The sequence below is a fragment of the Arenibacter sp. P308M17 genome (genome assembly GCF_003426735.1).
In the GTDB taxonomy this organism is placed as follows: domain Bacteria; phylum Bacteroidota; class Bacteroidia; order Flavobacteriales; family Flavobacteriaceae; genus Arenibacter.
In genome coordinates, this window is sequence record NZ_QVON01000002.1 from 634,386 (window position 1) to 749,728 (window position 115,343).

Genomic DNA, 115,343 nt, shown 5'->3' on the forward strand with positions numbered 1-115,343 from the left:
ACGAGTTATAAACTGGCATATAAAGGACCCCTTACTGCAAAAAGTCCTCAATATACAATGGGGAGACCACGGATTGTCCCCTTCTAGGGCAAGTTTCCCTTTGCATTGCGCCGTTATGGACCACTATTTTAGTGGCGGTTACTATCCTATGGGCGGTGGAGCGGCCATTGTAAAGGCGATGACCAAGGCCTTACATAGGAATGGTGGAACCATTCGCACTGGTACGGCAGTAAAACACATTCTTTTGGAAGGAGGCAAAAAGAAAAAGGCCATTGGGGTGGAATTGGAAAATGGGGAGAAAATATTTGCATCCAGAATTATATCCAATGCCGATCCGGGGACTACCTATCTAAAACTGGTGAAAGAAGGAAACCTAAGTACAAAACTCCGTAAAAAACTAACAAAAACGAAGTATTCCTGCAGTTCCCTTATGCTTTTTCTTACCGTTGCTACCGACCTTCGAAAATGGGGAATGGATTCCGGTAATATATGGATGATGGACAACAGGGATATGGACAGCATTTACGAAGATATGACCACAAGTGATATCAGCAAAGGAGAAGTTTTCCCGGGCCTGTTCATTAGCTGTACCACATTAAAAGATCCCACAAGTTACGATGGGAAACACCACTGTCTTGAAGTGATTACCTATATTAACCCGGATTCCTTCTCCAAATTTAAGAAAGAGGGTAAAGAGCGATCTATGGAGTATATGGAATTCAAGGAAATATTGACCTCTAAAATGATAAATACCTTGGAACGTGCACTTCCAAGTATTAGGGAACATATAGTCCATAAAGAATTGGGAACGCCTATCACCAACATGCACTATTTGAATGCTACCAATGGCAGCGTATATGGTACGGAAAAATGCTTTGGGCAAATTGGTCCCTTTGCATTCAGGGCCAAGAGCGAAATTGAAAATTTGTATATGTGTGGAGCAAGTATTCAATCGCACGGAGTGGCCGGAGCCAGCTATTCCGGCGTACAAACAGCGGCCACCATTCTAAATTGCAAACAAGACGACCTGATAAAACCTGATGATTTACAGAACCTAAGGGTCTTGGACGCCGAAGACCATTCCGACTACCCAAAGGATATACAACAAAAAATAAAATTGAGAAAAGCACGATTGCTATCCAATGAAAAAAATATGACCTTCCAACCCTAATTTAATTATTAACATATCTTCCAATCAATTTTTAAATATGAAATCACTAAAATCACTAATTGTTTTATTTACATTAAGCATTTTTGGCATGAACATTAGTTATGGGCAGGATTGGCCCAATCTGCAACACTTTGCCGAGGATAACAAAAAAGTGGGAATGCCTGCCCCCAATGAAAATCGGGTGGTATTTATGGGCAATTCCATTACCATAGGCTGGCTGAACAAAAGACCTGAATTCTTTGGGGGCAAGCCTTATATCAACAGAGGTATCAGTGGACAGACCACCCCTCAAATGCTTTTGCGCTTTAGGCAGGACGTTATCGACCTAGAACCCAAAGTAGTGGTTATTTTGGCAGGAACCAATGATATTGCCGGCAATACAGGACCATCCACTCCAAAAATGATTTTGGACAATATAAAATCCATGGCCGAGCTGGCAAAGGCCAACAACATTAAGGTCATTATCTCCTCCATATTGCCTGCCTTCGATTATCCCTGGAAGCCTGGATTAAATCCCAACAAAAAAATCCCTGCATTAAACGCCATGCTAAAGGAATATTCGGAAACCTATGGACATATATATCTGGATTATTTTTCGGCCATGACAGATGAGAGGAACGGACTCCCCAAAAAATATGCGGACGATGGGGTTCATCCTACCGAAGCGGGCTATGCCGTGATGGAACCCTTGGTGGAAGCTGCAATAACCAAGGCCTTGCAATAGTATCTGACTTTGGAGCGATTGGAAACGAATTTTATATTTTTAATGGCGGTATTATAAACTTATAATCAAAAATTACAATGAGAAAGCTACTTTTCATATTTCTATCCCTAAACATTTATTTTGGCAATGCGCAAAGTATTTTTGAAGTAAAGGGGCTTTGTATAGCGGCACCCGATCCGGATGGGGTAAGCGAGTTTGTAAAATTTATTGATGAAGAACTGGGGCCCAATGGCATCAACACCTTGATACTTCGGGTAGATTTTAATTATGCCTACGAATCAAGACCGGAATTAAGGGGCAACGATCCTCTGTCCAAACAACAGGTAAAGGAATTGGTCGCTGCTGCAAAAAAACATAATATCAACCTAATTCCCCAAGTAAATTTATTGGGACACCAGAGTTGGGCAGAAAAGACCAATAAGCTTCTGGAGGTGTATCCCGAATTCGATGAAACGCCCCATGTCAAGATTCCGGTAAAATAGGAATGGCCAAATGCTGATGGCCTCTACTGCAAAAGTTATTGTCCTTTGCACCCGGAGGTGCACAAGGTGGTGTTTGACCTAGTGGATGAAATCACCACCGTTTTTGAGGCCAATGCCTTTCACGCAGGAATGGATGAGGTATTTTACATTGCGGATGAAAAATGTCCGCGCTGCCAAGGAAAAGATCCCGCTGCGCTCTATGCCCATGAAGTGAATAAGATTAGTCGACATTTGGAGTCCAAAAATAAGCGACTCTGGATTTGGGGCGATCGCTTAATCGATGCTTCCACTTCAGGAATCGGGATGTGGGAAGCCAGTATGAACAACACGGCAAGGGCCATAGACCTAATTGATAAATCTGTAGTAATCTGCGATTGGCATTATGAAAAGGCATTGCCTACCCCTGCCCTTTTTGCCCTTAAGGGGCTGGACGTTATTGCCTGTCCTTGGAAAAAACCCGAAGTAGCCAGGGAACAGGTTAACATGATGTACAATTATAAAGAAAATGCAACCCCGGAAATGAAACAACACTTTTTGGGCATAATGCATACGGTCTGGTCATCTGCCGGTGAATTTATTAATAGCTACCATGCCAAAAAAGCAAAAGAAGCCCATCCCGAAACCCAAGAGGCCTGCTTTAGGGCCATGCTGGCCGCAATAGAGGATTTGGAACAAATGGTCAAAAGTACCAATTAGTTTTTATTTACCAGTCTATCCATAATTGGCGGACTTGTCCGATTTGGATTCGATTCCTAAACCCATGTTGATCTTATTCAAAGTATATTTCTAATTTTGGTAAATGGACAATAGAAGTGTCAGTATCCTTATTCCTTTTAAAAATACCGCGGAATTTATCCCGGAATGCATACAATCCATCATCGGTCAAACTTATAACGAATGGGAAATTTTGGCAGTAAATGACCATGCTACCGACAATAGTCCGAACATCCTGAATGCTTATGCACAAAGGGATGCCAGGATTAAAGTATTTAAAAATGATGGAAAGGGAATTATAGAAGCATTAAGAACAGCATATTCCCGTTCCAAAGGCACCTATATCACCAGAATGGATTCCGATGACATTATGTCCCCAAAAAAAATGGAACTCATGGTGAATTCCCTTAAAAACCATGGACCTGGTCATGTAGCCTTGGGAAAAGTGAAATACTTTTCCAAAGATGGGGTTGGGGATGGTTACAAAAGTTATGAAAAATGGTTGAACCACTTAACTGAAAAAGGAACCAATTACTGTGAAATCTATAAGGAATGTGTAATACCTTCCCCCTGCTGGATGGTGCACAGGGAAGATCTGGAAAAGGCGGGATCGTTCTCTTCAGAGCGCTATCCGGAAGATTACGACCTGGCATTTCGTTTTTACGAACAGGGCCTAAACTGTATTCCAACCCATGACCTTCTTCACTTTTGGCGCGATTATGACCATAGAACTTCCAGAACAAGTGAACACTATGCCCAAAATTATTTCCTGGATATTAAACTGTATTATTTCCTGAAACTTGACCGTGATGATCATTGCCCCCTGGTATTATGGGGTGCGGGTAAAAAAGGAAAAACCCTGGCCAAAAAACTTCTGAAAAAAAACATCGCTTTTACATGGGTATGTAACAATTCCAATAAAATTGGATTGGATATTTATGACAAGAAGATGTATCGTTATCCAGAAATAACCAAACTCGGAAAAGCCCAAATTATAATTACTGTTGCCAATAAGGAAGCACAGGTATTCATAAAAGACTATTTGTTGGCACTGGGAAAAAAAACGGCACAAGACTTTTTCTTTTTTTGTTGAATTTGTAGTTCTGATTTTTAAAAGGATATTCTTAGGATCCACTACTATTTAATTGGGGCCTAGTTCATAGTTGGACAATAAATTTAAGACTGCCTCGAAATTCTTTTCTTATATTTGAAAAATTAAAATTAGGAATGCTGTTTAAACATCCGGAACTCCTTTGGGCCCTTTTTCTTCTCCTTATTCCTATTTTCATCCATCTCTTCCAACTCCGCAGATTTAAGAAAACTCCATTTACAAATGTAAAAATCTTAAAAAAAGTTGTTGCGGAATCAAGAAAAAGCAAATCCATAAAAAAGTGGCTGCTTTTGGTTACCCGCCTATTACTCCTAACAGCACTTATCCTAGCTTTTGCCCAACCTTTTTTCCCTGGAAAATCAGCCCTAAAAAACAATGAAATAGTCATATACCTTGATAATTCCCTAAGTATGCAGGCCAAAATGGGAACAGCTACCCTATTGGAAAATATGGTACAAGGAATATTGAAGGCTGTTCCAGAAGATAATATTTTCACTCTTTTTACCAATGATAAGATATTTCGGGAAGTTCGTATAGGCGACATTAAAAACGATTTGCTTGCCCTGCCCCATTCCAATAACCAATTGCAATTAAAAGATATAGACTTAAAGGCCAAAAGCTTGTTCTCCGGAGATGAAGGAACTCGTAAGGACCTGGTCATGATATCCGATTTTCAAAAGAGTATTAATTGGACCCCAACGGACTCTCTAGGGGACATTAATACACATTTGGTAGGATCCGTACCGGCAAAGCTTGTAAATATCTCAATAGATACTGCCTTTATCAGCACTATTTCCTCTGAGAATTTGGAATTGAAAAGTATTCTCTCTACCAATACCACAGTGGACAACAGTCCGGTTTCCCTATATAATGGGGATAAATTGATTGCAAAAACATCGGTTACGTTCAATAATGATAAAAAGGGGGAGGTAGTTTTTACCCTTCCGGCAGACGAACTTATCAATGGCGAAATTTTAATCTCGGATTCAGGGCTTAATTATGACAATCAACTTTATTTCAATTTGGACAAGCAAAATACAATTAAGGTAATATCCGTAGGGGATGCCAATAGTGATTACTTAGGGCGCATTTTCGACGAAGATACCTTCCAATACTCCAATTTCAGCTTAAAATCTTTGAATTACAGCCTATTGGAGTTACAAAATCTAATCATCCTCAACGAACTCAACAGCATCCCCATACCTCTGCAAAATGCCTTGCTGGCCTTTAAAAACAGTGGAGGTACGGTAGTAGTTGTACCAAGTATCCAAGCTGATAGGGAAAATTACAATTCCTTTTTAATGGCGCTTTCAAATACTATTCTAATTTCTTCTGTTGGCGAGGAAAGAAAGATTAGCCAGATTGCCTTTTCCCATCCACTTTATAGGAATGTTTTTGAAAAAGAAGTAACCAATTTTCAATATCCCTCCGTAAATTCATTCCATAATATTAAATCGGACATGCCTAAAATCCTTTCGTATCAAAATGGCGATCCATTTTTGGTTGGAGAAAACGGTACTTATTTATTTACAGCATCCATATCCAAGGAAAATTCAAATTTTTTAAATTCTCCCTTAATTGTTCCAACCTTATATAAAATGGGCATGGGTAGTCTTAAGATTCCCAAAATTTATGAAACGATAGGCGGTAAAACCACTGTTGATATCCCTGTTAAACTTACTAAAGATCGTATTTTAAAAGTGTCCAAAGAAGATTTCGAATTTGTACCCTTTCAACAATCCCTTACCAACAGGACCACCTTAAATTTTAGCGATTATCCCAAGGGTTCCGGCATATACAACATAACGGACGAAGGAAAGATAATTAGGCACATAAGTTTCAATTTTCCCAGGGAGGAAAGTCAATTGGACTATTTGGACCTGGATAAGCTCAATGCCAGTAGTAAAAACGACGATGTTGCCACATTGTTCCAAAATATAGAAAAAGACAATAGCATCAACGAGCTTTGGAAATGGTTTGCTATTTTAGCATTAGCATTCATATGTATCGAGGTTCTTATCCAAAAATTTTTGAAATGAACATAGTTTTAAAATCTGCCAAGATAGTTGCTCCTTCCAACAAGGAACTTCATTTAAAAAAGCGCGATATTTTTATAAGAAACGGGATAATAGAAGATATTGCCGCCAATTTGGATATTGAAGGAAAAACAAAGGTAGTCCAATTAAAAAATCTACATGTATCCCTCGGATGGTTCGATTCCAGCGTAAGTTTTGGCGAACCGGGCTATGAGGAAAGGGAAACCATTGAAAATGGTCTATACACGGCGGCAAGGAGTGGTTTTACAGATATTGTACTAAACCCCAATACCCATCCCTTGCCCGATAGCAGCTCCGATATTGTTTTTTTAAGGAACGCATCTAAAAATGCCGCTACCTCCCTTCACGCCTTAGGGACCTTGACCGTTAGGTCCGAGGGAGAAAGTTTGGCCGAACTGTACGACATGAAATCTGCCGGTGCCGTGGGGTTTTATGATTACAAACTGCCTTTGGGGAACTCAAATCTTCTAAAGATCGCCCTTCAATATGCCCATAATTTTAATGGCCTGGTACATTCCTTTCCCATGGATCTGCAGATTGCAGGAAAAGGAATCGTAAATGAAGGTAGGGAATCCACAAAACTTGGATTAAAAGGAATTCCCAATTTGGCAGAGGAACTAAATATTGCCCGGGATCTTTGCATATTGGAATACACGGAAGGCAAATTGCACATCCCCACTATTTCAACGGCCAATTCTGTAAAACTAATAGCGGAGGCTAAAAAAAAGGGATTGGATGTTAGCTGCAGTGTAGCCGTACACAACCTTTGCTTTACCGATGAAACCTTGGCAGAGTTCGATTCCCACTATAAATTGATGCCACCGCTTAGGACCCTGGCAGATCGTAAGGCCTTAATAAAGGGATTAAAGGACGGAACCATAGATTTTGTAACCACAGACCATAGACCTATGGACATTGAACACAAAAGAGTGGAATTCGACAATGCTTCGGATGGCACTATAGGCCTGGAAAGCGCTTTTGGCATGTTAAATCGGATTTTTGATCTTGATACCACCATATCCCTGCTGACCAAAGGTCGTGAAAGATATGGCCTTGAAACCCCTATGCTGAAAGTAGGTGAAAATGCAGCACTTACCCTATTCGACCCCGATCAGGAATATACCTTTGAAGAGCAGCACATTTTATCCAGTTCCATGAATAGTTGTTTTTTGGGAAGTAAACTTAAGGGAAAGGTTTATGGAATTGTGGCCAACAATCAAATTATTGACTAACTTTATAGGAACTAAGCCTAAAGCGATATGCAATGGAATTATTTAGATTTCCTTGGCAAGGGACTGAATGATAAGTTGGCGTAAGCGGTGGGCACCCAAAGTTAATAAAAATTAATCCCGATAACCAACGGGAACAGGCCTACCGGCAAAGGCAGAATTTTAACCTTTAACTAGATAATAATAAAAGCTAAAAAATGGACCAGAAAACTATAAGTGAGGGAAAAACTATGGCAATTGTCAGTTACATTACCGTTATTGGCCTACTCATTGCCTTTATAGTGAACAATGATAAAAAAAATGAATTTGTCAAATTCCATATCGGGCAATCTTTAAGGGTGTGGATATTGGCCATTGCCCTTTCCATTGTCCTGGGAATTATAGCTGTAACCATGGGAATGGGGTTCCTTAGAATATTACAGTGGGCCCCATGGGTTTTGGCCGTAATTGGAGCCATAAATGCCAACAACGGAAAATTGGAAAAATTGCCTATTATTGGGTCTATTGGGGAATAATTATAAGGAACTATAAATTCAGGGAGGTCTGTTAAGGGCCTCTTTTTTTGTTCAAATTTTAAACTTGACTAACTTTGCCTCTATGGATAATGTTATTAAGGAAGGAAAGACTACGGCTATTATAGCTTACCTCACAATGGTTGGGGCATTGATTGCCATTTCGATGAATTCGGACCCAAAGAACGGCTTTGCCCGGTTTCATACAAGGCAAGCGTTCGGATTACATCTTGTTTTTCTTGGCTTTGCTATTTTTTTAAGCAATTGGTACAACGAATATGCCTGGTACGGCCTCTATATTTTTTATATAGTACTTTGGTTCTATGGCTTTCTGGGAGCCTTGAACAATAAAAAGCAGGAGCTGCCCATACTTGGCCCCTATTTTCAAAAATGGTTCACTTTTATATCTTAGAATGACTACAGCTCCCCTTTCATTGGAACATCTTATTAGACCATCAAATATTTCCGAGGGCAAGCCGCCCGTACTGTTCATGCTCCACGGGTATGGAAGCAATGAGGAAGATCTTTTTTCCTTTGCCTCCGAACTCCCTAAAGAATTATGCATCATATCGGTTAGGGCACCCTACCCCATGCAGCCCTATGGCCATGCATGGTATGCCATTAACTTTGAAGCTGAAAAAGGGAAATGGAACGATGAGGCGCAAGCGGTTCTCTCCAGGGATAAAATTAAGGTATTTATAGGGGAAGCCTGTAAAACCTATGGGCTGGATGAAAAAAATGTGACCTTATTGGGGTTCAGCCAAGGTACCATCCTGAGTTATGCGGTAGCATTATCCTATCCTGAGTTGGTCAAAAATGTAATTGCCCTGAGCGGTTATATCAATGAAAACCTAATTCTGAAGAATTATCGGGAGAATAACTTTAAAAATCTAAAGATCTATGTTTCCCATGGAAGTGTAGATCAGGTAATTCCCGTGGCCTGGGCACAGCAGGCCCCGGAAATTTTAAAAGAAGTTAAGATCGACCATGTATATGAGGAATTCCCTGTTGGCCATGGTGTGGCCCCTCAGAATTTCTACTCCTTCAAGTCGTGGTTACAGGATAAGATCTAATTGCTACGGGTATACAACAAATGGTCTATCAATGAAAAATCCACACCAAGATCGTCCTTCAGTTCATACTTGATCAGTACTTCCCCCCAATATTTCCCGTCCGAGAAATCGGCCAATATCCATTTATGGTTTAAAACATTGATCTTGTTTATCTTGAAATCGTTTTCCATCCCCTCATAAGGGATTAGGGGGTTGTCCCCAACACTCTCATTGGTCTCCAGTAACTTATCCGATATATACAGGCTGGGGTCCTTTAAATTTAAATGATCATAATAGGCCAAGGCATCATCATTGTTTTCCAAAGAAAAATATTGGTTGTCCAAAACCTTTATATGCAATTTCTGTACGGAATCCTCCAGCTGGGAAAGGTTTTCCTCCAGTGCTTCCAATTTTGTATTTTTTGCCTTCACCATATTATTGGTACTTACAAATTGGTAAAGTGCTATTAAGGCTACGAATATGAACAAATACAGGTAAATTTTATGTTTCATTTATTTAAAAATTTTTATTAATTTGAAAATGAGGATAATAAAAATTTTCTGCATAAATCAACCGCTTAGCTTTCGCATAAAAAATTTAATTATTTCGGTCGGTATACAAAAAATTAATTTTGTTTATGCTCATTCCATTCCTTTGTTTTCGATTGTATTGGATTAATAATAATTGATATTAGTTGAAATATTTATCTGACCCATGGGCGTTAAGATAGATTAAACCTCTATAACCAGATTGTCATAGGCCAAATGGACATTATCCGGGAGCTCTTCCTCAACCTCATCATGAAAGCCCAATAAGTGGCTTATATGGGTCAGATAAGCAGTTTTAGGCTTTACGATAGCAATAAACTCCAAAGCTTCTTCCAAATTGAAATGTGAATGGTGGGGCTCTATGCGTAGGGCATTGATTACCAAGGTACTTACTCCTTTTATTTTTTCCATTTCTTCCTTGTCCATACTTTTCACATCGGTCAAATACACAAAGTCCTGTATTCTAAACCCAAAAACCTGTAATCTATTGTGCTGCGCCTCCACTGGTATGGCCATGAGGTTTCCAATTCTGAAAGGCTTATTGTTTTTAATGGTATTGATCTCTACGGCCGGGGCGCCCGGATATCGATTTTCATCGGCGAATATATAATCGAACCGTTCTTTAATGGAAGCAACGACCCGTTCATGGGCATAGATGGGAATATCTCCCTGTCTAAAAAAAAATGGCCTAATATCATCTATTCCAGCGGTATGGTCGGAATGCTCATGCGTAAATAAAATTCCATCTATTCTGACTACATTATTGGCCAGCATCTGCTGTCTAAAATCGGGGCCGCAATCTATTATATAATTATAGGAGTCCCAAGAAACCATTACTGAAACCCGTAGCCGTTTATCCTTGGAATTATTACTTAAACAAACAGGGTGTTTACTCCCAATTACGGGGATTCCCTGAGATGTTCCAGTACCTAGAAAAGTTATTTTCAAACTGCTATTTATTTAATCCAAATTTATAACTATTTTATTTAATAGATAACTCAAACTTTTTAACTTTGCTACAAGTAAATAAGACGCTATGTCCAATATTTTTAAGAAAGAAGTGGCTTTTACCAATGTCCCATCCATTAAGGCAAAAACCTTAAGGATAAATTTAAATCCGGATATTTACGGTACGTTTTCTGAAATTGGTGCGGGACAAGAGACTTCCGGTCATTTTTTTAAGTCGGGCGGTGCTTCAGGTACCATTGCAAAAGCAATGAGTGCGTACGATAAGGATTTTAGCGACGCTATTTATGGAATTGAGGAAGACGGCAGGTATGTAACCCAGTCCAGGTTAAAAAAAATGTTGGCCCACGAAATGGAAAACATGGACAATAGAATAAGTCGGGACAAACACCCTGATAGATTGTTTTTTTCATATGCCAACACCGTTGCCACAATAGATTTTTCAAAGAGATATAAAGGCCATGGGTGGATCGGAATCCGATATCAGTTGGATCCCAAACAAAAAGAATTGAACGAAATTATCCTACATATTCGCTTCAAACAAAATGAAGCGAGGCTGCAACAGGAAACCTTGGGAATTGTCGGGGTCAATCTTATTTACGGCGCATTTTATAAATACGACAAACCTAGAAAATTACTAAAATATCTTTATGACCATATCGATAAGGACACGGTTGAAATAGATATGGTCAATTTTGCCGGACCAAATTTTGCCGAAGTAGACAATAGGCTAATGAGTTTACAGCTCGTTAAAAACGATATGACCGATGCCGTAATGTTCGGACCCGATGGTAATAATCTTTTACCGGCGACCATGCTTTACAAAAAAAATATTTTGGCCTTGCGCGGTAGCTTTAGACCGGTAACCAAGGTGAATATGGATATGTTCAAAAAATCCTATGAGATATTCATCAGGGAACCAAGTGTAGAGGAGGAAAATACCGTTGTCATTTTTGAAATTACCCTTTCCAACCTTCGTGCTTCCGGGGAAATTGATGAACAGGATTTTATGGATCGGGCAGAACTATTGTGTTCCTTGGGCCATACGGTAATGATATCGAAATTTCAGGAGTATTTTAAACTCGTTGAATATTTTAGCAATTATACCAAATCCAAGATCGGCCTTACCATGGGGGTCAACAATTTGGTCGATATTTTTGATGAAAAATATTACCGCCATTTAAGTGGAGGTATCTTGGAAGCTTTTGGTAAATTGTTCTTTAAAGACCTTAAAGTGTACCTATATCCTATGCGCAACGAGGAAACGGGACAAATTATGACAAGTAACACCATCAAAGTACATCCTAGAATGAAAGAATTGTACAAATTCTTCAAGTACAATGGAAAAGTGATGGACATCATAGATTACGATCCGGAAATACTACATGTTTTCTCCAGGGATGTTCTCAAACAAATAATCAATGGGGAAGAAGGATGGGAATCCGTACTTCCTGAGGGTATCGCGGAAATAATAAAAAAGAAGGAACTTTTTATCCGTAAACCCTTGGAAGAGGAAAAGGAAAAAGTGTAGGCTTTTTTTATTACATGGCAATATTAAAGGGGCCGTCATAAACTATTGGGTTATGACAGCCCCGTGTTTTTTCCTTTCACTTAAAGTAATTGCGCAGCGTGATCCTTGGTCTTTACCTTTTCGATTACCTTCTCCACAACTCCGTCCCCGCCTATAACAAAGGTCATTCTGTGAATGCCATCATATTTTTTTCCCATAAACTGTTTTGGCCCCCACACACCAAAAATATTAAGAATGGTATGGTCCTCATCCGCCAACAATGGAAAGGGGAACTGATATTTATTTTTAAAATTCAATTGTTTTTTCTGTGAGTCGGCACTTACACCCAAAAGCTCATAACCCTGTGCTTTCAGCTCTTTGTAATTATCCCTTAAATTACAGGCTTCTGCCGTACATCCCGGTGTATTCGCCTTAGGGTAGAAAAAGACGATTAATTTTTTACCACTATAATCGGATAGCTTAATAATATTACCGTTTTCATCATGGGCCGAAAATTCGGGTACCCTATCCCCTACTTTTAAAGTTTTCATCTGTTTATATTTATTGCCTGCCTGTTCGGCAGACAGGTTGTTCAACGGTCGGACCTGCCCTACTTCTTCATTCGGGCGGGTGTAATATTCAAGTAGTCAATTTCGTCCCGACAATTATCGGGAGGTTTTTAAATTTTCCTAATGAATCTTCCATAATTAAATTTTAAGTAAATTTATATTTTTATAAAATTACGCATAAATGACCAAAGCGGAAAAAGTAAACTTTACCATTGAAACTTTACAAACAATATACCCCACCATCCCCGTCCCCCTAGATCATAAAGACCCTTACACATTGCTAATCGCAGTACTATTGTCCGCACAGAGTACGGATGTCAGGGTAAACCAGATTACCCCAATACTATTTGCAAAGGCCGACAATCCGTATGACATGGTGAAAATGACAGCAGATGAAATAAGGGAAATTATAAAACCGGTTGGACTATCACCAATGAAATCGAAAGGTATTTATGGACTTTCCAAGATATTGATCGAAAAATATGATGGCCAAGTTCCACAGGAAATGGAACTATTGGAGCAATTGCCCGCAGTAGGTCACAAAACGGCCAGTGTTGTGGTCTCCCAAGCCTTTGGCATACCTGCCTTTCCCGTGGACACTCACATACATAGACTCATGTACCGATGGGGATTTTCCAACGGTAAAAATGTAGTTCAAACGGAAAGGGATGCAAAAAGATTGTTCCCCAAAGAAATTTGGAACGACCTACATTTACAGATCATATGGTACGGAAGGGAATATTCCCCTGCAAGGGGCTGGGACTTACAAAAAGACATTATTACCAAAACGATAGGAAGAAAAAAAGTTTTGAACGCCTATTACAAAACAAAAAATCCCAGCTAAGAGTTGGGATTTTTTGTTCTAGTTTAAATTATTTTCGAATTGAATATTACTATATTCAACTATTTGCAAAGATTTGGAATAGCCAATCAAAAACTTAATGGTTTCGGGACTAGCTTTGGCAAGTTTACACTTGTGTTGATTCTCAGAGTAAATTTTTTCCATAGGATTATAGTATTGTTATGTTAAGATAACGCCACTAAAATGGAAATATTGTCCAGTTCGTCCTATGACCTATTAATTCGTTAAAACGATATTATGTTTTTCAATTATTTTTCTAAGGTTGATAAGTGCATATCTCATTCTTCCCAAGGCCGTATTGATACTAACCCCAGTGTTTTCAGAAATTTCCTTAAAGCTCATGTCCCTGTAAATACGCATTAGGAGCACTTCTTTCTGATCATCCGGTAATTCTTCAATTAACATGGTAAGATCGGAATCTATCTGGTCCTTGATAATTTGTTTTTCTACATTTAATTTATCATCCCCGATGACGGAAAAAATATTAAAATCATCATTCCCCTCAAACATTGGCATTCTTTTATTTCTTCTAAAGTGGTCAATTACCAGGTTATGGGCTATTCGCATTACCCAAGGCAAAAACTTGCCTTCCTCGCTATAATTTCCCTTCTTCAAGGTTTTGATCACTTTAATAAAGGTATCCTGAAAAATGTCCTCCGAAACATCCCGGTCCAATACTTTGGAATAAATAAAGCTACTAATACGTTGGTTGTGCCTGTTGATCAAAACCTCCAAGGCTTTTTCATTACCGTTAATATAATCCTTTACTAATACTGAGTCATCAATTTGCAGTTCCATACAAAATATTGTTTTTGGTTAAACTAGGGGGCCTCCCCTTTCGGTTCGGACTTTTTGTTGCTTCTTACTTAGTGGTAGACTTAAAAATCTTCCTTAATGATCAGCAACAGGATAAAAGTATATAAATGGTAAGGTGTGCAAAAAACTATGTTGTAAAACCACCGTTAATTGATGTCAAATGCCGATTTTCTTATTTTACATATAATAATTGGTCAAAAATGAAGTTGCAATGGCCCAAAGGAATTAAAAGATAAGACTATCTATTTTTACCGGGCTGCCTAGAGAGGGTACCCTAATATATTTATGAATATAAAATACACTTTTACATTCACCTTATTTGGCCATACAAAGAAACCCAAGGTTGTAATGCCTAAGGGAGGCGGGCAACAATTCGCAAGGAATTATAGGGTTTAGGGTAATGTGGTTCAAGGCCACTGCACATGTACTTATACAAGCCATTGCATTTTACTATGCCCGAAAACTATGATGATTTCCTAGTTTAAGCAATGCTCATTCAATTCATCGTTCCCCTCATCACTTTTAATGATGTAAAGTGATTTGGAGTAATTCAACAAAAAATCTATCTTGGACTTAGGTGTAGACATTAATTTACAATTGACCTTTTTAGTAACGTTGGATTTCCCCATAATTATATATTGTTATTGTAAATAACGCAAGTGTTATGAAGAAATTAATTAAAAGCGGATATAAGGCCTATTAATTCGTTAAAATAATGTTGTTTTTTTCTACAATCTTCCTAAGGTTGATAAGTGCATAGCGCATTCTGCCCAGGGCCGTATTGATGCTGACCCCTGTATTCTCAGAAATTTCCTTAAAGCTCATGTCCTTATATAGGCGCATTTCCAAAACTTCCATCTGATCTTTTGGCAATTCTTTGATAAGAATAATCAGATCTTGGTCTATCTGGTCCTTAATAAGCCTTCTTTCAGCATTTAACTGATCATCACTTATAATGGAGAAAATATTAAATTCATTGTTTCCCTCAAATCTGGGCATTCGTTTGCTCTTCCTAAAATAATCGATAATTAGATTATGGGAGATGCGCATTACCCATGGCAAAAATTTTCCCTCTTCGTTATAATTGCCCTTCTTTAGGGTTCTTATTACCTTAATAAAGGTATCTTGAAAAATATCTTCTGTTACTTCCCGGTCCTGTACTTTGGAATAAATAAAACTGCTAAGGCGTTGGTTGTGTCGGTCTATTAGTTTTTCCAGGGCTCTTTCGTCCCCGTTCATGTAGCTCTTTACCAATACCGAATCTTCTATCAATAGTTCCATACAAATTACTTTTTTGAGGCTAAAATGACATACCTGTTATGACTTACAAGTGCATTTGAGCTAGATTTTTAAAAAAGTAATTTTGTTACGTATAGGCTATTTAGGGTATTTAATGCATCAAATATAAAAAAAAATATATCCAATCAAACTACTTTCCTTCATTGAATAATATTTAGTTATAGGTAAAAGGCTACCAGTGTCCAGTCAAGACTAAACCTACGGGTAATCTAATGTGTCTCTTGAGCCGCTCCTGCGTTGCAAAAATCCTTACTTAGCTAGGGCTATGCTCGTTTTTTGCGCCTTGGCCCAACTCAAGATCCATCATTCCTTACCCATCATTTAAACGTTGACTGGACACTAGCGAATAAAAATCACATATCGTATCTTTGCAGACTTAAATACGAGCATGACCACTATAACAGACGTTAATCCCAAGTATAATATTATAATAAAAGGGGCCAAGCTCCATAATTTAAAGAATATCGATGTTGTAATACCACGGAATAAACTAGTGGTGATTACGGGATTGTCCGGTTCGGGAAAATCCAGTTTGGCCTTCGATACCCTTTATGCCGAAGGACAAAGAAGATATGTGGAAAGTCTTTCCTCTTATGCCAGACAGTTTTTAGGAAAATTGGACAAGCCCAAAGTGGATTATATTAAAGGAATATCTCCGGCCATTGCCATTGAACAAAAAGTAAACTCTACCAATCCCAGATCTACGGTAGGAACTACCACCGAAATATATGATTATTTAAAATTAATGTATGCTCGTATTGGAAGAACTTTTTCCCCGATATCTGGTAACGAGGTGAAAAAGCATACGGTTTCGGACGTGGTTGAACATATTAAATCCTTTGAAGAAGGTACAAAATTGCTCTTACTTGCCCCCATTAAAATTAGTGCCGATAGGGATCCCTATAAATCGCTCCAATTGTTTTCCAAGCAGGGATTTGCAAGGATATTGCACAATGGCGAGGTAACCAGGATAGATGGGGATCTAAAGGAAGTAGGTAGGGAATTTGAACTGGTGGTAGACCGAATCATTTATAAAAACGAGGATGACTTTTTCAATAGATTGGGCAACGCCATTGATACTGCCTTTTTTGAAGGAAAGGGCGAATGCATTATTCAGGAACCGGCAACTGGCAAAAATGTCCATTTTAGCAATAAGTTTGAACTGGACGGCCTTCAATTCCTAGAACCCAATGTCCACTTGTTCAGCTTCAACAACCCTTATGGGGCTTGTCCCAAATGTGAGGGTTATGGAGATGTAATCGGAATAGATGAAGACCTGGTAGTTCCCAACACCTCCCTCTCGGTATATGAGAACGCCATTTTCCCATGGCGTGGGGAGAGTATGGGATGGTATAGGGACGAATTGGTGAATGCGGCCTACAAATTCGATTTTCCGATACATAAGCCCTGGTATCAGCTATCCGATGGGCAAAAGCAAGTTGTTTGGGATGGGAACAACTATTTTACCGGTATCCATAAATTCTTTGAAGGCCTGGAAGAAAAGAGCTATAAAATACAGAATCGCGTAATGTTGTCCCGGTATCGGGGCAAAACCAAATGCAGTACCTGTAAGGGAAAGCGACTGCGAAAGGAAACCGATTATATAAAAATTTCGGGAAAATCCATTTCCGACCTTGTAGAACTGCCTATAGAAGATTTGATCGACTTCTTTAAAAACATACAACTTGATTCCAATGAGGAAAAAATTGCCAATAGACTGCTCAAGGAAATTGAAAATAGATTGGGATTCCTATATAATGTTGGACTTAGTTATTTAACATTAAATAGAAAATCCAATTCCTTATCCGGCGGGGAAAGTCAACGAATAAATTTGGCCACCTCTTTGGGAAGTAGTTTGGTAGGCTCCATGTATATTTTGGACGAACCCAGTATTGGCCTTCATCCCAAGGATACCGAGAACCTGATTACGGTTCTAAAATCACTGCGCGACCTGGGCAATACCGTAATTGTAGTGGAACACGATGAGGATATTATGAAAGCGGCGGACGAGGTGATCGATATTGGTCCGGAGGCGGGCACACATGGCGGAGAAGTGGTTGCCCAGGGAACCATGGCCGAAATTCTAAAATCCAATTCGCTTACAGCGGACTATCTTAATGGTAACAAAGAAATTGAAGTACCAAAAACAAGAAGGCCTTTCAAAAATTTTATAGAAATAAAAGGAGCTAGGGAAAATAACCTACAAAATATTGATGTTACCTTTCCATTGAACGTCCTAACGGTAATTACCGGGGTATCTGGCAGCGGAAAAAGTACTTTGGTAAAAAAGTTACTTTATCCTATAATTCTTAAGGAACTTGGAGGCTACGGAGAAAAAGCCGGGCAGTACAGTGCGGTGGAAGGTAAGTTTCAATCCTTAAAACACGTGGAATATGTTGATCAAAATCCCATTGGCCGTTCCTCCAGATCCAACCCCGTAACCTACATAAAGGCCTATGATGATATCCGTAATCTTTTTGCCAACCAAAAATTAAGCAAATTAAGAGGGTATCAGGCCAAACATTTTTCTTTTAATGTTGACGGTGGTAGGTGCGAAAAATGCAAAGGCGAAGGAGAGATTACCGTAGAAATGCAATTCATGGCCGATGTGCACTTGGAATGTGAAACCTGCAACGGAAAAAGATTTAAAAAAGAAGTATTGGAAGTAAAATTCGAAGATGCCAATATAGATGATGTCCTTAATATGACCATTGATGATGCCATAGCCTTCTTTGACAAAAACGATCAATCCAAAATTGTAACCAAATTGAAGCCGCTTCAAGAGGTTGGACTGGGATATGTAACCTTGGGACAGTCCTCCTCTACCCTTTCCGGGGGTGAGGCCCAACGTATTAAGCTGGCCTCATTTTTAGTTAAGGGGAACACCAAGGACAAGGCCTTGTTTATTTTTGACGAACCTACTACCGGGCTCCATTTCCATGATATCAAAAAATTGCTCAAATCATTTGATGCACTAATCGGAAAAGGGCATTCCATCATCGTAATAGAGCACAATATAGACTTGATCAAATGTGCCGATTACATCATTGACCTAGGTCCGGACGGAGGAAATAAGGGAGGGCAACTATTGGTGCAGGGAATTCCGGAAATTGTGGTGAAGAGCAAGACCTCCTATACGGCAAAGTATTTAAAGGATAAATTACCGGGATAGGAAGCATTTTAATGTCCTATTACTGTTATCTGAAGATTGGTCAACTCTAATCAGGGAAGTTCAACTTTCAACTTTCAAACCCTGAACTTTGAATTTTGAACTTGAAACTTTTCCCCTGCCCACTGCTACTGCCAACTGAAAACTGTTACTTCCAACTGAAAACTGTTACTTCCAACTCCGATTTCGACTCCGCTCAATCTACATCAATACACACCCCTAGCCTCCCGAAAAAAAGAGGGATAGGCTCTCTCAAGAGGGGAATTTGAGACATGGAATACAAGACTTTAGATGTTCACTGACAGCTGCTCACTGCTTACTGCCTACTGCCTACTGCTTACTGATTACTGATTACTGATTACTGCCGAATGGCTCATTATTGATAATTATAAATAACTCAAAATCAATACTTTACATTATACATAAAATTTTTGGCATATTGTTTGGTATATAGATATTGAATGTAAATAGTTGCATTTAAAAATTAAAACCTTATATCATGAAAAATTTAATATTCCTTTTTACAGCGCTTATAATAGGTACTACAGGTTCCAAGGCAGCTTCAACGGAAGATAAGGTTGCCACAAGCAATAATTCATATAGAAATAATAACTCTTTCATTTTCGTGGAGAATGGCATCACGTTTTCTGTTTATCCTGATGGGGAATTTGATTTCTATATTGACAATAGCGGTGGCGTAAATGCCAATGTAAATTTTGGCCATACCAATATAACTTTTAATTCCGGTTACGATTACAATCCTTATGTACAGTACGACGATTACGGTGCCGTTGTACAAATTGAGAATGTCCCCATATATTACGATTATTATGGTAGGGTAACCCAAATTGGGGATGTCAATATCAATTATAATAGTGGTAGGGTATCCAGGGTTGGCGGACTATATGTTTACTATAATAACCGTGGATTTTATAGTCACCACAGGGGATTCATCAATGTCTACAATAGGAACTACATTTACAGCCCTTTCCACAGTTATTTTGTAAGACCGGCCATAGGCTTTAGCCTCGTATTTGGCAGCCCTTATAGAAGATATTACGAGCCTGTAAGATATACCTATTACAGACCATATCATCACAACTACAGAAAAGCATACGCTAAAATAGGCCATCATTACAATTATGACAAAGGGCATCATAATACAAGAAGTACCATTTATAGAAACGACAAAAGGGTGGCCGTTAGGGATAACGGGTATAGAACCAATAACAACCTAAGATCCAATAGATCTGTGGCCAGTGGAAGTGACGGGTTAAGAAACAATAATACCGTTTCCAGAAGTACTACGGCCAGAAATAACAATAACAATACTGTATCAAGGACTACAACACAGCGTAGTAGCAACAATGGAAATAGTACCATAAAACGAAGCACCACTGTAAGGAGTAGTTCTCCCAATACCAACAATTCTGTTTCCAGAAGTACTACGGTCCGTTCCAACGACAAGGGCAATGTACAAAGATCAGTAAGTAGAACAACCGCTACAAGGAGCAACAATGGCAGTGGAAATTCTATAACAAAGAGCAAGGCAGTCGTATCCAGACCTACCGGAAATACCAGAACGGTAATAAAAAAGGAAGTCAACAGAAGCCCAAGAAATACGGCGACCAGCAGAAGTTCTTCAACTAGAGGTAATAGCGGTTCATCTGTAAGAAATACTACTGTAAAACGACCAACCGTACAGTCAGGAAGATCGGTAACAAAGTCGTCTTCCAGCAGTGTAAGACAAGTTTCAACGACTTCCAATAGAGGAAGAAGTGCCAGAAGTAATTAAAGATAGTTTTTAGGTTGGTTAGTTGTTTAGCCCCGCAGCGAATTCGTTCCTGCGGGGTTATACTTTATTAGGGATGTTTGGCCGGTATTGGAGTAATTTACTTTCTCTTATTTTTGTTTCCCAACTTCCCTAAATAAAATGAGATGGCCCCAAATACGTCTTCGGAAATTCTAAATCGATATAAAACAAAAACATAACAAAGCAGTATCAACATACTCTTTAGGGCAATGTTCACCACCGGATGGAAAGAAAACGATACAAAATAAAAAATGGCAGACAATATCCCCAATAAAAATACAACCTTGAGGGTCTCCTTGGTTAAAGGTTGGATTCCAAACCTATATTTAACAAAGCCTAATTTTACGGTATTGTAAATAAAAAAGGCCATAAAACTAGCTATGGCCGCACCGTCCAAACCGTATTTTGGAATCAGCCAAAGGTTTAACAATATGGTAAGAACGGCCAAAGCGACCCCCATAAGGAGCAAGGCCCTATAAAAATCCGAATTGTACATTATAGCATTATTATTGCCCAAAAGGGAGTCATACACTCTGGCAAATCCGATGATAAAAACAATTACATATCCGCCACGATAGGACATGGGCAACAAATTGTACAGATCATTTAGGTTTAGAACAATCAAAATAAATATGAGTCCGGACACGATAAATAAGGTAAGCGAACTCTTTTGATATAATGTTTTAAGCGCCTTGATATCCTTTTTATGAAGGATTTCCGCAGTTAAGGGATAGGTAATGTTGTGCATGGACCTGGACGGAACCGCAATGACGGTGGCAATGTACCCGGCCACGCTGTAATAGGCCACATTTTTAATTTCTATAAATTGGTTGATCATTACCTTGTCTACCTCCAGCAAAACTATTGCTGCAGATCCTCCCAAAATAATCAGGGTACTGTAATTAATAATTTCACGGGTATTGACAGGAAAATTAAAATTGAGCCTTAAACGCAGAGATCTTAAGGCGTAGGCCTGCATAATAAGGGTTCTAAGGATATACATCCCCACCATGGCATTGAGAAAGGTGAGCACCGAAATCATATCCAAATAAACCAACAAAAGCAATATCGTTATCACTATTCGGCTGAATACTTCCTTCATGAAGTTGCCGAAAACCGACTTCATCTGTACCTTTGCCCAGGCATAAAAAACCTCGAAATAGGCCATAGACACGCCAATAATGAAAATATGCCACACATACCCTTTTACTATCGGGTTTTCCTTGGACAAAAAATCGCCAATGGTCTCATTGGCCAAATAGGAAATGCCGCCAATAGGTACTATAAGTAGTAAGGGCAAGAAAATCATTAGGGTCAAAAAACCGTCCTTACCATTATTATTCTGGAAACCTGAGAAATATTTTACCATGGTGTTAGGAATCCCAAAGGCCAATAGCGGCATTAGAACGGAAGATGCCGAAAGAATTACATTCACCAGGCCAAAATATTCGTCCGTTAAAAACCGTGTATATAAAAATAGCAGGTTCAATGCCCCTATGGCAAAGCCAATATAGGTAATCAAAGTATTGTTCAATGATTGTTTTAAGACTATTCCCATGCTAAATACTTGGACAATTTTGCCGTTAATTCCCTTCTATGGTATTGTTCAACTGCTGCCAAAGGCAAGGTCAATCGTTCCTTTTTATATTCCTGGAACCATTGCAGTAGCGTACTTTTTAATTCATTGAACTGTGGGTAGGTATAGGCCTTGCCCGTATTGGATCCGGCAATAAGATCTGCCACTTCCCAGTGGGCAGGACCTACGCCCAAGATAGGTCTTTTGGACGCCATATATTCAAATACTTTTCCGGGAATAATACCTTGGGTCTCCTCTGCATCTATCTCTATCAACAACAGCACTTGGGACTTCCTTTGATATTGCTGTGCATCATTATGGGAAAGATAGCCAAGCAAATGGGTATAAGGTTGCAGGCCATAAAAATAAATGCTCTCCAAAACGTCCGAACTAATAACGCCTGCCAGCTGCAGTTTGAAACATTTTTTAAAATCGGGGTATTCGTAAATCAATTCCGATATCGCCTTCCAAAGATTCAGCGGGTTTCTCCCCGTAAGTAGGGATCCGATATGGGAAATGGTAAAATCAACATCCAAGGCCATAGGACCACCTTCGTTTGAATCGTACCCATTGGTGATAACAGTAATAGGTTTTTGGGTGATTTTGGAAAACTCACGTCTAGTGGTATTACTGGTCACGATAATTTTATCGGCTTCATTTAACACCAAATGCTCCAGCTGTTTGTGCTTGGCTTGGGAAGCATTGGTCAGTTTTAATTTTTTATGGTAGCCAATGGAAGTCCACGGATCCCTAAAATCTGTTATCCACCTAATTTTGGTTCGCTTTTTTAGTTCAAGGCCGATAAGATGCAGGCTATGTGGGGGGCCGGTCGTTATGACGGTTCCGATACTTTCTTTTTCTATCACTTCCACCAGGAACCTTGTTGAAGGCTTTATCCAAAATTTTCTGGCATCCGGAATAAATAGATTTCCCCGTATCCATAGCAACACTTTTTCCAAAGCGGATTGATTTTTGGAATTGATGATCCCAGCACTGATCTTTTTTGTCCTCTTTTTTGAAAATAGGCGGGCAAAGCCATAGGGTTCGCGAATAGGCCTCTTATATACTTTTATCCCATCTGGTATTTCATGTACCAAAGATTCGTCCACTATGGGATAATTGGGGTTTTCGGGGATATAGACAATGGGCTCTATATCATAATCCCTAAGGTATTTCACAAATTTCAACCATCGCTGTACACCAGGTCCACCTGCAGGAGGCCAATAATAAGTGATGATGAGTACCTTTTGCATTAAGCCTTTGGTTTTTTCCTAGCAATCCAAAAAGCATGGCCAATTCCAAAAAAGAGCCCCAAGGCCAATATTATGGAACTGGCCATGGTTATGTTTCCTCCAATCTTAATTAGGCTTGGCTCAAACTTAAACTCTATTTTATGCTTCCCCGCGGGTATTTGCAAGGCCCGCAAAACATAATTTACCCTAAAGTGATCCTTTAACTCACCATCGATATAGGCATTCCATCCATGAGGGTAGTACATTTCGGAAAATACGGCCATTCCAGGGTTGCTGTTATCGGAGCTATAGGTTAAATGATTGGGTCGGTATTCTATCAGTTTTATCGCCGCTGTAGAATCGGTCTTGAAATTAAGCGCTGCTATACTTTCAAACTTGGATTTATCAAAAACCGCCTTATGCTTTACATCCAAGGTGTTCAAGGCCATTATCTCATCATTGGCGTTAAAAACCGGAACCAACTCATCAATAAACCAGGCATTGCCATTGGCATCGGGATTTAGGGCTGGATAGTTCCTGCCCTCCTCATCTTGCTGTACCACGTATTTAACGTTGAGCATACTCAGCACCTTAACGTTGTTCTTGGAAATATGGAAGTCGAACAACTCCTGTATCCCCGCGGGTTTGGCGGCGTGATACCCCCATATGGACTGGTGAAAATATGCGGTACGGCCTCCCCCACCAATCTCTGATGGATCGTATACCCTAAAAACAGTAGTATCCTTTGCTATCTGTTTATCCATTTCCGTTTCCTGAAAGGGTTCCACCATTCTGCGTTGTACTACGAAATCATCTTCGTTTACGTAACGCTTGGCTACACCCACCAGATCAAACAAGAGCAGGACTCCCAAAATAATTATAACTAGATTTTGTTTCAATTTATCCTTTAGATAGAACCAAATGGCAAGAGCTGCCAAAGCCACATAGATCAATGACCGAAATATATCTGCATTGTATACCGACTTGCGATCTGATACAATTAAGGAGACGATGTCATCGCCATAATACTGCCTGTAGGTTTCATCGCTCTGTCCCACAAAATCGAACATTCCCTTTATTAAAAAAAGAACAACTCCGATACCCATGGTAATAAAAAGAGTGAGCTTTAAGTCCTTTAGCTTCTTAGAGGTGTCCATCTTCTTATCAAAAAGTTGTGATAAGGCCAAGATGGCCAAGACAGGTACACATAATTCAAGAATAACTTGAATGGATGAAACCGCCCTAAACTTATTGTACATCGGAAAATAATCGATCATTAGATCTGTCAGAAAGCTAAAATTTTTGCCCCACGAAAGAAGTAGTGCCATGATAGTACCTCCCAAAAGCCACCATTTCACTTTTCCCCTTACCAAGAAAAGCCCAAGGACAAAGAGGAAAAACACTACGGCCCCTATGTAGGCAGGGGCCGCAACTATAGGCTGGTCTCCCCAGTAAAGGGGAAGGGCACTGGTAAAATCCAATGCCTTGGTCCTGGAAATACCATTCTCGGTCAAAAAATCATAGGTTTTGGAATCGGTTCCCAGATCCTCGCCCCCGGAACCACCGAACAGTCTTGGAACAAACAAATTCAGGGATTCTACAATTCCATAACTGAATTGGGTTATATATTCCCGGTCCAGACCGGAACCACTTTCCTTTGGTTCCCCGTTGGCACTTATGGTGAGGTCGGATTTTCCTCTTGTACTCCAATCCGCATATTCCTTGGTAGCCAAAAGACTGGTGGCATTGGCAGCAATTCCCAACAATACCGCCAAAACCAGGATTCCGATGGAAATACCAAAATGTTTCAGTTTCTTTTTCTTAATGGCGTCCACTAGGTAGACAACCCCTAAAATGAGTACCAATAACATAAAATAGTAGGTCATCTGATAATGGTTGGCACCCACTTCCAAGGCCATAGCAATGGCCGTTAGAAGAAACCCCCAGAGGTATTTCTTTCTAAAGACCAAAACAATTCCTCCCAAGAGCATGGGCAAATAGCCAATGGCATGTGCCTTTGCGTTGTGCCCCACCCCCAATATAATGATCATATAGGTAGAAAAACCAAAGGCCAGTGCCCCCACTATCGCCAATTTGTAGTCCACCTTGAGACAACAGAGCAAAATATAAAAACCGATAAGATATATAAAAAGATAATCCGCAGGCCTAGGTAAAAATCGGATAATCCGATCCAGCTTTTTTACGTAGTCGTGGGGATAATAGGCTCCCAACTGATAGGTGGGCATTCCGCCGAAGGCACTATTGGTCCAATACGGTTCCTCCCCCGTTTTTTTTCGATAATCGTTTTGTTCTTTGGCCATCCCGGTAAATTGGACAATATCGGATTGTTCGATCACCTTCCCCTGAAGTACGGGATGGAAATACGCCAGCGCTACAATTACAAAAAATACGGTTACAAAAAAATGGACAAAAAAGGCTCTTGGACCGTTTTTCATATTCGGTTATGGTAAAAGGTTATTCAATTTCCTCAAAATCTATGTATTCTCCAACATTTTTTGAGCTGTTCTTTTTCTTGGTAGTTTTTTTATCTATGATAACGTCGCCTATTTGCTCTTCGTCTTGGGCTTGCCGGCCGGCAAAACCTTCAAACCTTTCCTTAAAATGTTCCTCGGTCTTCTTTGCTGCGTACCTGAACAATTTAGGGGCAAACCATTTGGCCAGAATTTTAAACAAATAGTATACTAAGAGTACAATTAGTACCGTTTTTAAAAAACCCATAATTAGTTGACAAATTTTATATCAAAAGTACAATTCTAACGTTGTATTAATAGTGCAAAAGTCTTAAAATAATAATAAAATAGTACCTATGGAGTATAATGTTTCCAAGAAACGCCTGATGAAAATACTAATATTTGGAATTTTCGCTATTCCATGGGCCGCATTTTCACAATACACCGATGTCATCAACTCTAACCGCCCTGGACAATCCGTAAGTGCATACGCGATAGGCACCAACGTTTTACAGGCCGAATTCGGCATTGCTTATGAACAGCAGGATCACTCAAAGCTGGCTACCGAATCTAATATTTTTGGAGCCGATCTATCATTGCGATATGGCCTATTTTTCGAAACCTTGGAACTGAATTACGAAGGCACTTTCGACAATCAAAATAAAACATACACCAACACCGGGGTAGAAATAACGAACACCGATTTTTCCAGAAACAGGATCGGTTTAAAATATTTGGTTTACGACCCTTTCAAAAATCCCGAAAACAACAAGCCCAATCTATATAGTTGGAAGGCCAACCATAGGTTTAGGCTAAAAAACCTAATCCCTGCCATATCGGTCTACGCAGGCGCTAATTTTGTATTGGGCGATAACCCATTTTACAGTGGAGACCCCACCGTATCCCCCAGGGTAATGGTCGCTACCCAAAGTAGGTTAACCCCAAGATTTGTGCTTATTTCCAATATTGCCTATGACAGATTGGGGACCGATTTCCCAGAATGGAACTACAGTGTATCCCTATCGCATGCTTTTAGAGACCCTAAATGGAGTGTATTTGTAGAAAACCAAGGAATAAAAAGCGATCGGTATTCCGACGTGCTTTTAAGGGGTGGAGTAGCCCATTTGTTGGGTGAAAATATGCAGGTGGATATGCACTTGGGCGCCAGTTTTAAAAATACGCCCAGTAGGATCTTTGCCGCAATGGGATTCTCCTATAGGATAGACATGCACAAAGACAAGATGAAGGCCATTGAGGACCAAAAGGCCGGCGAAAATGGCGGTCCTATCAACAAGAACGCCATGAAGAAAAAGAACAAAGGCAAAAACAAAGGTTCCGGTGCAGAGGATATCGATTTGGGGCCTTCCAAAAAGCAACTACGGAAATTAAAGAAAAAGGAAAAGAATAGGGACGATTCTGAAATTGATTTCTAACAAAATAACCTTTGTCCTTTTTCCTATAGATTAATATTGCTAATATTGGGCCCTGTAAGAAATATGGCATGGTTATTCTAAAAGAAGCAAAAACAAAATCGGAACTTAAAGATTTCGTTCAATTTCCCTTTTCCCTGTACAAGGATTCCCCCTATTGGGTCCCCCCCATTATCAATGACGAACTGGAGTCTTTTGACAAAAACAAGAACCCTGTGTTCAAGGATGCGGATGCCTGGTTTTATCTGGCCTATAGGGACAACAAAATTGTGGGAAGGGTCGCGGCCATTATCAATAGATTGGAAGTGGACACACAGCAGCTAAAAAAAATGCGTTTCGGTTGGTTCGATTTTGAGGATGACTATGAGGTTACAGCGGTGCTCTTCAACAAGGTGGCGGAAATAGGGAAAGAGCATAGGTTATCCTATATGGAGGGGCCGGTAGGCTTTTCCAATCTGGACAAAGTGGGGGTACTTACCGAAGGTTTTGATGAAATAGGCACCATGATCACTTGGTACAACCATCCTTATTACAAAGACCATTTTGAACGCTTTGGGTTTGTAAAGGAAAAGGAATACATGGAAAATAAATTCCCATTTAGCAATGCAGAGCCCAAATTTTTTGAAAAGGCAAACGATCTGGTAAGAAAACGTTATGGTGTTAAGGAATTGAACTTTAATAAAACCAAGGACGTAATGCCCTGGGTAGATCAAATGTTCGATCTTTTCAACGAGACCTATTCCTCTCTTTCTTCCTTTGTGCGCATCACGGATATTCAAAAGGAATACTTCAAAAAAAAATACATCAGTTTTATAAATCCCGAGTATATCAAATTCATCTTGGACAAAGATGATAAATTGATTGCGTTTGGAATTGTTATGCCCTCATTTTCACGGGCCTTGCAAAAGGCCAGGGGGAAATTATTCCCTTTTGGCATATTTCATTTGCTAAACGCTAAAAGAAATAGTAAAGAGGTCCTATTTTATTTGATAGGGGTACTTCCAGAATACCAGAATAAAGGGGTTACCGCCGTAATGTTCAATGAGTATTACAAGACCTTTAAGGCCAAGGGCATAGAAAAATGCGTTAGGACCCCTGAATTGGAGGAAAATGTGGCCATTCGCCAGTTATGGAAGCATTTCGACCCAAAAATTTATAAGAGGAGAAGAACCTATCGTATGGATCTATAAGGTGACTGTGCAACATTTTTTTTCTTGGCCAGACAAAAAAATGGCGACTTAAACGACACAGTAGCATTGATACGACACTAGTGGCTATAATCAAGGTTGAGCTATAGAAAATAAAGAAGCCAGCCTTAAAAAAGCTGGCTTCTTTATATAATTAAAAAAATATTATTCTCCCATCGCCGCCGCTACGGCCGCAGACAATCTTTTGTAGGTCCCGTTCTGTAATCGTTCGCGTATTACCGAGAAGGCCTCCAAAGTTTCAGATACGTCCTGCAAGGTATGCGTGGCCGTAGGGATCATTCTCAATAGAATTAGTCCTTTAGGGATTACAGGATAAACTACAATGGAACAGAAAATACCAAAATTTTCCCTCAGATCCTTGACCAACGCCATGGCTTCGGGAATACTGCCATTAAGATAAACAGGCGTAACACAGCTAGTGGTAGTCCCTATATCAAAACCCCTTTCCTTTAATCCGTTCTGCAAGGCATTTACATTCTCCCAAAGTTTGGCCTTGAGTTCCGGTTGGGTACGAAGCATATCCAACCTTTTAAGTGCTCCTTTTACATAAATCATCGGTAATGATTTGGCAAACATTTGGGACCGTAAATTGTATTTAAGATACTCAATAATCTCTTTATCCGCAGCCAAAAAAGCTCCGATACCTGCCATAGATTTGGCAAAAGTTGCAAAATAGACATCTATATCGTCCTGTATCCCTTGTTCCTCACCTGCCCCTGCCCCGGTTTTGCCCAAGGTACCAAAACCGTGTGCATCATCTACGAACAATCTGAAGTTATATTTTTTCTTCAGGGCAACGATTTCCTTAAGCTTGCCCTGTTCTCCGCGCATACCAAATACCCCTTCGGATATCACCAATATACCTCCCCCGGTCTGTTCGGCCATTTTAACGGCCCTGTCCAAGTTTTTTTCAAGACTCTCTATGTCATTGTGCTTAAAGGTAAAACGCTTGCCCATATGCAAACGTACGCCATCAATAATACAGGCATGGGAATCAACATCGTAAACAATGATATCATCCTTGGAAACCAAGGCATCAATGGCGGAAACCATTCCCTGGTAACCAAAGTTCAACAAATAGGCGGATTCCTTATTGACAAAAGCAGCCAATTCCTGTTCCAATTGTTCGTGGAAATCCGTATGTCCACTCATCATTCTTGCCCCCATAGGAAAAGCGGCACCATACTCCATGGCTGCCTCACCATCTACCTTCTTCACTTCCGGCAAGTTGGCCAATCCCAAGTAATCATTTATACTCCAGGTAATAACTTCCTTTCCTTGGAACTTCATCCTATTGGATATTGGACCTTCTAATTTTGGAAATACAAAATATCCCTCTGCTTGGGAAGCCCATTTTCCTAAAGGCCCTTTATTTTCGATAATTCTGTCAAATAAATCTCTCATCTAGCCTACATTGATTGTTACTGCAAAAATATATATTTTTAATATGCATATGCAACTTATTTAATACATAAAAAGCAACGACTTATGAACCGTTGCTTTTGTATTATAAATTTTGCATAACCCTTACTTTACAAATTCTATTTTCTGTGGTTCTTCAGCATTTTTAATGTCAAAGAAGCCTTGGTCCGCCATCCATTGATCACTGTAAATCTTGCTCATATACCTAGATCCATGATCGGGAAAAATGACCACTACATTACTGTTTTTATTAAACTCCCCCATTTCCTCCAATTGCCTTACCGCTTGCATTACGGCACCACTGGTATACCCAACGAAGAGTCCTTCCGTTCTGGATATCTCCCTGGCCGTATGGGCACTCTCTTCATCGGTAACCTTGATAAATTCATCTATTACCCTAAAATTGGTAGCAGTAGGTATTAAATTTTTACCCAGCCCTTCAATACGGTACGGATAAATTTCCTTGGTATCCAACTCACCTGTCTCGTGGTATTTCTTAAGAACCGAACCATAGGCATCCACCCCAATTACACGTATATTGGGATTTTGTTCCTTAAGATACTTGGCGGTACCTGAAATGGTGCCGCCCGTACCACTACAGGCTACCAAATGCGTAATATGCCCATTGGTCTGATTCCAAATTTCCGGTCCGGTACTTTTATAATGGGCCTCGGCGTTTAACTCGTTAAAATATTGATTGATATATATGGAACCCTCGGTTTCCTCGTGCAGTCTTTTGGCCACCTCGTAATAAGACCTTGGGTCATCGGCGCTTACGTGTGCCGGGCATACATAAACTTTTGCCCCCATAGACCTCAACATATCTATTTTATCCTTGGAAGATTTTGAACTCACCGCCAGGATACATTCATAACCTTTAATGATACTGATCATGGCAATGCTAAAACCCGTATTTCCCGAAGTAGTTTCTATTATGGTACTCCCTTTTCCCAATATTCCCCTTTTCTCTGCCTCTTCAATAATATAGAGGGCGATACGATCTTTGGAGGAATGACCGGGGTTAAAACCTTCCACCTTGGCGTAAAAATTACCCTCTAAGTTGGCGGCTATCTTATTTAGTTTTATTAATGGGGTGTTTCCTACAAGTTCCAGGAGGTTGTTATAAGCGTTGATCTTATGTTCCATAAACAGTTTCTAGGTTTAGAACTTATCGACATTTTTTAATTTATGTCAATACTGATAGGACAAAATTAGTCTTTTTTTTTGATTATCGAATTTTATGCTCCAAATCTAACAAAAATGCATATTCCTTGGCCACTTCCCTTAAGGATTCAAATCGGCCCGAAGCACCGCCATGACCTGCATCCATATTAATATTGAACAACAATAAATTATTGTCCATTTTATACTCCCTAAGTTTTGCAACCCATTTGGCAGGTTCAAAATATTGTACTTGGGAATCGTGAAATCCTGTAATGACCAGCATATGGGGCTGCAATTGTCGGGAGACATTGTCATATGGCGAATAGGATTTCATATAGTCATAGTATTCCTTCTCGTTTGGATTGCCCCATTCATCATATTCCCCTGTGGTAAGGGGAATGGTGTCGTCCAACATGGTAGTAAGCACATCCACAAAGGGCACAGCGGCTATTACCCCATGGTATATCTCCGGGCACAGATTTACTATGGCCCCCATTAAAAGTCCCCCCGCGGAACCTCCCGAAGCGTAAAGATGTTCCGCACTTGTATATTTTCTTTCAATTAAGTATTTGGAACAATCTATAAAATCGGTAAACGTATTCATCTTATTCAACAATCGTCCTTCCTCATACCATTTACGTCCCAAATATTCCCCACCCCTTACATGGGCTATGGCGTACACAAAACCTCTGTCCAACAGACTGAGGCGTACGGTGGAAAAATAAGGATCTATAGTATGCCCGTAGGAGCCATAGCCGTATTGCAAGAGCGGACAGGAACCGTCCAATTTGGTGTTCTTGTGATAGACCAAGGAAATAGGAATTTTATTGCCATCCCTAGCCGGTGCCCAAATTCGTTCGGATACATAGTTTTCTTTCTCGAATTTTCCACCCAGTACCTCTTGTTCCTTTTTTATAACTTTTTCCTTGGTCCCCATATTAAAATCGATGATGGAACTGGGGGTCGTCATGGAGTTATAACCATATCTGAGAATTTGGGTGTCAAAATCCGGATTGGTCCCCACATAGGCCGTATAGGTTTCATTGTCAAAGGGCAGGTAATAGCTTTCCCCTGTATCCCATCTCACAATTTTTAGCTTATTTAAACCATTCTCGCGCTCGGATAAGACATAGTACTCATTGAACATTTCAATATCCTCTAACAATACTTCTTCCCTGTGGGGAATAAAGTCTACCCAATGTTCGGATTCGGTTTGGTCTTCTGGGGTGGTCATCAATTTAAAATTGGTGGCGCCCTCCATATTGGTAAGTATATAAAAATTGTCCTCGTAGTGGGTCAGGGAGTACTCCATGCCCCTAATTCTTTTAGAAAACACGTGAAACTTCCCTTTAGGGTCATCCGCCCTTAGAATTTGAAATTCGGTGGTCAATGTACTGGAAGAGCCTATGACAATAAACTCCTTGGATTTAGTTTTATACACAAAGGTGGTAAAGGTTTCATCCTCCTCATGAAAAACCAGTTCATCTTCCTCGGGAGCTGTCCCCAATACATGCCTATAAACATTATTGGACCTGAGTGTAACAGGATCTTTTTTGGTATAAAATAAGGTCTTATTATCATTGGCCCAAACAGCGCTTCCGGTAGTGTTCTCTATTTTATCGGCATATATTTCATGGGTGCCCAAATTTTTTATTTGCAGGGTATATTGCCGACGGGAAACCGTATCCACCCCAAAGGCCGCTAGTTCGTTATTAGGACTTATGGACAGGCCCCCTAAGTTAAAATAATCGAACCCCTCCGCCATAATATTGCAATTGAACATTATTTCCTCCTCCGCATCCTCTTTTTCGAACCTTCTGGTAAATATGGGATACTCCTTGCCCACCTCATATCTGGTAGCATACCAATAACCGTTAAACTTGTAGGGTACGGAAGAATCATCTTCCCTTATCCTGGATTTCATCTCTTGAAACAAGCTCTCCCTAAGCTCCAAGGTATGGGACGTCATATCCTCGAAGTAGGCATTTTCCCGTCCCAAATAAGCTATCACCTCAGGGTTTTCCCTTTCGTTCAGCCAATAGTAATCATCTATCCTTACATCATTGTGCTTTATTAATTGCTTCCCAATTTTTTTTGCACTTGGTGCTTTCAATTCCCGCTGCATGCTTGTAGTATAAATTATAAGAAACCGCAAAAATAATATTTAAATGCAACCTACCTGATTAAATTATATGGTTTATCCAATTATTATATTTTACCAAACTGCAGGGTATCCCTATGAATAACGGTCACCTTAATTTCAATATATCCCGATCAATTTAGTAATTTTGAACAAAGAACTTATTAAATCTAAAATTATGTTTGGAGATATGATGGGCATGTTGGGAAAACTGAAGGAAACCCAAGAAAAGGTAAAGGCCGCCAAAGAAAGAATGGATACCATAATACTGGAGGAGCATTCTCCGGAGCATTTGCTCAAAGTGAGCATAACTGCCAATAGAACCATTAAATCGATTACTATAGATGATCGTCTTCTGCAGGACAGGGAACAGCTGGAAGATTATTTGATCCTCACCCTCAATAAAGCTATAGAAAAGGCCACCACCATTAATGAGAATGAATTGGCCGCGGTTGCCAGGGAAGGAATGCCCAACATTCCCGGTATGGATTCGTTTTTGAAATAAATTTCGATAAGTCTATTAAGGCCCTATTAAATATAAGCTGCACCAATGAAAAAAAATTTCCTGCTACTACTTTTTCCAATTCTGATGAATGCACAATTGCATAATGCCGATATCAACGGAACCGATTGGCATACGAATTATGGCAGGGCCCTGGAAGCTGCCAAAAAAAGCAATGCCAATATTCTCATGTATTTTACCGGCAGTGATTGGTGCTCTCCCTGCAAGGCTTTAAAAAAAGACCTGTTCAATACCGATCGATTCAAAGAAGTGGCAAAAGACTATGTACTCCTATATGTAGATCTCCCAAGAAAGAAAGAACTTCTTAGTGCCGAGGAAATGCAACATAACAAGGCCTTATTATCACAATGGAACAAAAAGGGCATTTTTCCACTTATAAGCTTGGTCGGTACCGACGAAAAAGAAGTGGCTTCCATGTCCGGTTATGGTTCCAAGGTAGATGTGGAAAAGTATATGGATTTTCTTCGGAAAAACAGAAAAATGTAATTTAAATCCCAAGGATAGGGCACTAACTTACAATTACCAAAACTTAATACAGGGTTCCAGTATCGTATCGCGCTGTGCCAGCTCCCCAAAGGGAGCCAACATTGCAAGGTCTTGGACCCTTATAAGGACCCTGTACGATTAAGCCTAAATTTACCCGGATAAAATTGTTAAAATTAAAGATTCACATTTTTTTGTGTAACTTTAAAAAAAGTTGCCCTGGGCCATGCTAAAAATAAAAAAGGAATCGGATACTACATTTACCTTTAGTCTGCAATCGGAAAGTGGACAGGCACTTCTGAACAGTATCCCCTTTAGCAACAGGGAGGAGATAAACAAGACCATTGCCAATCTTAAGGTGCTCATTGGACAATCCTGGGTCTTTGAACGCAAGACCGACTATAACGGTAAATTTCTATTTACCCTTAAGAACAGTGAAGGTAAAATTCTGGGCAACTCCATGCTTTACAGTTCGGAGGCCGGAATGGAAAATGGTATAAAAAACCTTAAAACCAGTATCTCCTTGTTACCTGATGCCATTGACCTATAATTTTGAAAGTATTTCCAAAAAAGCCCCATGCTTTTCATTGGTGTAATCCATATGGGTTACTATACGCAGCTTATTTTGGCCCATCCCGATGATTTGAACATTCCTTTTGTTCAATCTGTCCAAGAAATCATCAGGTGACATCCGGTTTTCGTCCATTTCAAAAATAACAATATTGGTTTCCGTAGGTTCCACCTTTTTAATATAGGGCAAGCCGCTTAGCAATACACTTATTTCCCTGGCCTTTTTATGGTCTTCCGCCAACCTTTCCCTGTTGTTTTCCAAGGCATAAATTCCGGCGGCCGCAAGGTAACCTGCCTGTCTCATCCCACCTCCAAGAACCTTCCTTATCCTAAGCGCTTTCTTAATATGCTCCTTCTCCCCCAACAGGACCGAACCTATGGGACATCCCAACCCCTTACTTAAACAAACACTTATGGTATGGAACAATGCCCCATAATCCAAGGCCGATTCATTTTTGGCTATTAGCGCATTCCAAAGTCGCGCTCCATCCAAATGGTATTTTAGATTATTGTCGTCACAAACCTTTTTAATGGACCTTAATTCCTCAAGATCCCAACATGCCCCTCCGCCCTTATTGGTCGTGTTTTCAATGCAGACCAGGGAGGTTAATGGACTATGATGAAAGTCGGGCGGATTTATTGATTCCTCCACTTGTGCAGCCGTCATCATTCCCCTATGGCCATCTACAAGTCTACAGGAGACACCGCTGTTAAAACTTACCCCTCCCCCTTCATAATTATAAACATGGGCGTACTTATCGCAAATCAATTGTTCTCCGGGTTGGGTATGTAATTTGATGGCTGTTTGATTGGCCATGGTACCACTAGGAAAAAACAGGGCGGCTTCCATTCCGAACAAATTTGCCATCATTTCTTCCAGTCTGTTCACCGTAGGATCATTTTTAAAAACATCATCGCCCACTTTGGCACGCATCATGGCATGCAACATTCCTGGAGTAGGTTGTGTAACGGTATCGCTAATAAGATTTATCTGCATACGGAATAAAAGTTATAATAAAAACGGACGGTTTTGATATACCCAGTTACCAAATTTATGCAAAACGAACATAATATTTCCAAGAAGGAAAATTTACGCTCCCAATAAATAGCATTCGATAATATTCTCCTTTGCTTTTTCAAAAAAAGATAATTCTCATGACAAATTAAATCTATAATTCCCTATAGTGCTACAAATGAGCTATCTTCAAAGAAAATAGGCGTATGAACTCGGACGCAAACAAAACCATATTTTCTTCCTACAACAAAAATGTGCAACTTTTTGATGAAGTCTTTGATTCCAATGGAGTTGCCAAAAACGTATATCAAAAATTATTGGAATTGTACGGGAATCATTCCATACAGGATTATGTACAATTGAACAACAAGGCAAAAGCCTCATTTTTCAATCAAGGGATCACTTTTCAGGTCTATGACAATAAAATGACCCAAGAAAAAATTTTCCCTTTTGATCTATTTCCCAGGATTATAGACGAGGGGGAATGGGAAATCATTGAAAAGGGCGCCATCCAGCGCAGCAAGGCCTTGAACCTGTTTTTGTGGGATATATATCATGATAAAAAAATAATCAAGGATGGGATAGTCCCATTAGACCTTATAAGCTCTTCTGCCAACTATTTACATCAAATGATAGGTGTGGATCCGCCCGGAGGCATTTACAACCACATATCGGGCACCGATATCATTAAACACTCCGATGGCAACTATTATGTGCTTGAGGACAACATTAGATGTCCCTCCGGAGTAAGCTATGTTATTTGTAATCGCACCGCTTTAAAAAGGGCTCTTTTTGGGGTTTTCAACCACTACAAAACCCATTCGGTTACCAATTACGCCGAAAACCTATTGGAGATTCTGGAAAGCGTAAAGCCAAAAGGCGTGGATATTCCAAATTGCGTGGTACTGACCCCAGGAATGCACAATTCTGCCTTTTACGAACATTCCTATCTTGCAAAGGCAATGGGTGTAGAATTAGTGGAAGGCAGGGATTTGTTCGTTGAGAACGATTTTGTATATATGAAGACTATTCGTGGTCCTATAAAAGTTGATGTAATTTACCGTCGGGTAGATGATCTGTTCATAGATCCATTGGAGTTCAAACCCGAATCTGCACTCGGGGTACCCGGTCTTTTCGCTGCCTATAGAAAAGGTAATATTTGCCTGGCCAATGCACCCGGAACGGGTGTGGCCGATGATAAGGCCATATACACCTATATGCCACAGATCATTAAATATTATTTGGACGAGACCCCAATACTGAACAATGTCCATACGTACCACTGCAGCAGGCCGGACGAGCTGAACTATGTTTTGGAGCATATACATGAACTGGTGATAAAACCTGTGGACGAAGCAGGTGGTTATGGCATTTCCATTGGCAACCGACTCACCAAAAACGAAATAAAGGTAGTGCAGCAGGAGATTAAACAAAACCCAAGAAAATATATTGCGCAACCCATCATGTCCTTATCCGTGCATCCCACATATATAGACGACAGTGAATCTTTTGAACAACGGCATATAGACCTCAGAACCTTTACCCTATTAGGTAATGAAAAGGAATTTGTCCTTAAGGGAGGCCTCTCCAGGGTAGCGCTAAAAAGAGGGAACCTAATTGTAAATTCCTCACAGGGAGGAGGGTCCAAGGATACCTGGGTATTAAAAAAATAAATCAATCCTATGTTAGCAAGAGTCGCCAATAATCTTTTTTGGATGGGGCGCTACATTGAACGTGCCGAACATGTAGCCAGATATCTGAACGTAAATTACTTCTCGTCCTTGGATGCACCCAACGAGTTGTCCCAGTCCAGACAGTTTGTACTTAGATCCATGATGTTCTTAGTAGGGGAACCCATAGGGGACGATTCCATTGAACTAAAGGAGGAAGACATCCTTTACAATATTGGTCTCAACCCGCTCCAACCCTATTCTGTCATCAACAATGTAAAAAGTGCCAGGGAGAATGCCAATAGTGCCAGAGACCTTATATCTACGGAACTATATGAATCCATCAACAAATTCTATCATTTTGTGATCAATTATTCGGTAGCGGATTTTACTAAAAAAGGGTTGTACGATTTTACCGTAAATGTCACTGAAATGACGGCTATCTTAAGGGGTAAGATTCGGGGCACCCTTTTGCACGATGAGGTATACGCCATAATCATGCTTGGAATAAATCTGGAAAGGGCCACCCAGGTAATCCGCATCATTAATGCCAAATACAACGATGCCGTAAAGGCCAAAGGCAGTTATGGAGACCAAATAGGACATAGTTTTGAATGGATCACATTGCTCAAATGTGTGGAATCCTATGATATGATGCGAAGGTATTATAAAAAAACACCAACGAGTATCTCAACCTTGGAATTTTTGATATTGAATCCAGATTGCCCCAGATCGGTCATTAACAGTATCAACCAGGTCCACAAGCATATCAGGGTTTTGGATGAATCCAAAACTCCTAACAAAAATTCCACAGCCTTTTTAATAAGCAAGGTTAAAGGGGAGTATGATTATAAATTTGCAGAGGAAATTGAAGAGGACATTCAAGGGTTCATTGAAAAAATTCTCAATAATCTGGTACAGATCAGCCTTAAAATGGAAAATGAATTTTTTAACTATTGATATAAAATCAATGCCCTACATTTGTCTTAAGAACTACTTGAAATGTCTTTTGAATATTCCATTACCTATATTGCCGACAATGAGTACGAAAATCCGGTAGAAAATGCTTCTTGGCAATTTCTAATTGTACCGGAAAATAATGATACACAAGAATTGATACGTGTAGACATTAATAATTCATTGGGTGTCAAAAACGAGTTTTCGGAAAACGGTTATGGTTTTCGGACGATTAGGATCAATACCCAGGAGAATTTCCAAAAATTAAATTTCAAGGCCACTTTTATACTAAAAAAAATAAACCACAATCCCTTCAGGGAGGTGCCCGTCTTCAATATTCCCAGTAATTATGAACTTGTTCAAAGTTTGGGTTTCAGAGTAGATTTTGAACCCTTTTTGGGCCAAAGCAAATTCACCACTTTGCCCCAAAGTTCTAATAACCTTTTTGTTCTGGATCCTACCCAAAGTATATTCGATAATCTTCAAAAATTAAATTTATGGGTCTACCGGTTCATAAAATTCACTACCGGAGTAACCCATGTCAATACCCTCTTGGATGAAATAATTGAAAATCCAAAAGGGGTATGTCAGGATTTTACACATTTATTCTGTGCCTTGGCCAGGAGCAATAGGATTCCGGCCCGCTATGTTTCGGGGTATCTACACCAGGGAAACGGGTACTTTGGAGACTCGCAGATGCATGCTTGGGCAGAGGCATATGTCCCCCAGATGGGGTGGGTAGGCTTTGACCCTACCAACAATTTATTGGCAGATGACAACCACATAAAAGTAGCCCATGGCAAGGACTTTAATGACTGTTCCCCTCTAAAAGGGGTGGTTTACTCACGTGGGGCCAATAAGACCTCCCATTCCGTGGAAGTACGTTCCCAACAATAAATAACATTTGCCATTTGGTCCAGAATCAAAGAAAAGAATCCTATTTTTGGCAAAAATATAATAGCATATGATAACTACGGACCATTATAAGAGTCTCATTGATCGCCTTGGTGCGTTAAGGAGGTATCTTTGACATAGATGCCAAGCTTGTAGAAATAGAAAACGAGGAAGAAAAGACCTTGGCCCCTGATTTTTGGAACCATCCCCAAGAGGCTCAAGAGCAGATGAAGTTAATTCAGTCCAAGAAACAATGGGTGGACGACTTTAACAATGCAAAAAGCCTAGTAGCGGATCTTGAGATTTTCCTAGAATTTCAGAAAGAGGGTGAAATGTCCGAGGCCGAGGTTGAAGGCCATTACGATAGGACCATTGAAGCCTTGGAGAAATTGGAATTCAAGAACATGCTCTCTGCTGAAGGGGATGAACTTACGGCCGTACTCCAAATTACGGCTGGTGCCGGTGGTACCGAAAGCTGTGATTGGGCATCCATGCTCATGAGGATGTACATGATGTGGAGCGAAAAAAATGGCTATAAGGTAAAAGAGCTCAATTATCAGGACGGGGATGTTGCAGGGATAAAAACCGTAACCTTGGAAATTGAGGGAGATTATAGCTTTGGATGGCTCAAGGGAGAGAACGGGGTACACAGGCTGGTACGTATTTCCCCATTCGACAGTAATGCCAAGCGGCATACCTCCTTTGCCTCCGTTTACGTGTACCCTTTGGTGGACGACAGTATCGAAATCGATATAAATCCGGCAGATGTGGAGATTACCACTGCCAGATCTAGTGGAGCCGGGGGACAGAATGTCAACAAAGTGGAAACCAAGGTACAATTGACCCACAAACCCTCTGGAATTCAGATTTCTTGTTCGGACTCAAGATCACAACACGATAATAGGGCAACCGCCTTAAAAATGCTCAAATCCCAATTATACGAAATTGAATTGCGGAAGAAAATGGAAGCCAGGCAGGAAATCGAGTCCTCAAAAATGAAAATTGAATGGGGATCACAGATCAGAAATTATGTAATGCACCCCTACAAATTAGTGAAGGACGTGCGTACGGGTGAAGAAACGGGCAACGTTGAGGCGGTAATGGACGGCAATATTGATCAATTCCTAAAGGCCTATCTTATGATGATGGGGCAAAAAGAAGAAAGTTGATCCATGCCCTCCCGCTACCATCTGTTAAATTGATATGGGCAAAGGCCTTAAAGTTCCTTGTTCCCTACAGGAGATAGCAAGCTTTTTAATCCTAAAACGTAAAAACGAAGCATTATGATTAAAATATATCACAACCCCAGATGTGGAAAGTCCAGGGAAGGATTGGCCATTCTGGAAAATTCGGGAAACGACTTTGAAATCATCAAATATCTGGAGAAGGTGCCAACCAAAAAAGAATTGGCGGGCATTTTAAAAATTTTAGGGTTATCCCCTATAGAGTTGGTGCGAACCAACGAAACCATTTGGAAAGAGAAGTACAAAGGAAAATCCATGATGGACGATGAAATAATAACTGCCATGATAACTTTTCCCAAACTTATAGAGCGCCCCATTGTTATTATGGACAATCTGGGGGTGGTCGGAAGACCTCCCGAGAAAATAAAGGATCTTTTAAATTAATGTGAGTTCGAGATATGTTTTATTTAAGATCCGTTGTTTATGTAATACCTGTCCGGTGGGGCGGACTGTAGCAATTTTTTAATTTACACCAAATCAATGTCTTGCAATAATTTTTATGTCGAACTCACGTTAAATTAGTATCCCCATAGAACACTTTAAAGCATAATGGAACGGGGGGTCGAGCCTAGAAGCACCTGCCTGCGGCAGGTAGGTTCAAATCCCATTTAGCGGTAAAAGAATCATTAATTACATCAGCTGCCCAATTCACCAAGTGCCTCAAAACGGTACAGTTCTTGAGCTATTCATTTTAACAAACATTTAACCCTTAAGGGTTAAACCATCTATTAATTTTGGAATCCAATTAACCCATAACATTATGAAAACCGACAAGAGATTATTTTTTAGTGTTTTATTTACTGTATTATCCTTTCCTTTTTTAAGTGCCCAATATGGCTACGGAAATGGGTATGGTTATGGATACGGTGGCTATGGAGGGTACGGTAGACAGAGAAACAGTATCCCACAAGCACAGGAAACTCCAAAGGAGCCGGAAAAATTAACGGCAGAGCAAATTGTGGATCAGGAAATGCCGGGAATAACCGAAAAATTGGGTTTAAATCCGTTTGAGGAGGCCATTTTGAGCACCACCTTAAAAAAGTACCTCCAAGAAAGAATTGAATTACAGATATTGGATTTACCTCAGGATAAAATGAGGGAAAGTTATGAGAAAATTACCCAAAAACAGGACGAAGAACTTAAGGCAGGACTCCCTGCCGACAAATATGAGGCCTTTGTAGAACTACAGAAAAACGGTTTTAAAAAGGTGAAGGAAAAAAAGAAGAAAAAAAAGAAGAATAAATCCTAAAAATTGCACATGAACAAACTACTCCCAGTTACACTATTTCTAATCTCTTTAATAGGGTACACCCAAGGGGCCCAAGGCCCGCAAGAACCCATAAAAATAACTGGGACCGTTTTGGACCAAGAAACAGACCAACCTTTGGAATATGCCACGTTAGTACTGCATAGTGTCAGTAACCCGGAAAAAGTTACTGGTGGGATTACCGATGCCAAAGGGCAATTTGAAGTGGAGGCGGCTCCCGGAAACTATAACATTAGTGTAGAATATATCTCCTATAAATCCTACAAATTAAATAATCAAAATCTTAGTTCCGCCACTGATCTGGGGGTAATCCGGCTTTCCTTGGATGTAGGCCAGTTGGCCGAAGTGGAAGTAGTGGGAGAGCGAACTACTGTAGAACTTAGACTAGATAAAAAAGTATATAACGTTGGATCGGATCTCACCGTAAAAGGTGGCTCGGTAACCGATGTACTGAGCAACGTACCTTCGGTTTCCGTGGATGTAGAAGGCAATATTAGCCTGAGGGGAAACGAAAGTGTTAGAATCCTAATCAATGGCAAACCTTCCGCCCTTTCCGGTCTGAGCCCTGAAGCACTCCAACAATTACCTTCCGATGCCATTGAAAAAGTAGAGGTCATCACCAATCCTTCCGCAAGATACGATGCAGAGGGTACGGCAGGAATATTAAATATCATACTCAAGCAGGGCAAAACAGCCGGCCTTAACGGATCGATCAACCTGTACGCGGGACATCCCGAAACGTATGGAGGTTCTGCAAGCCTAAACTTAAGACGTGACAGGTTCAATATTTTCACCAACACTACCTACCGTTACAGAAGTGGTCCGGGAAACGCCCTTTTTAATCAAGAAAATTTTGATGCCAATGGCAACACTTTAAGCTTTCAAGATGAAATCAGGGACTATCAAAGAAACGATAAAAGCTTTAATACCAATATAGGTTTTGAACTTTTCTTGGACAAGGACAATACCAGTAGTATTACCAATTCCTTTGTTTTTGGAAAATCTAACGGGGACAATACGGTAAATGTTGATTTTTTCAATTTTGATGCCGATAGGAACCCTACCATCCAAAGAAACCGGTTTACGTTGGAGGACGAATTTGAAGAAGAAGTCCAATATTCCTTGAACTATCAAAAGAAATTCGAAAAAGAGGGACATATGCTAACCTTCGATTACCAATACTCCAAAGGATTGGATAATGAAAGTTCTATCATCGAGGAGGTAATCCTAGGGGACAATATTGCCTTGGATACGGAAAGGACAATAGATGACCAAACCCAAATATCGCAATTGGTGCAAATGGATTATGTGTTACCCTTTGGTAAGGATGACCAATCTCAATTCGAAATGGGCTATCGCGGAACCTTTAACAACAACAACACCGATTTTGATTTTGGCGTACAGCAGCAAGACGGAAATTTCAACAGTGACCCCAACTTTAGCAATGAGCTAAATTACAAGGAATACGTAAATGCCGCCTATATGCAATTAGGGTCCAAGTTTGATAAATTCAGTATTCTTGGTGGCTTAAGAATGGAGGCTTCCGATATCGCCATTGAACTTGTCAACACCAACGAACTTACCAACAAGGATTATGTAAATTGGTTTCCTTCCATATTTTTAGGGTATGAATTTACCGAAAAGGAACAGCTTACCTTAAGCTACAGTAAAAGACTAAGACGTCCTTGGTCCAGATTTATCAATCCCTTTCCGTCCCGATCCAGTAATACCAATCTTTTTCAGGGAAATCCGGATCTTGACCCTACTTTTACGGATGCCTATGATTTGGGATACCTAAAAAGATGGGATAAATTTACGTTTACCACTTCCGGATATTTTAATCGGTCTACAGGAGTTTTTCAATTTGTATCCAGGGAGACGGGAGATTTTGTTACCATTGAAAATCCGGAAGACCCGCAAAATCCTATAATTGTACCCGTACAGGTACGTAGTCCCATAAACTTGGCCACTGAAGATCGTTATGGTATGGAATTTACAACCACCTATACCCCAAAAAAGGATTGGAGATTAACATGGAACGTAAATGCCTTTCAGAGAGATCTAAAAGGAAACTATACGTATATAAACAGTCAAAATGTGGAGATAGTTCAAAATTTTGACGCCAATAATTTTTCGTGGTTTACCAGATTCAGTTCCAAACTACCTTTGCCGGGAAAAATTGACCTCCAGGCCAACTTCTTCTATATGGGCGCTTCCAGGGATGCACAGAACACCAATAAAGGAATGTTGAGTTCCGACCTTGCCCTGAGCAAGGATATCTTAAAGGATAAAGGTTCCCTAACATTGAACGTTGGCGATATATTCAACTCCAGAATACGTAAAAGTGAGACCAGAACGGAAAATGTACTTACTTACAGTGAATTTCAATGGAGGGAGAGGCAGATTACCTTATCGCTTCAATACCGGTTCAACCAACCCCAAAATCAAAAGGGTGAAAACAGGGAAGGCAGAAGTGGCGGAGGAGAGGATATGGACTTTGAAGGATAAAAGTTTTTACCCCATAAATAAAAAGGGAGCTTCCGATCGGAGGCTCCCTTTTTATTTAATAATATATCGTCTTATGCTTATTGGTTGCGCTTCGCTTTTTTAGCTTCGCGCTTTTCTTTTAATATTTCCAAAATAGAACCTCCTATCCAATAGGGAATAACAAAAGTCAACAAAAAAATCATCAACCAAAACCCAATGGTCAAGATGGTCAAAAATGCTAAAAACCCTAAATATTGGTCAAAATCGAACATGATCACTATGTTTTTTAATGGAAGTACAAAGATATCAAAATCTAAGTTATTATTCCAAGGGCCAATTAAAATAATTTAACTTAATACACAAACAACTTTGGCTATGGTCCCCATAGGGAAGGTTTGGGCAGTATGCTGTAGGCAGTAAACAGTAATCAGTGAAATATTTTTTTTTTGCCGACTGTAAACTGCCACTGCCAACTGTGGATATCCAAAAGTCTTAGCAACCAATCCCGATAAGCCTCCATCAAGAGCAGGCCTGCCGGCAAAGGCAGACGTATAGCCTTTCATTTATTTCAGGTTGTCCAATATAAAATCCAGGGTACTGTTTTTATTGCAATTCTGTTGAAATGCCATATTGTAATGTGTTATGTCATTGGCCAATCCCAAGTCCTTAAAACGGTTTATAGTGGCTTCGGACTCCATGGTAACCTTACCTGTCAATAAAGAATCCATGGACAGGCCGGCCCTATGTCTTTTATAAATCTTTTTCAATCCACTTAAATACAGGCGGTCCTTGGTAAATCCGCCGCCCCGGTGGACCCGCATGGTTATGGTAAAGGCTTTATTGCGGTCCAGTTTGTACTGCCCGTGCAGCATATCGAAAGTATCGGAAAAACCATATCCTTTTATCAAACTATCGGAGGCCAGGACCCTGTAGGCCAACTCCTTTAATCTCCTTAAAGTTAGGGCCCCGCTCATATATTCGCTGAATACCGCCAGACCTTCCTGGGTTTCCACATTCTTTGGAAAGCCGTTGGAAAAAACTTTTAGGGGTTGTAGCATACCGTTATAAGTGGTTACCAAATGTACCCCGATCTCATGATTGGCCAAAGTAAGCAATTGGTTCCTGCTAAAAATGGTATTTTTCTTAATTAGAAGGGATTGGGTATTGTTGCTCACCATGGCCTCTGCGGCGATACTATTGGAAAAGGAAATATTTAGAGGAAAATTGTACTGCTGTACAAACTCTTCAAAATACACCTTGGCGTCTTCCGGAGTATATATCTTTTCCATATCCCCGGTATCCGGTTCATCGGCCAAATGCAGAATAAACCTGGCATTTTGAACATCTTTCTCCGTGGGGGTGCCGTACACCCTAAGCGAATTGTAATAGAACTTTTTGTGCTGTCCAATAGTCTCTATACACTGTATCATATTGGCGTAGTAATACACCACTTCCTGATAAAATTTCATTATCTGTTCATCCTTTATTCGCTCCAAGCGCTGTGAAAAGAATAACCGGTTTAGTTTATAAGGATCAAATTGTAGCTTTTTATACTTAAAAACAGGTTCCTCCAGGTACTTGGATGAAAAAAACCGATGCTTTTCCTTTTCAATATTTAAAGGATTCAGATAGGTAAGCAATTCAATTTTTTTTACCAGCCTGTCCAGGTTGGCATCTATTGCAAATACATTGGGAAACTGTTGGATAATTTCCTGCTGTCTTCTTTCTTTGATCATATCCATATTTGTAATACCCTACTGCTACCTAACAATCCCAATTGCCGGCACTTCCTGAAATTAAAGTACAATGAATTATTTGGACGACTTATAATGATCTCCCCATTCCTTGACCTTGGGCTCCCCCAATTTGTCCACAGACTTTGCCACCATCATGGATACCGCAGCATCCCCAGTAACATTTACTACCGTTCTACACATATCCAAGGGCCTATCAACGGCAAAGATGAGTGCCAGTCCGGCTTCCGGAATTCCGGCCTGTGCCAGAACAATAACCAGCATCACCATGCCTGCTCCCGGTACAGCGGCACTACCTATGGAAGCCAATGTAGCCGTTACAATGATTCCCAATTGTGCCCCCAAACTAAGATCCATTCCAAAAGCTTGGGCAATAAATACCGCTGCGACCGCTTGATAAAGACTGGTACCGTCCATATTTATAGTGGCCCCAATGGGCAACACAAAACTGGCCACCTCCTCCTCTACCCCTAAATGCTCCTCTACCCGTTCCATGGTCACAGGAAGTGTGGCCGCACTGGAGCTGGTAGAAAATGCCAGTAATTGGGCAGGGGAAATTCCGTTGATAAAAAATGATGGTCTGCGTTTGGTAAAAACCCATACAAGTAAAATATAGACCCCTATCATTAACAGTAAACCTAATAATACACTTATTGAATACCATCCAAGGGCCTTAAAAAGATCCAAACTGGGAGATTCCACTACCAATGCGGCCAATAATGCAAAAACACCGTAGGGAGCGGTCAACATAATTAAATCTATCAACTTGAGAATTACCTCATTGAAGCCATCAAAAAATTTCTTGACCGGATCGGCCTGCTCTGCTGGAATCAAAATTAAGCCTATTCCAAAAAAGATGGCAAAAAAGATGACCTGTAACATGTTACCATTATCACTGGCCGCGTTAAAAATATTGCTGGGTACCAAATCTTCCAAGGCCTGTAACGGACCGGACTCTTTTTGTTCATTGGCCTGGGATATTGTGGAATCGGCATCACCCTTATAATTTTCCACCAATTCGTTCCTTGTCTCTTCGGAAATAGAGGATCCGGGCTTTATTATGTTCACTATCGCAAGTCCGATAGAAACGGCCAGTACGGTAGTTATTAGATAAATACCAATGGTCCTCCCCCCCATTTTTGAAAGTTTGGAAATATCCTTTAGATCGGAAACTCCCTTGATCAAGGAAGCCAATATCAATGGAACCGCTATTAGCTTTAAGGAATTGATAAAGATATTCCCAAAGGGTTTGATCCAATCGGAGACCATTTTGGGGCCCCAATCGAACTGTACCATGGCCAGCGCAAAAAGAACGCCGCCCAACATTCCCAAAATAATCTGCCAATGCAATTCCAACTTCCTCATAATAACAATGAATTTGATTGGAAAGATAGCATTTTGTGGTACAAAGCACCAAAAAATATAACGCTATAATTTAACGGTCCTGTTCAGCAAAGTAAAATCTGCCATGACCAAAGCGGCCATTGCCTCTACAATGGGTACCGCCCTGGGCACTACACAGGGATCGTGCCTGCCCTTGCCCTGGGTGCTTACTTTATTCCCTTCCCTATCTATGGTATCATAAGCCTGGATAACGGTAGCAACAGGCTTAAAGGCAATATTGAAATAGATATCCATTCCGTTGCTTATCCCGCCTTGAATACCGCCACTGTGATTGGTCTTGGTGGTACCATCGGTATTAAACTGATCGTTATGCGCACTTCCCTTCATCTTTACCCCTTCAAAACCGCTACCGTACTCAAAACCTTTAACGGCGTTAATGGAAAGCATGGCTTTCCCCAGTTCTGCATGTAACTTATCAAAGACCGGTTCCCCCAAGCCAATGGGTACATTTTGGATAACACAGGTAATTATTCCACCTATGGTGTCGCCCTCCTTTTTTATCTTTTTAATATAGGTTTCCATTTTAGCCGCAGTAGCGGTATCAGGACATCGTACCGGGTTGGATTCTATAAGGGAAAAATCCAGTTCCCGATAACTTTTGTTAAGTGAGAGCTCCCCCACTTGCGAAACGTAGGCGTTTATTTTCATATCGCCCAGGAATTGTTTGGCAATGGCACCTGCAACTACCCTACTGGCCGTTTCCCTGGCCGAACTTCTACCTCCTCCGCGATAATCCCGAAAACCGTATTTTTTGTCGTATACATAATCGGCATGCGAAGGTCTGTAGGAATCCTTTATATGTGAATAATCATGCGACTTCTGATTGGTATTGTGTATGGCAAACCCTATAGGCGTCCCGGTGGTCTTCCCTTCAAAAATCCCGGAGTAAAACTCCACGGTATCCGGTTCCTTGCGTTGGGTCACAATGGCCGACTGACCGGGTTTACGCCTGTCCAGATCTTTCTGAACGGCCTCCACATTCAATTCAATTCCTGCCGGGCAACCCTCCAGTACGCCACCGATGGCAACACCGTGCGATTCTCCAAATGTGGATAATTTAAAAAGGGTTCCAAAAGTGTTTCCTGCCATATGTGTAAATCTAAGGTTGTGGTTAAGAACTGGCCTTAATGGCCGTATCAGCTCAAAGATCCAAAGGTAAATCTTAAAACAGAGATACGAAAATAGAAATCCTGCTTATATCACATTAAAACAGAAGTGGACCCACTTAATGTAAACTTAACCATTTCCTTATTCTAATTTCATTTTATCTTCACCTTAAATTTATATCCAAAGGTTTAATTTGAAGAAACTCCACCTCTGTGAAAAAGAGACAAATAGAATTGGTAGTGATTTCCGATGTACATTTAGGAACTTTCGGTTGCCATGCGGATGAACTACTGGCCTATTTGAACAGTATAAACCCCAAAAAGATCATTTTAAATGGCGATATAGTGGATATTTGCCAATATAACAAGAATTATTTCCCGGCCACACATATAAGAGTACTTAGAAAGATAATGGGCATGGCCACCAATGGCACCGAAGTGTATTATATTGCAGGGAGCCTCGATGGAAAGCTACGGAAATTCAGTGGCACTTCCTTGGGAAACATCCATTTTGTAGATCGGTTGACCTTGGAAATAGATGGGAAAAAGGCCTGGTTCTTTCACGGTGATATTCTTGATATACCCATTCAGCCTGCAAAATGGATGGCCAAAATGGGAAGGCAAGGTTTTAGTCTCCTAATATTCCTTAACAGTTCCCTAAATTGGATCTTGGGCACCTTGGGAAGCAAAAAACACTCCTTATCAAAAAGGAACAACCTAAAGGGTACTGTAGGGTTCGTTGAAAATTTTGAACATACGGTCAAGGAGTTGGCCATCGCCAAAAACTTTGATTATATTATCTGCGGCCATATCCATCTGCCCAAAAAAGAGATTTATGAAAATGGATTAGGTAATTGTACCTATTTAAATTCCGGGGATTGGGTAGAAAACCTTACAGCCCTTGAATATGCATTTAAACGCTGGAAAATATATCGATATAGTGCGGACAAACTCTCTCCTTTCTTCGTGGACGAAGAACTTAAGGGCATGGACATTCATGAATTACTGGCCACCGCTGTCATCTCCAAAAAAGCTCCGAAAAAAATACCAAAAAAAACAAAGATTTAATATTGTCGTCCGGCTAATAAAAATAGTTCAAAACGTATCCCTATGCCTCCAAAACATATTTAAAGAATCCAGTTAAGAACTTAGGGCCTCCTTTAAAACCGTAATGGGGTGGAGGGCCTTCCTTTGCGTACCGTCAAATATCTGGTGCCTACAACTGGTGCCATTGGCCACTATGATTACATCTTCCGTAGATTTTCTAACGGCCGGAAACAACTTTAGTTCCCCCACCTGCATACTAACCTCATAGTGCTCATTTTCATAACCAAAAGACCCTGCCATACCACAGCATCCGGAACTAATGATGGAAACGGTATAATTTTTTGGAAGGTTCAATATATCAAAAGTGACCTTTTGGTTAGAGATCGACTTTTGATGGCAATGGGTATGGATTTTAACAGTCCTGGCCTCCTTGGTAAATTGATCCGATGTCAATACTCCGGACCAAATTTCCTTGGCCAAAAATTCTTCTATCAAAAAAGAGTTACCGGCAACGGAATCCATTTTCTTTTTATCAATGCCAAACCGTTTGTATTCATCCCTAAAGGTTAAAATGGCGGAAGGTTCCAGCCCAAGTATAGGAAGTCCCATATCCGTTAGCTTGGAAAGTTTGTCCACATTTTCAATAGCCAACTTTTTTGCCTGTTTTAGAAACCCTTTGGAAATATAGGTCCTGCCGCTCTCCGCGTAGAAAAGTTCTACCTCATACCCCAATCGCGTTAGCACCTCAATGGCATCCCTACCCAGTTCAACATCCAAATAGTTGGTAAATTCATCTATATAAAGAACAACTTTGGACCTGGTAGCAATCACCCTATCCTTTGCTTTTAGAAGCGCTTTATTAAAATTGAACTTATAGACTTTAGGCAAACTTCGCTGTGCGGCAACCCCGACCGATTTTTTAAGCAATCCTCCAAAAAATTTGGAATCGTATATGGCATTGGTAAAACCCGGTACGGTACTTCCCAATTTATTCAACACGGTATTATAGGCAAATAGTTTAGCCCTTAGGGGATACCCGTTTTCTTCCTGGTATTGATATAAAAATTCTGCTTTTAGTGTGGCCACATCCACGTTACTGGGACATTCACTGGAGCATGCCTTACAACTTAAACAAAGATCAAAGACTTCTTTTAATTCCTTATTGTTAAACTTATTGGTCTTTTCCGAAGAAGTCAAGAATTCGCGCAGGGCGTTGGCACGGCCTCGTGTGGTATCCTTTTCATTTTTTGTGGCATGGTAACTAGGGCACATGGCGCCCGATACCAAATGGGTTTTTCTACAATCCCCGCTGCCATTGCATTTTTCGGCCGCTTTTAAAATACCTTGGCTATCGGAGAAATCCATCAAGGTCCCAATTTCCGGTTCCTGACGATCTATTTCATACCGTAGGGACTCGTCCATGGGATAGGCATCCACAATTTTCCCCGGATTAAAGATATTATGGGGATCAAAATAGGTTTTTACCCGCTTCAAGAGTTCATAATTTTTCTGTCCTATCATCAAGGGTATGAACTCGGCCCTTACAATTCCATCTCCATGTTCCCCGCTAAAGGATCCATGGTACTTCTTGGTAAGCTTGGCCACGTCCGTGGTAATGGACCTGAACAAGGCCACATCCCCAGATTTCTTTAAATTTAAGATCGGCCTTAAGTGCAACTCCCCTGCCCCGGCATGGGCATAATAGACCGCATCCTGCTTATAGTCCTTCATTATTTGGGTAAATTCCCCAATAAAATCCTTTAGATCCTCCAAGGCCACTGCAGTATCCTCTATACAGGCAACTGCCTTACGGTCACCAACTATATTGCCAAGTAGTCCCAATCCGGCCTTTCTAAGTTCTATGGCCTTATTTACGTCTCCCAACCTCAATATAGGGCTGGCATAGCTTAATCCAGATTTTTTAACGGTCTCCAATAATTGATACAGTTGTTTGTCCAAGTCGTCCTCGGTATCCGCTTTAACCTCTAGCATCAACAAGGCCGCAGGATCCCCTTCCACAAAAAATCTGTTCTCCAGTTGGGTTCGGTTATTTTTGGTACAGTCCAAAATTACCTTGTCCATCATTTCACAGGTATGTAGGTTGTGGGCCATTAAGGGGGCCACGTCCAACAAACATTCCTCCAAGGTTTTGTAATGGGTAACCACCATTCCTGAAAGTTTTGGGGGAAGATCGGTCAATTGAAGCACTATTTCGGTAGTGAAGGCCAAAGTACCTTCACTCCCGCTCAATAATTTACATAGGTTTATTCCCAGGGCACTATCCCCGAAAATATTGTTCTGGAGCAACTCATCCACAGCATAGCCGGTGTTGCGCCTATGGATCTGGGGCTTTGGAAATTCCCTGACAATTTCCGCCTGTATATCCTTATTGCTTAATTCTTTATGGATATTGTTATAAATTCTTCCTTCAAAATTATCCATGGCCATTTTGCCCAGAAATTCGTTCAGGGACAAATCCTTAAATTCTACCTTGCTGCCATCGGATAAAAATGTTTTTAAAGATACGACCTGGTCACGGGTAACCCCATATTGTATAGAGGTAGTTCCCGATGAATTATTGCCTACCATTCCCCCGATCATACAACGGTTGGAAGTAGAAGTGTTTGGTCCAAAATACAGGCCATAAGGCTCCAAATAGAGGTTTAACTCGTCACGGATTACCCCTGGCTGGACCGTTACCTGCTTTTTAACCTCATCAACAGAAAGAATCTTGGTAAAATTTTTGGAGACATCCACTACAATACCGTCCCCAACACATTGTCCGGCAAGGGAAGTCCCTGCAGTTCTCGGGATCAGACCTATTTTGTGTTCTCCAGCAAATAGAATCAGTTTTTTAATATCCCCTTCGGTCTTCGGATAAGCCACTGCCATTGGCATTTTTCTATAAACCGAGGCATCGGTGGCATATAGGGTGGTCATTAATTTGTCTACAAACAAATCGCCCTCTAAATCAGCATTTAATTTATTTAGCATATTTTTATCCAACTCAAAACAATTTTGGGCACTAAATTAAGTTTTATTGTTTCAGATTAATAATCAATTTTTAATTTTTACATTAATTAACTTTAGAACACTTATGAAAATTTTAAAATTATTTACCTTATTTATGTTATGCTCCTGGTTCTCTATTAATGCCCAGGAAATATCCGATCACGCCCTTGGTCTACGCTTGGGGGACAGTGATGGATTTGGCGCCGAAATTTCCTATCAAAAATCTTTGGACCGTGACAACAGATTGGAAGCCAACCTCGGATGGCGGGATAGTCGCTACTTTGATGCCTTTAAATTAACGGCCCTTTACCAATGGGTTAGGCCCTTGGACGGAAATTTCAATTGGTACTATGGTGCCGGTGGTGGTCTCGGAAGTGTGGATTTCGCTTCCAGGCAGGATGGTAATGGCAGAATTTATACCCCAGATGGCGGACTTTTTGTATTGGCTGCCGGGGATATCGGTATTGAATACAATTTTGACATTCCCCTATTGATCTCATTGGATTTTAGACCTGAAATCGGCATTGCGGGCTATAAACACTTCTCCGATAATTTTGATTTTGATATTGCCTTGGGAGTGCGCTATCAGTTTTAATGTAAACGAATAAATCCTATTTTATTAAGCCATGAATGTTGTTGTAGCATTTATGGCTTTTTTTATTAGCCATATATAAGTACATTTGCGGCAATTAAAAGAAAAGAACAATGAAATGAGTATAAACTTTTTTAAGCATACCATACCGATATGATTAAAATAAGTTTATGCGAACCCGCCCGAACGTACCTTATCGGTACGGGCTGGAACGAAGTGGTTACATCTATATTGAATATTGTAATTACTTCTTTTTTAACAAATTATAAAATTTTATACAGATGAAAAAAATAATTTTATCCCTTACGGTAATTGTAGGTGTTATAGCGTGCAACAGCAAACCCGAAGGTTTTGTGCTGAACGGAACCTTGACCGGTGATGTGGAAAACGGTACGCAAATATTTATTAGGAAGATCGGTGAAAACAATCAGCCCTATGATATTGACACCACCACAGTTGAAAATGGTAAGTTTACCGCTAGTGGTCCTGCAGATACTCCGGATTTAATATATGTTTTTATTGATAAGATCCAGGGATATACTCCTGTTGTTGCCGAAAAAGGCGAAATAGAACTGAGTGCCCAAAAGGATAGTTTAAATTTTGCCAAGGTAAAAGGCACTTTACAAAACGATATTTTCTTTAACTATCTATCCGAATCAAGGGCATTGTCAGATCAGGCCATGTCCATTCAAAAGGATATGCAAACTGCAAGTATGGGGGGTAACGAAGCTACGGTCAACTCTTTGCGCGACGAGTTTGCCGAACTTCAAGAGGAATATAAGAATTTTGAGCTAGACTTTATAAAGAACAATCCCAACGGTCTTATTTCCGCATTGTTGATAGAAAAAGGCCTTAATACTAGAATCGTGGAGAGCGAAGAGGCTCAAAAAATGTATGATGCCCTGACTCCGGAGATAAAGGAAACCCTGCCGGCCAAAAACATTCTAAAAAGTTTGGAGGCGGCCAAGGCCAGGGAAGAAAAAGGTAAAAGTACGGCTATCGGAGCTACGGCTCCCGATTTTTCAGGGCCCACCCCGGACGGTAAGGAATTGTCCCTAAAAGAGGCCATGGGAAAAGTGACCATTATTGATTTTTGGGCCGCCTGGTGCAAGCCCTGTAGGGTTGAAAATCCCAATGTGGTCAATATCTACAACAAATACCACTCTAAAGGCCTTAATATTATTGGAGTCTCCTTGGATAGAAAGGAAGAGGATTGGAAAAAGGCGATCGCGGACGACCAACTTAGCTGGAACCATATTTCCAGTTTGGATTACTTTAACGATGCCGTAGCCAAACTATACAATGTAGAAGCAATTCCCGCCACCTTTATTCTTGACGAAAACGGGGTTATTGTTGCCAAAAACCTAAGAGGTCCCGAACTGGAATCGAAAATTTCGGAGCTTTTACAATAACAAGGTTTAAAAAATTTATAAAAAAGGGCCCGTAATTTTTTTCGGGCCTTTTTTAGTTTTTTATGGAAGGATGCTTTAATAATATTGTGAATGACCGAAAAGCGCTACCACGCCATGATTCCATTTATAAACGATTTTAGAATGTCTTATGCCTCTACTTATATCTTGCCCATTTTTCCAAGAATAAAAAGGAGCACTATTGGCAAAGCCAATAAAAGTACCATTAAGGTATCGGTAACCAGTAGGTCCGGCTTAAAGAGCAAGGTTGCCACATACCCTCCGATAGCACCTCCAAAATGGGCCGTATGCCCAATGTTTCCCATCCTTGTTTTCATACCATAGATAGAATAAAACAGATAAAGGATCCCTAAAATATAAGCCGGCAAGGGAATAGGGATGAACATGATTCCCAATCTCATCCCCGGCTCCAGCAGGATGGCCGAGTACAAAATACCGGTAACGGCCCCACTGGCCCCTACAGCACTGTAATACGGTTCGTTCTTATGAAAATAAAGTGCCAATAAACTACCGGCAACAAGACTGATAAAATATAGGATAAGAAACTTACTGGGGCCAAACCAAGCAATGACCACATCTGCAAAAAAATAGAGGGTGAACATATTGAAAAAAAGATGGGAAAGGTCCACATGTAAAAATCCCGAAGTAACCATCCTATCTTTCTGTCCTGCCTGAATGGCACCTACACCAAACTTGTAACGTTCAAAGAAAGTTTGATCATTAAACCCTTTTAAAGAGGCAAGGACATTGGCGGCCATAATGGCAATGGTAGCGATATGAATGTTATTCATGGAGAAAACTATTATTTTTAGGTTCAAATATAGCTATATTTGCCCTAATTATATCTGCATGCAGTTTCTGGTCTATATTCTAGTTTATCCCCTCCTATGGCTTATTTCCATATTACCTTTTAGACTTTTTTACTTTTTTTCGGACCTTGTCTTTTTTGTAATGTTCTATCTTATTGGCTATCGCAAAAAGGTGGTCTCCGAAAATCTTACAATGGCCTTTCCCGATAAGTCGGCAAATGAGCTTAATAAGATTCAAAAGTGCTTCTACCGTCATATGTGCGATATGTTCCTGGAAATGGTAAAGACCTTGAATCTGACACAAGAGGAGCTAAAGGAACGCTATAAGATCATCAATATTGAAGTACTTCAGGGTATAGTTGAGGACAGGAGCGTTCTTATCGTATGTTCCCATTACGCCAATTGGGAATGGAACGTAAGTATCAACAATTATGTACATGCCAAAGGATATGCCGTATATCAAAAAATTGGAAATACCTATTTTGACGATTTGATCAAGAAAATAAGGGCCAAATGGAATACCACCCTCATCACCCAACAGGAAACCGTAAAAACGGTATATAGGAATGTACAGAACGGGACAATATCTGCCTATGGTATGGTGAGCGATCAATCCCCCCAGGTGAAAAGGGCACAATATTGGAGTGAATTTATGGGCGTCAAGGCACCAATTTTTAATGGCCCAGAGAGTATGGCCAGAAAATTGGATCTGGCAGTAGTCTTCCTTAAGGTTTCCAAAGTAAAAAGGGGCTATTACCAAGCAGAATTCATCCCCATAACCACGGCCGGCAGTAAGACCAAAAAGCATCAGATTACCGACCAATTCCTGAGGCTGACCGAAGATCAGATACGGGAAAAGCCAGAATTTTACCTTTGGACACATAAACGATGGAAGCATCGAAACAAGGTTCCCTTGGAGTTCCAATAGCCATATGCCCTGTATGATCAATTTCCCTACAAACATGAGCAAGGTAAAAAGGGCCATCTTAATACCTATCTCTATGGTACATTATAAGATTCCATTTCGCAAGATTTTCCTCGATTTTTAACCCCGACCCTAAAGCCCGCCTGAACGAAGTAGTCGGACAGGGGAGAAATCAAGGAAAATCAGGCTCCCCTGCCTACCGGACAGGCAGGCTTTAGGGTTTGGGGTAAAACGGATTTTCCGAGAAACCTTGTTAAGACGATTTTTGTCATGTACTTAGACCTACCCTTTAATTTTCTGTAATATATCAAGACCAATAAACCCGTTACCAAAGAGTATCAATACATCTATTGGTTTGCGAATTAATGCCGTTGGTCTAAATTGGGAGTACAATTAAACTTTTCTCATTATATTATGGCTCAGTTTAATTAAAATCAATTTATTAATGGATATTTTGGGAACCCTTTATGAGGAGGTGGTTGGATTTTTGGGAGTAAGTCAGGCATTGGAACTCTTACAGGCGGGGGATTACAGTGTTTTCGCAACTTATGACGGTGTTGTTTCTCTTATTTACCCCTTAATTCCCCTTCTATTGGTATTGGAATTCATCCTTGGTATGGTATACAAAAAGCCTAATACCAAGGTATATAAGGTAAACTTCCTCATCTATGTGTTCAATAGGTTTATTGGCCGATTTATAGCCATAGCCATGGTGACCCTTATTATTGGATGGCTACAACCCTATGCCCTATTCCAGACAAAAATGACCTGGTACTGGTTTATTTACGGATATATTGTATGGGAATTTGCCCATTTTCTATACCACTATTGGGGGCATAAGGTGCGCCTTTTTTGGTGTCTGCATTCTACCCACCACGCCCCGGAACAAATGAACCTTTCCGTAACCCATGCCCATTTTTTTCTGGAAGCCCCATATGCCGATACCATTAGGACCACGGTATGTATCCTTTTGGGCGTTGAACCCGTTTTGCTCTTTTTAATCATGTTTATAGATGGCACCTATGGGGCGTTTATCCATGTTGGTGAAAATTTAATGAAAGATGGCAGAATGGGATTTTTGAACAAAATTATTTTAACCCCCTCCCATCATAGAGTGCACCATGCCAGAAACCCGTTGTATATGGACACCAATTTCTGTAATTTATTGAATATCTGGGACAAGGTATTTGGCACCTATCAGGACGAAAAACATGATATCCAAATTGAATATGGCATTACCCGTAAAATGGATAGTGGCAACTTTTTTGATGTTTACCTTGGTGAATTTGTAGCTTTGTTCAAGGATGTGGCCAAGGCACCGGGACTAAAGAACAAACTCCTATATATAATAATGCCCCCCGGCTGGAGCCATACAGGGGAACACCAGACTGCCAAACTGGTAAGGGGACAATATTTAAATGAAAAATTGGCTAAGGAGTAAATACCAGGGTCGCTATTACGATACAGTGATCGCTGGCATAATTTTCACACAGCACCTCATAATGCAATACCTGCCATTTTTCTGGCTGATTGTACATGATATGGTCAATACAGATATTGGGACCTGTGGCAGGAAAAGTACCTTTCCAGGCATTGGGGTGTTTGGGTTTTGAAAATTTTTCGGAAATAATGGAGATCGTGTTACTATTGGGCTCTGCATTTAGATCGCCCACCAATAAAGTGGGGAGGTCGGTATCCCCTAAATGGGCAACTATTGCCTTGGCCTGCATCACTTTATCGGTTTCATCCTTCAAGTGGTCCAAATGGGTGCCCACGAACTGAATGGTGTTTCCCCTTTTGGTTTTGATCCGGGTAACCAAGGCGGCCCTTGGCTCTGAACTCGGCAAATGGGGCAACTCCAACCTTTCACTACCAATAAAGGTGAATTTGGAAAGCACCGCTTCCCCGTACTCCCCACCATCATAATACATGGCCCGGGCAAATAGGGAGGCCATATTTGTACGGATTCCCAATTCAGTGGGCAAATCATAGTTTTTAGCCCTTTTCGTTTTAAAATCCACCTCCTGTAAAGCCACTAAATCGGGCTTGTAATGGTTAATTACTCCGGCTATGGTATCCAGATTAAAATCGTTTTTGGTGGTGGCCCCATGCAGAATATTAAAACTCATCACCCTAAGGGTATCCGCCTGTGCAAGACTACTATAAGAAGTGCTTCCTATAAAAATAAGAAGAAGTAATTTTATGATATGATGTTTCATTGGTCCTATTTAAAAATTAAGGCCGAAAATATAATATCCCCGACCCTTGTTCAACTCCTCTTTATATTCCGGCTACCATTTTAATCTCACCTATTATTCTATCGGCCAAACCATCGGCTTCGGCCTGACTCTTGGCTTCCGTGTAGATTCTGATAATTGGTTCGGTATTGGATTTGCGCAAGTGTACCCAATTTTCGGGAAAATCGATCTTCACCCCGTCTATAGTAGAAATTTCCTCATTTTTATATTTCTCCGCCATAGCTACCAGAATCCCGTCAACATCCAGACCGGGAGTAAGTTCGATCTTCTTTTTGCTCATAAAATAAGTAGGGTAACCAGCTTTAAGCGCACTTACCGTACCTCCCCTTTCCGCCATCAACATTAAAAACAAGGCGGTTCCCACCAGGGAGTCCCTTCCGTAATGGCTTTCAGGATAAATAATGCCCCCGTTGCCCTCGCCGCCTATAATGGCCTTGTTGGCCTTCATTTTGGCAACCACGTTTACTTCGCCTACGGCTGCAGCTTCATAGGTACCCCCGTGTTTTTCGGATATATCCTTTAAAGCCCTGGATGAGGATAGGTTGGAAACGGTATTTCCCTTGGTTTTTCCCAACACATAATCTGCACAGGCCACCAAAGTATACTCCTCCCCAAACATTTCTCCCTCATCGGTAATAAAGGCCAAACGATCCACATCTGGATCTACAACGATTCCAAAATCGGCCTTTTCCCCTACTACCAATTCACATATATCCCCTAAATGTTCTTTAAGAGGTTCGGGGTTATGGGGAAAATGCCCGGTAGGATCACAATACAGCTCTACCACTTCCACTCCCAATTCCTTTAAAAGTTTAGGTATAGCAATTCCACCCGTAGAGTTTACGCCGTCTACCACTACCTTAAACTTGGCCGCCCTTATAACATCTGCGTCCACTAAGGAAAGGTTTAATACCTCATCTATATGGATATCGATATAGGAATCGTTCCTATTGACGGTCCCCAGTTCATCTACCTCCGAGAAATTAAAGGCTTCCTGTTCTGCAATTTCCAATATTTTTGCCCCTTGGGCAGCATCCAAAAATTCGCCTTTTTCATTTAAAAGTTTTAAGGCGTTCCATTGCTTTGGATTATGGCTGGCGGTGAGGATAATACCCCCATCTGCCTTTTCCAAAGGAACCGCTATTTCTACGGTCGGTGTTGTGGACAGGTCCAGGTCCACTACATCTATTCCCAAGCCTACAAGGGTAGCTACTACCAAGTTCTGGATCATTTCCCCGGAAAGTCGGGCGTCTCGCCCAATGACCACCCTTAGTTTTTCCTTTTTGGAGTATTCTTTCAGCCAAACGCCGTAAGCAGCCGCAAATTTAACCGCATCAATAGGCGTTAAATTATCTCCTGGCCTACCCCCAATGGTACCCCGTATTCCTGAAATGGATTTTATTAAAGTCATATTTTATATATAAATTTTTACAAATATAAAAGGTTAGGTTTAAATCCTATGCCGCTAAGTTGTAAATTCGACCCTAATAAACTTCAGCAAGGGTAAATGAATTTTTTAGCGCACCTATATCTTTCTTTTGAAGACGAAGGGATAACTATCGGAAACTTTATAGCGGACAGTATACGGGGCAATAAGTACAAGCACCTTCCCGAAAAAGTTCAAAAGGGAATTGTACTGCACCGTGCCATTGATACATATACGGACAAACACCCCATAGTGAGGCAAAGTACAAAGCGTCTGCATGAAAATTATAGTCATTATAGTGGTGTAATCGTAGATATTTACTATGATCACTTTCTTGCCAAGAATTGGTCGGATTACGCCGATACCCCACTGCCCCACTTTGTAAACAATTTTTACGATCTCTTGGAAAACCATTACGATATACTCCCCATAGGGGTAAAACGCATGATGCCCTATATGATTGCCGATAATTGGATATTGAATTATGCCAAAATGGATGGAATATCCAGGGTACTGAACGGGATGAACAGACGGACACAAAATAAGTCCAAAATGAATTTTGCCATTTTGGACCTAGAGGAACATTATATCGATTTTGAAAAGGAATTCACTAATTTTTTCGAAGAACTGATCGCTTTTTCCAAGCAGAAATATATCTCCTTGATAAGTACATGACAAAACTGGGTTATTTGGAAAATCGGTTTTACCCCCTCGCGATAGCTTTCGGGACTAAAGGGAGCATCCATAATTTTTAATCCTATGGTTTGTTAATTTTTTCTTTTAATCGGAATATGACTATCTTTTTGAAAAAAATATTGCCCATGATCCGTTTTACCGGTTTACTTCTTGGAACAATCCTGTTTATCGGTTGCAGGAACGAACCCGCTCCCATTCCCACGGGACTAGTAACGGACAACGCCATGGTAGTGTCTGCAAGGGCCGAGGCCTCAAAGATTGGATCGGACATCCTTCAAAAGGGAGGTAATGCCTTCGATGCAATGATTGCGACGGAACTGGCCCTTGCCGTAGCCTACCCCTATGCCGGAAATATTGGAGGCGGGGGCTTTATGGTATATAGGAAAGCCAATGGGGATATAGGGGCTTTGGACTACCGTGAAAAAGCGCCTTTGGCAGCGCATGCGGATATGTACCTGGATACCTTGGGAAATGTAATTCCAGATAAGAGTACTTTGGGGGCAACCTCTGTAGGCGTTCCCGGCACTGTAGCCGGTGTAATTGCCGTCCACGAAAAATTTGGATCCCTTCCCTTAAAGGAAATCATGGCTCCAGTTATCGATCTGGCCAAAAAAGGAGTTGTCGTAACCAAAAAACAGGCCCTAAGACTGGAGCACTATCGTGATATTTTTATGGAGGTGAATAGTGACAGTACCTTTTTTGCCACTGTTTACAAGTTGGGCGATTCCATAAAATACCCCGCTTTGGCGAAAACCCTCCAAAAAATTTCCGAAAAGGGCAAAGACGGATTTTACAAAGGGGAGGTTGCAGAAAAATTGGCCAATTTTATCCAGTCCAAAGGCGGTTATATAACAATGGAAGATCTTGGAAAATATGAGGCAAAATGGAGGTCTCCCTTTACCTTCGATTATAAGGATCTAAAAATTATATCCATGGGCCCTCCCAGCAGTGGCGGGTTTACGATAAATCAAATTTTTAAGATGATGGAACCTTACGACCTTTCCAGTTATGGGCACAATTCGGTCAAATCCATTCAATTGTTTACGGAGGCCGCCAGAAGGGCCTATGCCGATAGAAACTACTTTCTGGGAGATCCGGATTTTGTGGAAATCCCTATAAAGAAGCTTTTGTCGGAACAATACCTACAAGAAAGAATGCAAAATTTTTCTTTTGATAAAGCTTCCAAATCCTCTGACGTGTCCCATGGGGACATACAAATAGTGGAAAGCTATGAAACCACCCATTACTCCATTGTAGATTCTTTTGGAAATGCCATTGCTGCCACAACTACCATTAACGGAGGTTATGGCTCCAAGCTATACTCGGATGAACTCGGGTTTTTTCTAAATAATGAAATGGACGATTTTAGTGCCAAGCCAGGGGTGCCCAATATGTTCGGCCTGGTGGGTGCCGAGGCCAATAAAATTGCCGCTGAAAAACGGATGCTAAGCAGTATGACACCGACCATTGTGGAAAAAAATGGAACATTATGGATGGTGGTGGGGACTCCTGGAGGATCTACCATAATAACGGCCGTGGCCCAGACCATTCTAAATTGTTACGAATATAATATGAGTATGCAGGACGCGGTAAACGCTCCCCGCTTTCACCATCAATGGCTGCCAGATGCCATTATTTTTGAACCTGAAGGATTTGAGAAGCACTTACTCACCACTTTAAAAAGCAAGGGATACATCATTAATGAAGAAAACACCCCTGTCATAGGCCAGGTAGATGCAATTAAGATATTGCCCAACGGAAAACTGGAAGGCGGTGCCGACAGACGTGGAGATGATACAGCTGTTGGATATTAACAAATGAGAAAATTAAAAATGCTCAAAAAAATAGGTAAAATAGTGTTTGGGGCATTGCTGTTGCTGCTGGTCTTGGCCGGTATCCTATATGCTATGTACAACGAGCCGCTACCCAAGGGAACCAGGGGCAAAAATGCAGATGAGCTGGCCATGAAAATGTTAACGGCCCTCAATTATGAAGCCTACAAGGGCACGCGTTTCCTGGAATGGTCCTTTGCCAATGAAAAACACCATTATCGTTGGGATAAGGATATTGATACGGTATTTATTGCTTGGAGCGACTATCAAGTACATCTGGATCTAAACGAACCCACAAGAAGTTCGGTCACCAAAGACAAGGAAGCGGTGTTGGGTACCGCAAGGGAAAAACTTATTAAGAAGGCCAGGTCCTTTTTCAACAATGACTCTTTTTGGCTGGTTGCCCCTTTCAAAGTTTTTGATCCCGGTACCGAAAGAAGCATTGTATCCTTAAAGGATGGGAACGAAGGGTTATTGGTCACCTACACCAGTGGTGGGGACACTCCCGGTGATTCCTATCTATGGATATTACAACCGAACGGCTTCCCCATCACTTTCAAAATGTGGGTAAGTATTATCCCCATAGGTGGAATTGAAGTGGGTTGGGATGCCTGGCAGGTCACGGCAAGTGGTGCATTTTTGCCCGGCCAGCACAGCATTGGCCCAATTACTTTGGATATTGGGGATGTAAGGGGCTATAATTAGTGGGCAGTAAACAATGGGCAGTTTCTTCAGTTGAAAGTTATAAAGTTGAAAGTTCAGAAGGAGAAGTGAGAATCTAGAGCCTAGAGCGCACAGACTGAACGGTCAACCCCGCAAGCTCTGTAAAAAACTATTCCCCTCTTGGAAGAGCCTGTCCCGCTTTTTAGCGGGAGGTTAGGGGTGGGTTTTTGGTGGGCGGTGGCCCATTCAATGTACAATTAGCAATGGCCAATTATCAGTGAACTGTAGTCAGTGAACAGTAATCAGTGGACAGTTGAGTAATGGGTAGTCAATAATGAAAATTAATAATAGCGGCGCAGCCAAAAGTCCTTAACCGCAGAATAGTGCGCGAAAGCTCCGAAATCAGGAGTCCCCACAAGGGACGACGCGGAGTTTCGCACATGGTTTTTCGACCCCGTTGTCGAAAAAATTCCTCGGTGAAGGCGCCTTTTCTTTTGTTTCGTTTTCTTTGGGCGAGCAAAGAAAATGAAAATGTAAACATCAATACGGGCACACCTTCGGCAAGCAGGCCTGTCCCGCTTTTTAGCGAGAGGTTAGGGGTGGGTTTTAAAGTAAACAGTCTTCACTGAACAGTTTTGAGTGTCTGAATCAATTAAAAGTGAACAATTAGCAATAAACTTCGTCGCCTAAGCTCCCAATGAAGGATCCTTTTCTTGTTAAAGAACCTTTCCCCAAACAAACAAAAGTCACCAATAGACTTTTGTAAAGCTTATTGATGACTTTTAACATTTAAGGCTATGGGTTCCACTATTTAAAATCTGGCCAATACTCCTTTACTTTCTTTCTCAAGAAGGCTACACTACGTTCCAATTGGTCCATACCGTCCACACCGTCCTCAATACTGATCCAACCATCAAAACCGACCCTTTTCAGTTCCTTAAAAATGGCGTCATAATCATTCAGCCCCTTGCCTATCTCACCATGGCTAAGTCTTTTGGCATAGCCCATGGCACCGCCCTCCTCCTTACGAAGGTCCTCAATAGTTCCTTCCTTCAGGTAGCGGTCGCTGGCATGCATGGTCACTACCCTATCGGACACCCGGTATAGGAGTTCCAAGGGATCCTCCCCGGCCAAAAAGGTATTGCTGGGATCGTAATTGACCCCAAAATTGGGGTGGTGGATACGATCTACCAACTTGCAAAAAATGTCCATCTGTTGGGCAAATTCGGGATACTCCCAAAAATCGTCCTTATAGTGGTTTTCCAATATTAAGGTAACGCCCAACTTTTCCGCAACAGGAAGACATGCCTTTATGCAATCCGCAGCAAAACCGACCCCTTCTTCAATAGTCAATTCAGGACGGCGTTGTCCTGACAATACCCTACAATAGGAACCGCCCAGGGCATGGGTCATTTCTATCCACCCTATTTGTTTTTTAATTTCATTGTTCCGAAAATCGGCATCAGGATGCGTAAAATCCGGGGAACAGCAAAGCATGGGTATTGTTTTTCCATGACGCTCCACTTGTTCCCTAAAAATGGCCCAGTTGGATCTGTCTGCCATCTCCAAAAATCCGGCGTACCATTCCAATCCGTCTACTTCCAATTCAACGGCCAGGTTTATCCATTCGGAAACCTTCATAGTTCCATCCTTACAAAGTTCCTGCATAAATGCTTTGGGAAATACGGCTAATTGTGGCAAATCTTAATTCTTTTAGTATTGATCAATTATTTCTTTTTATGTGAACCTTCCCAATTCTTTGGGAGATTTCGCCCTATTATAGGGAACTGTTCCAAATCCATCACTTGAGAACTTACAGGCCCGCATTCATCGGAAAGCCAATAAAGACAAGCTGAGGCTATTTCTTCGGGGGTAAAAATACGTTGTGCCGGAGCAAAAATATCGGGAATGTCCTTATACCAGTCCGCTCTCATTCCTTGTTCTTTCTTGTTCAAGATTTCCTTTTCCGTGAGTACCCAACCCGGGTTGATCTGATTTACCCGTACTCCGTTTTCCCTAAATAGACTATCGCCCAGATTTCTTGTCAAGGTCATCAAAGCCCCTTTGGACATGCTATATGCCAATAGATCCGGTTCTCCGCCCCACGCATTGATGGAGCCTATATTAAGCACACAACCGCGAACCTTGGATAAATGAGGTAATGCCGCTTGGATGATCATCAGGGGCGCAATGGAATTAACGGCCAGCATTCTCCTAATAAACGGTTCTTGGGTCGTCCTAATATTGGAAGAAGCAATATAGGCCGCGTTGTTCACGATGGCATTCAACTGCCCAAATTTGGCTATGGCCTTATTTACCAATAATCCAGGGGTGCTTTCCCCTGTTATATCCATGGTAATATGGGCCGCGTTATCCTCCCCCAGTTCCCCCACCAGGGCCAAACCTAGGTCTTCCTCCAATCCGTTGACCACTACCTTGGCACCTTCCGCTACCGAACGCTTGGCTATGGCCTTGCCTATACCGGTATACCCACCGGTTATTATTACTACCTTGTCTTTTAAGCGCATAGGCATTAATTGGGTTTTAACACACTTTTCACCACCTTACCGGAATGCATTTGTTCAAACGCCTCGTGCCAGTCCTTCAATTCCCAGACCCCACCAATAATGGGCTTTACATCCAAGGTACCCGAAGCCAATAGGGACAGTACCTTTTCCCAGATCGGCCAATTATGGCTAAAGCTACCTTGAAGGGTCACATTCTTTTGAACTAAGGGATCCAAAGAAAAGTTGAGCGGTTGTGGCCCCCACCCTACCTTGGTAATATGTCCGTTGGGACGCACCAGCTGTAAAGCTATTTTTAAGGTAGCACTTGCCCCGGCGGCATCTATAATACAATCCGCGCCCAAACCATCCTGTTTGTTGGCCCAGTCACTTGCATCCCCTATAATGCCCTCACATCCGTATTGCTTGGCAATGCTCAATCTTTCCCTATCCGATTCCAATCCAACTATGGCCACTTCCGCTCCACACAAACGCGCCATGGCTGCACATAGGATCCCTATGGTTCCCGGACCTAAAACTATGACCCGATCCCCTGGTTTAATTTTGGAATTCGCCACAACGGCACTATAGGCCACCGAACAGGGCTCCGTTAAACAGGCCTGCTCAAAAGGCAAGTTTTCAGGCACCGTATGCAGACATCTGGCGGGCACCTTTACAAAACGTGTCATGGCACCATTTACACCATAGCCAAACCCCTTTCTTGTAGGGTCAAGGTTATAAAGTCCCTGTCTGCTAAGTGGGCTATTGGGATCGATAACGGCGGCGGTTTCACTTACTACCCTATCGCCTTCCTTCCAACCGCTCACTCTTTTTCCCAATGCCACCACATGGCCCCCAAACTCGTGGCCCAGTACCACTGGATAATTCACATGCCAACTATGGTCCGCTGTCCATTGATGGAGATCGCTTCCACAAACTCCGACATTGGCAACCTCCAACAAAATATCATCTTCCCCTATGGTCGGTTTTTCTATTTCCCTTATTTCTACACTTCCTTGTTTGGACGAGAAATTTACTACTCCTATTGAACCCATTTGTATAATTCTTTATATTTTAATGTTCGTTATCTTGATACTTCCCCGTAAGCATGGATCTTTTGACAAATAAGTCGCAATGAACTTTCCAGGTCACCATCGGCTGTCCTAAAGGAATCGGCATCTATGGTCAAGGGTGCTCCCAACACCACCATTGGCGCTCCATATTCCGGGCAGCGTATGGCCTGTTCCAAGGTAAGTCCCCCTACGGCCTGTACCGGTACCCTAACGGCATTGACTACCTCCCGTAATTGATCCATTGGGCTCGGCATTTTTAAGCCCTGGGCAGCAATTCCACGCCGTTCGTCATAACCTATATGGTGTATTATATAATCACAGCCAAGGTCTTCCAACCATTTGGCCCCTTCCACCATATCCGGACATCCTAAATTATCCCCCATTACCTTTACCCCGTAATCTTTGCCCGCCTGTACTACCACCTTTATGGTTTCTGCATGTGCCCTGGCCATTACCACCACATGGGTGGCCCCTGCCTTCGCCATCATTTCGGCCTCCAAATATCCGCCATCCATAGTCTTGAGATCGGCTACTATAGGGATTAAGGGAAAGGCCTCCCTTAATTTTCGAACTCCGTGCAAACCTTCCGCCAGAATAAGCGGGGTCCCTGCTTCCAGCCAATCCACCCCTGCACGCAAGGCCATGGCAGCAGTTTCCAAAGCTTCATCTATATTGGTCAGGTCCAGGGAAATTTGTACAATTGGTTTCATATATAGTCAATAATTTTTTAAATTAAAAGTTTAAATTCTTCGATTTACCTCAAGCTTTGATCAATTTACAAAACCGATAAAAGGTGTATAAAAGGGATTGGTTTATCGGGGCAAAACGCGCTTCCAAAGATAAAGAAACACAATACATAAAATTTATCAATTATAAATCCAATATTACCCTTTTCCAATTTATCAATACCGTTTTTGCCATAATCTGTAATAAACATACCCTATACTTATCAATCCCATTATTACTTTTTTTTTCTTGGAAGAACTATTATTATTGCAAAAGATAAATATTGTGTGTCAAGGATTAAAATATTGGGAGTGTAAATATGCGAGACGTTAGATAGAAGTTAGATATTTGACATTAGAAATGTACTCTGAACTTTGAACCTTCAACTTTCAACTTTCAACACTTATTAAATCTTTTTGGCTAAATTACACCCTTGAACCATATGGCCATTTTAACTATTGCATTTTCATGCAATCGCTATAAAATTTGATAATGATCAACCACATCAACCATAAAAAATAAAAGAATAAAGCGCATGAAATATATTGTTTGTGAGGAACCTGGGGACTTTCAGTTAAAGGAAAAAGAAGCCCCGATCAGAAAAAAGGGGGAAGCACTACTTAAAGTGAACAAGGTGGGCATCTGTGGTACCGACCTGCACGCCTATACCGGGAACCAAGCCTTTTTTACCTATCCAAGGATACTGGGCCATGAACTGGCCACCACTGTGCTGGAGATCGACGAAAACGATAAGGGCATTGAGGCGGGCGACAATGTAGTGATCATGCCCTACCTAAGCTGTGGCCACTGTGTAGCCTGTAGGAACGGCAAGACCAATTGCTGTACCCAGATCCAGGTTTTAGGCATACATACGGATGGGGGCATGCAGGAGCAGATCACGGTGCCGATAAACATCCTTTTGCCCGCCAAACACCTGAACAACGAGCAGATGGCCATTGTAGAGCCTTTGGCCATAGCGGCACATTCCATTCGCAGGGCACAGATTGTTCCCGGGGAAACCGTAGTGGTAGTAGGCTGTGGCCCCATTGGTATCGGTATCATGAAATTGGCCCAGATGGAAGGGGCCAAGGTCATTGCCCTGGATATGAACTTGGACCGACTACGGTATGCCAAGGAAAAGATCGGGGTAGACCATATAGTAAATGTCACCGAAGACCCCGTAAGGCAGATTTCGGAGATCACCAAGGGCGATATGGCCACGGCCGTATTCGATGCCTCGGGCCACAGAGGTGCCCTGGAACAGGGACCCTCCTATATGTCGCACGGCGGAAGATATATTTTGGTAGGGCTTTCCAAAGGGGAACTGACCTTCACCCATCCGGCCATCCACGCCAAGGAAACCACCCTGATGTGCAGCAGAAATGCCACCATAACCGATTTTGAACGGGTCATTGCCCTATTGGACCAGTTTCCCACAGATTCGTTCATTACCCACAACGTCCATTTTACCCAAATGAAAGAACATTTTGATAGCTGGCTAAAACCCGCTACCGGAGTCATAAAAGCCACTATAGAATTTTAATATTAAGCGCATTCCACCATGTCCAAAAACTTTTTGCAGATACATCCAAATGACAATATCCTTGCCGCTTTGCAGGATATGAAAAAAGATTTTATAATAAACTTTGAAGGGAAATCCTTTCCCCTTAAGAACAATCTTGCCGCCAAGCATAAATTCGCCCTCCATGATTTCAAGGTGGGCGACCCCATTATCATGTACGGCACCCTAATCGGCAAAGCTACCCGGCCCATTCCCCAAGGAGAAGGCATCACTATAGACAATGTGGTACATGCCTCCTCAGATTACAATGTTGGGGAGCAACAATCGCACTGGGTGGCTCCGGACATTTCGAAATGGAAGAACAGCACTTTTAATGGGTACCACCGTGCAGACGGCAGTGTAGGAACCGCCAACCATTGGCTGGTTATCCCAATGGTATTCTGTGAAAATAGAAATGTAAATGTACTCCGCAATACCCTCTTGAATGCCTTGGGCTATGAAACAGCCCAAGACTACATCATAGATACCGAAGTTTTGGTTTCCCAGTACAAGAAAGGGGCCAGTGCGGAGGACCTAATGGCCTCGCCCATCATTAAAACGGCCGAAGACATTAAACAGAACCGGACCTTCCCCAATGTGGACGGCATTAAGTTCCTTACCCATGACGGAGGCTGCGGCTGTGACCGAGGGGATTCGGATACCCTCTGTAACCTTTTGGCAGGTTATATTACCAATCCCAACGTTGCGGGAGCTACCATTCTAAGTCTAGGCTGCCAGAACGCAGAGGTGAAAATTTTGGAAGCTGCCATTGCCAAACGTGATCCCCATTTTTCCAAACCCCTGCATATTTTGGAACAACAAAAAAGCAAGAGCGAACGCCATTTTATTGAGGAAGCCGTAAAGAGAACCTTTTTGGGCCTTATAGAAGCCAATAAGGTAGAACGCCGGCCCGCTCCCCTTAGCAAGTTGGTGTTGGGCTTGGAATGTGGAGGGTCGGACGGGTTTTCCGGTATATCCGCCAATCCCGCCCTCGGTTATGCTTCCGATCTTATAGTGGCCTTGGGAGGGGCTACAGTGCTTTCCGAATTCCCCGAACTAAACGGGGTGGAACAGGAACTCATCAACCGTTGCGAAACACCGGAAAGTGCAGAAAAATTTGCCGGTATCATGCGGGCCTATTCCGCCAAAGCGGTCTCCATAGGCTCCGGCTTTGAAAACAATCCATCGCCCGGAAATATTAAGGACGGACTCATCACGGACGCCATGAAATCGGCCGGAGCGGCAAAAAAAGGAGGTACCTCTTTAGTGCAGGATGTGCTGGACTATACGGAAAGGGTAACCAAAAATGGTTTGAACCTTCTCTGTACCCCGGGCAACGATGTGGAAAGCACCACTGGTCTGGCAGGATCCGGATGTAATGTTATTGCCTTTACCACGGGTCTGGGCACCCCTACCGGAAATCCCGTGGCCCCGGTCATTAAAATGTCTAGCAACAACGCCTTGAGCGAACGCATGAAGGATATTATCGATTTCAACACAGGAACTATCATTACCGGGGAAGATACCATACAGACCAAGGGAGAGGAATTGTTGGACTATATCATAGAAGTCGCCAGCGGAAATAAAATTCCCGCAGCGGTTAGATTGGAGCAAAACGACTTCATTCCTTGGAAAAGGGGGATTTCCCTATAACCGGGGCCTCACCTAGAACTGCTTTTAGCAGTTCTGACCCCCACAGAATTCGCGGGGCAGGCTCTCCCTAGGAGAGGTAAAAAACGAAACAACTCTGCACTGAAAGTGCAGAGGTTTGTTTGACAAGGGACTAAAAGTCCCTCTATTTTTCAAACGGATTAAAAACATGTAAAGGTCTAAGATTTATATTTTTTCGCATCACAAAAATACTGCAATAAATTGTAGGGTTTTAAACCCTAACCTAAGACCAATAAAACGAGAAAACTTTATAACTTTATAACTTTATAACATTAAACCTTCTAACATGATTATAGATTCCCATCAACATTTCTGGAACTACAACCCTGTAAAGCATTCATGGATCAACGATCATATGCGGGTAATCCGTAGGGATTTTTTGCCCTCGGACCTTAAACCCGTCTATGCCAAAAACGGAGTGGACGGCTGTGTGGCCGTACAGGCGGACCAGACTTTGGCGGAAACCGATTTCCTTTTGGAGCTGGCCCACAACAACGCTTTTATTAAAGGCGTGGTAGGCTGGGTAGATCTAAGAAGTGCCGAGGTGGATCAAGAACTGGAAAAATATGCCAAGGACAAACATTTAAAGGGATACCGACATATTGTGCAGGAAGAGGCAGACCATAATTTTTTATTGCGGCCAGACTTCCTAAGGGGCATCTCCAAATTGGAACAGTACGGCGCCGTCTATGACATCCTTATCTTTCCACACCAGTTGGGAGCTACCCTGGAATTTGTAAAAAAATTCCCCAACCAGAAATTCGTCATCGACCATATTGCCAAACCCTATATAAAGGATGGTTTTTATGATGGTTGGGCGGCCATGATGAAAGAAGTGGCCCAGCACGAAAATGTATATTGTAAAATATCGGGAATGATCACGGAGGCCGATTTTATGAACTGGACCCCGGAACAGATACATCCGTATATGCTTTTAACCCTTGAAGCCTTTGGTCCTGAGCGCTGCATGTACGGGTCCGATTGGCCTGTTTGTTTGGTGGCCGGCACCTACACCCAGGTAAGGGACCTGACCTCCAATTTCATTGCCAGCCTCAGCGATGTCGAGCAGCAGGCCATTATGGGCCGGAACGCGGTGGAGTTCTATGGGTTGGAATAGAATTTAGTAGTGAGAAATGAGTAGTGGGAATTTAGAGTCTGGAATCTAGAAACTAGGCAGCATTTTTTGTTCAAGGTTTCAGGTTCAAAGTTCAATCTTGATGGTTTGACTGACAATTTAGCTTATGGCTATTGGCATATTGCTTATTGCTTCCTAAATTAACTCATTATCAAATTGATACATTTCCAAATTAACCCATTATCAAATTTCCAAACCACCCCATTTTCAAATTAATACATTGATACATTTCCCCATTAACCCATTATCAAATTAACCCATTTTCAAATTATCACATTTTCAAATTAGGGAATACTTGTCATTTATAGCAATAAATGGTTCTTAAACGATAAAATAATTTAATACCAAATTATAATCAATAGTTTTACCCATTGAATCATTTGCCAAAATGGGTGAATTTTTGAATCCTGAATATTACTTTTTGTCGCTTTGGATTTCCCCCTAATAAAGCGGTATAAAGTAGTACATGTATTATGTACTATTAAACAACTAATCGCTTATGCCTTAAATAAGGAATATGGCATATCTGTATGAATTATTTTCCAATCTCTATTTTTTAGGGATTGTATCCATATTTATTCCACTTCTCCTATGTTATAGGATGTATCCTGTAATCATCTATGCCGTACGCTCTAAAAACCTTATGGATGAGCCAGGGGATCGCAGCATGCACACCTCAAAAACACCTACTTTGGGTGGGGTCGGACTCTTCATTGCCTTTTCCCTTTCCATTGCTTTTCTCGGTTTAATGGCGGACCTTGCCAAACCCGATCTAATACAGCTGGTATCCCTTATGTCGGCCACCATGATGTTGATGTTTTTAGGAGTTAAGGACGATCTTTTTGGTTTGGCCCCAAAAAAGAAATTTATGGTACAAATGGCGGCCTCCCTTATGGTAATTGTATTGGCCGATCTAAGAATTACTAGTTTTGAAGGTATTTTTGGATTGGGGGAACTGCCCAATTATATATCGATAATCTTTACACTTTTTGTATTTCTGTTGATTATCAACGCCTATAATCTAATTGATGGCTTGGATGGTCTGGCAGGATCTGTGGCCTTACTTTCCAGCCTATCTTTTGGTATTTTTTTTTTCATAAACGAAAGATATCTTTTTGTACTTATTTCCTTTGTGCTTATCGGGGCATTGTTAGGATTCCTAAGGTACAACCTCTCCCCCTACCGTAAAATTTTTATGGGAGATTCAGGCTCCATGTTCATAGGCTTTTTATTGGCTTTTCAGGCCGTTGGGTTTTTATCCTACAACTCCATAATAGACAATCCGGTCACCAACATTAAAGCACCTATAATGGCCATGGCCATATTATCCTACCCCCTTTTGGATACCCTAAGGGTATTTGCCATTCGAATTTCACAAAAAAGAAGTCCGTTTAGCGCGGACCGCAATCATATACACCATAGACTAATAGACTTGGGCATTACCCATAAACAGGCCTCCTTATTTGTAGTGGTATTGAACAGTATTATAATTGAACTGGCCGTTTTAATCCAGGATCTATATATCAATGTGCAACTCTATATAATTATAGTAGTGGTCCCTTTACTATATGTTTCGCCCTGGCTGTTTGTCCGTAAGCAGGGCAAATTAAAATTGATTAGGCCCAAACCTATAAAATGGTCCCAAATTAGATCTAGGATAAATAATTTCCTAAGCTAATTATATACTAACAATTATCCGACATTTAATTTCATGGGTTTTTGGATATAATAGAAAAATATAACTATTTGGTGCATTCCAATTTGGATAAAACGAATAAAGAGAATATAATCATGTCAGAATATAAAATAGGAGTCATAGGTTTAGGGTATGTAGGTTTGCCCTTGGCACGACTGTTTGCTACCAAATTTCCGGTAATAGGCTTTGATATTAACGAAGAGAGAATAGCAGCCCTTAACAAAGGCCAAGACCAGACTCTGGAAGTTTCCGAGGAGTTGTTGCAAAAAGTTCTTGTACCATCGCCAAAACACCTATTGGCAAATGCCATGATGGAAGTTTCCTCCTTAGGAACGGAAGAAGAATATCCAGAAAAAAGAATAGGTTTATTTTGTTCCAACAATGTGGAAGATATTGCGGACTGTAATATCTATATTGTTACCGTTCCCACCCCGGTGGACAAAAATAATCGCCCTAATTTAACACCATTGTACCAAGCCAATAAAAAAGTGGGACAAGTCTTAAAAAAGGGCGATATAGTAATCTATGAATCTACCGTGTACCCTGGGGCAACGGAAGAAGAATGTATCCCCGTTCTGGAGCAAATCTCGGGACTTAAATTCAATGTGGATTTTTATGCCGGGTATTCCCCTGAAAGAATAAATCCTGGGGATAAGGAACATACCGTAGAAAAAATCTTAAAGGTAACATCTGGGTCTACCCCGGAAATTGGTAAACTGATAGACGACCTGTACAAATCGGTAATTGTGGCGGGCACCCATTTGGCACCAAGTATAAAGGTGGCGGAGGCATCAAAAGTGATTGAAAATTCGCAACGGGACATTAATATTGCCTTTGTTAATGAATTGGCCAAAATATTCAACCTAATGGATTTGGATACCCAGGCGGTTTTGAAGGCCGCAGGGACAAAGTGGAATTTTTTGCCTTTTAGGCCCGGTTTGGTAGGCGGACATTGCATAGGCGTAGATCCCTATTATTTGGCCCAAAAGGCACAGGAGCTGGGCTATCATCCGGAAATTATTTTAGCGGGTAGGCGTATAAATGATTCCATGGGAATATATGTGGCCAATGAGGTAATAAAACTCTTGGTTAAGGCAGATAAAAAAATTAAAGGTGCCAAGATACTGGTTTTGGGCATTACCTTTAAGGAAAATTGCCCGGACGTAAGAAATACAAAAGTAGTGGATATTGTGGGGCAATTAAAGGACTTTGGGACTGAGCTAACCATTTATGATCCTTGGGCCAAACCAGAAGAAGTGCTGCTGGAGTATGGTCTTGCCACCTCACAAAGCCTACCGATCGGACCGTTTGACGCCATTGTCCTTACCGTAGCACACCAGCAATTTATACACTTGGATCTGGAGCCTTTAAAATATGGGAATACCATTGTTTACGATGTAAAAGGTATTTTAGGGCAAAAAGCACACGGCCGTTTATAAATTAAGGGTTACCCTATTCCATGACAAATTTATATAAACCAATATGTATAATACTTCAGATTAATTCTTAGTATAAGGGGTTATCCAAGGATAACAGATCAGCGTATGATCAAATTTTAAAGAGGTAAACCTAATAAATATGAAATTGTAATATGTGCGGAATAATAGGTTTTAATTTTGAGGCTCCGGCAGGATCAAACTATTTAAGTATCGCAGACTATAGAGGTCCTGATAATTCATCTTCACATTCTTATGGATCCTTTTCGTTGGGACATAATCGACTTTCTATTATAGACCTCACCACAGAAGCAAATCAACCTTTTATTTCCGCTTGTGGCAATTGCGTAATTGTGTTTAATGGGGAAGTGTACAACTATAAGGAAATACGGAAAAATTTGGAAAGTAAATATGCTTTCAGAACCAACTCCGATACAGAGGTTATCCTCTACAATTATATTGAAAAAAAGGAAAAATGCCTGGAAGATTTTATAGGTATGTTTGCCTTTACCATTTATGATATAAAAAATGATACTTTATTTGGGGCTCGTGACAGATTGGGAATCAAACCTTTAGTTTATTACCATCAGGGCAGACAGTTTGCCTTTGCCTCTGAAATCAAGGTAATTAAGGAATTGGTCAACGGACTAACCCTGAACAAGGAAGCCATTGGTCAGTATTTACGCTATCTATATGTACCCTCTCCGAACTCCGTTTACCGGGAAGTAAAAAAACTGGAACCCGCACATTATTTTTTTTACCAAAAAGGTGAATTAAAAATTACAAAATACTGGGACCCCATAGATTTCATCGGATCAAAAACCACCACCAAAGAAGAAAAACTTCTTGAGGAACTGGATGATCTATTAAATAATGCAGTGCAACTGAGAATGATTGCAGACGTAGAACTAGGTTCCTTCCTATCCGGAGGTATAGATTCATCAGCCATTTTGTACTATATGTCCAAAAACAGTAACAAACCCATAAACACCTTTACATTAGGGTTTGCAGGGGCAGATAAATATGATGAGACCAGTGATGCCAAAAAAATGGCAACGTATTTCAACACCAATCATCACGAAATTATAATTCACCCCAATGTAGCGGACTTATTGCCCAAAATGGTAAGTCATTTTGATGAACCCTTTGGCAATCCTACAGCCATTTTGATCCATGAACTTACCCGGGAAACCAAAAAATATGCAACAGTAGCTTTGGCAGGTGACGGTGGGGACGAGATTTTTGGTGGTTATCCCAGATATGAAGCAGCGCTGTTATATAATAGGATCAAGTTTGTTCCCAGAATATTTTGGAAAGTCTTAAATCCTTTTTTCAAAATAATCTCTGAGGACACTTCTGGAAATCATAAATTTAGGCGAATAAAGACTTTTGTTAATTCCTTGACCAAGCCTTTGAATGAAATGTACGAGGATTGGGTAGGCTATTTTTCTGTTAAGGAAATCAATGAACTTTTTATGGTGCAACAAGATTTTCATAAGATAGTTTCGGAGGTCTTCAAATCCATTCCAACCAACGACCTTCTTATTAAAACTTCGATTACTGATTTAAAAACCTTTTTGGTCAATAACCTTTTGTACTATGGGGATGTTATGAGCATGGCCAATAGTTTTGAAGTAAGGGTTCCGCTAATTGATCACCGGATTGTGGAATTTATGACCTCTATTTCCTCAGGTTATCGAATTAAGAACGGGCAGACCAAATATCTAATGAAAAAACTATTAAGTGGAAAAGTGCCGGAAGCCATAATCAACAAGCCAAAATTAGGATTAAATCCTCCTATGGGCATGTGGTTAAAAGATGATTTGAAAGGGTTTGTTTCAACATACCTTTCAAAAGAAAGCGTTGAAAATAGGGGGTTGAATTATGAATTTGTATCAAAACTTTTAAAGGAACACCATTCCGGAAAAAGGGACAGATCCCTTTATTTATGGAGCCTGATAGTGTCGGAAGAATGGCATAGGCAAAATTCAATATAATAAATATTTTATTAACCAATTTATTGATGAGGGGAATACTTAAAAGTAGATTCATTAAAAACGCAAGTATATATACGGTAGCCGACATCTTAAACAAGTTGGTTCCCTTTGTGCTATTACCAGTATTGACCCGTTATTTGACACCTTCGGATTATGGCATAATATCCATGTTTACCGTATTTACTTCAATATTAGGAGTATTTATATCATTGGAAATGCACGGTGCCATTAGTGTTAAATTTTTTAAATTAACAAAGGAAGAGTTAAAGATCTATATAGCCAATGTATTGGTAATAGTTTCAGTGACTACCAGTTTAGTTTTAGTTTCCATTTTAATATTTCACTCTTATATTTCCAATTTATTGGAATTGCCCCCAGAGTGGTTAATTATAGGAGTTTTTGTTACATGTCTTACACTTTTTACCACTATAAATCTAATTCTTTGGCAATCGGAACATAAACCTATCCCCTTAGGTATTTACCAAATTACACAGACCATATTTAATTTAACGCTATCCCTTATTTTAATTGTTGGGTTGGGTATGGGATGGGAAGGAAGGCTAATTGCTGCCTCAGTAGCAGCCATTCTATTTGGTTTTTTAAGCTTTTCAATAATGGTCAAACGTGACTTTTTGAAATTAAAGTTGAACAAAGCCTATTTAAAAGATGCTTTAAAATTTGGTGTCCCTCTTTTGCCACATGCCCTAAGTACTTGGGTACGGACAGGGATTGATAGGGTATTTTTGACCATGTTAGTTTCCACAACTGCCACAGGACTATATACCGTAGGCTTTCAAATTGCCTCGGTAATTATGGTCCTGACCACAGCGTTTGATAGAGCCTATTCCCCATTTTTATTTGAAAAATTAAAGGACATAACCTTATCTCAAAAAAAAGTACTGGTGAAATACGGTTACTTTTATTTTCTTGGTTTACTATTATTAGCCTCTGGCCTTAGTCTAACCGCTCCTTACATTGTGGAGATTTTTTTGGGGAAGGAATTTATAGAATCTCAAAAATATATTACCTGGTTTGCTTTTGGATTTGCTTTTTACGGAATGTACTCCGTGGTCGTTAAATTTATCTTTTATACTCAAAAAACAATTTACCTAAGTTATGTTACCTTAATAATTGGGGGATTACATATTGGTTTAAGCTACTTATTTATCAGTTACAACGGAACAATTGGAGCAGTTCAAGCCAATACTATTATTTCCATAATAACATTTCTAGCAGTATGGTGGTTAAGTAATAAACTTTTACCTATGCCTTGGTTTAAATCAATTAGAACAGTATAGCAACTCTAGGCCTGGGTAATTATTAAATTTTATGACACTATTAAAGTAATTCAAAATATTAACTGATTTTAATTTAGAGAATTACAATGACAATTTTCAACCAAAAATAACTTTATTTGCTTACAATATTAAAAAATGAAATTCACATTACTCTATATCAACACAATTCAGTTCGGGTACCATATAGACGGTTATAAGCATTGCCAGTATTTAAAGCAAGATTTTTATATAACGTACATTTGTTTTGATTATGGCTACCCAAAAATTAAAGAGACAGGAATTGAAGTTATTTATGTGCCTTGGGATGGGTCCTATGTATCAAAGGGCATAAATTTCATAAAGACCTGCCTAAACATTATTAAATCTGAAAAAATTGATTTTGTTTTTGCCGTATATTTTCCATTAGTTTCACTTTTTAAAGTTCTGTCACCGAATAAAAATATAATTCTGGATATTAGAACCGGAAGTATTAACCTCTCCAGGAAAAATAGAATTATCACCAATAATTTGATCCGTTATGAATCGTTTTTCTTCAGGAAGATATCGGTTATTTCAGAGAGTCTTGCCTTAAAGTTAAAATTGAAAATGAAGAATGTTTTTATTCTACCCTTGGGTTCTGATATTCTTTCTACCCAAAACAAGTCATTTAAGAGCCTGAAGCTATTTTATATTGGCACCTTGGATGGGCGAAATATTCACCAGAGCATTTTAGGCCTAAAGTTGTTTTTAGATAAATTTAATGCAAATAACATTAACTTATGCTATGATATTGTAGGGTACGGGACTGAGGCATGTGAAAACATAATTAATAAAGCCATAGAAGATACAGGGTTACAAAACAAAGTTGTCTTTCATGGTAGGAAAACCCATGGAGAATCACAATACTTTTTCGATAATTGTAATGTAGGTGTTTCTTATATTCCTATTACGGAATACTACGATTGCCAGCCCCCTACCAAAACCTATGAATATATTAATGCCGGTATGGTCTGCATAGCTACGCAAACCCAAGAAAATAAAAAAATAATCAACGCTGATAACGGTGTTCTTTGCAAAGATACCCCAGAAGCTTTTTGCGGAGCTTTAGTAGAAATCTCCAATAATTTGACAAAATGGGATTCTCAATTAATACGGAATACACAATCAAATTCTACATGGGCCAATATTGCTTTAAACCTAAAAAATTATATTTTAAAATCCAATCAAAGAAGTTAAATCAAAAAAAGTAATATTATAAAACCAACCCTATTTAGACAAAAATAATGGCAGACTTTTTTACATATAGTATTTATTTTTCAACCCTATTTATTAGTGTTGGTTTAATAAAAATAGGCTATAGCAACAAAGCGCTTAAAAAAAATGATAAGGGTCAGAGACTCTTTGTATTTATAGCCTTTTTGGTTATGGTATTAATTGCAGGTCTTAGGTATAACGTTGGGCAAGATTATGTTGGTTATACCTTTTATTACGATGAACGTCCTTACTTGGACCAATCTATAGGAATGGAATTGGAATATGGATATACTACCTTGGTTAATTTCCTCAACGATCTTAATCTTGAAGTTTGGTCATATTTTACGGTTTCCGCTATCATTACTTATTTTCTTCTTTTTTATAGTTTAAAGAACTACAAGCATCTCTTGTATTTAGGAGTTTTCTTTTACATTACTTACGGTTTCTTTTTCTTTTCATTTAATGGGGTTAGACAAGCAGTTGCTATGAGTGCCTTAGCTATAGCTGTAATGTATATTCAAGAAAGAAAAATTTTCCATTTTTTAGGTATTATTTTTATGGGAGGTCTTATGCATAAAAGTCTGTTTTTATTTTTTCCCTTATATTTCGTAATCGATCGTATTAAATTATCACATTACTTCTGGTATATAGCTTTCGTTGTAAGTTTAATTTTACATTTTATACCTTTATCGCTTTTTATTGATATTTCCTATATTTCTGAAATTTTATCCGGCTCCCAAATTGATTATAGTGGGTTTGCAGAATCTATGAATCCTGATGAAGTTGGTGGGCTAACTTTGGGGTATTTGATCAGAGTTGCTATTGGCTTCTTTATATTATCCTATTACAATACGTTAATAAAATTTAACAAGAACTATTTGCCCTATTATAATCTTGCCTTAATTGGTATAATTTTATATAATGCATTTTCACATATTTTGGTCATAGCCAGGTTAAATAACTATTTTTTATTTTTCAATATATTTTGTTTAGGGTTTATAATTTATTATCTAAATTTTAAAAAACAAAAGTTGTTTCTCCATTCAGTACTAGTATTCTTCTTAATACTTTTCGGGTATGGCATATATGCAAATGAGAATGGCTGTTCACCTTATCAATTCATAGATTTTTAATAATGATTGAAAAAAGCTAGAGTAATGGAAAAACAAAAGATTTTAGTTTTTGGCAATTTTAATTATAGCACACATAATTTATGTGGGCAAACCGTAAAGACAAGAAATGTATACCAATTACTAAAAAGCAAGGAAAGACAATATTTTTCTGAAGTGGCCTTTTTTGACACAGACTCTTTAAGTGCAAATAAATTGGGTTTGTTCCAAGGCTTGTATCATGTAATCAAGACCAATGAACTTTTCTACCTTCCGGCTACCAAAAACTTGACCTATATATTTCCGTTTGTATTTATTTTATCCAAACTCTTTTCTACAAAAATTCATTTCGTAGTTGTAGGTGGATGGCTAGGTGAGTATTTACAAAACAAGCCTATTTATCGTTTTATGATATCCAAGGTACATCATATATATCCAGAGACGGATGCCTTATGCCAATATTTGGAATCCCATTATGGCTTTAAAAAGGTAACCCGCCTAAATAATTTTAGGGATACCAACTTTGTGCCGGTCCAAAGAGCCATTGGACATCCCATAAAATTAGTGTTTATGGCCAGGGTACATCCCTTAAAAGGCGTGGAAACCTTATTTAAACTAAACCAAAGATTAAAAGAATTGAACTTTGAAAATGTAATCATTGACATTTATGGACCCATATTTGAAGAATATAAAGAAGAATTTAACAAACTACTTATAACTGCTTCCGATAACATTGCATACACCGGAATTCTGCAGCCCAATGACATTTACCCGGTACTTTCCCAATATGATATGATGTTGTTTCCTACCCAATATTATACCGAAGGTTTTCCCGGATCTATTCTGGATGCCTATATCTCCGGATTACCTGTAATTGCCAGTAATTGGCTTTACGCCAATGAGTTTATAGACAACACTTCAGGGGCAGTCGTTGATTTTGATGATAAAAATGCTTTTTTAAACAAGGTAATAGAACTCATTAAAAAGCCCGATATAATAGATTCCTTAAAACAAGGCGCACGAGCCAAAAGTTATGAATTTAGCAGCGATAAAGCTTGGGAGGTTTTATTATCCAACATGGTTTCCTAAAACAACAAATGAGAATTAAGTTATGATAATCAAAAGCTTATACCAACTGGGCATATGGAGGAGAAATCCATCTTTGACCAAACATCTTACTTTTTTATTAAAGTCGGATACTTGGTCTAAGGAACAATTGTTGGAATATCAGTTATTAAAATGCAAGGAATTCTTGGAATTTGTATATGAACATTCGGCCTTTTACCAAACTACCTTTGACGACTTCAATTTTAAACCTTCAGAATTTAAGGATTTGGAACAATTAAAACAGCTGCCCACTATCACCAAGATGACCCTAATAAAGTATAACAGACTAATCCATACCAATTACCCCTTTAAAAGAATGTTTAGCGCTTTAACTTCAGGAACCACCGGAGAGTCCTTGGCGTTCCTAAAAAATGAGGAATGGGACTCCAGAAACCGGGCAGCCATGTTTAGGGGCTACAGCTGGTATGGGGTACACCCCGCTGATAAAAATGGATATTTATGGGGCTATAACATAGAACCAAAACAGACTTTAAAAATTAAATGGCTGGATCGGCTACAGAACAGATTTAGAATATTTTCCTATTGTCCAGAGGAAATTAAAAATTTCGCCAAGAATCTAAAAGGAGCTAAATATCTGCACGGATATTCCTCCATGATCTATGAAGTGGCCAAGCTGGTAAATAGATCGGGATTAAAGATTGATCATGACCTTAAAATGATAAAAGGCACCTCTGAAATGGTATTCGACTCTTATCAGGAAGAGGTCCAAAAAGCTTTTGGATTAAAAATTTTAAGCGAATATGGCTCCGCAGAATCCGGACTTATTGCCTTTGAATGCCCGGAAGGAAATATGCATATTGCCATGGAACATGTTATTGTAGAAGAAGAGGATGGAGAAATCTTAGTGACCAATTTGTTATCCAAATCCTTTCCCATCATTAGGTATAGGTTAGGTGATATGGTAGAACTGGCCGATACCGATTTTAAATGTAGCTGTGGCAGGGCCCACCCTGTTATTTTAAATATTGCCGGACGGGTAGGCGTAAAAATAATAGGGAAAACTCAGGAATTTCCGGGGAGGATGATCTACAATGTCATTAAAAACTTGTCCACAGAACATGGAATTACCCTAAATTATCAAGCAAGACAACATATTAAGGGTGTGATAGAAATTTATATAGAACAGAATAAGGACGATTCCCAATATATTTTGGAAATGGAGTTGAATAAATATTTTAAGAACGATATCGATTTTAATATTTACTATGGCAGGGACCTTCACAACATGGAAGAAAAACTCAACGACTTTATAACTACTATAGGATAATGGAAAAACATTTAATCAGTATCATTACCCCTGTACATAACTCGGCCCAATTTATCGAAGCAACAATAGGTACGGTCTTTCAACAAACCTATACTAATTGGGAAATGATTTTAATAGACGATTGTTCTGTGGATAGCTCCATAGAAATAATTGAAAAAATAGTAGAAAGTGATTCCCGTTTTAAACTAATCAAGAATTTGGAAAAATCGGGTCCAGCAATAACAAGAAATAAGGGTATTTCAGCAGCCAAAGGCCATTTCATTACCTTTTTGGATAGTGACGATCTTTGGTTCCCAAATTTCTTGGAAACATCCCTTAACACCTGTTTGGACAACAATTATGAATTCGTTTTTGCTTCCTATGAAAGAAAGGATGAAGACTTAAATCCATTAATAAGTGATTTTATTGTTCCTAAAAAGGTCTCATACAATGATGTTCTAAAATCCTGTCCCATTTCCTGCCTTACTGCTTTTATTGATATCAGGCGTATAGGTAAGCATTATATGCCGGAATTAAAAAAAAGACAGGATTGGGGTCTATGGCTGGCCCTTCTTAAAAAAATTGATTATGCGCATGGCATACCCCAACCAATGGCAATATACAGGATGAGAAAGAATTCCGTCTCTAGAAGTAAGTTAAAACTTATTCCCTATGTTTGGAAGGTGTATAGGGATGTAGAAAAACTTAGTTTGATAAGGTCTTTTTACTTATTAAATTTATGGTCCTTAAACGGATTTAAAAAGTATTACGTAAAAACTCGGATAACTAATAAATAAAAGCTTTCATAATAAGCAAATTTGACCCAATAGCGGAAATTATTAAAGATATTTGCAAAGGCTTATTGACTCCGGTACGGGGTTTTAAATATGAATATACAAGATGAAAGAATTCCCTAATAATATAGAGCGACTGGAGGAGGATGAATCCAAAACACTAATAGAGAATATCAAGAAATACCTTAGGTATTGGCCATGGTTCCTCCTAACAACCATTGTATGCATAGGTATTGGGTACATTTATATCCGTTATGCCCAGGTAACCTACAACACGGTAGCAAAAATCAAAATCATAGATGATACCAAAGAGACCGATATAGCATCCGATGCCATTGCCCTTTTGAGTAGGAACAATAAAATAAACCTGGAAAATGAAATAGAGGTTTTAAAGTCGTACCGCATTCTAAAACAAGTGGTGGACGAGCATCATTTGGACATTGCCTATTACGAGGTAGGTAAGGTAAAATCTTCCCAGCTATGGGTGGCGCCCTTTATTGTGGAAAAGCAGATTGCCGCCGATAGTCTGCAAAGTCCCATGGCTTATGAAATTACCATGAATGCCCAGGGACTACAAATTACCGATGCCAATCAACAGGTCTTTACCCCCAATTTGCGGGAGCCAGACTCCACATCAGCGGGCCTCCCCTTTACCATAAAGTTGCGGAAGGGCATAGACCCGAAGTTTTACGAGGGTATCAACTTTAGGGTGGTCCTAAACCCTATAAAACAAGTAATATTTCAATTAATAAAGGATATACAGGTACAGGCTACCAGTAAAAGCAGTGAAATTTTATCCTTATCCATAAATGGTGGAAATATTGATAAAAATGAGGCTATTATAAATACCTTGATCGAAAAATTTAATCGGGATGGGATCTTGGACAGGCAATTGGTATCCAAACGTACCCTCGACTTTATAGACGAACGTTTTATATACCTCACCCAGGAACTGGATTCCATTGAAGGGGGGAAGGAAAGCTTTAAAAGGTCCAACAACCTCTCCTATATAGAGGCGGATGCGGGGGCAAGCCTGCAGAAAAAATCCGAAACAGAGGCCGAGGCAAATAAATTGGATAATCAAATCTCTATTTCCATCCTATTAAAGCAATCCGTAATCAATCAGACCGATTATGGTTTATTGCCTGCCAATATTGGCCTGGAAAATACGAGTCTAAATACATTGGTAAGCGATTATAATCAATTATCCCTGGACCGGGAAAAATTGTTGCAAAACGTTGGTAGGGAACACCCTACCCTGGTTGCCCTTAACGAGCAATTGGAGCGTGCCAAGGTAAATATTATTAAATCCGTGAATATTTACGAAACACAGTTAAAAAACTCGCTTCAGCAGGTGAAGGAAGAAGAAAGTAGGGCGGGTTCCCAATATGCCCGTTTGCCGGAAAAGGAAAAAATGCTGCGTTCCATAGAACGGCAGCAGAGTATTAAAGAAAACCTATTTCTCCTATTACTTCAGAAACGTGAAGAAGCCGCTATAAGCTATGCAGTTACCGCACCCTCCGTAAAGATCGTAGATTATGGGCTGACCAATAGTATCCCTGTTTCGCCAAAGAAGATGATCGTTTATGCCCTTTCCCTGATTGCAGGCATGTTTTTGCCATTTGCCGTACTATATATAAGATTTACACTGGATACCAAGATCCATAATCGTAACGATATAGAAAAGCTGACCGCGGATATCCCCGTAGTAGCGGAAATTCCTTTCTTTAAGGAGGTAAACAAGAAATTGGAACTGAACGACCGCTCCATTATGGCAGAATCGTTCCGGATGTTGGGTACCAATATTAATTTCCTTTTGGAAGAAAATGATAAAGGGTTGGGGCATGTAGTCATGGTCACCTCCTCCATTAAGGGAGAAGGAAAGACCCTTATGGCGCACAACCTGTCCCTGGCCTATGCCGGCCTTAACAAAAAAGTCCTGCTTATAGGGGCCGATCTGCGCAATCCGCAATTGCATAATTTCTACAACATCAGTGTCAATCATAAAGGCCTGTCGGACTACCTAAAGGATCCCGATATGAATTGGAAAGATTGCCTGGTACCCAGTGGTGCGGACCAACCTACGCTGCACATTTTCTTTGGAGGGGCCATATCCTCCAATTCGCCGCAACTCTTGTCCAGTTCCGCTTTTGAAAAGTTTATCACCGCCGCCAAAAAGGAATTCGATTATATTGTAGTGGATACCGCACCCACCATGTTGGTCTCGGATACGCTTTTGATCTCCAAATATGCCGATGCTACCCTATTTGTAACTCGTGCCGGCCTTACGGACAAGCGACTCTTGGAGTCCTCCAAAAACCTGTATAAAACCAAAAAACTTAAAAACATGGCCTATGTGGTCAACGGAGTGGGCAATGGCAAGGCCAAAGGCTATAACTATGGCTATGGTTACGGTTACGGGAGTGGGAAGTAGACGTAAGGCAGTTGGCAGTAATCAGTATTGAGCGATGAGATTAATTGGTCTACAGTGGGCAGTGACAGTCGGCAGAGGTTGTGGTTCAAGGTTCAAAATACACAATTGTCCGGTCAAGGGGAGTCGAGACCTCAGGTAGCAGTGAACAGTAAACAAACGGTTGGCAGTAATCAGTATGGAGTATTGAGATTGGATAGTTTTCAGTGGGCAGTAGCAGTAGCCAGTGAAAGTTCAATGTTCAAAGCTATAAAAAGTTGAAATTTTGAAAGTTGAAGGTTTAGGGTCTAAGTATCTCAATTCTAACATCTCTAGTATCTAGAATCTAGTTATCGGGAGGGGCCCAAAACACAAAACCCCCACCAATTGCTTGATGGGGGTTTGTTTATAGTAAGGGAAGTACTTATTTCACTTCCTCGAAATCTACGTCCTCAACATTATCGGCTTCTTTGGCCTCTCCGTTGGAAGATGCAGTATCAGCACCTCCTGCAGGAGCACCTTGTTGTGCTTCGGCCTGTGCCTTGTACATTTCCTCGGAAGCTACTTTCCAAGCCTCGTTGATCTTATCCAAAGCTGGAGTTATCAAGGCCAAATCTTTGGCTTCATGGGCCTTTTTAAGATCTGCCAAGGCATCTTCGATCGGTTTCTTCTTATCCGCGGACAATTTATCGCCAAACTCGGTCAATTGCTTCTCGGTCTGGAAGATCATTCCATCCGCTTCGTTCAATTTATCGGCAGTTTCCTTGGCTACCTTATCCGCTTCTGCATTGGCTTCCGCTTCTGCCTTCATCTTCTTGATCTCTTCCTCCGTTAATCCTGAAGAAGCTTCAATTCTAATATCCTGCGTTTTATTAGTTGCCTTATCGGTAGCCGATACTTTTATAATACCATTGGCATCGATATCAAAGGTAACTTCGATCTGTGGTGTTCCTCTTTGTGCCGGTGGAATACCATCCAAATGGAAACGACCTATGGTCTTGTTATCTTTTGCCATTGGGCGCTCTCCCTGCAATACATGGATCTCTACGGATGGCTGATTGTCAGCCGCAGTGGAGAAGACCTGCGATTTCTTGGTAGGGATAGTGGTGTTGGCCTCGATCAATTTGGTCATTACGCTACCCATAGTTTCAATACCTAAAGAAAGCGGTGTAACGTCCAATAAAAGAACATCTTTTACATCCCCGGTCAATACTCCACCCTGAATAGCGGCACCTACGGCCACCACCTCATCCGGGTTTACTCCTTTGGAAGGCTTCTTGCCAAAGAATTTCTCAACCGCATCCTGTACGGCAGGAATCCTGGTAGAACCACCCACCAAAATAATCTCATCAATATCGCTCTTGCTTAACCCGGCCGCTTTTAAGGCGGTGGCACAAGGCTCAATGGTACGTTTAACCAAATCATCTATCAATTGCTCAAACTTGGCTTTGGTCAAGGAACGCACCAAATGCTTGGGTCCAGAGGCCGTTGCGGTAACGTATGGCAGGTTTATCTCGGTCTGTGCAGAAGATGACAACTCAATTTTTGCCTTTTCCGCAGCTTCTCTCAACCGTTGCAATGCCATGGCATCCTTACGTAGGTCTATCCCTTCTTCCTTGTTGAACTCATCGGCCAACCAATCAATTATTTTTTGATCCACATCATCACCACCCAAGTGGGTATCCCCATCTGTGGCCAATACTTCAAAAACACCGTCGCCCAGTTCCAGGATGGAAACATCGTGTGTTCCTCCACCAAAATCGAAAACCACTATTTTCTGGTCCGTATCCTTTTTGTCCATTCCATAGGCCAAAGAGGCGGCAGTGGGCTCGTTTATAATTCTTTCCACGGTAAGTCCGGCAATTTCACCGGCCTCCTTGGTGGCCTGTCTTTGAGCATCGTTAAAGTAGGCGGGCACGGTAATTACCGCTCTTGTAACTGTCTGTCCCAAATAATCTTCGGCCGTTTTCTTCATTTTCTGAAGGATCATTGCCGAAAGTTCCTGAGGGGAATACAAACGCCCATCTATATCTACCCTTGGGGTATCATTATCTCCTTTTACCACTTTATAGGGTACCCTTTCGGCTTCCTTGCTGGATTCGGAGAATTTATTTCCCATAAAACGTTTTATGGAATAAATGGTTTTGTTCGGATTCGTAACGGCCTGTCTTTTGGCAGGATCCCCAACCTTTATCTCGCCACCCTCTACAAAAGCAATGACAGATGGAGTAGTTCTCTTACCTTCTGCGTTTGGGATTACAACAGCCTCGTTACCCTCCATAACCGAAACGCAAGAGTTCGTTGTTCCTAAATCTATTCCAATAATTTTACTCATGTTTATATATTTACTGTGTTGAAAATTCTTTTTAGCACTCGAGTCTATTAAGTCAATGATTGTGCCATGACAAAAAATATGACAAGCTGTCAGAACCAAAACCGTAATAAACCTAAAAATACGGCTTATAGTGCTTTTTGGGCATTCCCCCTTGCCTGAAATATGTCAAAAAGTTGAAAGTTATAAAGTTCAAGGTTCAATTTATCTAATGGACCCATTATCAAATTGATTAATTATCAAATTGACCCATTGATACATTGGTACCCCTGTCCTTCCTTAAGTCCTCCCCCTAACCCCCTCCCAAGGAGGGGGAACAATTCCTAGTTAAAACACTAATTGGCACCTATTATATTCACTCTCAACTGTTGGCGAGAGCGTCAAGCCTGTATATGTCCGACCAAGGTAGGCTTATGTCCACACTATTCCATTTTCAAATTGATTAATTAGTACACTTACCCGTTGGCGCGAACGTCACGCTCGTGCCCTCATCCTCCCCGTAAACCCTGTGTCTGCCGACTAAGGCAGGCTAATGTCAACACTTTTTCATTATCAAATTAAATTATTTGGTACATTGATACATTATTAAATTATCAAATCAACCCATCAATATGGAACATAAGAACAATCATAAAGACCCATTAATATTGGCAGAAGGACAAGGAAGAACCTACAATTGTGGGACAATGACGGCAATTTTTAAGGCAGACGAAAACGAAACCAACGAAAAATACAGTATTTCGGAATGGTGGTTGGAACCGAACTCCGATGGACCCGGTGCACATAACCATGAAGACAATGATGAGGTTTTTTATGTTATTGAAGGAACAACTTCCATACTTATTGGAGATAAATGGATAAACGCGGAAAAAGGCACATTTATCAGGATTCCCGCCAAAACCATTCACGATTTTAAAAATGAAACCAACAAAAAAACAGGAATATTGAACTTTTTTGTTCCAGGTGGTTTTGAACGGAATATGCCTTCCATTGTCCAATGGTTTAACAACAATAAATAATGTAATGGTAAATTATTGTAGTTGGAAAAGATTATTGCGGTATGGATAAAGCTGTTCACCTACCATGGACAAACAAATTGCTATCCTAAAAAAAATTATAAAGTGTAGTTACCAGGATCCCTTTACCATTAGGTGCAATCTGGGACAATAATTGTTTTTCTTCCTTGATCTTCAGATTAAATGGCGGGGCCAATAGATATAGACCACTTTGTTTTTTTAACCTAATTCCCTGCCCGGAAATAATATCCTTATTGGGTACAAAATCCCCTTCAGGTACATGTTCCGTTAAAACAACATATTTAAAATGGTATAATTTACTTACTACGCCCTGTACTTCAGCGTTGGACAAATGTTGTAACACCTGTCTTAAAATAGCACAATCTCCCATTGGCAAATCATCCAGGGAGATATCCAAACAATGGAATTCCAAATTCCCTTTCTTAAATTTTTCCCTATTATGGGCTATTAGGTCCGTTGCTATGTCTATGGCCATGTACTTTCTGGTATGCGCCACCAATTGCTTTCCTACATTAAAATCCCCACAACCCAAATCACATACGCTAATGGGATCCTTAAACGAGCTCAGGAACGAAGTGAGTACAGCAATATATGGATTTACAATATCGGGGTGGTGCGACCCTTCACCGGAATAAAAATCCGATGTGCCTCCGCCCCAAAGTTTCATGGCATAAACCTGTTCCATAGCTGCTTTTGTGGGCCAAGGCTTCTTTGTTGGTCTTATACTATTTCTATCCATTCCCCCTTAACCCTTTATTATTTCAAACTTTCACTTTACAGTCCGTTGGAAAATTTATATTGCCCTAGGAATACTGCTTTTTTCTATTATTTAGAATAATAAGCGTTACAATATAGATAATTACAATGGCCAAAGGGATGGCCACAAACCTTAAGTGCGGAAAAACGTACCACAATACTACAATGCTTACCGTTCTTACTATAGTGTGTGCCATACCTATCCAATGTTCAATGATCCATGAAAAAGGCAACCACATGGTTCCTGTCAAAATACCTACGGACAATGGCAAGGAAGTATAATCCATCAAAAAAAATGGAATGGCGATGGCATAGCCCATAACAGCTTGGGCAACGGAGAAAAAGAATAAACTATCGAAAGTATTCTTGGTCTTGCTCTTTTCCAAAAAATGCTCTCCCGTAAATTTTGAAATGAACAATGCCAGATATACGATACTTCCTGTAGCTATAAAAAGCACCCAAACTGTGACCTGATCCGAGAAGAGAATACCCGATAAAGCTACCAACAACCAGGCTATTAAGCCTGATATAGGAGTCGCCAAAAAAGGACCTTTTGAAAATTCCCGTCGTTGTTGCTCCAATGACTTCATACCGCAAAATTAAAAATATTTTACCCGGAAATATGCATTCCCGTATTATTCGCCACTTTTCCGAACCCTTTGGTCAACAACCAAATAGTAAATGAGAGTTCCCCTATTGCCCCGGTCAATACTACCCCCACTTCAAAATAGGATTGATAAGCATAGTAATTTTCATAGGTGAGCTTTGCCATACCATCCAAAAGATAACCCATAGCAGCCAATAGCAATAGCAGGCCAATAATTTTTGGAATATAGGCCGACTTCAGGCCAAGAAATCCAAGTACAATCAAATGCAGACCAAAAATCAATAATCCCGTGGTCCATACCAAATCAAAATCCGATACAAGCTGCATTATTTCCCGTTCCAGGCCCTTGGTGTTTTCAGCATTATCGGTAAGTTGGTATGACTTCCATAATTTGGACAAAGCTATACAAAAGAAAAAGGCATGTAACAGTCGGAAAAAAGAGGCTAAATAAGATAATTTCCTACTTACGGATTTTGTCAAATAAAAAAGCGACCAGACCAATACAACATCAAAAAACAACATCACCAAAAATCCGATCAGGCCATAGCCAAATTGAGAGTGACTATTTATAATATTGGCAACGGTAACCGCAGGACTATGGATATCCACCAAACTTTCAAGTATGGAAAAATTGGCATAAAAACCTGAAATGAAAATCATTAAATAAGCGATTCCAGAAATTTTTGCGATTCGTTTCATGTGCTCCAGTTTTAAGTTCTGTGCAAAACTATTTCTTTTAAATTAAATATATGGACTCTATAAATAGCCCTAATTACAGCCTAAGAGGATTCCGTGGCCCATTAAGAGTCCGGTGCCAAAAGGTTTTGCAGCTATAAATTCCGGTCGAAATGATGTTAAATAAAAATCGATAAATTATCTTTATACCTAAGGGGTTAGGAAACGAATGTTTCGTTATAATGTACAAACTTAGCCCAAACAAATTATACATCATGAATAAAAATGGAATTGTTACCATACTACTTTTGGCCACAATGGCAAGCAGTTGTAAGACCGATAAAGAAAAAGCCAAAACCGGGGTACAAAGTGTTGAACCTATCGAAACAAAATCCGATACCCTAACCAAACACCTGAAAATCTTTGATCCGAAATTACCGACCATTGGACTTTTAATGTATAATGGGGTTTTGCAAAGTGAAGTTATAGCATCTTCGGATGTTTTTGCAAAACCCGATAAGGACGGAATACCCCTTTTCAATGTCATTACCATTGCCGAATCCGAAAATCCGATTATTACGGAAGAAGGAATGAAATTTGTACCGGATTATACCTTTCAAAATTGCCCCGAACTGGAGGCGCTATTCGTTCCAAGTGCCTATGACATGTATGCCCAGGTCCACAATCCTGAAATTGTGAACTTCATAAGGAAAAAAAATAAGGAGGTAAAATATATGGTGAGTAATTGCGCCGGGGCGCAATTGATAGGAAAATCGGGTATTGCGGATGGCCACAAAATTGTTACCTGGATAGGTGGTGGCGAGCAACTTCAAAAAGATTATCCCAACCTTAAGGTACAGGACGACAATTTGGTCTCTTTTGTGGCCGATGGAAAGTTCTATTCATCCAATGGAAATCTTGCCAGTTATATATCCGCTTTACTTTTATTGGAAGAAATGACCAGTACGGATCATAGGAAATTCGTGGAATCCTATTTATATCTGGACCGACTTCAAAATTGGAAAAAATAAATACTTTATATTAGCAGTATAACACACTAATGAATAACTATATTAAATTAACCAATCACCAATCCATGAAAAAAACAGCCATTTTTTTATCGTTTTTAGTATATGCGTTTACTGGCCTTGCCCAAGCCCAGGATATAAAGCCGGCCGAAGTCATCCATCTTATGGAGAAGGTGGCCAACTGGCAAATAGACCATTACCAAGGCTTATATAGTGGCCATGATAAGCCTCACCACCCCTTGGACTGGACCAATGGCGCGTTGTACGTAGGGATGGTCAAATGGGCCGCCATGGCCGATAGTGATAAATATTATGAGTGGCTTAAAGATATTGGACATAATCATAAATGGCAATTGCACTATAGAAAATACCATGCCGATGATCATACCGTTGGCCAATTGTATATTGACTTATATAGAAAGTATCAGGAAAAGGAAATGATAGAACCCACCAAGGAACAGTTTAATTTTATCATGTACCACCCTTCACAAAGCTCCCTTCATTGGAAAACCCCCTATCACCAAGACCGCTGGAACTGGTGCGATGCCTTGTTCATGTCACCCCCTGTATGGGCTAAGTTGTACAATATTACAGGTGAAAAAAAATATCTCGATTTTATGATGGCGGAATTCAAGGCCACCACAAATTTCCTGTTCGATAAAAAGGAAAACCTATACTATAGGGACGAAAGTTACATGGGAAAATTGGATAACGGTACAAAAATATTTTGGGCAAGGGGCAACGGTTGGGTGTTTGCCGGACTCGTAAATATCATGAACGAATTAGACCCGCAAAGCAAGGAATACAAATATTTCCTGAATATTTACAAAAAAATGGCGGCCAAACTTTTAGACATCCAAACGCCCGAAGGTCACTGGGCCATGAGTTTGTTGGGGCAGAAATTTTACCCTACTCCGGAAACCAGTGGAACCGCATTTAATGTATACGGTCTGGCCTGGGGCATAAACCAAGGAATTTTGGATAGGGCCGCTTATACCCCTGCGGTCAAAAAGGGGTGGAACACCCTAGTAGGTCATGTTACCAATGAAGGGATGTTGGGCTACGTACAGCCTATTGGGGCGGCACCCGGGAAGGCATGGGCAGACAAGACCGAAGTATATGGCACTGGGGCCTTTCTAAGTGCCGGTTCGGAAGTTTATAAGTTGTACGGTGGAAAATAAATACTCCTTGAGTATACCAAGAAATTATGTTTCGGCAATGTATAAGAACCTGCCGATACAGATCATGGCAATGGCCTCTATGGCTATATTTTTATGCACTTAACCATGAGATGAAAAGAAGCTTGGAATCTTTTAGGAACAGCTCGTTACGGAGATTTATAAGAAAACATGAAAAATATGCCCCCATCCTATTTTTCATCGGCGGATTTATATTTGACACCCTTACCTTAGGGCGCATAGACAGGTTATATGACCTAAGCGTACTCTGTCTTCACATGATCTCTTTGACCATTACCTTGTACCTCTATAACCTTGCTGATGATGGTAAATGGAAAAACACCCTACTTGATAGGGTTAAGGAATATTATCCTTTGGCCATCCAATTTTTCTTTGGCGGACTTTCCAGTGCCTATGTTATTTATTATTCCCGGAGCGTCTCCATGTCCAAAACCGTTTTCTTTCTTATCATACTCGTTGTATTGCTATTTGCGAATGAAATTTTAAAAAAAAGAATATCCAATAAGTACCTACAGTTCAGTGTATATTTCTTTATCAATTTCACCTTCTTCACCTTTATGGTCCCTGTATTGACCAAGGAAATGAATCCTACTATTTTTGTATTCTCCGGACTTTTAAGTTTGTTCTGTACCTTGGTCCTAATCGCTATTATTTATGGATATAGCCCAAGTACAAGAGCTGAAATACAAATAGGCAAACTCATTGGAATTGTGTTTTCCATTTACCTGACGATCAACCTATTCTACTTTTTCAGGCTTATCCCACCGGTACCCTTGGCCCTGAGCCACGGAATTGTTGCACATGAAGTAAAGGTAGAAAACAACAACTACATAGTGACCTATGAAACGGATGAATGGTATGTATTTTGGAGAGATCACAGATTGAAATTTATACAGAAACCCAACGAAGATGTCTATGTTTTTTCGTCCATATTTGCGCCGACCAGTTTAAAAAAATCGGTATTTCATCGTTGGAAATGGTATAATGAAGCCAACCGGGAATGGGAAATTATCGAGGACATAGGTTATGATATTACCGGCGGAAGGGATGGGGGCTATAGAGGATACACCTACAAGAACAATTTAAAGGAGGGCTTGTGGCAAGTAGAGGTGCTTACCAGGGAAGAACTGGTTTTGGGCATAATAGATTTTGAGGTGATTGCCAGTGATTCCTTGCAACCAAAGGGAATAAGGCAAAAAATATTCTAAGCGTGGCCAGTGTTTTAAAACTAAGGCCCCTCCCCCGCTATCGGGACGCGGCCACTTCGGTACGCGAAACCACCATGTTATACTTCCAATATTCCCAATACTGCTTGGTGTCTCAGTCACATTAGGGCAACAGTCCCGTTAGGATAGGGTCCGTTCTGGGCATAAGGCTCCCTTTTTCCTCTTGTCCGTTGCAGAGGAGAGCTGGGATGGTTCAAAATCCAAGTCATGCACTCGGATATGAAGGCAAAAAGTATGAACTGTTATTGTAAAGCAAAATCTGTAGGGATGCCCGAAGCCCTACTAAGGTATAAATAGAAAGCTTTAAACCTTTTTATATTTCACTAAAAATGAGTATCTTAGAACAGCTGATAGCCCTAGTTAAGAATAATAATTCTATTAAATCCCTTGCTATTGGACATTTTCGGCTCCCTGTAGGGGTAGGAGATCAACGAAATGGCCGAAAATTCGATTATTCTCGGGCCAGCCCGCCTGAACGAAGTAGTCGGGCAAGCGTGTAATCGATTTTTCTAGGGAGATCGAGATTATAAACTCCATTACCTATTATCAAATATGCTAATATCAATGCGGACTTAAACTATAGACCAAGTAATTTTAAATAAAACAATTATGGCAACAATTAAATCTTTAAACAAATGGGCCAATGCACATACTTATTATCCCTTGGATTTAATAAGGGTTGCCTTGGGAGTTTTTCTGTTTATGAAAGGGGTGGATTTTATGTCCAACCATCAACAAATGGCGGAAATTATCAAACCCTTCCAAAACATGCCGGGAGGTATGCTGATTATGCACTATGTAGCACCCGCACATTTTGTAGGGGGCTTTCTATTGGTAATAGGCTTATTGACCCGATGGGCCGTTGTGGCACAATTACCAATTTTAATTGGTGCCGTACTGGTAAATTTTTTAGGGGAAATGAACACCCGAAACCTCATCTTGGCTACCATTATTTTATTGGTATGTGTGTTCTTTATGTTTTATGGTTCGGGCAAACATTCCGCGGACTATTATTTAAAAATGCAGAAATAAGGTAGTCACACCCGTACATGAACTAACTCTGCGCAGAGCGTACAACGTATCGGATGAGGACCCTTTAACTTATATTTCCTCTGCCAACCATGCTTTCATCATCCAGACCGTTTTTTCTTGCTGGGTAATAAACTCGCTCATCATAGCATTGGTGCCCTCATCAGCGGCCTTGTCCGAAGCCTCCAGAATATTCCTTTCAATAATCAATAGTTGGGACAGGGAATCTACAATAAGTCTGATGGCATCCTCATCCTTGGTTATATTTTTCCCAACAGGCACCTTGGAATTCTCGATATAATCCTCAAAGGTGTGTAGCGGAACTCCTCCCAAAGTTAAGATCCGTTCCGCTATTTCATCCACTTTCAAGTTGGCATCGGTATACAGCTCCTCAAATTTCACATGAAGGTCAAAAAACCTTTTCCCCTTTATATTCCAGTGGATTCCCCTGAGGTTCTGATAGTATCGTTGAAAATCGGCCAATAATTGATTTAAATCCTTACTTAAGGATTTTGATTTGGAAATATCCAAACCTATACTATTTAACTCCATAATATCTCTTTTAAATGTTACCTCTAAATTACTAAAAACCATTGATGATAAAGCATTGATTAATTGATAGATGTTATGATGGCATAGTAAGATACGATAGGACCACAGTAAGGTTGAGCAATGGTATGATTATTGATAATAATATTAAATATTTAACATAAAATTTCAATAAAAAACGTAATAACCAATGCCGTTGTTTAATTTTTACTAATTAATTAAGAAAACAATAACAAAATTTATAGTTGATTATTTAGGTACTAGCTTAAATTTGATTTCCCCCCCTTAACTAAAACCACCTAATAATGAATAAAAAAAAACTGCTCCTATTCGGTATCCCCATTGTTCTTATCCTTGTAGGTTATACCTTGTTCGGGAACACTGAAGATGAGGATATAGCCATTACAACCAAAGTGGTAAAGGGCGATTTTGTAAATGAGGTCATTATTTCAGGAGAGGCCCAATCTACCAGCTTGAAAAAAATTAATGGCCCGGATGACATTCGAAAATTCAAACTTCGGGATGTAAAGATTCAAGATCTTATTCCTGAAGGCTCATTGGTTAAAGAGGGCGATTATGTAGGCCGCTTGGATCCTTCCGAGGTGAACGAACAGATTTTGGACGCACAATTGAACTTGGAAACTGCCCAGTCCAAATACACACAGGAACAATTGGACACAACCCTGACCTTGAAACAGGAAAGGACCGCAATAAAAGATTTGTTATTTGATATACAAGAAAATAAACTGGAGCTTAAACAGTCTATTTACGAGCCTCCTGCCACAATTAAAAAATTGGAAATAAATATTGAACGCCTAGAACGGGACTTAAAGGAAAAAACCGAGGATTATAAAATTAAGGAACAGAAAGCCATGGCCAAAATGGTGGAGGTGGGAACAGAAGTCTCCAAAATTAGTAAAATGCTGGAGGAACTCAGAAATCTTCAAAAATCCTTCACCATCCATTCCGATGCCAACGGAATGGTAACTTATGCCAAAAATTGGGATGGCTCCAAAAGAAAGGTCGGATCGTCCATAAGTATGTGGGACCCTGCAATTGCTACCCTGCCCGACCTAACCAAAATGGAATCCAAGACCTACGCCAATGAAGTTGATATTAGAAAGATCAAGAAGGATCTTCCGGTCATTATTGGTTTCGATGCCTTTCCCGATGTAACCGTAAAAGGAACTATCACCAGCGTGGCCAATGTTGGGGAAGAAAAGAGAGGATCCGATATCAAACTTTTTCAGGTACTGGTAAACTTTGACGAAAATAATGAAAATGTCAGACCGGGAATGACCACTTCCAATAGAATACTCATTCACAAAGAGGAAGAGGTCCTTATGGTACCCTTGGAAGCAGTATTCACCAAAGATTCCATAAGTTTTGTGTATGCCAAGTCCGGCCTGTCCATCGATAAAAAGGAAATTGAGATGGGAGAATCCAACTTGGATGTAGTAATTGTTAAGAAAGGTTTAAATGAGAAGGAAGTTGTATATCTGAGCAAACCTGAAGGACTGGATGAAAAAGGTATTCTGTCTTTAAATTAAATGCATGATAGACAAGATACTTCTAGAACAGGTCGTCTCTAATTTCAGGGAAGCCATACGCGTGGTAACGATCAACAAGGTCAGGACTTTTCTAACCGCTTTGGGAATCATTTTTGGTGTTGCGGCCGTCATTACAATGCTCGCCATTGGTAACGGGGCCGAAAAGGAAATTTTGGCCCAACTGGAACTGGTTGGTGTCAACAACATTGTAGTAACGCCAATACCTGACGAAGAAGATGAAAATACCAGTGAAGAAGAAGAGGGTGCACAGGAAACTACCCGATTTTCAAAAGGCTTGGATCTCTTGGATGTAGCGAGTATTGTAAATAATATTCCCACAATAAAAGCCGTTAGTCCAGAAATAATTCTGGAAACTTATGTTATCAATAAGGGAAGGCAAAATTCGGTGAAATTAATAGGGGTCACCAATTCCTTTTTTGAAACCTCCAATATTCACATAGGAAAAGGCAGCCACTTCTCGGAACAACATGCTTTAAATGGGGCTTCGGTCTGTATTATAGGAGAGAAAGTGGAAAAAAAATTGTTTCCGGGGGAGAGTGCCATTGGCAAGCAAATAAAGGTAAAGGATGTTTGGCTTCAGGTAATCGGAATAATCGAAGAAAAACTTATTTCGGAAAAAGCACAGGAAGACTTGGGCATCAGGGATTTGAATCAGGATATTTATGTTCCCGTAAAGACCTTTTTGGTTAGATATAAGGATAGAAAGATTATATCCGATGAACCCCTCGATTTTAGTGGTGGGGGCATGATCATAATCAGTGGTGCCGATAATGGCCCCAAAAAGCGGATACCTAGGGGCAATTACCATCAATTGGATAAATTAACCGTCCAAGTAAATAATTCCAATGAACTTAAATCGACCGCAGAGGTCTTGAGCAAACTTCTAAAAAGAAAACATAACGAGGTGTTGGATTTTGAGATTACAATCCCCATACAGCTTCTAAAACAGCAACAGAAGACGAAACAGATATTCAATATTGTACTTAGCATTATTGCCGGCATATCCCTACTCATAGGGGGTATCGGTATCATGAATATTATGTTGGCCTCGGTACTGGAACGCACAAAGGAAATAGGCATCATGAGGGCCATTGGTGCCACAAAACAAGATGTAATTCTACAATTTTTGTCAGAGTCCGTCCTCATAAGTCTTGGCGGAGGTATAATAGGAATTATATTGGGTATTGTAGCGGCGTATGGATTGGAACTGGCAACCGGCATAGAAACCATCCTTTCTTTGAACTCCATTATTTTATCCTTTTTTGTAGCCACGTTCATAGGGCTGGCTTTTGGAGTGCTGCCTGCGAAATCAGCGGCCAATAAAAATCCAATTGAAGCTATAAGACGTGAATAGAAATATTTTCCAGTTAATATCAATAACAATTACCCTCCCTCTATTTTATCAATCAAAATAGTACAAAATGAAAAAATACATTGTGTTGTTATTCCTATGTTCAAACCTTGTTGTCCTGGGACAGTCCAAAAAGCTAACACTAACCGAAGCCATAGAAATGGCAAAAAAAAACTCCCCTGAATACCAGGCGGTCCTTAACCAATCCCAGGCCAGCTATTGGAGATACAGAACCTATATGGCAGAATTTCTGCCCCAATTTAGATTAATAGCTACGGTACCGGATTACTCCAATTCCATCCAAAGGATTACCAATGACGAAGGTCAGGATATTTTTGTAAGTCAAAATCAGTCGAGAATCGATGGCCGACTTGCCATTACCCAGCAGGTACCTTTTACTGGAGGGGATTTTTCCCTAATTTCCCAAATACAACGCGTGGATCGCTACGGTGATATAGAATCCACTAATTATTCGCTAACGCCATTTTCCTTAAATTACTATCAGAATTCCCTCTTCTTCAACCCATATAAATGGGACAGGCAAATAGAACCTTTAAGGTACGAGGAATCCAAACGTGAATTCATAGAGCGCATGGAAGATATTTCCTTAAGCAGCTGTCAACGTTATTTTAGCCTTTTAACGGCTCAAATGAGATTAAAAAATTCCCAGAATAATTTGGCAACCCAAGATACCCTGCTACAGATTGCCAAAGGCAGGTTTGAAATTGGAAAAATAGCCGAGAATGAATTGCTACAAATGGAACTTGGGCATCTAAATTCAAAAAATGAAGTCACTACCAATACCATCTCCCTTAAACGGACTTCACAAAATATGGCTCGCTATCTGGAGTTGGAAACGGAGGATTTGGAATTATTTATTCCTGAGAATTTGGTAGATTTTGAGGTAAGTGTGGAGACCGCCCTGGATGAAGCTACCCATAACAGAAAATCCGTTATAGAATTTAGAAGGAGACGTTTGGAAGCCGAAAGAAACCTTGCAGAAATAAAAGGTACCAATAGATTGGAGATCAATGTCAATGCCAATTTTGGATTAAACAAACGTGCTGATGACTATGACGCCCTCTTCCAAGACTACGATAGACAACAAAATGTTTCCGTATCGCTCGGTATTCCCATTTTCGATTGGGGGGTATCCAAATCCAGAAGAAAAATGGGAGAGGCCGATTTAGGTTTGGTAGAAACAAATATTAAGCAGGAGCAACAGGCCTTCGAACAGGAAATTTACTTACATATATTAAATTGGTCCAGCAAAAGGGATTTTCTTGCCACATCGGAAAAAGCGAAAGCGATCGCCATAAAACGATATCAAATTACCAAAGAACGGTATATTCTAGGAAAAATCACCATAACGGATCTCAATCTGGCACAACAGGAAAAAGACAAAGCAGAACTTGAATATCTCAATTCTTTGCAAAATTTCTGGACAGATTACTATACCTTGAGAAAGTTAACCCTATACGACTTTATTAATGACAAAAAGATAGAAGCGGAGAACATCATAAACGATTGAAGGCCTATGTTGTAAAGAAACAATTTCAACAACCGATTTCCGCAATTAAGGGCGATAAAAAAATTATAAGTAAAGCCACATCAACCCTTGTTTATAGTTTTCATGTGTTTATATTTATTGCCTGCCTGTTCGGCAGACGGGTTTTTCAATGATCACAGTAGCCCGACAAAGTCTGTTTCATCTGTTTATATTTTTTTATTTTTTAATGATCATACTTCTACTACGATCTATACTGAAATGCATTATCTTATGGATCATTTTCGTCCTGATAATTAACTGGAGATCGCAGATTATTAATGGGCATTTCATAATTTTATCATTTTAAATAATACTATATGACCATTACACAATTACAATATGTACTAGCCGTTGCCGAGTACCAGAATTTTACCTTGGCGGCCGAAAAAAGCTTTGTTACCCAACCTACACTGAGTATGCAGGTACAAAAATTGGAGGATGAGCTGGACATATTAATTTTCGATAGGAGCAAAAAACCGATTACCATTACAGAAGTGGGTGCCAAAATTGTTGCCCAGGCCAAAAATATTGTCAATGAGGCCAATAGAATAAAGGATATAGTAGATCAGGAAAAAGGTTTTATAGGTGGTGAGTTCACTTTGGGAATAATCCCGACCATTATGCCTACTTTATTACCTATGTTCCTGAGAACCTTTATTAAAAAATACCCCAAGGTAAACTTGATCATTAAGGAACAGAACACGGACAGTTTGATCCGTAACCTACACGATGGCCATATTGATGCCGCTATTGCCGCTACGCCATTGGAAATCGAATTTATTAAGGAACGCCCCTTATATTACGAACCTTTTGTGGGCTATGTACCTCCCAATCACAGACTAGGGAAAATTTCGGAATTGGTACCCGAAGATTTGGAAATATCGGATGTACTACTTTTAAGGGACGGGCATTGTTTTAGGGATGGAGTGATAAATTTGTGCAATGCCTCTAAAAATTATCAGGAAGAGCACTTTCAATTACAGAGCGGAAGTTTTGAAACATTGATCAACCTTTCCAATGAAGGGTTGGGCATGACCCTCCTACCTTTCCTCAACACCATTGAACTGGACGATAAAAAAAAACAGAACCTTAAATTCTTTAAAAGTCCCTCTCCTGCTAGGGAAGTAAGTCTTATTTACCATAAAAGCGAGCTGAAAATACAAATCACAGAAGCATTATATGATGTTATTGCAAGTGTAGTAAGAGGTGCCATTGCCTTTCAGGATGTAAAAATTATAAGCCCATTGAACAAATAATTATTCCATATAAAAACAGACAACCAAACTGAGTTCAAAAAAAAACCACCTTGTTAGGTGGTTCATATCTATGCTTTCAAATAAAGCAGGCTTTGTTGCAATTCCGGTTTGTCATTGATAAATTGTTTTAACCAGAGTTTTAATTCCTCTATTTCAAATGGTAATAGTCTAGTCACTGCTTTTTCCAGTTCTTTACAAAATAACTTCGTATCAAAACTAACCTTTTGCAGTACGGTCTTGGTGTACTCTAACATAGCTCTTGCCATATTTCAAAATAATTTTAGGTTGCTTGGACTAAGATAACCAATAAAAGGTATATATTATTGCTGTCTTATCGTTAAATAATAGATAAAAAGTTGTTAAAGTCGATGAACGCACATTTTCAATGGTTTACCTCAGCTAAAATGAGGGTACTTGGTCATTTAATTATAATAAGTGCCTCTGTAAGTTTACTTGGATGTAAATCTTTTAATTACAACAGATTAAACAAAAATATTGATCGTTATATTCACTCTCGGGCGGCAAATGATTACTTTCAGGGGCTATTGATCTACGACCCTATAAAAAATGATACCTTGTACAGCTACAATAGCCAAAAGTATTTTACTCCGGCAAGCAATACCAAGATATTTACGCTGTATTCTTCCCTTAAGACCCTGCCGGATAAGATTCCGGCCCTAAAATACATTGTTAAAAACGACACCCTCTATATGGAGGGTACAGGCGATCCAACCTTGTTACATCCCTATTTCGGTGATAGTTCCGCTGTAAAATTGGCCCAAAACCATAAGAATATATCCCTATATCTAAATAATTTTAAGGATAGTAGATATGGTCCGGGTTGGGCGTGGGAGGATTACGACCTCTATTTCAGTCCGGAAAGAAATAGTATTCCCTTATACGGCAATGTGGTAACCATAACCAATAATGGGAGTTTGCTGGTTAATCCGGAACATTTCAAAGATCAGGTAGTGCCCATTGGCTATGGTGTAAATCGGGAATTTTACAGCAATACCTTTTATTTTGACCCCCAAAGAAGTGATACCTTGGAAAGTCCCTTTATAATAGATAGCACACTTACAAAAAGTCTATTGGAAAAAGTACTGCACAAGAAAGTCAATATTGTGCAAAAGATGCCAAATGGGCAAAAGCAGGTTTTGTACAGTGTTTCTTCGGATTCCCTGTATAAGCGAATGATGGAAGTAAGTGATAATTTTCTTGCGGAGCAATTATTAATTGTGAGCTCCTCTACGCTTTCGGATACCCTGAATGGTGCCAGGGCCAGAGCACATATTTTGGACCATTATTTAACAGAACTTGAACAACCTCCGCGATGGGTGGATGGTTCCGGGCTATCCCGCTACAATTTGTTTACTCCGGGATCAATGGTATATGTATTGAATAAAATGTATCATGAAGTACCACGGGAACGCTTGTTCAACTTTTTTCCTATCGGCGGCCTTACCGGTACCTTAAAAGGGAGATTTATTGGTGGGGGCAGCCCATACATTTATGCCAAAACCGGATCACTTGGCAATAATTATTGCCTTAGCGGATACCTATTGACGAGGTCCGGAAAAACGTTGATATTTAGTTTTATGAACAACCATTTTACCAAAAGTAACAGTGAGGTAATACAGTATATGGAACCTATTTTTACTAAGATCCGGGACAACTATTGATCCATGACCTTAACCAAATCTAAGTGGTCCGGAAATTTTAACAATAGCACCTTCAGTTATGGGGAAATTTGGGCATGGGGTGGTATTACCCGTTGGAGAATAACCCGTTAATTTTGGCATATTGTAATAGCATTATTGTCTTGGCATCTTTAATTTCACCGGTACCGATCATTTCCATAGCTTTTTCAAAGCCCAGTTCCAGGACTTCAATATTTTCTGTCTCCTCCTCGGCACCTCCACCCTCGCCTATCTTCATTTTTTCCTCATAGGATCCAATAAAAAAATAAAGGATCTCGGTTACGGAACCTGGCGACATATAGGATTCGAAGACCTTCTCTACCTTGTCCAATTTATATCCGGTCTCTTCCTCAGTTTCTTTTTTTATACAATCTTCAGGATGGTCACCATCCAACAACCCGGCGCATACTTCTATCATCATTCCGGAATCATTGCCATTGATATAGGTAGGCATCCGAAACTGTCGGGTAAGTATGACCGTTTTGTTCTTTTTGTTGTACAATAAAATCGCGGCACCATTACCGCGATCATAGGCTTCGCGGGATTGGGTCTCCCAATTACCGTCATCCCGCCGGTAATCAAAACTTATCTTTTCAAGGGTGTACCAGTTGTCGGACAATATCTCCCTATGTATGTTTCTTACTTTCTTGTTTTTCACTTGTAAAAGGTTCTTGTTTGCCATCAAAACATTTGGGAGCGGTTAAGGAAAAATGAGGAAGGCTTTGGATAGACTAAAATCGGTTATCCCCATCCAGAAGGTTGCCCAAGCCACCTAAAATACTTCCTTCACCCTTGTCCTTTCCACCTCTGGGAATGGATGCCAGTACCCTTCCCGCCAATCGGCTAAAGGGCAACGATTGAATATATACCGTACCGGGGCCTCTTAAGGTAGCGTAAAAAAGCCCCTCTCCCCCAAAAATAGTATTCTTGATTCCTCCTATGAACTCTATGTCATAATCCACGTCCTTGGTAAAACCAATAATACAGCCTGTATCTACTTTTAAGGTTTCGCCCGGACCGAGTACTTTTTTTGCGGTAGTTCCTCCTGCGTGAACAAATGCCATTCCGTCGCCCTCCAATTTTTGCATGATAAATCCTTCCCCTCCAAATAGCCCACGACCCAATCTCTTTGAAAATTCTATGCCCACGGAAACTCCTTTTGCGGCACACAAAAAGGCGTCCTTCTGACAAATGAACTTGCCTTGAAATTCGCTGAGGTCTATCGGAATAATTTTACCGGGATATGGAGAGGCAAAGCTCACCTGTCTTTTAGCATGACCTATGTTCAAAAATGCCGTCATAAATAGGCTTTCTCCAGTAAGCAAGCGTTTTCCGGCCGAGAAAAGTTTTCCCAGCACCCCGGTATCCTGATTGGAACCATCACCAAAAATGGTATCCATTTTAATGTCCGAATCCATCATCATAAAACTGCCCGCTTCGGCCACAACCGCCTCTTGTGGATCCAGTTCTATCTCCACATATTGCATTTCCTCCCCGTAAATTACATAGTCTATTTCGTGTGCGTTCATAATATAACTTTAATATTTTGATTTTTTTCTTTTAGTTAGTACCAAGAAGGAACGTTTTGTTACAATCATCAATTGGTTTATCCAAACATGGACTCCAGCCTAAATTGTTACATTGTTACATTAATTCATTGGTACATTGGTAAATTAACCCATTGCTTCATTACTAAATTAATGCATTGGTACATTGATTCATTGGTTCATTGGTACATTGGTACATTGGCACATTGGTACATTAATAAATTGGCACATTTCCAAATTTTCAAATTAACTTTTAATCTTAACGGTCCATTCAAAATTAAAGGTGGAGACTACTATTCCCTCTTCGTTAACGCCTACAGATTTCATCCAGATGGTCTGCCCTTCCCCGGTTTCAATGGTTTTCTGAATAGCATCGGATATAAGGTGGCCCTCCTCGCAGGTAAAGGTGATAGTACCGGTGGCTTTTTTTGAAAAATTGGCATTGTTATTGGCCACCAACATCGAAATTTTCCTTCCGCTCTTTCTAATCTGGGTCATGACCATAGCACCTGTAGACAACTCGGCTGCCATTCCCTGAACTGCCCAAAACAGGGATTTAAATGGATTTTGATTGATCCATCTGTGCCTAACGGTGACTATGGCCTTTTTTTCATCAATATGCCTTAACCGCACTCCTGTCCACCATACGGCCGGGAGCTTGAAAAAGCTGAACATGTTTATTTTACTTGCATCCGAGGCCATAGTTTTCATCTAATTTTCATCAAAAATAAATAAAATGTACCCATTTTCAATTGTTAATATTTTGTTAATAATTAGTACTTTGTTTTGCATAGTACCTTCTTTTAGATATATATTTGCATAGAAAGTTATTAGGCTTAATAAGATCGATTGATAAAAATGGTCCCTTTCGCTCCCAAATGTTGATATGGCCACGACCGGATACCGATTGGATCCAGCTCTAATTATAATATAAATAACCCTTATTGGAAACACTAATTGTACTGTAATGACCGAAACCTTGAGCAAACACGAAAAAAATTTAGCGGCAATAATACATGCCTCTACCTTTTCCAAGTATTTCATACCCTTTGGGAATTTCCTGCTTCCCCTAATCCTTTGGACCGCGAATAAAAAAGACCAGGGCTTCGTGGACCAAAATGGTAAACAGGCCCTGAATTTCCAAATCAGTCTCCTGTTATATTCCATCATCATAGGTATTATTACCATTCCTTTTTTTATTGGCATTATACCTGAAATATTTCATTTGGGAGATTTTAACTTTGCCAATTTTAACGAATTCAACGGGTTTAATTTCGATTTCGATTTTCATCCTTTCCAGCTTGGCAAATGGCTTTGGCCCATAGGGATTGCAGGATTTGCACAATTGGGGCTGTTCTTGATAAATATAGTGTACACCATCCTGGCCACCATACGCACCAATGAAGGCCTGGATTTTAAATATCCGATAAGCATCCCATTTATTAAGTAAACTACCTCGGGGCAAGCCTGTCTGCCGACAAAGGCAGGCCCACGAGGCATTGAAAGGAAATTCAAGTTTGATTTCTACTCCTGCCCGAACAGAACGGGCGGGCCCATCCGAACGGCACGGGCGGGCCCGTCCGAACGGCACGGGCGGGCAGGTTTAAATCTCGATTATCGAGTAAAATTAGTACTCATCACACTAATTCCAGAGTTTATTCATCAATCAAATAGATCAAAATTAAAATGCTGCAATGCGATCATCAAAAAAACGAACAGTTAAATTATTATAATCATGTAATTATGAATATTGAAAACACAAAGGCACAAATGCGCAAGGGAGTCTTGGAGTATTGCATACTTTCCATTCTAAATGGGGAGGACAAGTATACCTCCGAAATCCTGGATACCTTAAAGGATGCTAAAATGCTTGTGGTAGAGGGTACTATTTATCCGTTGCTCACAAGACTAAAAAATGCAGGATTGTTAAACTACCGCTGGGAAGAATCCTCTTCAGGCCCTCCAAGAAAGTATTATACATTGACAGAGACCGGAAAAATATTTCTGAAGGAATTGGATACCACCTGGGATGAACTAAGAAATGCCACTAACCTTGTTACCAAAACAAAAAATAGCTAAAAAATGAACAAGACAATAAATATAAACCTGGCCAATTTATTCTTTCACATAGATGAAGTAGCCTATGCTAAATTACAACGCTATCTCGAGGCAATAAAACGTTCCTTTGCCAATACCAATGGTAGCGAAGAAATCATTGCGGATATAGAGGCCAGAATTGCCGAACTGTTCCATGAAAAAATGGAAAACGAAAGACAGGTAATTACCGAGAAAGAGGTAGACCAGGTTATTGGGATCATGGGACAACCGGAGGATTACATGGTAGATGAGGATATATTTGAGGACCAGCCCATAAGCACCAAAAAAACATCCAGGGTAAGGAAATTATACAGGGATATAGACAACAAATATATAGGTGGAGTCTCGGCGGGACTTGGCCATTACTTTGGTATAGATGCCCTGTGGGTACGTCTATTATGGGTATTGCTTACCATATTTAGTTGGGGAGGCTTCATCTTTATATACGCCCTATTGTGGATTTTAATTCCCGAAGCCACTACCACGGCGCAGAAGTTGGATATGCGAGGGGAAGCCGTAAACATAAGCAATATTGAAAAAAAAGTAAAGGAAGGCTTTGAGGATGTGGCCGAAAAAGTAAAGAGTGTGGACTATGAAAAAATGGGAAACAAGGTAAAGGATAGTAGCAAGAGCTTTTTTAATGCCATAGCGGATCTTATTATGTTTTTCTTTAAGATCATAGGCAAGTTCATTGGGATCATCCTGATCATTATTGGGGCAGCTGGAATTGTGGCCTTAATAGTAGGGCTGTTTACGGTAGGCATACTGGACATAATACACCTGCCGGGCATTGATTTTTATAATCTGGTCAACTCCACCAATACTCCGGTATGGGTAGTTTCGATACTCGCCTTTTTTGCAATGGGAATCCCCTTTTTCTTCCTAATGTACCTAGGCCTAAAGATCTTGGTGAACAATTTAAAATCGATCGGCAATATTGCAAAATTTACCCTTCTGGGCCTGTGGTTGATCTCTATAATATTGTTGACAGTTTTTGGTATACACCAGGCCGCCGCGCACGCCTATTCTGGCAATGTGGCCATCGAAAAGGAACTGCATTTCGCCCAACCTTCGGAACCTATCAAAATAAACTTAAGGTCGACTGATAGGGACAAGCAGGAAAACAATATGCACATTAATGGAATTGTTTTGGATTACACCGAAAATGGGGAAGAAATTCTCATTTCACGGGATTTCCGTCTATACCTAAAAATGTCGCACGATTCTATAGCGCGTATCGAAGTAAGGAAAAACGCCGATGGGAATTCCTTTAAAAATGCTACAGAAACCGCTGGCAAGATCAACTACAATTATGTAGTTCAAGGCAACACCATTCTACTGGACGATTTTTTATCAACTGCCAAGGAAAATAAATTTAGGGACCAAGATGTAAGGGTATATATATACCTACCAGTGGGAACCAAAGTAGAATTTGGGAAATCACCGGAAAGCTGCTGGATAATCAGGGCCAATAATGACCGGAATGTGGACGGGTGCGAGCTAACCAAATACTCCTGGATGATGAACAACAATGGGGAGTTGATATGTAATGATTGTCCTGAAACGGAAGAAATCGAAGAGGATCAAAATAACAAGATCATTATTGACGAAAATGGAGTAGATATCGATATAAAAGGTGATGGTGACAATTTTAAACTTAAAATAGATGAAAAGGGCGTGCAGATAAAAGCGAATGAAGCCACAAAGGCAGAATTAAAAAAAGATACTGTTGGGTAGGTTATTCTAACAGTTCGGCAATTTAAAATGTGACCAAAGAAAACCAAACAATAATTTTAACAACATTAATCAATCCTTGAAATAAGCTTGCCCCCAAAAGTTCATTGCAAGACTAAAAAACAACGATCATGACAACACTAGCAAGAATTACCATCATTTTAATTTTAACAATCCTATTTTCTTCCTGCGGCTTTGATATCAATATCGGAAATGGCAAAAAGGGAAATGGAATTATTGAAGAGGACAATAGAGCTGTTGCCTCCAACTTTACGGCCATATCAGCTTCCGAGGGCTTGAACGTATATGTTGCCCAAGGCGATGATTTCGAAATTGTGGTAGAGGCAGACGAAAATATTTTGGCCCTGATCGGAACGGAAATCAAAAATGGGACCCTACGGATTCATGCCATTGAAAATATTGGTAGGGCCACCAAAAATGTCCATGTTACCCTACCTGTCATAACGGCATTGGAAACTTCCAGCGGTGCTGCCCTATCTACCATAAATGCCATAGCGGTCCAAAACATTGAATTGAACTCCAGCAGTGGTTCCAATCTACAAATTGGGGAGCTTAAGGCAAACAAGGTAATAGCGGAATCCAGTAGTGGGGCCCATATCAAAGTGGGCGGAGAAACAGAAACATTCAGCAGTAATGCCAGTAGCGGCTCAGGAATAAAAGCGGAAAATTTAAGCGCCTCCAAATGCAACGCCAGTGCTAGTAGCGGGGCCGGAATAACAGTAAACGCATCCGAAACTTTAATTGCAAAAGCGACTAGTGGGGGAGAGATCCGTTATACCGGAAATGCTAAAGTGGAACATGAAAAATCGAGCTCTGGAAGTGTCAGTGCCCTATAAATAGTAAACTACCTCGGGGCAAGCCTGTCTGCCGACAAAGGCAGGCCCGCGAGGCATTGAAAGGAAATTCAAGTTTGATTTCGACGCCTGTCCGAACGGCACGGGCGGGCAAGCGTCGAAGCACCTGCCTGCGGCAGGCAGGTTTAAATCTCGATTATCGAGTAAACCTTGTATCAATAAGGATCCCACTGTACCAAAATTTGCAAGCCCACTAAGATTTCAGTGGGTTTTCATTTTCCAATACACCATCTTTCTTTATATTCGTTCAATAATTCATCCTATGAAGATTACTACTAAAAAATATGTGCTACCGTTAAAGCACACTTTCAGTATTTCCAGGGAATCCCACGATTTTCAAGATTCAATGATCGTTGCACTGGAACTGGATGGTGTAACGGGCTATGGCGAGGCAACATCCAACCCCTACTATAGAATAACCTTTGAAACCATGCAGGAGGAGATTGAAAATGTCAGGGAGGAAATCGAGGGGTTCAATTTTAGGGATCCAGAAGGCTTCCATGCATTCTTGGTATCCAAAAAATTGAGCAATTTTGCTATCTGCGCCCTAGATCTTGCCGCCAATGATCTGTACGGAAAAATACTGGGCAAACCATTATATGAAATATGGGATACGGACAACAGTAAATATCCCATAACCAATTATACCATAGGATTGGATTCTATTGAAAAAATGGTGGCCAAGATGAAAGAAATGCCTTGGCCAATTTATAAAATTAAATTGGGTACCGATAGGGATGTGGAGATAGTAAGGGAACTTCGCAAACATACCGATGCCATCTTCAGGGTGGATGCCAATTGCGCCTGGACAGCGGAGGAAACCATTGCCAATGCCCTATTATTAAAGGACTTGGGGGTTGAGTTCCTGGAGCAACCGCTTAAGGCGGATGATTGGACCGGGATGGAAGCGGTTATGCACAAAAGTGTGCTGCCCGTTATTGCCGATGAAAGCTGTATTGTGGAATCGGACGTAGAGAAATGCGCGCTTCATTTTAACGGGATCAATATAAAATTGACAAAGTGTGGTGGACTTACCCCGGCAAGGCGAATGATAAAAAGGGCCAAGGAATTGAATCTTCAGGTAATGGTAGGCTGTATGACCGAATCCACTGTAGGTATTTCGGCCATAGCCCAACTAATACCACAATTGGATTATGTGGATATGGATGGCGCCATGTTGTTAAGGGAAGATATTGCAGATGGGGTGATCATTCAGGAAAAGGGCAAAGTAATCTTTCCTACCACCGGAGGAAGTGGAATACGTTTACATTGATGATTATCTATACCGATGGGTTCCCTGGAAGGGAATTGGAGTTTGGCCATAGGAAGCTTTTGTATTTTGGAGGCACCTCCTATCTGGGGCTTCAGACCGACACAATTTTTCAAGAAATTTTTATATCCAATATCCGGAAATATGGTACCGGTTATGGGGCCTCCAGAAAATCCAACGTACGTATTACCGTTTTTGAAAGGGCAGAACAATACCTGTCCCAATTGGTGGGGTGTGAATCCAGTACCACTTTATCTTCTGGGTATTTGGCCGGACAGTTGGTAAGGCAAACTATGGATACCAAGGAACATAGGCTGTTCTATGCCCCCAATACCCATGCTGCCCTCTATACCCCTACCCCTTCAACAAAACTAAAACCATACATCACTTTTACGGCCTTGAACATAGCCCTTAGGGCCCATTTGGAAACCGATCCAGAAATTTGTCCGGTGCTATTTTTGGATGCGATCGATTTTTCCGGAGCCAATTATCCCGATTTTGAAGGGTTAAAAATGTTGCCTTTGGAAAATATTATCCTAGTGGTGGACGATTCCCATGGCATAGGAATTGTGGGCGAAAATGGTGGTGGCGTTTTTCGTAGGCTCCAGAAATTAAACCCAAAGGAACTTATTGTTTGTTGCTCCTTGGGAAAAGGGTTCGGAGTTCAGGCGGGGTCCATTTTTGGAAATAAAAAAAGAATTGAACAATTCATGGACACTCCTTTTTTTGGCGGGGCAAGTCCGGCAGCTCCCGCCGCTGTAGCCAGTCTTATGGACAGCAAGTCACTCTTCCTTGATAAAAGGTCAATTCTGATCCATAATATGGACCTATTCAAGTCCAATATTAAAACTTTGGATAGATTTAAATTCATGGAGGGTCATCCAACCTTCAGCTTTGCAGATGAAAATCTGGTAAATTATCTGGAAAGGGAAAATATTTTGGTGACCAGCTTTCGTTATCCCAATGAGGATTCCCAACTTATGAGTAGAATTGTAATAAGTGCCCAGCATAAAAAGGAGGATATCCTTTTATTATGTGAAATTATCAACTCTTTTTAAGACAATATTGCCTTAGTCCCATGGACTCCAAATCCTCCCTTTTGACACGCTTTTTTTAACATATTCTCCTTAGTACATGACAAAATTAAATTTCCCAAGATTTTCCTCAATTTTTGACCCCGAACCTAAAGGGGGAAATCGAGGAAAATCAGGCTCCCCTGCCTACCGGACAGGCAGGCTTTAGGGCTTGGGGTAAAACAGATTTTCCGAAGAACTTTATTAAGACAATTTTTGTCATGTAACAAACTATTCCCTATTTAATATGTTAATATTCTAAAAAAGTCGTAACTTATTAGTATCTAATCCTTTAAATTAATAAGCCATGAAAAAAATACTTGGAATAGTTTTCCTGATGTTATTTTTGGTTTCTGCTACTGAAATTGCATCTCCAGTACCTCAAAATCCCAAAACCTTGGAAGGTACATGGGAATTGGAAAGTTTTAACAATTACGATGGTAACGATGTAGTACAGACCATACCTCCTTCAGATGGCTACCGGCAAATTAAAATGTATTATAATGGAAAGGTAATGTGGACCAGATATGTGCCCACAGATTCCATTGAATGGTTTGGCTATGGTTCTTATAAGGCTACGGACAGTACCTTGACCGAAAAATTGGAATATATGTCCGCATCCATGAAAAAAGTGGCCAATGAGAACATGGAATGGCATATGGAACTCCAATTGGAGGGAGACAGGTACCGCCAAATCTTTATTGACGAGGATGGCAACCGAATAAATTCAGAAAACTACAAACGGCTAAACTAGTGTCAAGTCAACCGTGAAATGACTTCTCGACTCCGCTCGAAGAGACGACAGATTGTCCGGTCGAGGGCCCGCCCGTACCGAACAGTACGTTCGGGCGGGGATAGAGACCTAAATTCAATAACAAAACATACTTAACATAACACTAGTGTCGTGTCAATGCTACTGTGTCGTTTAAGTCGCCGTTATTTTTTATCTGGGCAAGGCAAAAAAATGTTGCATAGCCGAAGCTACGGAACTGTTTTTTAACGCAGGCCGGGTGAAAAAGAACAAGACTTGGGATGGCTAAAGTAGGGTTGACAGGACACTAGTGTCCTGGTATTACTTTTCAGTGAGCCGCTTCAAATCTACGGACCATCACTAAAAAGACGATCTGTAGTTGGAACCTATGTTCCAACTACAGATCGTTTTAAATTGACCAATTTAAATTTGGACCTATTCCAATTCGTCTAAGACGAAACTACATGATGACTTTCAATGGTGGCCAAATACCGCTCCGCATCAAGTGCTGCCATACATCCGGTACCTGCCGCCGTAACGGCCTGTCTGTATTCCTTGTCCTGGACATCCCCGCTCGCAAAAACTCCGGGTTTGCTGGTTTTGGTGGTTTTACCCTGGGTAATTAAATATCCAGTTTCATCCATTTCCAGTTGTCCTTTAAAAATATCCGTATTGGGCGTATGCCCAATGGCAATGAACAATCCGGTAATGGCTATGTCCTCCTTTTCTCCGGTAACATTGTTCACCATTCTTAAACCTTCCACAACCTGATCGCCCAAAACGGTATCTACTTCCGTATTATAACGAATCTCAATATTGTCCAGGCTGTTCACCCTATGTTGCATTGCCTTTGAAGCCCGCATTTCGTCCCTTCGCACCAACATAGTCACTTTTTTGCAAATATTGGCCAAATAGGAAGCCTCTTCGGCAGCGGTATCCCCTGCACCTACAATAGCTACTTCCTGTCCCTTATAAAAGAAACCGTCACATACGGCACATGCCGATACACCGCCCCCGCGAAGCTTTTGTTCGCTAGGGATACCTAAATACTTCGCCGTTGCCCCTGTGGAAATAATTACGGTCTCCGCCTCAATAACCTTGCTGTCATCTATGGTGACCTTGTGTATTCCTCCTACTTCGTCACTAAAATCGACAGCTGTAGCCATACCTATACGGACTTCCGTACCAAATCTTTCCGCCTGTTGCTGTAATTGTACCATCATTGTAGGCCCGTCAACTCCCTCTGGGTATCCTGGAAAATTATCCACCTCCGTTGTAGTGGTCAATTGTCCACCAGGTTCCATACCAGTATACAATACCGGTTTAAGATCCGCCCTGGAAGCATATATAGCTGCAGTATATCCTGCAGGTCCCGAACCAATAATCAACGTTTTTAAACGCTCCACTTTATCTGCCATAATAAAAACTTCTATTATACTTATTAGAAAACAAATGTAGGATTTTCAATAAAAAACATCCCCCAAAAGTTATAAAAAGTTATTATAAAACTAGTTGCATAAACTATGGATACAACCCCATCTTAAGGGAAACACTCCCTTTTGCCATAAAAGTTGGAACCAATTCTTACTATTAGTATAGCAAAATGGTCCAATAAAAAATTTCTTGAAACAGACTATCCCCAAGGCAAAGCCCTGTCTGTCCTACAAATGCAGGCCAGTGCGACCGGAACGGACGGGCTTCGGGGAATTATTTAGATTAAAAAGGCCCCTTATTCATTGCTCTTGGGAAATATAAGCTCTCATTTGAATTTCAAGAAAAGGCCAAGCCATCAATTAATATAGC

100 protein-coding genes and 1 pseudogene (1 of these 101 only partly in view) are annotated in these 115,343 nt (G+C 40.4%); 65 read left to right on the forward strand and 36 right to left on the reverse strand.

The window, feature by feature from the left end; all coding sequences use genetic code 11:
* The 10 genes and pseudogenes from D0S24_RS06635 to D0S24_RS06675 all read left to right on the forward strand — a co-directional run.
* Nucleotides 1–1,171 carry the 3' portion of an NAD(P)/FAD-dependent oxidoreductase gene (locus D0S24_RS06635; protein ID WP_117019062.1) on the forward strand. The gene continues 530 nt to the left of window position 1, outside the view, so 1,171 of the gene's 1,701 nt are visible here — the last part of the coding sequence; its start codon lies beyond the left edge, outside the window; it ends in the stop codon at nt 1,169–1,171.
* Between the two features lie 88 nt (nt 1,172–1,259).
* Complete coding sequence (locus D0S24_RS06640; RefSeq protein WP_251795733.1) at nt 1,260–1,895, forward strand: SGNH/GDSL hydrolase family protein; 636 nt, start codon at nt 1,260–1,262, stop codon at nt 1,893–1,895.
* Between the two features lie 77 nt (nt 1,896–1,972).
* A complete protein-coding gene (locus tag D0S24_RS21230; protein ID WP_220377732.1) occupies nt 1,973–2,377 on the forward strand; it encodes a hypothetical protein in 405 nt (134 codons plus the stop codon).
* Between the two features lie 39 nt (nt 2,378–2,416).
* Nucleotides 2,417–3,073: pseudogene (locus D0S24_RS21235) on the forward strand (family 20 glycosylhydrolase); the annotation flags it as partial.
* 103 nt (nt 3,074–3,176) lie between these two features.
* Nucleotides 3,177–4,184, forward strand: coding sequence for a glycosyltransferase family 2 protein (locus D0S24_RS06650; protein WP_117019064.1), 1,008 nt, complete (start codon nt 3,177–3,179; stop codon nt 4,182–4,184).
* Nucleotides 4,185–4,318: 134 nt separating this feature from the next.
* Nucleotides 4,319–6,241: a BatA domain-containing protein gene (locus tag D0S24_RS06655; protein WP_117019065.1), complete on the forward strand. Its 1,923-nt coding sequence runs from the start codon at nt 4,319–4,321 to the stop codon at nt 6,239–6,241.
* Complete coding sequence (locus D0S24_RS06660; RefSeq protein ID WP_117019343.1) at nt 6,238–7,491, forward strand: dihydroorotase family protein; 1,254 nt, start codon at nt 6,238–6,240, stop codon at nt 7,489–7,491. Before D0S24_RS06655 ends, D0S24_RS06660 begins: the two co-directional genes overlap by 4 nt.
* A gap of 194 nt (nt 7,492–7,685) precedes the next feature.
* A complete protein-coding gene (locus tag D0S24_RS06665; protein WP_117019066.1) occupies nt 7,686–8,003 on the forward strand; it encodes a DUF4870 domain-containing protein in 318 nt (105 codons plus the stop codon).
* Nucleotides 8,004–8,085: 82 nt separating this feature from the next.
* Entirely contained in the window at nt 8,086–8,412 is a 327-nt protein-coding gene (locus tag D0S24_RS06670) for a hypothetical protein (RefSeq protein WP_117019067.1), read from the forward strand.
* A 1-nt stretch (nt 8,413) separates the two neighbouring features.
* Nucleotides 8,414–9,073 carry an alpha/beta hydrolase gene (locus D0S24_RS06675; RefSeq protein WP_117019068.1) on the forward strand — a complete coding sequence of 220 codons (660 nt, stop codon included), beginning with the start codon at nt 8,414–8,416 and terminating at the stop codon, nt 9,071–9,073.
* On the opposite strand, the gene D0S24_RS06680 is transcribed toward D0S24_RS06675, so the two are convergent.
* Together D0S24_RS06680 and D0S24_RS06685 are read right to left on the reverse strand one after the other, a co-directional pair.
* Nucleotides 9,070–9,564, reverse strand: a complete 495-nt coding sequence (locus D0S24_RS06680; protein WP_117019069.1) for a hydrolase — start codon at nt 9,562–9,564, stop codon at nt 9,070–9,072. The two genes, D0S24_RS06675 and D0S24_RS06680, sit on opposite strands and share 4 nt — an antisense overlap.
* A gap of 219 nt (nt 9,565–9,783) precedes the next feature.
* Nucleotides 9,784–10,548, reverse strand: coding sequence for an MBL fold metallo-hydrolase (locus D0S24_RS06685; RefSeq protein ID WP_117019070.1), 765 nt, complete (start codon nt 10,546–10,548; stop codon nt 9,784–9,786).
* An 88-nt stretch (nt 10,549–10,636) separates the two neighbouring features.
* Between D0S24_RS06685 and D0S24_RS06690 the strand changes: the two genes are divergently transcribed.
* Nucleotides 10,637–12,097 carry a TonB-dependent receptor gene (locus D0S24_RS06690; RefSeq protein ID WP_117019071.1) on the forward strand — a complete coding sequence of 487 codons (1,461 nt, stop codon included), beginning with the start codon at nt 10,637–10,639 and terminating at the stop codon, nt 12,095–12,097.
* Nucleotides 12,098–12,177: 80 nt separating this feature from the next.
* On the opposite strand, the gene bcp is transcribed toward D0S24_RS06690, so the two are convergent.
* Complete coding sequence (gene bcp, locus D0S24_RS06695; RefSeq protein WP_117019344.1) at nt 12,178–12,627, reverse strand: thioredoxin-dependent thiol peroxidase; 450 nt, start codon at nt 12,625–12,627, stop codon at nt 12,178–12,180.
* Between the two features lie 199 nt (nt 12,628–12,826).
* Between bcp and nth the strand changes: the two genes are divergently transcribed.
* On the forward strand, nt 12,827–13,489 hold the full coding sequence (nth, locus tag D0S24_RS06700; protein ID WP_117019072.1) for an endonuclease III: 663 nt from the start codon (nt 12,827–12,829) through the stop codon (nt 13,487–13,489).
* A gap of 234 nt (nt 13,490–13,723) precedes the next feature.
* On the opposite strand, the gene D0S24_RS06705 is transcribed toward nth, so the two are convergent.
* Nucleotides 13,724–14,305, reverse strand: coding sequence for an RNA polymerase sigma factor (locus D0S24_RS06705; protein ID WP_117019073.1), 582 nt, complete (start codon nt 14,303–14,305; stop codon nt 13,724–13,726).
* Between the two features lie 717 nt (nt 14,306–15,022).
* Nucleotides 15,023–15,604, reverse strand: a complete 582-nt coding sequence (locus D0S24_RS06710; protein WP_117019074.1) for an RNA polymerase sigma factor — start codon at nt 15,602–15,604, stop codon at nt 15,023–15,025.
* A gap of 406 nt (nt 15,605–16,010) precedes the next feature.
* Here D0S24_RS06710 and uvrA point away from each other — a divergent pair, with 406 nt between their 5' ends.
* Complete coding sequence (gene uvrA, locus D0S24_RS06715) at nt 16,011–18,794, forward strand: excinuclease ABC subunit UvrA (RefSeq protein WP_117019075.1); 2,784 nt, start codon at nt 16,011–16,013, stop codon at nt 18,792–18,794.
* 496 nt (nt 18,795–19,290) lie between these two features.
* Nucleotides 19,291–20,586: a hypothetical protein gene (locus tag D0S24_RS06720; RefSeq protein WP_117019076.1), complete on the forward strand. Its 1,296-nt coding sequence runs from the start codon at nt 19,291–19,293 to the stop codon at nt 20,584–20,586.
* A 97-nt stretch (nt 20,587–20,683) separates the two neighbouring features.
* Here D0S24_RS06720 and D0S24_RS06725 read toward each other — a convergent pair whose 3' ends face one another.
* From D0S24_RS06725 to D0S24_RS06740, 4 genes are read right to left on the reverse strand one after another with little or no spacing between them, the layout of a single operon-like run.
* Nucleotides 20,684–22,162 carry a polysaccharide biosynthesis C-terminal domain-containing protein gene (locus D0S24_RS06725; RefSeq protein WP_117019077.1) on the reverse strand — a complete coding sequence of 493 codons (1,479 nt, stop codon included), beginning with the start codon at nt 22,160–22,162 and terminating at the stop codon, nt 20,684–20,686.
* A complete protein-coding gene (locus tag D0S24_RS06730) occupies nt 22,153–23,433 on the reverse strand; it encodes a glycosyltransferase (RefSeq protein WP_117019078.1) in 1,281 nt (426 codons plus the stop codon). Before D0S24_RS06730 ends, D0S24_RS06725 begins: the two co-directional genes overlap by 10 nt.
* Nucleotides 23,433–25,868, reverse strand: a complete 2,436-nt coding sequence (locus tag D0S24_RS06735) for a YfhO family protein (RefSeq protein ID WP_117019079.1) — start codon at nt 25,866–25,868, stop codon at nt 23,433–23,435. The genes D0S24_RS06730 and D0S24_RS06735 overlap by 1 nt, the downstream gene beginning before the upstream one ends.
* Nucleotides 25,869–25,887: 19 nt before the next feature.
* Nucleotides 25,888–26,151: a DUF4834 family protein gene (locus tag D0S24_RS06740; protein WP_117019080.1), complete on the reverse strand. Its 264-nt coding sequence runs from the start codon at nt 26,149–26,151 to the stop codon at nt 25,888–25,890.
* Between the two features lie 88 nt (nt 26,152–26,239).
* Here D0S24_RS06740 and D0S24_RS06745 point away from each other — a divergent pair, with 88 nt between their 5' ends.
* Both D0S24_RS06745 and D0S24_RS06750 read left to right on the forward strand, forming a co-directional pair.
* Complete coding sequence (locus D0S24_RS06745; protein ID WP_117019081.1) at nt 26,240–27,316, forward strand: transporter; 1,077 nt, start codon at nt 26,240–26,242, stop codon at nt 27,314–27,316.
* Between the two features lie 68 nt (nt 27,317–27,384).
* Complete coding sequence (locus D0S24_RS06750) at nt 27,385–28,503, forward strand: GTP cyclohydrolase (RefSeq protein WP_117019082.1); 1,119 nt, start codon at nt 27,385–27,387, stop codon at nt 28,501–28,503.
* Nucleotides 28,504–28,665: 162 nt separating this feature from the next.
* Here the strand turns inward: D0S24_RS06750 and D0S24_RS06755 are convergent, their stop codons facing one another.
* The 3 genes from D0S24_RS06755 to D0S24_RS06765 form a co-directional block, all read right to left on the reverse strand.
* Nucleotides 28,666–29,925 carry an aminotransferase class I/II-fold pyridoxal phosphate-dependent enzyme gene (locus tag D0S24_RS06755; RefSeq protein ID WP_117019083.1) on the reverse strand — a complete coding sequence of 420 codons (1,260 nt, stop codon included), beginning with the start codon at nt 29,923–29,925 and terminating at the stop codon, nt 28,666–28,668.
* A gap of 123 nt (nt 29,926–30,048) precedes the next feature.
* Complete coding sequence (locus tag D0S24_RS06760) at nt 30,049–31,089, reverse strand: PLP-dependent cysteine synthase family protein (protein ID WP_117019084.1); 1,041 nt, start codon at nt 31,087–31,089, stop codon at nt 30,049–30,051.
* Nucleotides 31,090–31,171: 82 nt separating this feature from the next.
* Complete coding sequence (locus tag D0S24_RS06765) at nt 31,172–33,232, reverse strand: S9 family peptidase (RefSeq protein ID WP_117019085.1); 2,061 nt, start codon at nt 33,230–33,232, stop codon at nt 31,172–31,174.
* Between the two features lie 193 nt (nt 33,233–33,425).
* Here D0S24_RS06765 and D0S24_RS06770 point away from each other — a divergent pair, with 193 nt between their 5' ends.
* The 3 genes from D0S24_RS06770 (at nt 33,426) to D0S24_RS06780 (ending at nt 34,803) form a co-directional block, all read left to right on the forward strand.
* Nucleotides 33,426–33,752: a YbaB/EbfC family nucleoid-associated protein gene (locus D0S24_RS06770; protein ID WP_117019086.1), complete on the forward strand. Its 327-nt coding sequence runs from the start codon at nt 33,426–33,428 to the stop codon at nt 33,750–33,752.
* 45 nt (nt 33,753–33,797) lie between these two features.
* Entirely contained in the window at nt 33,798–34,256 is a 459-nt protein-coding gene (locus tag D0S24_RS06775) for a thioredoxin family protein (protein ID WP_251795735.1), read from the forward strand.
* 223 nt (nt 34,257–34,479) lie between these two features.
* The gene (locus tag D0S24_RS06780) at nt 34,480–34,803 is read left to right on the forward strand and encodes a YegP family protein (RefSeq protein ID WP_117019087.1); all 324 of its coding nucleotides are present in this window, start codon (nt 34,480–34,482) and stop codon (nt 34,801–34,803) included.
* Here D0S24_RS06780 and D0S24_RS06785 read toward each other — a convergent pair.
* The gene (locus tag D0S24_RS06785; protein ID WP_117019088.1) at nt 34,798–35,820 is read right to left on the reverse strand and encodes a low specificity L-threonine aldolase; all 1,023 of its coding nucleotides are present in this window, start codon (nt 35,818–35,820) and stop codon (nt 34,798–34,800) included. The genes D0S24_RS06780 and D0S24_RS06785 overlap by 6 nt on opposite strands.
* A 224-nt stretch (nt 35,821–36,044) precedes the next feature.
* On the opposite strand from D0S24_RS06785, the gene D0S24_RS06790 reads away from it, so the two are divergent.
* The 7 genes from D0S24_RS06790 (at nt 36,045) to D0S24_RS06820 (ending at nt 44,378) form a co-directional block, all read left to right on the forward strand.
* Nucleotides 36,045–37,511, forward strand: a complete 1,467-nt coding sequence (locus D0S24_RS06790) for a circularly permuted type 2 ATP-grasp protein (RefSeq protein WP_117019089.1) — start codon at nt 36,045–36,047, stop codon at nt 37,509–37,511.
* Between the two features lie 9 nt (nt 37,512–37,520).
* Complete coding sequence (locus tag D0S24_RS06795) at nt 37,521–38,468, forward strand: alpha-E domain-containing protein (RefSeq protein WP_117019090.1); 948 nt, start codon at nt 37,521–37,523, stop codon at nt 38,466–38,468.
* Nucleotides 38,469–38,510: 42 nt separating this feature from the next.
* Entirely contained in the window at nt 38,511–39,362 is an 852-nt protein-coding gene (locus tag D0S24_RS06800; protein ID WP_117019091.1) for a transglutaminase family protein, read from the forward strand.
* Nucleotides 39,363–39,429: 67 nt separating this feature from the next.
* Nucleotides 39,430–40,528, forward strand: a protein-coding gene (gene prfB, locus D0S24_RS06805; RefSeq protein ID WP_117019092.1) for a peptide chain release factor 2 whose coding sequence is annotated in 2 segments (ribosomal slippage) — nt 39,430–39,492 and nt 39,494–40,528 — 1,098 coding nt in all. Because the reading frame shifts where the segments join, the coding sequence is not laid out codon by codon here.
* A gap of 114 nt (nt 40,529–40,642) precedes the next feature.
* Entirely contained in the window at nt 40,643–40,987 is a 345-nt protein-coding gene (arsC, locus tag D0S24_RS06810; RefSeq protein ID WP_117019093.1) for an arsenate reductase (glutaredoxin), read from the forward strand.
* Nucleotides 40,988–41,363: 376 nt separating this feature from the next.
* Nucleotides 41,364–41,852 carry a hypothetical protein gene (locus D0S24_RS06815; protein ID WP_117019094.1) on the forward strand — a complete coding sequence of 163 codons (489 nt, stop codon included), beginning with the start codon at nt 41,364–41,366 and terminating at the stop codon, nt 41,850–41,852.
* Nucleotides 41,853–41,861: 9 nt separating this feature from the next.
* Nucleotides 41,862–44,378, forward strand: a complete 2,517-nt coding sequence (locus D0S24_RS06820; RefSeq protein WP_117019095.1) for a TonB-dependent receptor domain-containing protein — start codon at nt 41,862–41,864, stop codon at nt 44,376–44,378.
* Nucleotides 44,379–44,455: 77 nt separating this feature from the next.
* On the opposite strand, the gene D0S24_RS21045 is transcribed toward D0S24_RS06820, so the two are convergent.
* The 5 genes from D0S24_RS21045 to aroC form a co-directional block, all read right to left on the reverse strand.
* The gene (locus tag D0S24_RS21045) at nt 44,456–44,629 is read right to left on the reverse strand and encodes a hypothetical protein (protein ID WP_093980103.1); all 174 of its coding nucleotides are present in this window, start codon (nt 44,627–44,629) and stop codon (nt 44,456–44,458) included.
* 75 nt (nt 44,630–44,704) lie between these two features.
* Complete coding sequence (locus D0S24_RS06825) at nt 44,705–44,920, reverse strand: hypothetical protein (protein ID WP_117019096.1); 216 nt, start codon at nt 44,918–44,920, stop codon at nt 44,705–44,707.
* Nucleotides 44,921–46,093, reverse strand: a complete 1,173-nt coding sequence (locus D0S24_RS06830) for a flavohemoglobin expression-modulating QEGLA motif protein (protein ID WP_117019346.1) — start codon at nt 46,091–46,093, stop codon at nt 44,921–44,923.
* A gap of 75 nt (nt 46,094–46,168) precedes the next feature.
* Nucleotides 46,169–47,476: a dicarboxylate/amino acid:cation symporter gene (locus D0S24_RS06835; RefSeq protein WP_117019097.1), complete on the reverse strand. Its 1,308-nt coding sequence runs from the start codon at nt 47,474–47,476 to the stop codon at nt 46,169–46,171.
* A gap of 63 nt (nt 47,477–47,539) precedes the next feature.
* Entirely contained in the window at nt 47,540–48,604 is a 1,065-nt protein-coding gene (gene aroC, locus D0S24_RS06840; protein WP_117019098.1) for a chorismate synthase, read from the reverse strand.
* Between the two features lie 230 nt (nt 48,605–48,834).
* Between aroC and D0S24_RS06845 the strand changes: the two genes are divergently transcribed.
* Complete coding sequence (locus tag D0S24_RS06845) at nt 48,835–49,689, forward strand: UDP-2,3-diacylglucosamine diphosphatase (RefSeq protein WP_117019099.1); 855 nt, start codon at nt 48,835–48,837, stop codon at nt 49,687–49,689.
* 72 nt (nt 49,690–49,761) lie between these two features.
* On the opposite strand, the gene D0S24_RS06850 is transcribed toward D0S24_RS06845, so the two are convergent.
* The gene (locus D0S24_RS06850) at nt 49,762–52,662 is read right to left on the reverse strand and encodes an FAD-binding and (Fe-S)-binding domain-containing protein (RefSeq protein WP_251795736.1); all 2,901 of its coding nucleotides are present in this window, start codon (nt 52,660–52,662) and stop codon (nt 49,762–49,764) included.
* 103 nt (nt 52,663–52,765) lie between these two features.
* On the opposite strand from D0S24_RS06850, the gene D0S24_RS06855 reads away from it, so the two are divergent.
* Both D0S24_RS06855 and D0S24_RS06860 read left to right on the forward strand, forming a co-directional pair.
* Nucleotides 52,766–53,275 carry a hypothetical protein gene (locus D0S24_RS06855; RefSeq protein WP_117019101.1) on the forward strand — a complete coding sequence of 170 codons (510 nt, stop codon included), beginning with the start codon at nt 52,766–52,768 and terminating at the stop codon, nt 53,273–53,275.
* A gap of 278 nt (nt 53,276–53,553) precedes the next feature.
* A complete protein-coding gene (locus D0S24_RS06860; protein ID WP_117019102.1) occupies nt 53,554–54,684 on the forward strand; it encodes a TlpA disulfide reductase family protein in 1,131 nt (376 codons plus the stop codon).
* A gap of 158 nt (nt 54,685–54,842) precedes the next feature.
* On the opposite strand, the gene D0S24_RS06865 is transcribed toward D0S24_RS06860, so the two are convergent.
* Nucleotides 54,843–55,493 (reverse strand): rhomboid family intramembrane serine protease, encoded by a 651-nt coding sequence (locus D0S24_RS06865; RefSeq protein ID WP_117019103.1) that lies wholly within the window; start codon nt 55,491–55,493, stop codon nt 54,843–54,845.
* Here D0S24_RS06865 and D0S24_RS06870 point away from each other — a divergent pair.
* The gene (locus D0S24_RS06870; protein WP_309545093.1) at nt 55,492–56,439 is read left to right on the forward strand and encodes a lysophospholipid acyltransferase family protein; all 948 of its coding nucleotides are present in this window, start codon (nt 55,492–55,494) and stop codon (nt 56,437–56,439) included. The genes D0S24_RS06865 and D0S24_RS06870 overlap by 2 nt on opposite strands.
* Nucleotides 56,440–56,881: 442 nt before the next feature.
* Entirely contained in the window at nt 56,882–57,877 is a 996-nt protein-coding gene (locus D0S24_RS06875) for a sterol desaturase family protein (protein ID WP_117019104.1), read from the forward strand.
* Here D0S24_RS06875 and D0S24_RS06880 read toward each other — a convergent pair.
* Entirely contained in the window at nt 57,867–58,655 is a 789-nt protein-coding gene (locus tag D0S24_RS06880; protein ID WP_117019105.1) for an endonuclease/exonuclease/phosphatase family protein, read from the reverse strand. The two genes, D0S24_RS06875 and D0S24_RS06880, sit on opposite strands and share 11 nt — an antisense overlap.
* A gap of 61 nt (nt 58,656–58,716) precedes the next feature.
* The gene (gene glmM / locus D0S24_RS06885; protein ID WP_117019106.1) at nt 58,717–60,105 is read right to left on the reverse strand and encodes a phosphoglucosamine mutase; all 1,389 of its coding nucleotides are present in this window, start codon (nt 60,103–60,105) and stop codon (nt 58,717–58,719) included.
* A gap of 96 nt (nt 60,106–60,201) precedes the next feature.
* Here glmM and D0S24_RS06890 point away from each other — a divergent pair, with 96 nt between their 5' ends.
* The 3 genes from D0S24_RS06890 to D0S24_RS06900 all read left to right on the forward strand — a co-directional run bounded on the left by D0S24_RS06890 (nt 60,202) and on the right by D0S24_RS06900 (nt 63,353).
* Entirely contained in the window at nt 60,202–60,795 is a 594-nt protein-coding gene (locus tag D0S24_RS06890; protein WP_117019107.1) for an ACP phosphodiesterase, read from the forward strand.
* Between the two features lie 146 nt (nt 60,796–60,941).
* Entirely contained in the window at nt 60,942–62,630 is a 1,689-nt protein-coding gene (gene ggt, locus D0S24_RS06895) for a gamma-glutamyltransferase (protein WP_181938041.1), read from the forward strand.
* Nucleotides 62,631–62,633: 3 nt separating this feature from the next.
* Entirely contained in the window at nt 62,634–63,353 is a 720-nt protein-coding gene (locus tag D0S24_RS06900; RefSeq protein ID WP_251795737.1) for a hypothetical protein, read from the forward strand.
* Nucleotides 63,354–64,118: 765 nt separating this feature from the next.
* On the opposite strand, the gene D0S24_RS06905 is transcribed toward D0S24_RS06900, so the two are convergent.
* From D0S24_RS06905 to D0S24_RS06920, 4 genes are read right to left on the reverse strand one after another with little or no spacing between them, the layout of a single operon-like run.
* A complete protein-coding gene (locus tag D0S24_RS06905; RefSeq protein WP_117019108.1) occupies nt 64,119–65,012 on the reverse strand; it encodes a sugar phosphate isomerase/epimerase in 894 nt (297 codons plus the stop codon).
* Between the two features lie 26 nt (nt 65,013–65,038).
* Complete coding sequence (locus tag D0S24_RS06910; protein ID WP_258922821.1) at nt 65,039–65,845, reverse strand: SDR family NAD(P)-dependent oxidoreductase; 807 nt, start codon at nt 65,843–65,845, stop codon at nt 65,039–65,041.
* Nucleotides 65,845–66,870, reverse strand: a complete 1,026-nt coding sequence (locus tag D0S24_RS06915) for a zinc-binding dehydrogenase (protein WP_117019109.1) — start codon at nt 66,868–66,870, stop codon at nt 65,845–65,847. The genes D0S24_RS06910 and D0S24_RS06915 overlap by 1 nt, the downstream gene beginning before the upstream one ends.
* A gap of 29 nt (nt 66,871–66,899) precedes the next feature.
* Nucleotides 66,900–67,598 (reverse strand): orotidine 5'-phosphate decarboxylase / HUMPS family protein, encoded by a 699-nt coding sequence (locus D0S24_RS06920; protein WP_117019110.1) that lies wholly within the window; start codon nt 67,596–67,598, stop codon nt 66,900–66,902.
* A 551-nt stretch (nt 67,599–68,149) separates the two neighbouring features.
* Between D0S24_RS06920 and D0S24_RS06925 the strand changes: the two genes are divergently transcribed.
* From D0S24_RS06925 to D0S24_RS20915, 14 genes are all read left to right on the forward strand, one after another.
* Nucleotides 68,150–69,157, forward strand: coding sequence for a zinc-binding alcohol dehydrogenase family protein (locus D0S24_RS06925; RefSeq protein ID WP_117019111.1), 1,008 nt, complete (start codon nt 68,150–68,152; stop codon nt 69,155–69,157).
* A gap of 18 nt (nt 69,158–69,175) precedes the next feature.
* The gene (locus tag D0S24_RS06930; protein WP_117019112.1) at nt 69,176–70,828 is read left to right on the forward strand and encodes a UxaA family hydrolase; all 1,653 of its coding nucleotides are present in this window, start codon (nt 69,176–69,178) and stop codon (nt 70,826–70,828) included.
* Nucleotides 70,829–71,132: 304 nt separating this feature from the next.
* Nucleotides 71,133–71,963, forward strand: a complete 831-nt coding sequence (locus D0S24_RS06935; protein ID WP_117019113.1) for an amidohydrolase — start codon at nt 71,133–71,135, stop codon at nt 71,961–71,963.
* Between the two features lie 535 nt (nt 71,964–72,498).
* Nucleotides 72,499–73,659 carry an MraY family glycosyltransferase gene (locus tag D0S24_RS06940; RefSeq protein ID WP_117019114.1) on the forward strand — a complete coding sequence of 387 codons (1,161 nt, stop codon included), beginning with the start codon at nt 72,499–72,501 and terminating at the stop codon, nt 73,657–73,659.
* 113 nt (nt 73,660–73,772) lie between these two features.
* The gene (locus D0S24_RS06945) at nt 73,773–75,116 is read left to right on the forward strand and encodes a nucleotide sugar dehydrogenase (protein ID WP_117019351.1); all 1,344 of its coding nucleotides are present in this window, start codon (nt 73,773–73,775) and stop codon (nt 75,114–75,116) included.
* Nucleotides 75,117–75,268: 152 nt separating this feature from the next.
* Nucleotides 75,269–77,110 carry an asparagine synthase (glutamine-hydrolyzing) gene (asnB, locus tag D0S24_RS06950; RefSeq protein ID WP_117019115.1) on the forward strand — a complete coding sequence of 614 codons (1,842 nt, stop codon included), beginning with the start codon at nt 75,269–75,271 and terminating at the stop codon, nt 77,108–77,110.
* Between the two features lie 26 nt (nt 77,111–77,136).
* Entirely contained in the window at nt 77,137–78,408 is a 1,272-nt protein-coding gene (locus D0S24_RS06955) for an oligosaccharide flippase family protein (protein ID WP_117019116.1), read from the forward strand.
* A 585-nt stretch (nt 78,409–78,993) separates the two neighbouring features.
* Nucleotides 78,994–79,623 carry a glycosyltransferase gene (locus tag D0S24_RS21050; protein WP_181938042.1) on the forward strand — a complete coding sequence of 210 codons (630 nt, stop codon included), beginning with the start codon at nt 78,994–78,996 and terminating at the stop codon, nt 79,621–79,623.
* A gap of 47 nt (nt 79,624–79,670) precedes the next feature.
* Nucleotides 79,671–80,774 carry an EpsG family protein gene (locus D0S24_RS06965; protein WP_117019118.1) on the forward strand — a complete coding sequence of 368 codons (1,104 nt, stop codon included), beginning with the start codon at nt 79,671–79,673 and terminating at the stop codon, nt 80,772–80,774.
* Between the two features lie 24 nt (nt 80,775–80,798).
* Entirely contained in the window at nt 80,799–81,839 is a 1,041-nt protein-coding gene (locus D0S24_RS06970) for a glycosyltransferase family 4 protein (RefSeq protein ID WP_117019119.1), read from the forward strand.
* A 22-nt stretch (nt 81,840–81,861) separates the two neighbouring features.
* Complete coding sequence (locus tag D0S24_RS06975) at nt 81,862–83,145, forward strand: phenylacetate--CoA ligase family protein (protein ID WP_117019120.1); 1,284 nt, start codon at nt 81,862–81,864, stop codon at nt 83,143–83,145.
* Nucleotides 83,145–83,921: a glycosyltransferase family 2 protein gene (locus D0S24_RS06980; RefSeq protein WP_117019121.1), complete on the forward strand. Its 777-nt coding sequence runs from the start codon at nt 83,145–83,147 to the stop codon at nt 83,919–83,921. The genes D0S24_RS06975 and D0S24_RS06980 overlap by 1 nt, the downstream gene beginning before the upstream one ends.
* A 103-nt stretch (nt 83,922–84,024) precedes the next feature.
* Complete coding sequence (locus D0S24_RS06985) at nt 84,025–86,352, forward strand: tyrosine-protein kinase family protein (RefSeq protein ID WP_117019122.1); 2,328 nt, start codon at nt 84,025–84,027, stop codon at nt 86,350–86,352.
* Nucleotides 86,353–86,379: 27 nt separating this feature from the next.
* Complete coding sequence (locus D0S24_RS20915) at nt 86,380–86,610, forward strand: hypothetical protein (protein ID WP_147321434.1); 231 nt, start codon at nt 86,380–86,382, stop codon at nt 86,608–86,610.
* Nucleotides 86,611–86,752: 142 nt separating this feature from the next.
* On the opposite strand, the gene dnaK is transcribed toward D0S24_RS20915, so the two are convergent.
* Nucleotides 86,753–88,663, reverse strand: coding sequence for a molecular chaperone DnaK (gene dnaK, locus D0S24_RS06990; RefSeq protein ID WP_117019123.1), 1,911 nt, complete (start codon nt 88,661–88,663; stop codon nt 86,753–86,755).
* Between the two features lie 608 nt (nt 88,664–89,271).
* On the opposite strand from dnaK, the gene D0S24_RS06995 reads away from it, so the two are divergent.
* Nucleotides 89,272–89,679: a cupin domain-containing protein gene (locus tag D0S24_RS06995; protein WP_117019124.1), complete on the forward strand. Its 408-nt coding sequence runs from the start codon at nt 89,272–89,274 to the stop codon at nt 89,677–89,679.
* A gap of 85 nt (nt 89,680–89,764) precedes the next feature.
* On the opposite strand, the gene D0S24_RS07000 is transcribed toward D0S24_RS06995, so the two are convergent.
* The 3 genes from D0S24_RS07000 to D0S24_RS07010 all read right to left on the reverse strand — a co-directional run bounded on the left by D0S24_RS07000 (nt 89,765) and on the right by D0S24_RS07010 (nt 91,759).
* Complete coding sequence (locus D0S24_RS07000; protein WP_117019125.1) at nt 89,765–90,436, reverse strand: class I SAM-dependent methyltransferase; 672 nt, start codon at nt 90,434–90,436, stop codon at nt 89,765–89,767.
* 64 nt (nt 90,437–90,500) lie between these two features.
* Nucleotides 90,501–91,043, reverse strand: a complete 543-nt coding sequence (locus D0S24_RS07005; protein ID WP_117019126.1) for a DUF7010 family protein — start codon at nt 91,041–91,043, stop codon at nt 90,501–90,503.
* 20 nt (nt 91,044–91,063) lie between these two features.
* Entirely contained in the window at nt 91,064–91,759 is a 696-nt protein-coding gene (locus tag D0S24_RS07010) for a DUF4386 domain-containing protein (RefSeq protein ID WP_117019127.1), read from the reverse strand.
* A 251-nt stretch (nt 91,760–92,010) separates the two neighbouring features.
* Between D0S24_RS07010 and D0S24_RS07015 the strand changes: the two genes are divergently transcribed.
* The 4 genes from D0S24_RS07015 (at nt 92,011) to D0S24_RS07030 (ending at nt 96,220) form a co-directional block, all read left to right on the forward strand.
* A complete protein-coding gene (locus tag D0S24_RS07015; RefSeq protein ID WP_117019352.1) occupies nt 92,011–92,766 on the forward strand; it encodes a DJ-1/PfpI family protein in 756 nt (251 codons plus the stop codon).
* 65 nt (nt 92,767–92,831) lie between these two features.
* Nucleotides 92,832–93,944: a glycoside hydrolase family 105 protein gene (locus D0S24_RS07020; RefSeq protein WP_117019353.1), complete on the forward strand. Its 1,113-nt coding sequence runs from the start codon at nt 92,832–92,834 to the stop codon at nt 93,942–93,944.
* 110 nt (nt 93,945–94,054) lie between these two features.
* Nucleotides 94,055–95,170 (forward strand): DUF2914 domain-containing protein, encoded by a 1,116-nt coding sequence (locus D0S24_RS07025; protein WP_117019128.1) that lies wholly within the window; start codon nt 94,055–94,057, stop codon nt 95,168–95,170.
* Nucleotides 95,171–95,797: 627 nt separating this feature from the next.
* Nucleotides 95,798–96,220 carry a DoxX family protein gene (locus D0S24_RS07030; RefSeq protein ID WP_117019129.1) on the forward strand — a complete coding sequence of 141 codons (423 nt, stop codon included), beginning with the start codon at nt 95,798–95,800 and terminating at the stop codon, nt 96,218–96,220.
* Nucleotides 96,221–96,289: 69 nt separating this feature from the next.
* Here the strand turns inward: D0S24_RS07030 and D0S24_RS07035 are convergent, their stop codons facing one another.
* Entirely contained in the window at nt 96,290–96,769 is a 480-nt protein-coding gene (locus tag D0S24_RS07035; RefSeq protein WP_117019354.1) for a Dps family protein, read from the reverse strand.
* 302 nt (nt 96,770–97,071) lie between these two features.
* On the opposite strand from D0S24_RS07035, the gene D0S24_RS07040 reads away from it, so the two are divergent.
* The 4 genes from D0S24_RS07040 to D0S24_RS07055 all read left to right on the forward strand — a co-directional run bounded on the left by D0S24_RS07040 (nt 97,072) and on the right by D0S24_RS07055 (nt 102,493).
* Nucleotides 97,072–98,316 (forward strand): efflux RND transporter periplasmic adaptor subunit, encoded by a 1,245-nt coding sequence (locus tag D0S24_RS07040; protein WP_117019130.1) that lies wholly within the window; start codon nt 97,072–97,074, stop codon nt 98,314–98,316.
* A 4-nt stretch (nt 98,317–98,320) separates the two neighbouring features.
* Entirely contained in the window at nt 98,321–99,691 is a 1,371-nt protein-coding gene (locus tag D0S24_RS07045) for an ABC transporter permease (RefSeq protein ID WP_117019131.1), read from the forward strand.
* Nucleotides 99,692–99,758: 67 nt separating this feature from the next.
* The gene (locus D0S24_RS07050) at nt 99,759–101,219 is read left to right on the forward strand and encodes a TolC family protein (RefSeq protein WP_117019132.1); all 1,461 of its coding nucleotides are present in this window, start codon (nt 99,759–99,761) and stop codon (nt 101,217–101,219) included.
* Between the two features lie 335 nt (nt 101,220–101,554).
* The gene (locus tag D0S24_RS07055) at nt 101,555–102,493 is read left to right on the forward strand and encodes a LysR substrate-binding domain-containing protein (RefSeq protein WP_117019133.1); all 939 of its coding nucleotides are present in this window, start codon (nt 101,555–101,557) and stop codon (nt 102,491–102,493) included.
* A gap of 68 nt (nt 102,494–102,561) precedes the next feature.
* Here D0S24_RS07055 and D0S24_RS07060 read toward each other — a convergent pair whose 3' ends face one another.
* Nucleotides 102,562–102,759 carry a hypothetical protein gene (locus D0S24_RS07060; RefSeq protein WP_031443636.1) on the reverse strand — a complete coding sequence of 66 codons (198 nt, stop codon included), beginning with the start codon at nt 102,757–102,759 and terminating at the stop codon, nt 102,562–102,564.
* 102 nt (nt 102,760–102,861) lie between these two features.
* Between D0S24_RS07060 and D0S24_RS07065 the strand changes: the two genes are divergently transcribed.
* Nucleotides 102,862–104,175, forward strand: coding sequence for a D-alanyl-D-alanine carboxypeptidase/D-alanyl-D-alanine-endopeptidase (locus D0S24_RS07065; RefSeq protein ID WP_251795738.1), 1,314 nt, complete (start codon nt 102,862–102,864; stop codon nt 104,173–104,175).
* Between the two features lie 85 nt (nt 104,176–104,260).
* Here D0S24_RS07065 and nudK read toward each other — a convergent pair whose 3' ends face one another.
* From nudK to D0S24_RS07080, 3 genes are all read right to left on the reverse strand, one after another.
* Nucleotides 104,261–104,875, reverse strand: coding sequence for a GDP-mannose pyrophosphatase NudK (nudK, locus tag D0S24_RS07070; protein WP_117019135.1), 615 nt, complete (start codon nt 104,873–104,875; stop codon nt 104,261–104,263).
* A 49-nt stretch (nt 104,876–104,924) separates the two neighbouring features.
* On the reverse strand, nt 104,925–105,722 hold the full coding sequence (locus tag D0S24_RS07075) for a TIGR00266 family protein (RefSeq protein ID WP_117019136.1): 798 nt from the start codon (nt 105,720–105,722) through the stop codon (nt 104,925–104,927).
* A 264-nt stretch (nt 105,723–105,986) separates the two neighbouring features.
* Nucleotides 105,987–106,442, reverse strand: coding sequence for a DUF4442 domain-containing protein (locus tag D0S24_RS07080; protein ID WP_117019355.1), 456 nt, complete (start codon nt 106,440–106,442; stop codon nt 105,987–105,989).
* 265 nt (nt 106,443–106,707) lie between these two features.
* Between D0S24_RS07080 and D0S24_RS07090 the strand changes: the two genes are divergently transcribed.
* The 7 genes from D0S24_RS07090 to D0S24_RS07120 all read left to right on the forward strand — a co-directional run bounded on the left by D0S24_RS07090 (nt 106,708) and on the right by D0S24_RS07120 (nt 113,543).
* Nucleotides 106,708–107,190, forward strand: a complete 483-nt coding sequence (locus D0S24_RS07090; RefSeq protein ID WP_117019138.1) for a DUF4870 domain-containing protein — start codon at nt 106,708–106,710, stop codon at nt 107,188–107,190.
* 293 nt (nt 107,191–107,483) lie between these two features.
* On the forward strand, nt 107,484–107,819 hold the full coding sequence (locus tag D0S24_RS07095) for a PadR family transcriptional regulator (protein ID WP_117019356.1): 336 nt from the start codon (nt 107,484–107,486) through the stop codon (nt 107,817–107,819).
* A gap of 3 nt (nt 107,820–107,822) precedes the next feature.
* Nucleotides 107,823–109,574: a PspC domain-containing protein gene (locus D0S24_RS07100; protein ID WP_117019139.1), complete on the forward strand. Its 1,752-nt coding sequence runs from the start codon at nt 107,823–107,825 to the stop codon at nt 109,572–109,574.
* Nucleotides 109,575–109,702: 128 nt separating this feature from the next.
* Nucleotides 109,703–110,428 carry a head GIN domain-containing protein gene (locus D0S24_RS07105; RefSeq protein ID WP_117019140.1) on the forward strand — a complete coding sequence of 242 codons (726 nt, stop codon included), beginning with the start codon at nt 109,703–109,705 and terminating at the stop codon, nt 110,426–110,428.
* 280 nt (nt 110,429–110,708) lie between these two features.
* Nucleotides 110,709–111,719, forward strand: coding sequence for a dipeptide epimerase (locus tag D0S24_RS07110; RefSeq protein ID WP_117019141.1), 1,011 nt, complete (start codon nt 110,709–110,711; stop codon nt 111,717–111,719).
* Nucleotides 111,719–112,774, forward strand: coding sequence for an aminotransferase class I/II-fold pyridoxal phosphate-dependent enzyme (locus D0S24_RS07115; protein WP_117019142.1), 1,056 nt, complete (start codon nt 111,719–111,721; stop codon nt 112,772–112,774). The genes D0S24_RS07110 and D0S24_RS07115 overlap by 1 nt, the downstream gene beginning before the upstream one ends.
* Nucleotides 112,775–113,096: 322 nt before the next feature.
* Nucleotides 113,097–113,543 (forward strand): hypothetical protein, encoded by a 447-nt coding sequence (locus tag D0S24_RS07120; RefSeq protein WP_117019143.1) that lies wholly within the window; start codon nt 113,097–113,099, stop codon nt 113,541–113,543.
* A gap of 446 nt (nt 113,544–113,989) precedes the next feature.
* Here D0S24_RS07120 and trxB read toward each other — a convergent pair whose 3' ends face one another.
* The gene (gene trxB / locus D0S24_RS07125; RefSeq protein ID WP_117019144.1) at nt 113,990–114,958 is read right to left on the reverse strand and encodes a thioredoxin-disulfide reductase; all 969 of its coding nucleotides are present in this window, start codon (nt 114,956–114,958) and stop codon (nt 113,990–113,992) included.
* Nucleotides 114,959–115,343: the final 385 nt, after the last annotated feature.

What these genes read in the sequence shown, in the direction of transcription:
- D0S24_RS06825 (WP_117019096.1), bottom strand. Translation starts at nt 44,920, where the DNA reads ATGAAAGGCTATACGTCTGCCTTTGCCGGCAGGCCTGCTCTTGATGGA.
- D0S24_RS06735 (WP_117019079.1), bottom strand. Translation starts at nt 25,868, where the DNA reads ATGAAAAACGGTCCAAGAGCCTTTTTTGTCCATTTTTTTGTAACCGTA.
- D0S24_RS07115 (WP_117019142.1), top strand. Translation starts at nt 111,719, where the DNA reads ATGATTATCTATACCGATGGGTTCCCTGGAAGGGAATTGGAGTTTGGC.
- D0S24_RS06730 (WP_117019078.1), bottom strand. Translation starts at nt 23,433, where the DNA reads ATGCAAAAGGTACTCATCATCACTTATTATTGGCCTCCTGCAGGTGGA.
- D0S24_RS06865 (WP_117019103.1), bottom strand. Translation starts at nt 55,493, where the DNA reads ATGAATAACATTCATATCGCTACCATTGCCATTATGGCCGCCAATGTC.
- D0S24_RS06915 (WP_117019109.1), bottom strand. Translation starts at nt 66,870, where the DNA reads ATGGGTTCAATAGGAGTAGTAAATTTCTCGTCCAAACAAGGAAGTGTA.
- trxB (WP_117019144.1), bottom strand. Translation starts at nt 114,958, where the DNA reads ATGGCAGATAAAGTGGAGCGTTTAAAAACGTTGATTATTGGTTCGGGA.
- D0S24_RS06790 (WP_117019089.1), top strand. Translation starts at nt 36,045, where the DNA reads ATGAACTCGGACGCAAACAAAACCATATTTTCTTCCTACAACAAAAAT.
- D0S24_RS06930 (WP_117019112.1), top strand. Translation starts at nt 69,176, where the DNA reads ATGTCCAAAAACTTTTTGCAGATACATCCAAATGACAATATCCTTGCC.
- ggt (WP_181938041.1), top strand. Translation starts at nt 60,942, where the DNA reads ATGATCCGTTTTACCGGTTTACTTCTTGGAACAATCCTGTTTATCGGT.
- D0S24_RS07055 (WP_117019133.1), top strand. Translation starts at nt 101,555, where the DNA reads ATGACCATTACACAATTACAATATGTACTAGCCGTTGCCGAGTACCAG.
- D0S24_RS06925 (WP_117019111.1), top strand. Translation starts at nt 68,150, where the DNA reads ATGAAATATATTGTTTGTGAGGAACCTGGGGACTTTCAGTTAAAGGAA.
- D0S24_RS07100 (WP_117019139.1), top strand. Translation starts at nt 107,823, where the DNA reads ATGAACAAGACAATAAATATAAACCTGGCCAATTTATTCTTTCACATA.
- D0S24_RS06860 (WP_117019102.1), top strand. Translation starts at nt 53,554, where the DNA reads ATGAAAAAAATAATTTTATCCCTTACGGTAATTGTAGGTGTTATAGCG.
- D0S24_RS06775 (WP_251795735.1), top strand. Translation starts at nt 33,798, where the DNA reads ATGAAAAAAAATTTCCTGCTACTACTTTTTCCAATTCTGATGAATGCA.
- nth (WP_117019072.1), top strand. Translation starts at nt 12,827, where the DNA reads ATGACCAAAGCGGAAAAAGTAAACTTTACCATTGAAACTTTACAAACA.
- D0S24_RS07020 (WP_117019353.1), top strand. Translation starts at nt 92,832, where the DNA reads ATGAAAAAAACAGCCATTTTTTTATCGTTTTTAGTATATGCGTTTACT.
- D0S24_RS06940 (WP_117019114.1), top strand. Translation starts at nt 72,499, where the DNA reads ATGGCATATCTGTATGAATTATTTTCCAATCTCTATTTTTTAGGGATT.
- uvrA (WP_117019075.1), top strand. Translation starts at nt 16,011, where the DNA reads ATGACCACTATAACAGACGTTAATCCCAAGTATAATATTATAATAAAA.
- D0S24_RS07005 (WP_117019126.1), bottom strand. Translation starts at nt 91,043, where the DNA reads ATGAAGTCATTGGAGCAACAACGACGGGAATTTTCAAAAGGTCCTTTT.
- D0S24_RS07105 (WP_117019140.1), top strand. Translation starts at nt 109,703, where the DNA reads ATGACAACACTAGCAAGAATTACCATCATTTTAATTTTAACAATCCTA.
- bcp (WP_117019344.1), bottom strand. Translation starts at nt 12,627, where the DNA reads ATGAAAACTTTAAAAGTAGGGGATAGGGTACCCGAATTTTCGGCCCAT.
- D0S24_RS06745 (WP_117019081.1), top strand. Translation starts at nt 26,240, where the DNA reads ATGGAGTATAATGTTTCCAAGAAACGCCTGATGAAAATACTAATATTT.
- D0S24_RS07035 (WP_117019354.1), bottom strand. Translation starts at nt 96,769, where the DNA reads ATGGAGTTAAATAGTATAGGTTTGGATATTTCCAAATCAAAATCCTTA.
- D0S24_RS06820 (WP_117019095.1), top strand. Translation starts at nt 41,862, where the DNA reads ATGAACAAACTACTCCCAGTTACACTATTTCTAATCTCTTTAATAGGG.
- D0S24_RS07040 (WP_117019130.1), top strand. Translation starts at nt 97,072, where the DNA reads ATGAATAAAAAAAAACTGCTCCTATTCGGTATCCCCATTGTTCTTATC.
- D0S24_RS06750 (WP_117019082.1), top strand. Translation starts at nt 27,385, where the DNA reads ATGGTTATTCTAAAAGAAGCAAAAACAAAATCGGAACTTAAAGATTTC.
- D0S24_RS06720 (WP_117019076.1), top strand. Translation starts at nt 19,291, where the DNA reads ATGAAAAATTTAATATTCCTTTTTACAGCGCTTATAATAGGTACTACA.
- D0S24_RS06785 (WP_117019088.1), bottom strand. Translation starts at nt 35,820, where the DNA reads ATGCAGATAAATCTTATTAGCGATACCGTTACACAACCTACTCCAGGA.
- D0S24_RS06970 (WP_117019119.1), top strand. Translation starts at nt 80,799, where the DNA reads ATGGAAAAACAAAAGATTTTAGTTTTTGGCAATTTTAATTATAGCACA.
- arsC (WP_117019093.1), top strand. Translation starts at nt 40,643, where the DNA reads ATGATTAAAATATATCACAACCCCAGATGTGGAAAGTCCAGGGAAGGA.
- D0S24_RS07010 (WP_117019127.1), bottom strand. Translation starts at nt 91,759, where the DNA reads ATGAAACGAATCGCAAAAATTTCTGGAATCGCTTATTTAATGATTTTC.
- D0S24_RS06795 (WP_117019090.1), top strand. Translation starts at nt 37,521, where the DNA reads ATGTTAGCAAGAGTCGCCAATAATCTTTTTTGGATGGGGCGCTACATT.
- D0S24_RS06870 (WP_309545093.1), top strand. Translation starts at nt 55,492, where the DNA reads ATGGAGAAAACTATTATTTTTAGGTTCAAATATAGCTATATTTGCCCT.
- D0S24_RS06955 (WP_117019116.1), top strand. Translation starts at nt 77,137, where the DNA reads ATGAGGGGAATACTTAAAAGTAGATTCATTAAAAACGCAAGTATATAT.
- glmM (WP_117019106.1), bottom strand. Translation starts at nt 60,105, where the DNA reads ATGACTTTAATAAAATCCATTTCAGGAATACGGGGTACCATTGGGGGT.
- D0S24_RS06640 (WP_251795733.1), top strand. Translation starts at nt 1,260, where the DNA reads ATGAACATTAGTTATGGGCAGGATTGGCCCAATCTGCAACACTTTGCC.
- D0S24_RS07015 (WP_117019352.1), top strand. Translation starts at nt 92,011, where the DNA reads ATGAATAAAAATGGAATTGTTACCATACTACTTTTGGCCACAATGGCA.
- D0S24_RS07000 (WP_117019125.1), bottom strand. Translation starts at nt 90,436, where the DNA reads ATGGATAGAAATAGTATAAGACCAACAAAGAAGCCTTGGCCCACAAAA.
- D0S24_RS07030 (WP_117019129.1), top strand. Translation starts at nt 95,798, where the DNA reads ATGGCAACAATTAAATCTTTAAACAAATGGGCCAATGCACATACTTAT.
- D0S24_RS07095 (WP_117019356.1), top strand. Translation starts at nt 107,484, where the DNA reads ATGAATATTGAAAACACAAAGGCACAAATGCGCAAGGGAGTCTTGGAG.
- D0S24_RS06765 (WP_117019085.1), bottom strand. Translation starts at nt 33,232, where the DNA reads ATGCAGCGGGAATTGAAAGCACCAAGTGCAAAAAAAATTGGGAAGCAA.
- D0S24_RS06935 (WP_117019113.1), top strand. Translation starts at nt 71,133, where the DNA reads ATGATTATAGATTCCCATCAACATTTCTGGAACTACAACCCTGTAAAG.
- D0S24_RS06975 (WP_117019120.1), top strand. Translation starts at nt 81,862, where the DNA reads ATGATAATCAAAAGCTTATACCAACTGGGCATATGGAGGAGAAATCCA.
- D0S24_RS07090 (WP_117019138.1), top strand. Translation starts at nt 106,708, where the DNA reads ATGACCGAAACCTTGAGCAAACACGAAAAAAATTTAGCGGCAATAATA.
- D0S24_RS06755 (WP_117019083.1), bottom strand. Translation starts at nt 29,925, where the DNA reads ATGAGAGATTTATTTGACAGAATTATCGAAAATAAAGGGCCTTTAGGA.
- D0S24_RS21050 (WP_181938042.1), top strand. Translation starts at nt 78,994, where the DNA reads ATGAAGAATGTTTTTATTCTACCCTTGGGTTCTGATATTCTTTCTACC.
- D0S24_RS07075 (WP_117019136.1), bottom strand. Translation starts at nt 105,722, where the DNA reads ATGAACGCACACGAAATAGACTATGTAATTTACGGGGAGGAAATGCAA.
- D0S24_RS06740 (WP_117019080.1), bottom strand. Translation starts at nt 26,151, where the DNA reads ATGGGTTTTTTAAAAACGGTACTAATTGTACTCTTAGTATACTATTTG.
- D0S24_RS06760 (WP_117019084.1), bottom strand. Translation starts at nt 31,089, where the DNA reads ATGGAACATAAGATCAACGCTTATAACAACCTCCTGGAACTTGTAGGA.
- D0S24_RS06945 (WP_117019351.1), top strand. Translation starts at nt 73,773, where the DNA reads ATGTCAGAATATAAAATAGGAGTCATAGGTTTAGGGTATGTAGGTTTG.
- dnaK (WP_117019123.1), bottom strand. Translation starts at nt 88,663, where the DNA reads ATGAGTAAAATTATTGGAATAGATTTAGGAACAACGAACTCTTGCGTT.
- D0S24_RS06770 (WP_117019086.1), top strand. Translation starts at nt 33,426, where the DNA reads ATGTTTGGAGATATGATGGGCATGTTGGGAAAACTGAAGGAAACCCAA.
- D0S24_RS06725 (WP_117019077.1), bottom strand. Translation starts at nt 22,162, where the DNA reads ATGGGAATAGTCTTAAAACAATCATTGAACAATACTTTGATTACCTAT.
- D0S24_RS07050 (WP_117019132.1), top strand. Translation starts at nt 99,759, where the DNA reads ATGAAAAAATACATTGTGTTGTTATTCCTATGTTCAAACCTTGTTGTC.
- D0S24_RS07080 (WP_117019355.1), bottom strand. Translation starts at nt 106,442, where the DNA reads ATGGCCTCGGATGCAAGTAAAATAAACATGTTCAGCTTTTTCAAGCTC.
- aroC (WP_117019098.1), bottom strand. Translation starts at nt 48,604, where the DNA reads ATGGCAGGAAACACTTTTGGAACCCTTTTTAAATTATCCACATTTGGA.
- D0S24_RS21230 (WP_220377732.1), top strand. Translation starts at nt 1,973, where the DNA reads ATGAGAAAGCTACTTTTCATATTTCTATCCCTAAACATTTATTTTGGC.
- D0S24_RS06830 (WP_117019346.1), bottom strand. Translation starts at nt 46,093, where the DNA reads ATGATCAAAGAAAGAAGACAGCAGGAAATTATCCAACAGTTTCCCAAT.
- D0S24_RS06855 (WP_117019101.1), top strand. Translation starts at nt 52,766, where the DNA reads ATGAAAATTTTAAAATTATTTACCTTATTTATGTTATGCTCCTGGTTC.
- D0S24_RS06815 (WP_117019094.1), top strand. Translation starts at nt 41,364, where the DNA reads ATGAAAACCGACAAGAGATTATTTTTTAGTGTTTTATTTACTGTATTA.
- D0S24_RS06655 (WP_117019065.1), top strand. Translation starts at nt 4,319, where the DNA reads ATGCTGTTTAAACATCCGGAACTCCTTTGGGCCCTTTTTCTTCTCCTT.
- D0S24_RS07110 (WP_117019141.1), top strand. Translation starts at nt 110,709, where the DNA reads ATGAAGATTACTACTAAAAAATATGTGCTACCGTTAAAGCACACTTTC.
- D0S24_RS07045 (WP_117019131.1), top strand. Translation starts at nt 98,321, where the DNA reads ATGATAGACAAGATACTTCTAGAACAGGTCGTCTCTAATTTCAGGGAA.
- D0S24_RS06965 (WP_117019118.1), top strand. Translation starts at nt 79,671, where the DNA reads ATGGCAGACTTTTTTACATATAGTATTTATTTTTCAACCCTATTTATT.
- D0S24_RS07065 (WP_251795738.1), top strand. Translation starts at nt 102,862, where the DNA reads ATGAACGCACATTTTCAATGGTTTACCTCAGCTAAAATGAGGGTACTT.
- D0S24_RS06850 (WP_251795736.1), bottom strand. Translation starts at nt 52,662, where the DNA reads ATGCTAAATAAATTAAATGCTGATTTAGAGGGCGATTTGTTTGTAGAC.
- D0S24_RS06880 (WP_117019105.1), bottom strand. Translation starts at nt 58,655, where the DNA reads ATGAAACATCATATCATAAAATTACTTCTTCTTATTTTTATAGGAAGC.
- D0S24_RS07060 (WP_031443636.1), bottom strand. Translation starts at nt 102,759, where the DNA reads ATGGCAAGAGCTATGTTAGAGTACACCAAGACCGTACTGCAAAAGGTT.
- D0S24_RS06800 (WP_117019091.1), top strand. Translation starts at nt 38,511, where the DNA reads ATGTCTTTTGAATATTCCATTACCTATATTGCCGACAATGAGTACGAA.
- asnB (WP_117019115.1), top strand. Translation starts at nt 75,269, where the DNA reads ATGTGCGGAATAATAGGTTTTAATTTTGAGGCTCCGGCAGGATCAAAC.
- D0S24_RS06660 (WP_117019343.1), top strand. Translation starts at nt 6,238, where the DNA reads ATGAACATAGTTTTAAAATCTGCCAAGATAGTTGCTCCTTCCAACAAG.
- D0S24_RS06985 (WP_117019122.1), top strand. Translation starts at nt 84,025, where the DNA reads ATGAAAGAATTCCCTAATAATATAGAGCGACTGGAGGAGGATGAATCC.
- D0S24_RS06835 (WP_117019097.1), bottom strand. Translation starts at nt 47,476, where the DNA reads ATGAGGAAGTTGGAATTGCATTGGCAGATTATTTTGGGAATGTTGGGC.
- D0S24_RS06980 (WP_117019121.1), top strand. Translation starts at nt 83,145, where the DNA reads ATGGAAAAACATTTAATCAGTATCATTACCCCTGTACATAACTCGGCC.
- D0S24_RS06780 (WP_117019087.1), top strand. Translation starts at nt 34,480, where the DNA reads ATGCTAAAAATAAAAAAGGAATCGGATACTACATTTACCTTTAGTCTG.
- D0S24_RS06890 (WP_117019107.1), top strand. Translation starts at nt 60,202, where the DNA reads ATGAATTTTTTAGCGCACCTATATCTTTCTTTTGAAGACGAAGGGATA.
- D0S24_RS06665 (WP_117019066.1), top strand. Translation starts at nt 7,686, where the DNA reads ATGGACCAGAAAACTATAAGTGAGGGAAAAACTATGGCAATTGTCAGT.
- D0S24_RS06710 (WP_117019074.1), bottom strand. Translation starts at nt 15,604, where the DNA reads ATGGAACTATTGATAGAAGATTCGGTATTGGTAAAGAGCTACATGAAC.
- D0S24_RS06680 (WP_117019069.1), bottom strand. Translation starts at nt 9,564, where the DNA reads ATGAAACATAAAATTTACCTGTATTTGTTCATATTCGTAGCCTTAATA.
- D0S24_RS07025 (WP_117019128.1), top strand. Translation starts at nt 94,055, where the DNA reads ATGAAAAGAAGCTTGGAATCTTTTAGGAACAGCTCGTTACGGAGATTT.
- D0S24_RS21045 (WP_093980103.1), bottom strand. Translation starts at nt 44,629, where the DNA reads ATGTTCGATTTTGACCAATATTTAGGGTTTTTAGCATTTTTGACCATC.
- D0S24_RS07120 (WP_117019143.1), top strand. Translation starts at nt 113,097, where the DNA reads ATGAAAAAAATACTTGGAATAGTTTTCCTGATGTTATTTTTGGTTTCT.
- nudK (WP_117019135.1), bottom strand. Translation starts at nt 104,875, where the DNA reads ATGGCAAACAAGAACCTTTTACAAGTGAAAAACAAGAAAGTAAGAAAC.
- D0S24_RS06705 (WP_117019073.1), bottom strand. Translation starts at nt 14,305, where the DNA reads ATGGAACTGCAAATTGATGACTCAGTATTAGTAAAGGATTATATTAAC.
- D0S24_RS06675 (WP_117019068.1), top strand. Translation starts at nt 8,414, where the DNA reads ATGACTACAGCTCCCCTTTCATTGGAACATCTTATTAGACCATCAAAT.
- D0S24_RS06875 (WP_117019104.1), top strand. Translation starts at nt 56,882, where the DNA reads ATGGATATTTTGGGAACCCTTTATGAGGAGGTGGTTGGATTTTTGGGA.
- D0S24_RS06910 (WP_258922821.1), bottom strand. Translation starts at nt 65,845, where the DNA reads ATGCCTATGCGCTTAAAAGACAAGGTAGTAATAATAACCGGTGGGTAT.
- D0S24_RS06995 (WP_117019124.1), top strand. Translation starts at nt 89,272, where the DNA reads ATGGAACATAAGAACAATCATAAAGACCCATTAATATTGGCAGAAGGA.
- D0S24_RS06670 (WP_117019067.1), top strand. Translation starts at nt 8,086, where the DNA reads ATGGATAATGTTATTAAGGAAGGAAAGACTACGGCTATTATAGCTTAC.
- D0S24_RS06690 (WP_117019071.1), top strand. Translation starts at nt 10,637, where the DNA reads ATGTCCAATATTTTTAAGAAAGAAGTGGCTTTTACCAATGTCCCATCC.
- D0S24_RS06900 (WP_251795737.1), top strand. Translation starts at nt 62,634, where the DNA reads ATGAGAAAATTAAAAATGCTCAAAAAAATAGGTAAAATAGTGTTTGGG.
- D0S24_RS06920 (WP_117019110.1), bottom strand. Translation starts at nt 67,598, where the DNA reads ATGAAACCAATTGTACAAATTTCCCTGGACCTGACCAATATAGATGAA.
- D0S24_RS06650 (WP_117019064.1), top strand. Translation starts at nt 3,177, where the DNA reads ATGGACAATAGAAGTGTCAGTATCCTTATTCCTTTTAAAAATACCGCG.